This window comes from Gammaproteobacteria bacterium (assembly GCA_013214945.1).
In the GTDB taxonomy this organism is placed as follows: domain Bacteria; phylum Pseudomonadota; class Gammaproteobacteria; order Enterobacterales; family Psychrobiaceae; genus Psychrobium.
Genome location: JABSRT010000001.1, coordinates 1 through 115,343, shown reverse-complemented (window position 1 = coordinate 115,343; position 115,343 = coordinate 1). Strand labels below are relative to the sequence as shown.

The window sequence follows — 115,343 nt, the reverse complement described above, 5'->3', positions numbered from 1 at the left end:
GCGCAAAATTTACCGCTGAAACCGCAACTTTAACGTTATCTTGACCATTGTACCAATCTTTATAATAGAAGGTTGGCATCATGCCTTTTTCTAGCTCGCTGAGCATCATCCACGCTTTATCACCAATCACTTCGCCATTAAACTGTTTGTAATATGCTAAACGAGTAATTGCACTTGATGCTACGGCAGGTCGCCACTGTGGCGGTTCAGAACGTAATTCAACTTTAGTACGCTTAGCCGGTAAATTTCGCATCGCTAGCTCAAAGTCTAAATTACTTTTCTTACTGGCCACACTCACGAAATTAGCCTGACCATAGCGTGGGATCTTATGCTGAAGCGTACAAGCGGTCGGACTATTTTTGACTAAAGACCAACTGGAGTCTTCAATAGATGCCGCATAACTGCGCACCATAGTATTAGCGGGCAATGCTAGTGTTGCAATCAATGATAATAGCGCTACTTGTGGCAGTTTAGTCATAACCTAACCCGAAAAATGAACTTAGATACATAAGATATCGACCGATAATTGCTTTTCATTAATAAATAAATGAAAAAACATTTTAGCCTAACTGGCTTAACGGGTCATTATCTAAGATAATAAGCAGCTTTATTGTTGCCGTAATTAAATTTAGCATGTCCGAAACCCCTAAAGAAACATTATTTAGCAAAAGATTTCGCGGATATTTTCCGATCGTTATCGATATTGAAACAGCTGGCTTTAATGCCCAAACTGATGCTGTCCTAGAACTTGCTGCCAGTATTTTATCAATGGATGAGCAAGGAGTACTTTCGATTGCACATACTCACCATTACCATATCGAGCCCTTTGAAGGAGCAAACCTAGAGCAAGCATCGCTTGATTTTACCGGAATTGATCCTTATAACCCGTTACGCGGCGCAGTCAGTGAAAAAGATGCCTTACATGACTTGTTTAAGCATGTGCGAAAAGCATTGAAAGCTGCCGGTTGTCATCGAGCGGTTTTAGTGGCGCACAATGCTGCCTTTGATAACGCATTTTTTAAAGCGGCTACCGTCCGCAGTGGTTTAAAGCGCGATCCTTTCCATCCGTTTGTGACCTTTGACACCACCACGTTAGCCGGATTGTCTTTAGGCCAAACCGTTTTGGCTAAAGCGTGTAAAACAGCGGGCATCGCTTTTAATGGTGACGAAGCCCATAGTGCGTTATATGATACCGAACGGACCGCCGAACTATTTTGTCACATTGTTAATAAGTGGCAAACATTAGGAGGTTGGCCACTCGCTGCACCCGATCCGGCTCCAGAACCGTTAGATGACACCAGTACGTAACACGTATTAGTTACAGTAACATTTCTGGCAAAACCGGGTGAAACTCGCTAGCGGCATAAATTAATGAATTAGCCGTTAGCTGAGGCACCCCATATACTTCGGTTCTGACCCCATAACGGCTATTGACCTTTTCAAGTAACATATCAAAGTCGCCATCACCCGATAATAAAATAACGGTATCAACTTGCGGTGCGGCTTCAAGCACGTCAATAGTAATGCCAACATCCCAGTCACCTTTAGCCGAGCCATCGCTGCGCTGAATATAAGGTTTCAGTTTGATCTCAAAACCAATGTGGCGCAATGCGTCCTGAAACTTGAGCTGTTGTGAGTCACCACGATCAATCGCATAGGCATAAGCCATCACGATTTCCCCTTGCTGCTTAATCTTTGCCATTAGCTGACGATAATTAAATTGACGGCCATAGGCCTGACGAGTGGTGTAATAAATGTTTTGTACATCAACAAAAATCGCAATTTTATTCAAAATAAACTCATAGGGTTGCCATAAACCCAGCCACTATAACACTAGTGAAACAAGATCTATATCTAACATAACGCCCTAATCGTTAACCACATCGCCAAGCTTCTGGTACAATACGCGCCAATATTTAGCACCCACCATAGGATAATACCTTGCAATCAACCGCATTTTCATCACTTAAGCTTAACCCTGCTCTAGTAAGCAACCTCGCAACGCTTGGTTATGACACCATGACCCCAATTCAAGCCGAGAGTTTACCGCAAATTATCGATGGCAAAGACGTGATTGCACAGGCTAAAACCGGCTCAGGCAAAACCGCAGCGTTTGCCCTTGGTTTACTCCATAACTTGGATGTTAAAAAATTTAGAGTACAGTCTCTGATCTTATGCCCTACCCGCGAGCTGGCGGATCAAGTTGCCAAAGAAATTCGTAAGCTAGCGCGTGGCATTCACAACATTAAGGTATTGACCTTGTGTGGTGGTGTGCCAATGGGCCCGCAGATTGGTTCATTAGAACACGGCGCCCACATCATTGTTGGTACGCCAGGTCGCATTGAAGATCACTTAAGCCGTAATCGCCTCAATTTAGATCATTTAAATACGCTGGTGCTTGATGAAGCAGACAGAATGTTAGAGATGGGTTTTCAAAGTGCCCTAGATTTAATCTTTTCGTTGTGCCCACCAGAGCGTCAAACATTATTGTTTAGTGCGACCTTCCCAACTCAAATCAAGCCAATTGCCGCTAAGATCATGCGAGATCCAGTAACGATTGAGGTGACTGAAACACATGATGAGCACAGCATTGATCAAATATTTTACCGTCTAGATGATAACTATCATCGCACCAGCGCGGTTCGATTGTTATTAGCTAAACATCAGGCGCAATCAACGGTAATCTTTTGTACCACCAAACGTGAAACTCAAGATTTAGCCGATGACCTACTGAGTTATGGCTATAGTGTGATGGCGTTACATGGCGATTTAGAACAGCGTGACCGTGACCAAACGTTACTGCAATTCTCTAACCAAAGTGTCAAAGTTTTAGTCGCGACCGATGTTGCAGCCCGTGGTTTAGATATTGATAACCTCGATTTGGTGATTAACTACCATGTATCTCGTGATCCTGAAATACACGTTCACCGCATTGGCCGCACCGGCCGTGCTGGCGGTAAGGGTGTCGCTTGTTCTTTAGTCGGCGAACGAGAAATGAATAAAATAGCGCGCATTGAAGAACTACTAAAAATCAGTGTTGAGACGCAACCACTGCCATCAACGGAATTACTCGACCTAGATATTCCAAAGGCACCAATGGTTACTTTGCAGATTGACGGCGGTAAAAAACAAAAAGTTCGTGCCGGTGACATTCTGGGTGCATTAACCAGTAAAGGTGGTATTACGGGTAAGCAAGTTGGTAAAATTCAATTATTCGACATTTGGGCTTATGTTGCTGTTGAAGCCAATGTCGCGAATATTGCGTTAAATAAAATTGCGGAAGGTAAACTTAAAGGCCGCACATTTAGAGTGCGTAAGTTAAAGGGCTAAGTCCTGCTCTTACTGCGAGTAATAAGGGTTGCCAACACATTGTTAGCAACCCTTATTTTAAAGAATATATAAATAAATCAATAAATAATGGCAAAGTGCCGCTAAAAGCACAAAGACATGCCAAATGGCATGGTTGTAAGCAATTTTGTGATTTAAATAGAAATACACTCCACTCGAATATATTAAGCCTCCTAAAGCCAATAACGTTAAAGCCATCACCTCTAGTGCTTGCACCAACTCATAAATAATAAATACCGATAACCAACCCATCACCAAATAGGTCGCGACCGAAAATTTCTTGTATTGACTGCCGTACTTTATTTTAATCGCAATGCCAACAATAGCACAGAGCCAGACTGTGCCTAGTACAGCAAAGCCAGCGAAACTCGGCACAGTGTGGCTAATTAGCGGTGTATAGGTACCTGCAATCAGTAAATATATTGCGCAATGATCGTATAATTTATACTGTTTTTTCTTAGCGGGATCCGTTGCATGATGATACAACGCCGAAGCGGCCATCAAGCTAACAAGGCTAATGCCATACACAGATAAAGTTAACAATTTAAGCCATTGCTGCTGATAAACGGTGCTCACAACAAAGATGACGAGACCGAGAATCGCCGCTAAGGCGCCAAAGCCATGAGTCCAAGTATTGAGGAATTCCTCTTTGGTTGAATAAGGTGTCGGTGATAATTTTAAAGTTTTAATGCTCATGATTAATTTCAGCTAACAAGTGTACGCTGAATATACCAAGTTTTATCCGGATGTCAAAATATCAAACGAAATATTTTTATTGAGCAACCAATTTTAGCCATTTAATCCGCCTAATGTTGATGGTGCTAAGGTTATTATTTATCTTGTTGATACTTATTGTAGTGTCAGGTAATTTCTAACCAACAGGATTCAGTGAAATAATTGATATAAGGAGTTGAAAGGTAGCATAAAAATTGATGTAACCGGTGCTGCCATCGAGCCATATATTTACTACAACGACTGATCAGCCAAGCTTGATTAAAACCGGCCCATTGACCAGCGATACCCGCGAGGTTAAATCCTACCGCGGGTACCACTTCGTATTGATGGATAAGCCTTGCCTCTTTTAATGAAATTTCTGCATCAATAATTACCCGAGCAATATATGCATAGTTGTAATTTTGTATCAAGCCATAAATCTGCTAGGGCTGACCATAGGGCTATCCGTGTTTCAATCGTTAAACTATCTTCATTCATAACGTCTCTTAGTATGACTTTATCAGCACTATATTAGTGGACTTTAAAAATGACTCTGATAGCCAGAGTTAATTGGGCGATTAAATACAAAGGAATCGCTTTCCAACATGTTCCGCCATCGAGGAACTTCACGGGAAGTAGATTAAAAATGGCAATTAAAGCGCTATAAAAACCTAAAAATAAGATGTGAATGGTAATAAACCACGGTAAATACTGGCAAAATAATAGGTAAATAATAATACTCGGCACAAAGAATACGGCTTGAGCTAGCACGCCTCCCCACGCAACGAGGTAATTATCATAATCCGTTGGCGCGTGCTTATAAACACATAAGCCATGGATTTAAGCCAAATCAATTCGATAGGTTTTAAGCCCAAGTTTGCTCGCTACAACCATGTGGCCTAATTCGTGAATTAACATGATTGACCAAAATGATACGGCGCCTAATAAAATAGCGATATCATTGACCGAAGCATACAGGAAAATGCTAATACACAGCACAAGGACCAATGCATTCGAATTGGCGTGTTAGCCACTCGAAACAAGGGTAGATAATTGTATTTTCCCATAGCTTCTTCTCAAGTTCATACGATGCTTAATAGAGATCGGTTCGGATCACCGGCTTAAATGCTTTGATAATGTCTTTTTTTAACACCATATCAGTGCCAATACGCAATATCAGCGCAGGAATTGCGATTGCTGCATGAATTAGCATAGCAGCTACGCAATAAGTTGCGAATTCTAGCGTTCGTAACATCGTTGGTAATTTAGTGCCTTTGATTTCGACAATATCATTTTTTATTTCAGCAATACTTAACCATTGCTCACTATCCACGGCTTGTCGGACTTTAGCGCTATATAGATTTTTACTCTGACAACCTCGCACATACGCCAACCACATCCGCTTTGGCTGCAGCACTAAACCCGTCGAGAGGGCAATGAGGTTCATAATGCCTAATAAAGGACTGTTTAAAAATGAGCCGGTGCCCAATTCCCATGCGCTAACCTCGCCTTCGCCAATCCGGCCGACACTATAATCGTTAACTAAATGATGAATATCATGATATTTCAGATATTTATGTCTGGCTTCAATATTCGGTAATGGCACCAGCAAGCAGCCCGTATACACGGCAACCGTTAGTGGCCGCTTGCCAAGTGTTTGTCCAAAGCCAACTCGGTTATAAAATAGTTCTAACTCATGTTTTATTGTCATATTGTATGTTCTATTGGTGACCACTAATATTAGTGGCGAGCGAAATTAATATTTTAGGCAACAATCACAACTCGCGATCACAACAATAACGCCAACGGAGTTTATAGCCATTGCATTAAATATGATCTTGTTGTGCGCAGCAAAAATTAGTTTAAATAAGGTGCTCGAATACCAATATATGGCTATTGAGCTTAAGCGGTTTTGTCATTGGTAGAAGGTATACGACATCAGGAAGATTGTCGATAATTGTATTTGCAACGATACGTTCTGTCAGTGTTCGTTACAAGTCATAGCTAGTTAATAAAATGAAGGAGCATCCATTGTGCTCAGTGCCATTTTTGAAACTTAGTCAAAGGAAATGAATATCCATGGAGCGTTATTTATGATGCTATCAGTATTTATATATACTAGATCACCAACATCTCCGCTTTATAAAATAATTTCTCGACGGCAATCATTGACTTCAACCTGCAAAAAATCGGCTAACAGTTGTGCATCATTTAAAAGCTGATGCTGATCATTATGATTTAAAATATTAATGCGACGACCATGTTGAGTCAGTAAATTCAATTCAAAACAAGGATAACTTAACGCATGTTTTCGCTGAATAATTTTATTGTTGATTTGCAAAGAAATGATATGCCGCAACTTAACATTTCGGTCTTTACGGTTACTAAAAATCCCCAATTTTCGATTAAAACTAGCGTGGCTTAAAAATGGTTGGATTAATGATATACCAAAAGTCGAAATTGCTATGCCGAAGCCGCCAACAAAGATCGCGAGATCATACTTGCTAGATGAAAATAAAAGATAGGCTGCTAAACAAATTAAAAACGAACCAACAACAATATATATCATACAAAACATCATTGAACTAATCGTTGGCCTCAAATGTGCCACATCACCTTTTACAATTAATGTATGCGATAAAAACTTAGGACCGTCTTGAACCAACGTCCGGTTCAAATCAACTTGATAATAATCACTTTCGCTCATCTTGACCCTTTATTTAGTAATATACATTAATCGTGTAGCTGAAAATAAAAAACCCGCCGTAGCGGGTTTTTTTATAATGTACGATTAGCTAGTCGATTTTTTTGAACCCTGTTGAACCTCTTTAGTATCGTAAGTTTTGATCTCACCAGATTCTACGCGAGCAATGAAAGATTTTAACTCTTTCTTCACTACAGGCATTAAGAAGTATAGGCCGATGATGTTAAAGATAGACATTGCAAAGATAGCAGCATCAGAGAAGTCAATTACTGCACCAAACTGAATCGTCGCACCGATAACAACAAACACACAGAAAATAATTTTAAAAACCAATTCTGTAGTTTTGCCTTCACCAAATAGGTAAGTCCATGCTTTTAATCCGTAGTATGACCATGAGATCATCGTTGAGAAAGCAAACATAACAACAGCTAATGCTAATAAATATTTAAATACACCCGCTGTAGCGGTAAATGATGCAGCTGTTAGTGTAACACCAGTTAAACCTTCACCATTATATGGAGCAGCGTTTAGGCCAGCAATCGTAATAACCAATGCAGTCATGGTACAAATAACAACAGTATCAATAAATGGTTCTAGTAATGATACTAAGCCTTCTGTAACAGGTTCTTTAGTTTTAACCGCTGAGTGAGCGATTGCAGCAGAACCAACACCGGCTTCGTTAGAGAACGTTGCACGTTTTAAGCCTTGAATTAATGCACCAATTGCACCACCAGCAACACCAGCACCAGTAAACGCACCGTCAAAGATTGCGCTAAATGCAGGACCGACTTGGTCAATATTGACAATAATTACAATAAGCGCCATACCAACATACAATACTGCCATCCACGGAACCACACGTTCTGTAACAGAAGCAATTGAAGGCATGCCACCAACGATAACCGAAAATACTAATGCAGCTAGTACAACACCAGTGATAACACCGTATTCACTTGGTACATCAAAAGCGTAAGTCAACATTGCGTGTGCTTGGTTAGCCTGGAACATGTTACCGCCGCCCAAAGCACCCAAAATACACATTAATGCAAAACCAATTGCCAGTGCTTTACCTAAACCGCCAAGACCTTTTTCGCTTAGTCCTTGGCTTAAGTAATACATTGGGCCACCGGATACAACACCTGATGGTAAAATTGTGCGGTATTTAACACCTAAAGTACATTCACAGAATTTTGATGCCATGCCTAATAGGCCACACATAATCATCCAGAAAGTTGCACCAGGACCACCGATAGCTAACGCAGCACCAACACCGGCAATGTTACCAAGACCGACAGTACCTGAAAGCGCAGTAGTTAATGCTTGGAAGTGAGAAACCTCACCTTCGTCTTTAGAGTTAGGATCGGTATATTTACCCTTAACGATATCAATCGCCATTCCAGCACGTCTAAACTGCACGAAACCAAAATAAACGGTAAAGATTAAAGCAGCTAATAATAACCAGCCAACGATAATTGGGAAGTTAGCATCGCCAACAGGTACACTTTTAAAGATTAAACCAACGAACCAGCCAGTATAGTCATTAAAAAATCCATCGACAGCTTTGCTGAGATCAGCAACAGTTTGCCCAAACGCACTTGTTTCTTCTGCAAAAGCACTAGTGCTAAAGGCCAATAGAAATACAGACATAAATTCCCGTATTCTTTTCATATTAATTTCCTTTGATTATTATTCTAATAATTTCAATTTTTATTATTGTTGCGTAAAGGCAAAATAACGGCGTTATCTTAAATAGAGGCTAGACCAATGTCTATATATATTCCCTATTTTAGAGTTAAATGCTCAAAAAGCCGCTCATTAATTAAAAAACATAATACTAAAGTTTTAGATACAAGTCAGTAACAATACCTTTACAGCCGTACGGCGCTAACCATTACTAACAGGCGTATAGCTAGATATAAAATTAACGACAATTAATTGTGGCCATTGTCAGATTTATCATAACTTCACAAATGCATAACCTAACCAAAACAAAAAACTAGCCAGCACTTACCCTAATCCATTTTATTTTCACGGCTTTTTTCGAATGAAATGGTGAACTTACCTGACTAGTCAAAAATGGCAGAGCTAACCGCGCCAATTACATTGCTCGCTTATTTTTTGACTTTTATCGAGTGTTTCAATTGAAAATAGCTGTGGTGCTAGACCTAGTAATCAAGATTGTGCAGGCCTTTCATTATTACTCTGTTAGTACGCTTTTTGTACTATCGATTTCAATTGAGTACCTGTCCAGAACATTTATTTCTAGCAGAATGTTTTTTTCTCCTGTTTCCAACCGCTGAGTATCAGGCACATTTGTAACGCCATTATCTCGATAAATTAGATCATTAGAATTGGCATTGGTGATGGTTGATTTTAATGTTGATAAATCTATTGCTTGATAAGTTTCACCGATTTCTTTTGAACAGACCTTACACTCAACCGCGCCGACAACCTGGTTGTCTCTCGGCTTAATAATTTCAGTGGTGTAACATCCAGTTAGTGCTGCCGACAAAGATATTACATATAAAATAGTTTTCACCTTCTTTCCTCTGCACAGATAAGATAAGAAAAATTAAGATTAGACTAAAAATAAGCATGACAAATAGATTATGCAGCCTCTAGCAATTACGATCCGCCCACTTGATATCAACAAACGCGAAAAAGAGGCTATTATTTACTCACTTAAATTTTAAGAGTAAATACTCTCATTAACAAAATTACAACAACAATTCACCTTCGTTCGCTGATCAAAGTAAGTAAGTACAATAGATAAGCATTACGGCTTAACTAGCCTAGCAAGCAAGCCTTGGTTATTTAACATACTTTTAACGTACAAGTGTTAGCCAAACGATCTGGTCGGAGTTGTTTGTGTAATAGAGAGTCCCTAGTATGCTGTCAAAATCTCCTAAGAAGATAAAAATGAAATTGTTTAATAAGTCACTAATTACCCTTTCTCTTGCATTAATTAGCACTCAAACGCTTGCCGCAGGTTTTCAACTTAACAGCCAGTCAGCAACTGGTTTAGGCCGCGCATATGCAGGTGATGCTGTGATTGCTGATAATGCATCAGCAATGGCACGTAACCCAGCATCGATGGCGTTATTTAAAACGACCGAACTAAGCCTTGGTGCAATAATATTAGACACTGATGTCACACTAAAAAACTCTGAGTTTACTTTCTTTAATGGCACTGACTACACGACAGTAGATTTAGCGGATGTTAACGATATAAGTGGCACTAATGTCGCGCCCAATATTTTTATTGTTCACCCGATTGATGAGCAATGGACGGTCGGTTTTGGTGCCTATTCCAATTTTGCCACCACGACTAAGTATGATAGCGACTTTGCAGCCAGCATTTTCGGCGGCACCACCGTAGTCAGCAGCGTAAACTTGCAAAGCAGTGTTGCCTACCGTATTAATGAGCAAGTGAGCATCGGCGTGGGCCTAGATGTTATTTTAGCGTCGGGCGAATTACACCGTGAGACAGAGACTGGGGCTGGGACTTACACCGCACTTGATATCGAAGCGGATGGTATTGGTCTTGGTTGGCATGTAGGGGTGGTTTATGAGCTTGATGCCAATAACCGTTTCGGCTTAAGTTATCGTTATAGTCCAACAATTGCGACCGATGGTGACTTTACCATTGCAAACATGCAATTTGATAATGACACCTTAGATATCCCGTTGCCGTCAATGGCTGAGTTTTCTGGTTTTCATCAATTAACGGCGCAAACGGCGGTACATTATTCAGCTCAGTTTATTCAGTGGAGCAACTTTGATGTCTTAGCGACCGATCAATTTGTTGGCCCAGGTGGGGTAATTAAAGAATATAACTGGCGAAATACTTGGCATTTATCAGTAGGTGCGACTCATAAATTAAATAAGCAGTGGACCATTCGTACTGGTTATATGTATGACATGGGCGCAGTGGATCAAATAAAATCTATTGCCATTCCAGATTCTGACCGTCAATGGTTTTCGGCCGGTTTTAGCTACACGATGGCCTCAAACAGCACTATTGATTTTGGTTTAACCTACCTAATGGGTAAAGATACCCAAGTCGAAGAGCAACAACTTAGCAGCTCTGGCGCTCTGCTCGCACAAGTTAATGCGACTACCCGAGCAAACGCCCTGCTTTATGGTCTGCAATACAACTACCAGTTCTAAACTAACCTCCAATAGCTGAGGTTTAAAAGAAAATGCCGCCGTTAAGTCGATTGACCTAACGGCGGCATTTTTAATTCAGACCTATTCATCAATGCTGTTCTATTGATACTCATGATTTAATCTTCACTGGTTAAGTTAAAGCAATCACTTCAAAAGTCTGAGTATTAGGCCCAATTTTCAATTCGAATTCTTGATCAATTTCTTTGCCTAGCAAGACCTGACCAATGGGGGATTGTGACGTAATGCAAGTAATCTCGAGTTGCTCGTATTTCAAGGTCAGCCCAGCGGCCGATGGACCCAGTAAAAAGATCCGCAGCTTGTCATCTTCATTGATCACCGTGACCAAACTGCCTAATTCAACTTTTTCCACCAACTCACTGTCAGGCTTAGCATTAAGTGAATTAGTCATGGTCTTAAACTGTTCAAGCTCTGTGCGACATTGCTCAACCCGAATCGACTGTCCTTGCGCCAAATAAGAGGCTTCTAAGCCAAATGTATCGTACTTATTTTCCGCAACACTCTCACCATTAGTTGCACTTGCGTGCGCGCGGGCTGCAGCAGCGACTGCACCATCATATGCTTGTTCCAACTCGTTTATTACTAGATTAAACAGTGCAGTCTTGTTCATTAGTTTTCCAAAGTTACCAAACGTTCTATCGATAGGACAGAATATGATAACAAATAGCGCACTCTATCGACTAAAGTTTTAGTGACAATTCGCTGCCAAGACTAATAACAAGCCATGTAAAATGGTATATTTATGATTAATTAATTCAAGACGATAAGATTTAGATGGACTCTGTATTACACGCAAAATCTTCAGATGCCAATTTTGGTGTTTATTTCATTGGTACCACGCCACCTCGAGCGACTACCCCGCTAGAACAGGTTGAGCAAGTTGCTGAAAAATTATTGGCCCGCCTCGATAAAGTTGAATTTGATGGTCTGATTGTGTACGACATTCAAGACGAAGCTAGTCGCACCGATGTTAAACGACCATTTCCGTTTGCCAAAACATTTGAGCCTTGCCATTATTCGCAAATTCTCAATAATAAATCATCAAAACCTGTTATTACCTACAAAAGTGTCTCGCAACGTGATGAGGCAGAGTTTTCGACCTGGCTCGACAACAGTTGGCAACTTTATGGCGTGAGGGACATTGTTTTGGTCGGCAGTCCATCTTCAAAAGGCCAACAATCATTAACACTTAAGCAAGCTTACGAAGTGCAACAGCAGCACCGTAATGATTATTACCTCGGTGGTGTCACCATTGCAGAGCGTCACGCAGCAAAAGGTAATGAACACCTGCGCTTGATCGAGAAAGATCACATGGGCTGCCAATATTTTATTTCTCAAGCAGTTTATAATGCCCCCGCCACCATAGACATGCTGGCTAATTATGCTCGAGAGTGCCGTGCACTGGGTATTGCACCGCGGCGTATTATATTAACCTTTACCCCATGTGGCAGCGAAACCACGCTTGATTTTATGACCTGGCTTGGTATTTCTGTGCCAGATGCCACGCGCTGGCGCATTTTAGAATCGAACAACCCGTTGGCTGAATCAATCAAAGTTTGTCGCTCGAACCTGGAACAAATTATTGAAGCCTGCATGCCGCTTAATATTCCGCTTGGCCTTAACATTGAAAGTTTGACCAATCGTAAAACCGAAATTGATGCGTCAATCAGATTATACAAATTATTAAAAGCGACATTAGACTTAGCCTTAGCCGAACGTGAAATAAACCAAAACTAGCAACAATAGTATTGATATGCTTGTATTTAACGCTATGTTAGTCCAACTAACTTAGCGCTAAATAACCCCGTGTACGAGTCAAATGATGGCACCATAAACTTGCTGATTTTATTTGGAGCTTTTTGGTTAAAAACAGTCTAAGCTAAATTAATAGTCCAAGGAGATTACCTGATGAAGTCACTAAAAGTTTCCGAATATATGACCTACCAACCTGCTACTTTTAAAAAAGATATGCCGATTGCTGAAGCCGTTGAGTTATTTCTTACCAAGGCCCAAATTGGTGGCCCCGTATTAGACGACAATAAGCACGTGATTGGTTTTTTGTCTGAGCAAGACTGCTTATCTACTATGTTAGAAGCAACCTATTTTGGTGAGTCTCACACCATAGTCGCCGACAAAATGCGCGATGAGGTGTTAACCGTGAGCCCCGAAGATTCGATTCTAGAAATAGCCAAAACCATGACGGGCCAAAAACCTAAAATATATCCGGTGGTTGATGCAAATAATATTCTGTTGGGCATTATTACCCGTCGTGATGTTTTAAAAGCGATAGATATCCATTTAAACGCTGGTTATGCCAAAGGTCACGCTCGAATGGTATAACCTAGCCATTATTATGGTGCCAATAGTTTAAGACAATTGGCACGCTTAACCTAGGCTCATGAGTTATATTCCAAAAGAAATAGCTCAAGTTGGTTGGTTTTTATCATTTATTATAAACCAATTGTAGTTTTTTCTTTGAGATCTTGTGCTGAAAAAGGTTTACCAATATAACCATCAACTCTTGCTTGAGTAACCGAAATTACCTGTTCACGTTTCATTTCTGCGGTGATCATTAACACGGAAATGTCTCGATAGAAGTTATTAGAACGAATCGCTTTTATCAATCTTAAGCCGTCGATATCGGGCATATTCCATTCTGAAATAATTAAACCGTAATCCCCATTTTTCAAGTGCTTCGACTATTGCCAGCCTGTTTGACATGATCATAACCTAAGTTTTTAAAAATTATCAACAACCAATATTTTAGTTTTCCTTTCAAACATACATAACTCCGACAGTAGATAAGTATTACAGGACTGAGAACTGAATATTGCTAGAAGTAGCTTGAAATGGTTTAACATGCCGTCCTTAGTGTTTAATTAAATCTACTGAATCATAATCAATATGGTCAAGTTTTATCACTGACTATTTAGCTTCAATTTATATGAACTTAACAATTAATTCCCCAGAGTTATTAAGCCAATTCGATCCAAATAAAATAGTTGTAAAATGAACAATATATTCATACCAAAACATAATTGTTCATTTTATATACTAAACTGAGAACCATTAATAGACTAAGCTTAATGTCGTACGCAACAAAATAAGCAGGTGATTTATGCTATCGATTAGTTTTTTAGTATACTTATTAGCCGTTATTTTACTGACTAGCACCATGTTAGTCATTTCGGCACTGCTCAACCCTAAAAGCAAGCACTCTGGCAACCTGTTACCTTTTGAGTCTGGCATTATCCCAAGTGGCGACACCCACCTGCGTTGGCACGTTGATTATTTCATTATTGCCATCTCCTTTGTGATCTTCGATATCGAAGCTGTTTTTATCTATCTGTGGGCTATTGTCGTGCTCGAAGCGGGCTGGCTCGGATTTTTTAGTACCAGTTTTTTTATCTTGACGCTATTAATTGGTCTAATCTATGAAATAAGGCAACAGGCGTTTGGCTGGGGCTTAAGGGGAAAAGATGCGTTGGAAACTCACAAAAGCTGATCAAATACCGATTAAGGTTGAACCGGCTCAACCACCAGCTGACCAAGCTGATATCAGTGATAATATCCTGATGGCTAAACTGAGCGACTTGGTCAACTGGGGGCGTAGCAACTCAATATGGCCATACAACTTTGGCCTGTCATGCTGTTATGTCGAGATGGCTACCGCTTTTACCAGCCGCCATGATATTGCCCGTTTTGGCTCTGAAGTTATTCGCGCAACCCCACGTCAAGCAGACTTAATGGTTATTTCGGGCACGGTATTTTTAAAAATGGCGCCAGTGATCCAACATTTATATGATCAGATGCTCGAACCCAAATGGGTGATCAGCATGGGATCTTGTGCTAACTCCGGTGGCATGTACGATGTTTACTCCGTCGTGCAAGGGGCCGATCGCTTTTTACCGGTTGATGTTTATGTGCCGGGCTGCCCGCCCCGCCCCGAAGCACTTATTTATGGCCTTAATTTACTCCAGCAAGCAATTAAAGCAGGTTACCCGCCACAGGCACGACCATTAAACAGAGTGGTAAGCCCACAAGAAATAGCTGCGTTCACCCCACCCAATCTTCGCGATCAAAAACAACCGCAGCGCTGCGCGACAACCAAACTTAAACCACCGGACACGGTATAACCATGACCAGTTCAGGCCAGTGCGACGCAGCGGATCTATTTAGTCAATTTCAACAACAATTTGGCGCAGACTCTTTAACGGTGCAACCAACGCCCGATCGCATCTTAACCCTGTGGGTCGCGCAACAATCTCTAGTGCCCATGCTTGAATATGCCAAAACTCTTAGTTTCGATTTGTTATTTGATTTATTTGCGGTCGATGAGCGCCTGAGAAATAATAGCGAAAAATTGCCTTTGGCCGATTTCACCGTGATTTATCATTTAAGTTCATTGGCGAAAAAATTAGATATTCGATTTAAAGTTGCTCTGCCGATCCAGCAATTATCCTTGCCGAGCATTTGTCAACGATGGCCAAATGCCAACTGGTACGAACGCGAGATATGGGATTTGTTCGGGATTAATTTTAGCGACCATCCCCACTTGACCCGGCTGCTGCTGCCACCAGACTATCAGGGCCACCCACTGCGCAAAGAATTTCCGTGTCGAGCGACCGAGCGTGAACCCTACAGTCTCGATCAACAAAAACTGCAACGGGCGCAACAGGCGTTACAGTTTAGCCCGCAAAGTTGGGGCATGACCCAGCACAGCGATGATACTGATTATATGTTTCTTAACCTTGGACCTAATCACCCCAGCGTTCATGGCGTTTTTAGAATAGCACTGCAACTTGACGGCGAGCATATCGTTGAGGCGGTGCCCGACATTGGATTTCATCATCGGGGCGCCGAAAAAATTGCCGAACGCCAATCATGGCATGGTTTTATTCCATATACCGATCGCATTGATTACCTCGGCGGGGTCATGAACAACCTGCCTTATGTGATGGCCTTGGAGCAATTGGCCAAGATTGATGTATCGGAACGGGTTAAGTGTATTCGCGTGATGCTAGCTGAATGCTTTCGTATTCTCAGTCACATGTTGTTTTTTGGCACCTACGCCCAAGATCTTGGCCAACTTTCACCGATTTTTTACCTGTTTATCGACCGCGAAAAATTGTTCGCGATTATCGAAGCCATTACCGGCGCACGCATGCACCCCAGCTGGTTTCGCATTGGCGGTTTAGCCCAAGACTTACCGACGGGCTGGGACAAAATGTTGCAAGAATTTGTCGACTACTTTCCAGCACGACTCGACCATTATCAATCGATGGTATTAGACAACAGCATTATTAAAGCTCGCTCAGTTGGCATTGGCTGTTATAACACCGCACAGGCAATTGAATGGGGAGTAACCGGCCCCGGATTACGTGCCACTGGCAGCGATTGGGACTTGCGAAAATCAAAACCCTACAGTGGTTATGAAAATTATGATTTTGATGTGATCCGCGGCCAAAATGGAGACTGTTATGAACGTTGCTTAATGCGGGTAGAGGAAATGCGCCAAAGCATCAAAATAATTCAACAATGCATTAACTTTATGCCTCAAGGCAGTTATAAAACAGATCACCCCATCACCACGCCACCAGAAACAATTAGCAGTCATCACGATATTGAAACGCTAATTCAACATTTTTTAAATGTTAGCTGGGGCGCGATTATGCCCGTCGGAGAAACGACCTTTGCGGTTGAAGCCACTAAAGGCATCAACAGTTATACCTTAATCAGTGATGGTGCCAGCAGCAGCTATCGGACCCGAATAAGAACACCCTCTTTTGCCCATTTGCAGATGATCCCATTGTTGGCCAAAGGCGTGATGATCGCCGATTTAATTGCGATTATCGCCAGCATTGATTTTGTAATGGCCGATGTTGACCGCTGACCAGATTTAAGCAGCGGTAAAACTGCATTTAATCCAGTGCAAGTTAACCCAGAAAATGAAGCTAGAGAATTAAGTCAGAGAAAATTAAGCCAGTAAGTAAAAACACATTAATAGTAGCAAACTTAACAGGTGGGATATGAATGACCCTAATAGCAGCTTTGATGATCCAGCATTAACCATAACGGTTAGTCAAACCGCCACGCTTACCCGTGAGGAACAATGCGACTTAACCGCGCTACTGGACCATTGTGTGCAACCTCAAGCTATCGCAATTGATGCTTTAATGGTTATTCAGCGTTATAGAGGCTGGATTAGTGACCAAACGCTGACCGCCATCGCCCAATTCATTACGGTCAGCACCGCCGAACTCGACAGTATCGCGACTTTTTATAATCTCATTTTCCGCTTGCCCGTGGCAAAAATAGTGCTTCACCCCTGCAATGGCATGGTCTGCCAGCTGATGGGCAGCGCCGCTGTTACCGCAAAAATAAGCCAATGCTTGGGCATTAATCCTGGTCAAAGTGACAAGGATAATTTATTTACCCTGATCCCACTGCCTTGTTTGGGCGCCTGTGATAAAGCGCCAGTGATGATTGCTGCGCAGCAATTGTTCGAACTTATCAGACCCGAGCGCGTGAGTACTATTTTAATCCAACTAAGCGACGATACTAACATTAACACCGACACGAACACCGACAATAAGGCCAAGACTAGTACCGTCACTAAGACTGAAAGCAGCACGGGGGAAACCGATGACCAATAAACCCTCAGCCAATATTGCTAAAAATACCCTGCAAGTTGAGCCACCAACCAAACCGATGACCCGCTTTATCGATGGCACGTTAAATTGCTGGTCTTTAACCAATTACCAAGTGCACGGCGGCTATCAAGGGCTTTTTGTTGCTTTATCATTAACCGCGAGTGAGGTGTTAGAGCAGGTAAAAAACTCAGGGTTGCGTGGCCGAGGTGGTGCCGGTTTCCCCACTGGCTTAAAGTGGAGCTTTATGCCACAGGGGCCGCAAACACCGACCCAAAAATACCTGATTGTTAATGCCGATGAAATGGAACCCGGCGCCTTTAAAGACCGCTATTTACTGGAAAACACCCCGCATCAGATCATCGAGGGGCTGCTGATTGCAGCCAAAGCCGTTAATGCAACCAAGGGTTATATCTTCATCCGTGGTGATTACTATTTAGCAATTTCACGGTTGCAACATGCAATCGTGCAATGCCAAGCCAACCACTTGCTTGGTCCGAATATTAACGGCAGTGATTTTAGTTTTGAACTTGAGCTGCATACCAGCGCCGGACGGTATATTTGTGGTGAAGAAACAGCGCTGATTAATTCACTTGAAGGTAAACGCGCTATTCCACGGGCCAAACCGCCCTTTCCACAGGTGGCAGGATTGTGGGGCAAGCCCACGATCGTCAACAATGTCGAAACTATCTGTAATTTGCCGCATATTTTACTTTTTGGCAGCCAATGGTATCAGCAACTTGGCCGCCATCAAGATACAGGAACCAAGCTATTTGGGGTCAGTGGTCGGGTTAACAACCCCGGATTATGGGAACTACCGATGGGCACCCCGATAAGAGAAATCATCGAGCAACATGCTAACGGTATGGCGCCGGGTTACCAACTAAAAGCCGTCTTGCCCGGCGGTGGCTCGACCGACTTTTTATTGCCCCACCACCTCGACACACCAATGGATTACGATGCAATAGGAAAAATACACAGCCGAATGGGCACTGGCACCATAACAGTGCTCGATGATAAATTTTGTCCGATTAAATTAGTGCTCAATTTAATCGCTTTTTTCGCCCAAGAATCTTGTGGTTGGTGCACGCCATGTCGTGATGGTTTGCCATGGGCGCAAGCGCTGCTGGAAAAAATTGAGCGCGGTAATGGCGAGCCTAGCGATCTTGAACAGTTAATTGCCATTTGCCGTTTTGCCGCACCGGGCAATACCTTTTGCGCGCTCGCCCCAGGCGCGGTCGAGCCATTGCAAAGCGCCTTACACTTCTTTTTAGATGATTTTAACCAGCACATCACCGAGCACTGCTGCCCTTATGATCACCAGTTTTTCAATGGAGCGGCCCGCCATGAGTAAACTGGTAACAATCACCATCGACGGTTGTGACTATCAGGTCAGCGATGATAAAAACTTACTCGAAACCTGCCTTGGCCTGGGCTTAGATTTAAGCTATTTTTGCTGGCATCCAGCACTGGGTTCCGTCGGCTCCTGCCGCCAATGTGCAGTAATGTTATATCAAGATGCCTCGGATACCCGCGGCCGCCTCAATATGGCCTGTACCACGCCAGTCACTGATAGGATGATTGTGTCACTAGATGCCGAGCAAGCCAGCGAATTTAGAGCAACCAATATTGAAGCATTAATGACTAACCATCCCCACGATTGTCCTGTCTGTGAGGAAGGCGGCGACTGTCACTTGCAAGATATGACCTTAATGTCTGGCCATGTTACGCGGCGCTATCCTGGGGAAAAACGTACCCATCACAATCAATTTCTCGGGCCATTAATCAACCATGAAATGAACCGATGTATCGGCTGTTACCGTTGCGTTAGATTTTATCGTGATTACTGCGACGGTGATGATCTTAATGTCTTTGGTTCAAAAAATCAGATCTACTTTGGCCGCGCCCAGCCCGGGGTATTAACCAGTCACTTTAGTGGTAATTTGGCTGAAGTTTGTCCCACAGGGGTCTTTACCGATAAAACATTTAGCGAGCACTATTGCCGCAAATGGGATCTGCAATCTAGCCCCAGCATTTGCGAACATTGCGCGGTGGGTTGCCATACTTACACTGGCTCGTACCATCATAAAGTGCGTAAAATTAGTAACAGATTTAACCGCGAAACTAATGGTGATTTCTTGTGTGACAAAGGCCGATTTTCCTATCAATATGCCAACAGTGAGCAACGCCTAACCGTGCCGCTGATGCGTAATCAACTGTTACAACAAACCGATGTTTTAAGTGATCAACAAGCGACTGAGACCTTTAAGCGTTACCTTAACTTAGCTCAGGGTAATATCGTGGCCTTGGGGTCTTCGCGCACCAGCATTGAAAATAACAGTGCGTTAATCCGGTTGCTGCAGCGCAACGGCGCCACTGATGGTGACTTTTTTGCCGACAGTCCGGATCTGCCACTTAAACTGAGCCAACAACAGTTAACTTATTATCAGCAACATGATTTTTCACCCTGCAGTTTATTCGAGCTTGAAGCGGCTGATTGTGCTTTGGTCATTGGTGAAGATCTTAGTACCAGTGCGCCACGGTTAGCCTTAAGTTTACGCCAAATGACCCGCAATGCCGGCAAGCTTAAAGCACAAGCTATGGCAATAGCGCCTTGGCAGGATCAAGCACTGCGCAATATCACCCAGCAACTTAAATCACCGCTTTTTATCATTAGTCATGGCGGTTCGGCCCTTGATGATATAGCTCAGGTCCATCACTATTTACCGCTGGCTCAGCAACTGACTCTGTTACAACAAATCAAACAGCAATTATTGCTGCTAACTAGTGACAATGGCGCCGCGGAACCCGATTCAGCCAGAGCCAACATTACTAACAGCATTAATAACAAGCTGAGCAGCAATAACGAGGCTGATAAAACCAGTCAAGCGCAGGTCATAGCTACAGCGTTGTTAGCGGCGCAATGTCCGGTCATTATTGGTGGCAACAACGTTAGCTCGTGGCCGATTCACCAGCTGCTTAACGAGATCTATTTAATTGTCGCGACCCACAATCACCACAGCTTATTTCATTATGTATTGCCGCAAGCCAATTCAATGGCGCTGGCTATTTTAGCCAACGAGGCCCAGGGACTCGATGCCCTGCTCCAGCGCCTGCGCTCACGACCGCCACAGTTACTGATAATACTCGAAGCCGATTTACAGTGGCTCTATAGTCAGCAACAATTCAATAATATTGTTGAGCAATACTTTGAGTCGATTTCACACATTGTGGTGATCGATCACCTAATAACCGCTACCGCTGAATTGGCAGATTTAATTCTGCCCGGGGCTGCAACTTCAGAGCAACAGGGCTGCTGGCTTAACTCACAAGGAAAACTGCAATTATCAACCGCTAGTTTGGCCCCAAATAAGCAACGCCGACCCAGTTGGTTATGGTGCAGTAACAATCATTCGGGTGATTACCTTGAGTTATTACAGTGGTGTCGTGATAAATCACCTTTGTTGTCATCAATCGTAGATTGTCAGCACCAGCAAGATTGTCAATTTAAAGTGGCGCGCCAGTCATTTCGCGCCTCGGGGCGTACCGCCATTAATGCCGGCATTGATGTTAAAGAATACCCGCCTCCCGTCGATTTATGGTCAAACTATCAATTTTCGATGGAAGGCGTTGCATCTTTTAGACAGCAACACTGCGATGATCACGGCATTTGCACGACCTACTTGTGGCAGCCAAAATGGAATTCAAATCAAGCAAGCAATAAAGATACCGCCCGCTGCAGCTCCGGTAATAACAGCTCAGACAGTAATGGCTCAAATCGCAGCTGCTCAATATTTACCAGCGCGAGCCTAGCACCGTTAACACCACTTGTGAAAACAGACTCAAGCCCGTCAATAACCGCCAAGGATCATGACAAAGATCCGACTAACACCGTCAATCCGACTGAAAATACTGACAGCACTCAGCGCAATAACTTAACTATCTTGCCATTAGCCGCCTTTTACAATAGTAACGAACTCAGCTTTTATTGCCCGTCGTTAGTGTCATTAATGAGTGACACCGTGATCATTATTACCACACAAACCGCAAAGTTATTGGACTGGCAAGTCGGTAAACTCTATCAAGTATTATTAAATACTCAGCAGGTTAGCGCTCAATGTCAAATTAGTGAGCACTGCCCACCCCACAGCTTATTATTGTCGGCAACAGCATATCGGTTATTGGGACTAAGCCCCGATAACTGTCTGGTTAGCATCGCTCAATTACAAGGAGCCACTCATGAACAGTAGTTTGGCTAGCGCTGTGCTGGTGCCTTTAGTCATTGTCGTATTGCTATTGCTTGCTGGGGCTTGGTCAACTTGGCTCGAACGTCGATTACTGGCCTTGTGGCAAGACCGACTCGGTCCCAATCGTGTCGGCCCCTTTGGTTTAGGCCAAGTCGTTGCTGACATGATTAAAATTTTTACCAAACAAGACTGGATCCCACCGTTTGCTGATAAACCGATTTTTGTGATTGCGCCGATGGTGGTAATGGTGATGATGTTATTGGGTTTTGCGATCATTCCCTTTGCTCCAGACATTCAAATTGCGACCTTCGACCATGGCCTGCTATTTTTTCTTGCCATTAGCTCATTGGCCGTTTACAGCATTATGTTAGCCGGGTTTTCATCGAACAGTAAATACGCTTTATTAGGGGCAATGCGCACGGCGGCGCAAATGCTCAGTTATGAGGTATTTATGGGTTTAGCCTTGATGGGAGTGGTTATTATGGCCGATTCATTTAGTTTGCGCCAAATCGTGTTAGCCCAGTCACAAAGTTGGTTTATTTTGTCGCAACCCTTAGGTTTTTTGTTGTTTTTTATTGCAGGGGTAGCCGAAAGCCATCGCGCGCCCTTTGATTTACCTGAAGCCGAAACAGAAATTGTCGCCGGTTTTCATACCGAATATTCCTCAATGAAGTTTGGGATGTTTTTCATCGGTGAATACCTTGGGGTTATTTTAATATCTGCGATGATTACCACCGTATATTTTGGTGGCTGGCAAGGTCCTTGGTTGCCGCCGTTGCTGTGGTTTGTACTTAAAACCGCGCTGTTTGTTTGTCTGTTTATTTTATTACGCGCCGCCATTCCGCGCCCCAGGTATGATCAATTGATGAGTTTAGGCTGGCAAATTTTACTGCCGCTCGCCTTAGTTAATCTGTTACTCACCGGCGGTTTTAAATTGCTCACTCAATAACCATTAGCCATACAAAGCTCCAAGCGAGATAAGGAACGATCATGATCAGTCAGTTGAAAACCTTATTTGAGGTGTTAAAACACAGCCTGATAAAAAGTGATACTCGACAATACCCCGAGGTCAAACCCTATCTGGCTCCGCGTTATCGTGGACGCATCGTATTAACTCGTGATCCCGATGGCCTCGAGCGCTGTGTCGCCTGCAACTTATGTGCGGTTGCCTGCCCGGTTGATTGCATCGCGCTGCAAAAAACTGAAACGGCAGACGGCCGCTGGATTGCCGAAACATTTCGAATTAATTTCTCCCGCTGCATCATGTGTGGTTTTTGCGAGGAAGCTTGCCCAACCCATGCTATTCAACTAACGCCTGATTTCGAAATGGCCGAATATGACCGCCAAAATTTGGTCTATGAAAAAGAGCACCTGTTGATCGACGGCCCAGGCAAATACCATGATTACAATTTTTATCATGTTTGCGGCAAAGCGGTAGATGGCAAAGACAAAGGCGCGGCTCGTCATGAGGCCAAACCAATCGACATCAAAAGTCTGCTGCCATGATACAGCCGAAGGAAAGCCGATGATTGAAATAATATTTGTGATAACAGCCGTGGTCGCTATTATCTGCGCCCTTATTACGGTAACAAGTCACCATGTGGTGCATGCCTTGTTATTTATGGTGATATTGATGTTGGCCATCGCCCTACTATTCTTTTTGCTCGGTGCTTCATTTGCCGCGGCGCTGCAAGTGATTATTTACGCCGGGGCTATTATGGTGTTGTTTGTATTTGTCACCATGATGCTTCATCAAGGGCTGCAAAGCATCGAGCAAGAGCAGCAACTGTTTAACTGGCCAACCGCTTGGCTGCCCTTGCTGCTCGTGACTGTTTTGTTGGTCGAGGTCGCGGTAATTCTTTCATCTGCGGTACTGGTGCCACCACCTGAGTTAAACCAAACGACGATTTTAGTTAATGCAGCAACTCATGCAGTAAACACGGTATCGAGTACAGCCTCCAGCGCTATTTCAAGCTCCACTTCCAGCTCCAGTAGTATTGCCACCACTAAAGAGATCGGGGTCGTTTTATTTGGTCGCTACTATCAACTGATTATTTTGACTGCGCTGATGTTATTGTCGGCGTTAATTAGTGCCATTCATATCTCACAGTCGGCCAAGTCAGGAGCTAACAAGTCATGATCCCACTTAACTGGTTAATCATTGTTAGTCTGGTGCTTTTTTCCATTGGTATTTTTGGCGTGATAGCACGGCGTAATTTACTGTTTATATTAATGTCGCTTGAGATCATGTTAAATGCGGTCGCTTTATTGTTTATCACTGGTGCTACGCTCCATCCTGGCGTCGATGGTTATATTATTTATTTACTGATCTTGGCGCTGGCAGCGGCTGAAGTAGCGATTGGCTTAGCCTTAGTCATCACGATGTATCGACGTTTTGGCAGCCTAGATGTCGATCTGCTGGCTAAGATGAGGGGTTAAGTGATGGTCCTGTCAATGATCCAATTTTTACTGCCCTTAATAGTAGCGCTCCCAATATTAAGCGCCATACTACTGCTGTTAGTCCCCTTAAACCCACGAGTAGCAGCGGTGCTAGCAACGTTAAGTGTCACGGGTTCGGCGCTCGCTGTCGCAACAATTCAACTCGTTACCACCCCGGATTTTGCCGTTGTTATTGCCATACCTGCGACGTGGCTTAATCTTGGTCAACCTAGTTTGAGTTTGAATTTCGGTCTATATCTCGATGCCTTATCCCTGATGATGATTAGCATCATTACTGGCGTCGGCAGCTTAATTCATCTTTATTCGGTGGCTTTTATGGCCAAAGATCCGGGTGTGCAACGCTATTTCGCCTATTTAAATTTATTTGTTGGCGCGATGCTGCTGCTGGTATTAGCCGATAACCTGTTATTGCTTTATCTCGGCTGGGAAGGGGTTGGTTTGTGCAGTTATTTATTAATTGGCTTTTGGTCCAAAGAGCGCGCCAATAACCGAGCGGCCAACAAGGCTTTTATCACCACCAGAATCGGTGATACCGCGCTATTAATTGGTCTTTTAATGATATTTTGGCAGTTTGGCAGCCTTAATATCGCACAAATTAACCACAACGCGGCCGCGGTGTGGCCACTCGATAGCGCCAATAATAGTAACGTCGCTAATATTTGCACCTTGTTACTCTTTATTGGCGCCGCTGGTAAGTCGGCACAACTACCGCTGCAAAATTGGCTGCCCGATGCCATGGCTGGCCCTACTCCAGTCAGCGCTTTGATCCACGCTGCAACTATGGTGACCGCCGGTATTTATTTAGTGGTGCGTCTTTTCGCGCTGTTTCAACAGGCCAGTGCAACCTTGCAACTCATTGCGGTTGTCGGCACCCTCACCCTGTTGCTTGGCGCCAGTGCCGCGATGGTGCAAAACGATCTCAAACGCATTTTAGCCTATTCAACCATCAGTCAGCTTGGTTACATGTTTTTGGCGCTAGGAGTTGGTGCCACCGCTGCAGCGAGTTTTCATTTAATGACCCACGCCTTTTTCAAGGCGCTGCTATTTCTCAGTGCCGGCGCTTTAATTCATGGCTTAAATCACCAGCATAATATTTTTAAAATGGGCGGGCTGCGCCGTTTAATGCCGATGGTTTTTCTCAGCTTTGTGGTTGGCGCTGCGGCGTTATCGTCATTGCCTTTATTGTCAGGGTTTTTCAGTAAGGAACGGATCTTAAATGAGGTATTGCTCAGTGGTCATCCGTGGTTATGGCTTGGCGCCATTGTCGGCGCTTTTATGACCGCATTTTACAGTGCTAGGTTAATCTTAGTGGTGTTTTTTGGCCGCTTAAAGCAAGCCCCGAGCAGCCAGTTACCCCGCTTAATGGCCGCAGTTTTATTGATCCTGAGCGGGCTAACTATTGTCGGTGGCTTAATGCCAGCTAGCCTTGAACTGTTGCTGCTAACTACAACCTCATCATTGCCGCCGGCCATTCCGGTATGGGCGCATTCATTGGCCGAAGCAATTGCGATTTCCACCCCATTTACTGCGATTATCCTGGCCTATTTCTGCTTTATACGCGGTGTGTTTGGCACACAATTACGGTTACACTGGCAACAACGGCTACACAGTTTTCTCACCAATGGCTGGTATTTTGATCTGATATATCAGCGGTTAATCATTGATCCTTTTTTCGCCCTGACCAAACTCAATAAAAAAGACTTGTTCGATCAAATCTATCGCACCATTGAAGCTGCCATGCTGACCTGCCATCGCCAATTAAGCCGCAGTCAAACTGGCTCGTTACGGCTTTATAATGGCGTGTTAATTCTGTTTGCTGTGGCGGCGATTGGCTGGATGTTAATCACTCATGGGCCCAGCTTATGATGTTACTGATGCTGATACTATTGCCAGTGGCAGGCGCTATAATCGCGTTATTATCGCAACGATACCATCGCAACTGCCCGCGTTATGTCACCTTGCTAACCTTACTAGCCACGGCAGTACCTGTGGTGAGTTTACTGGTACAGCGCGGCAATACCGACTCACAGTGGCTCGCCCAATTTGACAGCGCTTGGTTACCCGCACTTAATATCAGGCTATTTTTAGCACTGGACGGCTTAAGTTTAGTGATGGTAACTCTGACTATTTTAATCTCGTTGGTGGCGCTGGCCTCAGCATGGCAAGAGATAACCGTGCGACTAGGTTTGTTCTATTGCAACTTGCTATTAACCATCGCTGGCATTATCGGGGTCTTTATTGCGCTAGATTTATTGATATTTTTTGTTTTTTGGGAAGTCATGTTGGTGCCAATGTTCTTTCTTATTAATATTTGGGGTCATCAAAATCGCCATTATGCGGCACTAAAATTCCTAATTTTCACCCAGTTTGGTGGCCTGTTAATGTTGATTAGCATTTGCGCTCTGGCCTTATTACATCAGCAAGCGACGGGCCAATTGAGTTTTAATTACGTCCAATTACAGCAACTTCACCTGAGCCCAACCAATCAATTTTGGTTAGGACTGGGTTTTATGCTGGCTTTTTTAGTCAAGCTGCCAGCGGTGCCCATTCACAGCTGGTTGCCCGACGCGCATACCGAAGCACCAACGGCTGCCAGTATTATTTTGGCCGCGATACTTTTAAAAACATCGGGTTATGGATTAATTCGTTTTGTATTAGTGTTATTTCCCGATTTTTCACTGCAATTTGCGCCATTAATTAATACCATTGCGGTGGTTGGTATTATCTACGGCGCATTGTTGGCGTTTGCCCAAACAGATCTTAAACGTTTGGTGGCTTATTCAAGCATTAGTCATATGGGATTTGTGTTGCTTGGCTGTTTTAGCTTAAGCCAAATTGCACTGCAAGGTGCAATTGTGCAAATGATCGCACATGGCTTAACCTCCGCTGGCTTGTTTGCGATAGCAGGCATGATCCAGCGCCGTTATCGCACCCGAGATTTGGCCCAATTGGGTGGATTATCTCAGCAGATTCCAAAGCTAAGCGGCATGGCGATGGTCTTGGTTATCGCAACCTTAGGCATGCCCGGTTTAGGCAACTTTATTGGTGAATTTTTAGTGTTATTAGGCAGTTTTGAATACTTTAAATTCGCGAGTATTTTGGCGGCCACAGGGCTTGTTTTTTCGGCATGTTACGCCCTGGTGATTATTCATCGAACGTTTTGGGGCCCTGTTTATTTAAATACTCAAGCCAGTAATCAAGCAAACAGCCCTACGCGTAAGGTTACGGATGTTAATCGGCTTGAGCAATTGACCTTGCTGTGCCTTATCGGTTTGCTGTTATTGCTGGGGCTGCATCCACAACCGGTTTTAGACCTTATTCAACAAGTGAGTACGGTAACGTTAGAGCAAGTGACTTTGATTCAAGAGGCTTTTGTCCAAACGGCTTTAGCTCACACAATGTTAGCGCGAGTGGGGTTATGATGATGGCAGGTGTAAGCTATGACGATTGAACTCGCTGCAATAACGATTCTTATCATTGCTTCAGTGCTGCTGGTTTTTCTCGCGACCACTCGCTTCGCTCACTATTGGAGTCATTGGTTGACGGGCAGCGCCTTAATCGCCGCATTGGCTGTGCAGACGCAAGCATGGCTAACTCCAAGTCTAGAAGTCGGCTTATTAACCTTTGATGCCCTAACCATTGCGCTATCACAATTGGCCCTGCTGATCGTATTAATGATCTGGCTTGCTCTCAAACCTTGGCTCCATTTACACAGCCGCTCGCCCGCCGTATTTTATCTGCTGCTGCTGTGGTTAACTATTGGTTGCTTAGTAATGATTGCGGCAAATCATTTTGCATTATTATTGCTGGGTCTTGAACTACTGAGTCTGTCCTTAATTGGTTTAATCGCCTTTCAACCACCGGTTAGCGAGCGGCAGCATTTAGTGACGGAAGCGGCAATAAAGTATCTTATTTTATCAGCGATAGCCTCGGCGACCATTCTGCTTGGCTTTGCGCTACTGTATATCGACCTCGGCAGTTTAAATTTGGCCAGCTTGAGTTTGACCAGCTTAACAGCCAACAAAACGGGCTTGCTGAATCCGTGGTTAGTGAATCTGGCGATAATTTTTATTTTAGTCGGCGCTTTGTTTAAATTATCTGTGGTGCCTTGTCATTTGTGGTTTGCTGATTTGGTGCAAGGAGCCCCGCCACCAGTTGCAGCCTTAATCAGTACCTTGCCTAAATTGGCAATGTTTGTGGTATTGCTGCGACTATTTGTGGCTAACCAATGGTTAGAAATTGCGGCGATCAGCGATATCATGTTGCTAGTTGCGATGGTTTCAATGTTAATTGGCAATATATTGGCCTTAAGACAGCAAAACATTTTTAGGCTGCTCGCTTATTCATCAATTGCACATTTCGGTTACTTATTGATTTTAATCAATTTAAACTCAAACAACAGTGTAAATATGCTACTAACATCACAACAAGTGATGATTATCTATCTCAGCGCTTATCTGTTGGCGCTAACGGCTATTTTCACTGTTTTAATGCAAAGTCCAGAGCAAGATACCGTGCTGAAATTACAGGGGCTGCTGTGGCAACAGCCCTGTAGAGCGATCACCTTAATTGTACTTATCTTATCGCTGGCAGGCATCCCATTAACCTTTGGTTTTGTCGCAAAATTGTATTTGGTATTAACCAGCATTAATAATCAGCAATGGTATTTGCTAACCACTCTTTGCTTAGGCAGTATCATTAGTTTGTTTTATTACTTTAATTTAATTATCAGCCTGAGCAAACCAAGCAACAAGACAGGCAATAAAACAAGCGTCAAGACAAGCTTAAAGCACAAGGCCAATAGCAATGTCGACCTTGGTTCGGTGCTATTATATGGTGTAATTATCACCCTAGTGCTTGGATTTGGTTTTTATCCTGGGCCGGTCACCGCACTCTTGTCAGGGCTCTTTACAGGCTAATTAGCTAACTAACGATCTAGATAATTGGCTAGCTGGCAGGGTTCTGTCCAGTATCAGTTACCGGGGCAAGTTTGAGGTAATAGCTACTAATAACAAAGATAGCGACCATCATCGGCACGGTAAGCCAGATTAACGGATGCCAACCAAAATTAAATAAGATAACGCCAGCTAATAATGAACCAGCGGCCTGACAGAAAAAAACCGTGAAATCGTTGATTGCTTGAACCTTAAAACGTTCGCCAGCGCCATAAGTTTGCGGTAATAACAAGGTGCCGCTGGTATAAAGAAAATTCCAGCCAATACCCAATAATACCATTGCCCACCAGTAATGGATGATCTGCTGACCTGATAACGCAACGACCAACACCGCTAAAAACAGTAAACCGCCGCATAACATCAACTTGCCAAGGCCCAAAATTCTAATCAAAAACACCGATAAAAACGAGGGTAGATACATCGCAGCAATATGGCTTTGGATCACCCATTTAGTCGACTCTAATGACAATTGATCAATAACATTCATGCTAAGCGGGGTCGCGGTCATGACATAACTCATCACCGAAAAACCAAGCGCTGCTGCCGATACCGCAATTATAAAAATAGGCTGACGGATAATTTCAACCGTTGAACGGGCCGGGACTAATTTAGTTTGACTAACGACTTCAATTGGATCGAGCTGTGAAATCACCACAATTGATATTATAAATAAGCAAGCTAAACCTAAAAATGAACCTGCGTATCCATGCGGTGACTCAATTAATGACTTACCATAAACTGCGACTTCAGGCCCAAGAATTGCCGCAAAAATACCGGCAACCATCAACACTGAAATAGCCTTGGGCGAGTCATCAGGACTCGCTAGACTTTCGATCGCAGCAAAGCGCATTTGCGCAACAAAGGCAATACTAGCTCCGAGCAAACCTGCGCCGACGTTCAGCAGTAGAAAAATGCTATCAATCGCCGCCTGCATTGCCAGCAGAGCGCCAAGCACTCCTAAACTCAGGCCAATCATGGTGCCGACCCGGCGACCTAAACGTTTCATTAAGGCTGCAGCAGGAAAAACCGCTAATGCAATGCCCGCAATTAATATTGTTAAAGGTAAAGTGGCAAAATCAGGGCTTGGTGCGATTTTGGTTGCTAATAAACCACCGGCTAATACCATCATTGAAGATGCTGACATCGCCAATGGTTGCGCTACAAATAATAACCAAACATTCTTTGGCAATTTGACCAAGTAGCGGCCAAATAAGGCGGTAATACATAAGACTGACAACGTCACAACTAGGGTTACAGGCATGTTCGGGCACCAAAAGAGAAAAGACTAAAATAAAGTAAGCTATCCTAACCTACCAAGAGTAATTCTTAATACAACAAATACAGAAAAGTCGGTTATTTATGAAAGTCTTTGATTAAATGCCTAAATGTAAAATTAATTCGCGGCTCTGATACTTGCGTACGTTTTGGCAAACAATGCTGCCATTGTTGCTGCATCGGTGGGCTCATTACCAACAAGTCGCCGCTGTTTAGCTCGAGTTTGACCTTATGTTGACTTTCATTATGGCGTAATACAAAGTCTCGGCTTGCGCCCAAGCTGATCGAAAGAATCAATGAGTTGGCGACAATTTCAGGTTCATTATCGCTATGCCAACCAACACTTTGCTGACCATTTTCATAGTGATTAACTAATACTCCATTGGCCACCTCGCCAAAATCGCGGGCTAATTTAAACCGTAATTTATTGGCATAATGTGGCCATGACTGCGCTGTAATTAATAAGGATGAAAAGCAATAATCACAACCGGCATCACCAAACCATACTTGGCTGCGAGGAATAGTCACCGACTTGCCAAATACAACGATGCTCGGTCGCTCAAATGGGTACAACAATGCCTCGTGCAGTAACGCTTTTTGTTGCGCTTGATTAAGGTAATTTCTGACAATTTTGATCGGTGGTAACGGTGGCATGACAATTTTATTATCACGATCGCTTAAATCAAAATCAATCCTGGACTGTTTTATCATTGCTACCCACTACATTACGGCTGAACACTCTATTTAGAACCATACTCTATTTATAACAATCCTAAAATTTACTACAAAACAGTATTGCACGATCCACTAATTATAAGTGGCTCCTAACCAAGTGTATATTAATAAAACATTCGGTCACTTAAAACTCCCCCAGTTAACAAATACTGGGCCTTGTACTCGCTAACACCGGCAAATAAATATATTATGCGCGGCCTTATCTCATAGCTTTAATAAAAGGTTTTTAAATGAACGCTGTAGTCGTTGCGGTTATATTGATGTTAGTTTTGTCATTATGCCGAGTTAACGTGGTTTTTTCACTGATCATTAGTGCCCTGGTTGGTGGTGTTGTTGGTGGTATGACTGTGTTGGAGACCATTAATGTTTTCAACAATGGTCTTGGTGGTGGTGCCTCAATCGCCCTTAATTATGCGCTGCTTGGCGCTTTTGCTGTTGCGATATCACGCTCGGGCATCACTGATTTACTAGCCAGTAAAATCATTGCCAAAGTTGATAATAAAAATGGCCAACATAATGTGATTTTTCTAAAGTCGATTCTACTTAGTGCGGTATTATTTGCGGCCATCAGTTCGCAGAATTTAGTGCCGGTGCATATCGCCTTTATTCCAATTTTGATCCCACCCTTGCTAAAAGCAACCAATCAGTTAAAACTTGACCGCCGTTTAATCGCTTGCGTTTTGACCTTTGGTCTGACCGCAACTTATATGTTATTGCCAGTCGGTTTTGGTCATGTCTTTCTTAACGACTTGCTACTTAAAAACCTCACCAGTAACGGTTTGACCATTGACCCATCTGACTTACCAATGGTGATGTCTATACCTGTAGGTGGCATGTTTTAGGTTTTGCTTTTCGCTATATTCGTCAGATATAGAAAACCACGAATCTATCAAGAGACCAAAGAGAATTCATCTCACAAGTTATTGGTTGATGGCTTAGAAACACGCTATTTATTCGTTGCCTTGGTCGCTATTGTGGCTGCATTAGCAGCCCAGTTATACTCTGGTTCTATTATAATCGGTTCAATTATTGGTATTAGTATCTTTGCGCTGGGTGGGGTATTTAAAGTATCTGAATCACAGGACATATTTACTCGCGGTGTATTAATGATGGGCACTATTGGCTTTATTATGATTTCTGCCGCTGGTTTTGCCGAAGTGATGAAAGCTACGAATGCGATTGAGTCTTTAGTCAATAGCGTATCTAGTGGCATTGGCGATAATAAACTTGTCGCTGCATTATTAATGTTAACTACCGGTCTATTAATCACCATGGGCATTGGTTCGTCTTTCTCGACCATACCAATTATCGCCTCAATCTTCGTGCCAATGGCGCTGAGTTTTGGTTTTTCTCCGCTGGCAACGGCGGCATTAGTAGGTACGGCTGCTGCGCTTGGTGATGCCGGTTCTCCTGCGTCAGATTCGACGTTAGGTCCAACTTCAGGACTCAATGCCGATGGCCAACATGATCATATTTGGGATTCAGTTGTTCCGACTTTTGTTCATTACAATATACCGCTAATTATTTTTGGCACCATTGCTGCTTTAGTCTTGTAGCAAATCCGTAAGTCTTTACTGCTGGGCACAATTAAAGTTTTCCAGCAGTAGGCTTCTTATCACAATCTTGTAATTTCAATAAAACGCTTGTTTTTACAGCAAAGCGTAGTAATATTTTATTACTAATTATCGATATAAAACCATATTTTCGTTATCCGCACTTTTTTGTTGTTATTATTTATAAGATCTATTGCAACGAATCTACAATCTAAAGCTAATGAACAGGGAATGTTTATGACTAAGTCCATTCGAGGAAAGCTGGCAATTGCATTTGGCACTATATTCTTAGTGTTAATCATTGGCAGTGCCACAAATTACTATTACCTATCTCAGGCAGAACAAGTACAAAACCGTGTGCTTAACTTGCGGGTCAAAACCGTCAATGCCGGTAAAGATATCAACAATGGTATTAACTACTCATTAGCGGCATTACGCGGGTATATGATCTTAGGCGCCGATCCAGTCAAATCGGCAATCCTAAAAAAACAGCGTAACGATGCTTGGGTAACAATAGACAAGAGCATTGAGACTTTTGATCAGGTGTCTTCCAATTGGACAGTACCAAAAAACATTGAAATATTAACCAGCTTAAAACAGGAACTCTCAGCATTTAAACTGGCGCAAGAGCAAGTAGAAAACATTGCGCAAACGCCTGAGAATATCCCGTCATATCAACTGTTATTATCTGATGCAGCGCCGCGCGCTGGTAAAATTTTGGCCGCGTTAACCAATATAATAAATACCGAATCAAGCTTAGCGGCAACAGTAGAACGAAAAACTTTGTTAAAGTTATTAGCAGATTCTCGTGGTTCATTTGCCATTGCGTTAGCCAACATCCGTGCCTACCTACTTTCTGGTGATGCTCAATTTAAGAAAAAATTCAATGATAAATGGCAACTAAACCAACAAAGATTAACCACGATTAACAACAGCTATCAGCATTTATTCTCGCAGTCACAACGTCAGCATTGGGATGACTATCAATCGGTTCGTACCGAATTTTCAAATTTACCAAAAAAGATGTTTGATTTACGTGCGGCCGATGACTGGAATAAGGCTAATTACTTGTTAGGTACAACGGCGGCACCACGTGCTAAAGCGGCTTTATCCTATTTATCACAAATGGCGGCGTCACAAGCTAAGTTACTAAAAAGTGACGTTAATACGTTAAATAACGCGACCCAAAATCAAATTTCAATCCTAGTGATTAGCGCATTAGCTTCATTGGTTATTTCATTCTTGATGGCATTTGGCTTTAGCAATGACTTATTACAACGCCTGCAACCTATTTTGAAGAAATCACAAGATATTGCGGCCAATAATTTATCAAGCCCGCAATTGGAAGTAAAAGGCCAAGACGAACTGGCCGAGCTGACTGTGGCAGTCAACAGTATGAGTCAATCATTACGAGAAACGCTAAGATCGACGGCTGACTCGATGAAAGATGTTTCGATAGAAGCCAATAATATTTATACCGCAAACTCTGATATGTCGACCAATATTACCATGCAAACCGAGCAAATGAGTTTGATAGCCTCAGCGATAGAAGAGCTTTCGGCCTCGGCTTCAGAGGTGTCAAACTACAGTGTTGCTGCCAGTGGCAGCGCTAAGGATTCAGTCGATATTGCCGAACAAGGTGGCCAGTTAGTTCACAGTTCATTAGGTCAAATGTCAGAAATTAGCGAAGCCTTTAATACGAGTGCCAATTCCATTGAATCTCTAAGCCAACAAAGCAAACAAATTGAAGATATTTTAGGAGTTATTCGTGGCATTGCCGAACAAACAAATTTATTAGCGTTAAATGCTGCAATTGAGGCAGCACGTGCTGGCGAGCAAGGTCGTGGTTTTGCGGTTGTTGCCGATGAAGTACGACAGTTAGCCAGCAGAACAACAGATGCCACAACAGATGTAGAAAAAGCCATTGAATCGATGCGAAACGATACTGCAGTTGCAGTTAACAGTATGGGGGTTGGCCGTGAAAAAGTCGCCGAAGGAATTGATATTTCGAATAAAGTTTCAGATATTTTAAACCAGATAATTGAACGCGCAAAAGATGTTGCAATTAAGGTCGAAACTATCGCGACCACATCGAAACAACAATCGGTGGTCACAGACGAAATTGCTGGCAATACTGACCAAGCTTCGTCGGTATCAATGAAAATTGGTGAAAGTATTAATGAAGTGGTTGCAATGGCGCAAGGTGTCAGTAATAACTCTTCAAGTAGAGCCAAAGATTTGCAATTGATGATTAATCGATAGATTATCTAGCTAACCTGAGTACCTGAAAACTAAAAGAGATCTAGTGGCGTTATAGCCCTAGATCTCTTTTAGTTTTCAGCGGTCTCTAAAGCAATTTATAATCAAATGGGTATTATTGAGCGAGCTTTTGAGTTGCTTGGTCGATTAAACTGTCTTTCTTGGCTGCCGCCTGTGCTTTGGTCTGCTCTAATAAGTCAGCTGCTTTATTTTTTGCATCCTCATATACCTGCTCTGATTTTAATTTAGCCGCCTCTGCTGACTTAACGGCAGCCTCTTTAGCCGCAGCCATCGACTCGCTCGCACTTGCTTTGGCTTGCTCTAGATTAGCCGTAATTTTCTTATCAGTTGCTTGCTTTGCTTGTTGCTCTGCTTCTGATGCTGTTGGTTTTGCCACCTTTTGTGCTGGCTCATTGCCACAAGCGGCCAAAACACTTATCCCAAATAATATCAATGCTATTTTTTTCATCGTTAGCTCCGTCAACCGAATTTAATTAAGATGTTAGAGTTTAGCCACTTAAGATGAACCACAAGTTAATGTCTGGATTGCTGAACAACAAAAAGGCCCGTTTCGAGCGAAACGGGCCTAATGTTTTTTATTTGTGAGAGTTAATGTTTAACCATAAACCAATTGCGGTAACCATGTCGCCATTGCTGGCCAGTAAGCCAACATGCTAATCACCAACAACTGAATACCAATAAAGGGGACAACTCCTTTATATATTTGCATGGTTGAGACGGAGTCTGGCGCCACTCCCCGCAAGTAAAATAAGGAGAAACCAAACGGCGGCGTTAAAAATGACGTCTGGAGGTTAAGCGCAATCATTATGCCAAGCCACACAGGGTCTAAGCCCATGGTTAATAATATCGGTGCTACGATTGGAATAACCACAAAAGTAATCTCGATAAAATCCAGGAAGAAGCCCAGTAAGAACATCACGACCATGACTAACAAGACTGCGCCAAAAACGCCACCGGGCAAGTTAACCAAGAAATCTCTGATGAGATCATCACCACCAAAACCACGAAATACCAGCGAGAATATTGATGCGCCAATTAAGATCATAAAGACCATCGCTGTTACTTCTGTGGTGCTTTGCATCACCGAGCGCAACACTTTAAGGTTAAGCGTTTTCTTAAATTTCGCCAAAATGATCGCGCCAATCGAACCAACAGAAGCGGCTTCGGTCGGCGTTGCAATGCCACCAAGAATTGAGCCCAAAACTAATATAATCAATGAAATAGGTGGAACTAACACCTTCATCACTTGCGTCAGTAGTTCTTTGCTAACCATCCGCTCATCTTCAGGAATTGGCGGTACTTTATGTGGCGAAATCACAGCTACAATACCAATATAAAGCGCATATAGACTAACCAATAACATTCCCGGAATTAAGGCTCCTAAGAATAAATCACCAACAGTCACGCTCTCTGGCGCAAAAATACCCTGATCTAACTGCGCTTGTTGGTAAGCCGATGAAATAACATCACCCAGCAAGACCAAAACAATTGATGGCGGAATAATTTGACCTAAGGTTCCCGAGGCACAAATAACCCCAGTAGCAACTTCAGGCGAATAACCTCGGCGTAACATGGTTGGCAAAGCCAACAATCCCATGGTCACAACCGTCGCGCCAACAATGCCGGTACTGGCCGCTAATAACATGCCAACTATCAACACAGAAAAGCCCAAACCGCCAGGTTTAGAACCAAAGATTTGTCCCATGGTATCAAGCAGTTCTTCGGCAATTTTAGACTTTTCTAACATCACGCCCATAAAAACAAACAACGGGATCGCAATCAATAATTCATTGGCTAAAATTCCTTGAATCCTATTAGGAATAGCCTCTAAAAACACCGAATCAAAAGTACCAGTAACATAGCCAATTAAAGCGAAAAATAACGCTGAACCTGCCAGTGCAAAAGCAACTGGATAACCAATAAGCAAGATAATAAATACAAAACCAAATAAAAATAGTGGTAACAGTTCAATCATAATCCAAGCTCCTCTGCAGGCTCAGTTAATGCTGCAACCTCTTTCTCAAAACCAGCGAGTATTAATATCGCACTCAACATTTGGGCAAAACCCTGCATAATCATCAACGCTGGCATTAATAATATGGTTGTTTTAAAAATATAACGGGCATCTACCCCGCCAGCCTCTTGTGAACCTTCAAGAATATTCCACGACATAGCAACATAAGGCCATGAGATATAAAAAATAAAGACACAAGTTGGTAATAACAATAGCCAATAACCACACAAATCGATAATGGCTTTTTTGCGAACGCTGGCCGGACGATAAAAGATGTCAACTCGGACATGCGCCCCTTTGAGCAAGGCATAACCGGCCCCGAGCATAATGACGTAATTATGAAAATAAGTGATTGATTCTTGCATAAATACTGAACCAGTATTTAAAGCATAACGCATCACCACTACCACGAAGGTAATTAAAACGATAGCGAGAACAAACCAAGATATGAAGCGACCAACGAGGTCACTAAAACGATTGATGGCTTTAATCAAAGCCAATAATTGGGGAGAAGGAACATCCATAGGTAAATCTCTATCTTTTTCTTAGTGGTAGAACCATCGATCGATGGCTCTACATTTTTAAACGCCCATTATTGAACAAGGTCATAATGGGACTTAATGAAAAATAATCTATTTAAAGTGTCATGTTACTGCGGATTTCTCGCATTTAAGTAAGCTTGCTCTGACACAGCATGCCATTTAATCGCTTGCTCTCTGTATGCTTTGTATGACTCATATACTTTTTGGCTCATTGGATCTTTTGCGGCTTCTTGTGCTACAACATCCGCTGATACGGTTTTAATTTTAGCCAACACTTCTTTCGGATATGGCAACAATTTAACCCCGTGATCGTTAACCAAACGTTCTAGTGCTGCATTATTACGGCTGGTGAATTCAGCCAGCATGTTAGCGTTGGCAACCTTAGTCGCGTTTAAGACAATCGACTGCAAGTCTTTTGGTAATTTCTCAAAGGCTTTTTTATTTATTAGTGCCTCTAAAGTAGTACCAGTCTCATGCCACCCAGGGTAGTAATAGTATTTCGCCGCTTTATGCAGACCAAATGCCATATCATTATAAGGACCTACCCATTCTGTCGCATCAATAGTACCAGATTGTAACGCTGGGAAAATTTCACTGCCTGGTAATAAGACTGGCGTGCCGCCTAAACGCTTTAGCACTTCGCCACCTAAACCTGGCATCCGCATTTTCAACCCTTTAAGATCGTCAACACTATTAATTTGTTTATTAAACCAACCACCCATTTGCACGCCGGTATTACCCGCTGGCATTGGGATAATGCCGAAAGGTTCATACGCTTCTTGCCATAACTTAAGTCCGCCACCGCTGTAGATCCAGCCATTCATTTCTTGTGCTGTTAAACCAAATGGTACAGCCGCAAAGAACTGACCTGCAGCAACTTTACCTTTCCAGTAATAGCCCGCGCCGTGACCCATTTCTGCCGTACCACGAGATACCGCATCAAATGTTTCCAACGCGCCAACAAGTTCTTTGGCGCCATAAACTTTTACTGCAATACGGCCATTACTCATCTCATTAATAAGCTGAGCGAGTTCGTTGGCTCCGGTCCCTAAACCAGGGAAGTTTTTTGGCCAAGTAGTGACCATTTTCCATTTAAATTCTGCTGGTGCGGCATTAACCAACATCGGCAAAGCAAGAGTGCTTACCAACGTGGCTCCTAGTGCGATATTTTTAATTATTGTTCTCAGCTGCATTTGAATCTCCATAAAGTTGTGCAAACTCAATTTGAGCATAGGTCGCCCAAGTAAAGTCACAATCGATGCCATACTTATACCAATTTCGATAACTAATAAACTGGTCACTGAATTACCAAATCTGGCAAAAAAAGTAGGCTACATTTTTTTAATAAAAAACACATCACAATAGTAGCTTTAGTTTTTAATGTACATACGACTAAAGTTCAGTGAAATTAGGAGGTAAGGTTTTAATCCCTTGACAATATATATTGCACAAATAGAATTAAAAATCTAGAGCTTGTCAGTAATTCGCGGATAAATATGAGGGGACATTTGCTACCTACTCAATAGGTAGCAAATAATTGAATGGCTATTTAACGAATAATTTACTCAGGATCTTGCAGTTTTACCCGCCAAGTATCTGGGCCTGTTACATGCGCACTTTCACCCGTTGAATCAACGGCGACAGTTACTGGCATATCTTCGACTTCAAATTCATAAATTGCTTCCATCCCCAATTCAGGGAAGGCGACAACACGAGATTTTTTAATCGCTTTAGACACCAAATAAGCCGCACCACCAACTGCCATTAAGTAAACCGACTTATTGTCTTTTATTACTTGAACAGTTTCAGGGCCACGTTCTGCTTTACCTATGGTGCCAAGCAGACCCGTTTCTTCAAGCATCATTTTGGTGAATTTATCCATTCGAGTAGCGGTCGTCGGGCCAGCAGGACCAACAACTTCATCGCGAACAGCATCAACCGGACCAACGTAATAGATAAATTTACCGTTAAAGTCGACATTAGCCGGCAAACCTTCACCGCTAGCCAACAAGTCTTGAATCTTCTTATGCGCGGCATCACGACCGGTTAATATTTTACCACTTAGCAATACAGTTTCACCGGTTTTCCACTGTGCGATGTCTTCTTTACCAATTTCATCCAAATTAACACGACGAACATTTTTGCCGACTTCCCAGGTAATTTCAGGCCAGTCTTCAAGCTTTGGCGGTACTAATTCAGCAGGCCCGGTCCCATTAAGATGGAAATGGATATGCCGAGTTGCCGCACAATTAGGGATCATCACAACAGGTTTAGACGCGGCATGAGTTGGTGCCGACATAATTTTAATGTCGAGCACGGTGTTCATACCACCAAGCCCTTGCGCGCCAATGCCAAGTTTGTTGACTTTTTCGAACAGCTCAAGTCGCATCTCTTCTTCACCTGACTGCGGTCCATTGTCGATGATATCTTGAATATCAACACTGCCCATTAATGACTCTTTAGCCATTACCGCTGCTTTTTCAGCAGTGCCACCAATGCCTATGCCTAACATGCCTGGCGGACACCAGCCAGCACCCATAGTCGGCACAGTCTTAAGCACCCAATCTACAATTGAATCACTCGGGTTTAGCATCACCATTTTAGATTTGTTTTCGCTACCGCCGCCCTTGGCCGCAATCATCACTTCGACTTGATCACCTGCAACTAAGTCGATATGAACGACAGCAGGTGTATTGTCTTTAGTATTGCGACGTGAACCAGCAGGATCAGCAACAATAGAAGCCCGCAACGGATTATCAGGGTTGCAATAAGCACGACGAACGCCTTCATCAACCATTTCTTGAACGGTTAAATCAGAATCCCAGCGCACATTCATGCCTATTTTCACAAAACAGGTCACAATGCCGGTATCTTGGCACAGTGGGCGGTGGCCTTCGGCTGACATTCTAGAATTAATTAAAATTTGCGCGATGGCATCTTTTGCCGCTTTACTTTGCTCGCTGTTGTAAGCTTTTTCCATCGCATCGATAAAGTCTTTTGGATGGTAATATGAAATATATTGTAGCGCGTCTTCGATACTATCAACGAAGTCGGCCTTTTTGATAACGGTCATTGAAAATCCCCTGTATGGTGCGAAACTATTTTGGTTGTTTCAGTCTTATTCTCTTAAGGCTATAATACCCCTGTTATTTGTTCCAAGCCACTAGCAAAAGGCACAACGTCATTAAAAGGTCAAAATGTCTACAAAATTATATGTTAGCTCAGTAAAACTAAGCCAAACCGCGCGCCAATATTTCTCCGCTCTTGCTCAAACTCCGTGGGCCATGTTATTAGACTCAGGTAACAGTAATCATGTAGACAGCAGATATGACATCATTGTTAGTGAGCCTGCCGCGACCCTCACGACCACCGATTCACTTTCAACGATTACCTATATGGCCACCGGAGCTGTAAAGCACAGTAATGACGATCCGCTGTCGTTACTGGAAGCCTTGTTAGCTGAAGTTATTGGCCATAATTTGCCATGCGAATTACCTTTTAGCGGTGGGGCTTTAGGGTATTTTAGTTATGATTTAGGGCGCCAGTTTGAACAACTAACACCGCTGGCGACCCGCGATATCGATTTGCCTGAAATGGCTATCGGCATTTATTGCCATGCTTTGATTTTTGACCGCCTAAACAACAGTATTTCACTGGTAAGCCGCACTAATGCCCAGTGTCATCAAGAAAAACTGACGCAAATACAGCAACCCGTTAATGTAAAACAACAGAGAATCTTTTCGTTAACCACGCCATGGCGCCACCAAATAAACAAAAGCCAATACCAAACCAACTTTGATAAGATTCAACAATATTTAAAAAGTGGTGATTGTTATCAAATAAACTACACCCAGCGTTTCGACTCAGACTATCAAGGTGATGAATATGGGGCCTATCTCGCTTTATGCCAGCATAATGAAATGCCCTTTAGTGCTTACTTAAAATTAGAACAAGGCGCAATTTTAAGCATTTCACCCGAGCGATTCATTCGCTGTGCCGATGGCAAAATAGAAGCAAAACCAATTAAAGGAACTCGTCCCCGCGGCGCCAATGAACAAGCCGATCAACAATTGATCGAACAATTGCGTTGCAGTGAAAAAGACCAAGCTGAAAATTTGATGATTGTCGATTTATTACGTAACGACATTGGTAAATGTGCCAAAGCTGGCAGTGTCACTGTGCCTGAGTTATTTAATATCGAAAGTTTTCCGGGTGTTCATCATCTAGTCAGTACGGTGCAGGCACAATTGGCGGACGATCGCACAGTGATCGATTTATTACGTGGCGCATTTCCCGGGGGCTCAATTACCGGCGCCCCAAAAATCCGCGCAATGAATATCATTGAAGAACTAGAACCGCATCGGCGCGCAATATACTGCGGTTCCATTGGTTATATCAGCGCCGATAATAAAATGGATACCAATATTACTATCCGAACCTTATTGTGTTTAAATAATATTATATACTGCTGGGCCGGTGGCGGTATTGTCGCAGACTCGGATGTCAACGATGAATATCAAGAATGCTTCGACAAGGTGGCAAAAATATTACCAGTATTAGCTAACCTCAATACCGAATAAGCGAGTTTGCCAAGCGATAGAGGGAATATGACCAAAGACCAATTATTATCGTCATTCAATTTGAAACAAATTGAGCCGACGCACAATCAAATAAATTTGGGCAATAACTTGATCCCTAGTGCCGTCTTAATCCCTTTAGTTGAGCGGCATGGCAATGTTTATGTCATGCTCACAAAACGTTCCTCTTTTCTAAGGCACCACCCAAGTCAGATTAGTTTCCCTGGCGGTAAGTCAGAACTCTTTGATCGCGATTTACAAGCCACCGCACTACGGGAAACCTGTGAAGAAATAGGCATTGGCGCCAAACAAATAAAAGTATTTGGTCAGTTGCCCTCACATCACACCATAACAGGATTTCATGTCACTCCTTTTATCGCATTTGTCGATAATAATTATCAAGCAAATATTAATGCCTCAGAAGTGGCCGAATTGTTTGAATTACCTTTACGGGAAGTGTTAGTCAACAATACGCATTTTGCGCTAAAAATCACCCGAAATTCCCTCCAATACCCAGTATATTTCAAACCAACTCATGGCCGACCAATTTGGGGAATAACCGCCGCAATTTTAGAACAATTAAAACGCTTATTGCATTAATGGTTTCCAAATTGTTAGCACTAAAATGGCCACGCCAGACACCAAAAATAATAACATTTGAGCAAACCATGAATTATGCTGCTCTTTATAGCTTAAATACCAGTTAACCCCTAAACACAAAAAACTCGTGCCTGCACAAAACCACAATAAAATCATCAATCGCTCGTAAACTAACACCAACCAATATTGACGTACTTCAATTTGATAGAGCCGAGTTAAAATAGTACTCATTTCTGGCTTAGCATCAGCAAAAGCTAACAGCGCCCAAAACAGTACTCCCCATCCAACAATGGTTAATCCACTTACTATTAAATGAAAAAAGTCAGCAGTTTTGATAATGCTCTCCTTAAATCTATTGCTGTCTTCATGACGCCAGCAATAGATAAAACTTATATGACTCTTTAACAATAGTTCAGATAATGTGAGTCAGCTGCTACTGAATGATGTTTTTTTGTGCTCCATCAATATATATTGCAGTCTTTAGCGTTTTTTTAGCATCAGAGCCTTGTTTATTCGTGTTAGGTAAGTAAGATTGCAGAGTTAATATAAATTTGGAGTATTTATCGATGAGTTTGGCGACTGTTGCCGATATAATTAAGGGATCTGTTCCCGTTGGCGAAATAGCATCTGTAAACGGTTGGGTTCGAACCCGCCGTGATTCAAAAGCTGGTATTTCTTTTCTGGCTATTTATGACGGATCTTGTTTTGATCCTGTTCAAGCTGTTATCGAGAATACTCTAGAGAATTATGATAATGATGTTTTATCATTGACTGCCGGTTGCTCGGTAAAAGTCACTGGTAAGGTCGTTGAATCTATGGGTAAAGGTCAATCCTTTGAACTACAAGCTACTAAAGTTGAAGTTTATGGTTTTGTTGAAGACCCTGATACCTATCCAATGTCTGCTAAACGTCACAGCATTGAGTATTTACGTGAAGTAGCGCATTTGCGCCCACGCACCAACATCATTGGCGCGGTTGCACGTGTAAGAAACACTCTTTCACAAGCAATTCATCGTTTTTATCATGAGCAAGGTTACTTTTGGGTAAGCACTCCGATTTTAACCGCCAGTGATGCCGAAGGCGCAGGTGAAATGTTCCGTGTCAGCACCCTAGACCTAGAGAACATTCCACGCACCGAAGATGGAAAAGTAGACTTTAACGAAGATTTCTTCGGTAAAGAGACTTTTTTAACGGTTTCAGGCCAACTTAATGCTGAAGCTTATGCTTGTGCATTAAGCAAGGTTTACACCTTTGGTCCGACATTCCGCGCAGAGAATTCGCACACTACTCGTCATCTAGCTGAATTTTGGATGGTTGAGCCTGAGTTAGCCTTTGCTGACTTAAGCGATGCTGCTAACCTAGCAGAACAAATGCTTAAGTACGTGTTCAAGGCTGTATTAGCTGAATGTCCAGATGACATGGCGTTCTTCTCTCAGCGCGTTGACAAAGAGTGTATCACTCGCCTAGAAAACATGGTTGAACGTGATTTCGTGCGAATGGATTATACCGACGCCATTGAAATATTGAAAAACTGTGGCAAGAAATTTGAGTTCCCTGTTGAATGGGGCGTTGATTTGCAGTCTGAGCACGAGCGTTACCTTGCTGAAGTTCATGTTGGCGGTCCGGTTATTTTGCAAAACTATCCGAAAGACATCAAAGCATTTTACATGCGCTTAAATGATGACGGCAAGACAGTAGCAGCAATGGACGTGTTAGCACCAGGTATCGGTGAAATCATCGGTGGCGCGCAGCGTGAAGAACGTTTAGACGTACTTGATGCTCGTATGAAAGAAATGGGTATTGAGCCAGAAGAAATGTGGTGGTACCGCGACCTTCGTCGTTACGGCACAGTACCTCATGCCGGTTTCGGACTTGGTTTTGAGCGTTTGGTTTCTTATGTAACGGGCGTGCAAAACATCCGTGACGTGATCCCATTCCCTCGTGCACCACGCAGTGCTAACTTCTAAATAGTATGTTAGTCACTAAAAAGGCGCCTTAGGGCGCCTTTTTATTGCTTGAAGCTTATATAGCTTTGCCATTTAGGTAAGCTATTAATCAAATTAGTACAATGCTTCGCCACACTCTAACGCCAATAACTGACTTTGTCTGCTACTTCAACGGTTTTATGTGGATGCGTTTCGCACTGGTCGGTGCCTAAATACAAAAAGCCCACTATTTCATCTTGATCAGCTAAATCTAATCCTTGTCGCACCACATCGTGCGTCGCGAAATAACCCGTGCGCCAAATACCGCCAAAACCCATCGCCAGCGCCGCTTGCTGCATTGAGAATAACGCACAGGCCGCCGAGCCAACTTGCTCTACCCATGGTACTTTGTCATGTTCAGTATATTTAGCAACGACTGCAATCACTACTGGCGCGCGCAGCGGTGCCTTACGAGCATTTTCAATCAAAGCAGGCGCTACATCGTTCGCTGTTGCGGCATCGGCCAGTAAATCTCCGAATTTGTTACGGCCGTTGCCTGTCATCACAATAAAGTGCCAAGGTTGCAAACCACCATGATCTGGTGCGCCCAAAGCAATTTGCAATAGTTTGTCTATCTGCTGTTCTGAAGGCCCTGGCGCTGCTAATTTACTGCTTGAGTGGCGATTTAATAAAAATTCTACAACATCCATCAATTAATTCCCTACCATTTGGCCCAAAGGACGACCGCCAATCAGGTGCATATGAATATGGTAAACTTCCTGACCGCCATACTCTTTACAATTAATGATTAAACGATAACCGTCGTCACTAATGCCCTCGGCTTTCGCTAGTTTTGCTGCCACAGTGATCATTCGACCCAAGGCTGCTTCATCTTCCGCGACCACGTCATCAACCGTTGGAATGATTTTGTTGGTGACGATCAAAATATGGCTAGGCGCTTTAGGGGTAATATCACGAAAAGCCGTGACCAGGTCATCTTGATATAAAATATCGGCCGGAATTTCCTTGCCAACGATTTTACTAAATAGTGTTTGTTCGCTCATCACTGTATTCCTAACTTATTAAATTCTTACTAAATATTGCCCTATCATAGCAGTTTGCTAGTACTGGGCAAATAAATCAGTAAAATACTATTTATTGTCAATTACTCCCTTAAACGGATTAGCCATGAGCCTCCAGTTACGCTACACAATCGACTTTTCTAATGCCGATCAGCACCTGTTCAACCTTGAGTTACACATTCCTAGTCATCAGCATCAGCAACTCACCCTCAGCCTGCCTAGTTGGCTGCCCGGTTCTTATATGATCAGAGACTTTGCTAAAAACATCATCAACTTGACGGGCACAGAACAAGTCGAGATAACGGCAATTGATAAACAATCTTGGCAAGTTGATACTGGCGGCAAAGCTTGCATTATTCGTTATCAGGTATACGCATTAGATCATTCAGTGCGCACCGCTTTTCTAGATCGTCAACGCGCTTTTTTTAATGGCAGCAGTGTCTTTTTGGCCGTGGTAGAAATGAGTGATATTGAACATTTACTGGAGGTTAAAGCACCACAGTTTAGTAATCAATGGCGAGTTGCGACTGGTTTACCTCGTGGTAATGACACTGCTAAATATCACTTTGGTCACTACGTTGCCGCAGATTATGCCCAGTTAATCGACTGCCCATTTGAAGTAGCCCCTTTTGACCACATTGAATTTGAAGTGGCCGGCATTTGTCATCACTTAATCCTTAGTGGCCGCCACTATGGCGACCTGCCCCGTATTGCGAGCGACTTAACCAAACTTTGCCAACATCATATTGACTTGTTTGAACGTGATATTGAGCAAACGCCGCCCTTTAGTGAATATTGGTTTTTAACCAATATATTGCCCAATGGTTTTGGTGGTCTGGAACACAAAAATTCAACGGCATTGTTATGCTCTACGTTTGATTTTGCCAGCAAAAACACCCCGACCGAAGTTAATGACTCATACCAAAGTTTTTTGAGTTTGGCCTCGCATGAATATTTCCACGCCTGGAATATATGCCGGATTAAACCGCAGGAGTTTATCCCCTACCCGCTCGATCAAGAATGTTATACCCAGCAGTTGTGGGCTTATGAAGGCATCACTTCATACTATGATGACCTTTCTCTTTATCGCAGTGGTATTATTTCGTTTGAAAAGTATTTGAGCTTACTGTCAAAAACTATCAGCCGAGTTAATCGTGGCCAAGGTCAAAACAAACAAAGTGTTATTGAGTCGAGTTTTTATACGTGGACTAAGTTTTACCAACAAGGCGCTGACGCCCAAAATAACATTGTTAGTTATTATACTAAGGGGTCATTGATTGCCCTGTGGTTAGACTTAACCATTAGAGAGCGAAGTCAGTACCAGTACAGTTTAGATGACGTGATGAGAAAGCTATGGCAAGACTTTGGCCGCCCCAATATCGGTACCAAACTTACCGATATTTTTGATATTGCTAGCGCGCTGATTAAGCAAGATTTAACCCAAGAATTACTCGAATTACTCCAGGGTAAAACGGCTATCCCGCTGCAAACTTTATTAGAAAATGTCGGGATTGTACTAGAATCACAAGCATCAAAAGTGCAGTCACCATTAATCCCATCAACTTGCGATCACAACCCTTATCTGGGGATTAGCATTAAAGCAACTGACACTGGCGTTATTGTGACGACTGTCGCGCAAGACTCTCCGGCAGAGCAAGCTGGGATCAACGCGCAAGACCAACTCATCGCTTTTGATAAATTGGTTTTATCGAGCACTAACTTAGCAACCGTGGTCGCCAATTTAACTCTCGGTCAGCCTTTCGCGGTCGATTATATCCGCCAAGGTCAGCTACAAACAACCGAACTAACCTTGGTCGAATCACCACGAGAGTTAAGTAAACTGGTGGTGACTAAGCCCGACTTAACTGTTCGTTGGCAACAGTACTAGTTCTAATTTTAGTTCTAATACTAACGCTAAGCCCAGTACTAACTTTACTGGGCTTAAGAAGCCGTATCGGTTGTTTCTGTTGCTACTGCTGATTTAGACATCGCATTAAGTACAGCTTTAACTAAAGTTGCCAGCGGAATCGCAAAAAACACGCCCCAGAAGCCCCACAAACCACCAAATAACAACACAGCGACGATAATAGAGGTTGGGTGCAAGTTAACCGCTTCACTAAACAACAACGGCACTAACAAATTACCATCGAGTGCTTGAATAATGCCGTAACAAATCACTAGATAGCCAAACTCAGGCTCTAAGCCCCATTGAAATAGGCCGACAATTAATACTGGAATCGTCACAATAGCCGCGCCAATAAAAGGAATTAACACCGACAAACCAACCAATACTGACAGCAAAATTGAATAACGCAGATCCAAGAAGCTAAAGGCAATGTAACTGACCCCACCCACAATGACTATTTCGATTAACTTACCACGGATATAGTTAAGAATTTGAACATTCATTTCTTGCCAAACTTGGGTTGCCAAGCGACGATTGTTTGGAATAAAACGTTTCGCCGCATTAACTAAAAGTGTTTTATCTTTGAGGAAAAAGAAGACTAGCAGCGGCACTAACACCACATATATCATCAAAGCGACAAGATTAATCAATGAGTTAAACGACAATGAGACAATGTCTTGGCCAGCGGCAATTAAATAGTCTTTAACCTCGGTGGTAAACAGATCTATTTGGGTCACGCTAATGTACTGCGGGTATTGATCTGGCAGCGCCATTAAATATGCTTGAGAATGACTCAGCATTTGTGGCAATTCCGCTGTAAAGGTTAGTGTTTGCTGCCAAAGGTTGGGTAAAATACCGAAAACCAATAGCATCATTACCCCAGCCGACAACATTAAAACGCCAATTAAGGCCAGAGTTCGTGGCACTTTCAACCGTTCTAACGCCGCCACCGGCCATTCCAATAAATAGGCCGTAACAATGGCAACCAATAGCGGCATTAAAATGCCAGAAAAGAAATAAAGTAACAAACTTAGCGCAAGCAATATCACAACGAGGGTAACAGCATGGGGATCAGAAAAGCGTTGGCGGTACCACAGGCTTAGCATTTCAATCATTTAACATTTCCTTAAATTAATTTATCTTTACTTGATATTTACAAACATTGTCGCTGGTTTGTTCAAGCAAGCTAATGCTATGGCCTAATTTTTTTATCAACAAGGGAACATCCTGAATGGAACCGGGGTCTGACAATATAAGCTCAAAAATATCATTGATTTGAGCTTGTTTTATATGCAGTTTAGTCATGACTAAAGGAACTGGACAACATTTATGTCTAAAATCTAATACAATCAACTAACTAAACCTGCTTCTTTGCTTGGAACCGCTTATTATGTATTGTTATGGGCTAAAGCTCAAATTTGTCGATGTTTTCAGTAACCTTTAGGATCAGATTATTTTGTTACCTTTGAAAAAGAAATTCACCGCACTAGCACTGGCCTTAACGATAATAAGCCAGTCGAGTTATGGCAGCGCTGCAAATCAATTACCCGACTTAGGCTCCGCGGCAGCGGCGACCTTATCGATAGAAAAAGAACAACGTATTGGCAACGCCTATATGATGAGGTTACGCGGTCAACTGCCCGTGGTTGGCGATCCTTTACTTGAAGAGTATATTCAAGATCTCGGCCATCGACTGGTGGCCAATGCCGATGATGTCAAAACTAAATTTAACTTTTTCTTGGTCGACAACAATGTAATTAATGCTTTTGCATTTTTTGGCGGCTATGTTGGTATTCACACTTCGCTATTGCAGCTTGCAGACACAGAAAGTGAATTAGCCTCGGTCATTGGTCATGAAATTACCCACGTAACCCAACGCCACCTCGCCCGTTCAATCGAAGCGAATGCTCAAACCAATCCTGCGACGGTCGCGGCAGTGTTAGGCTCAATCGTACTGGTTATGGCGGGGGCTCCAGAGGCGGGTATGGCAGGCTTTCATACCTCATTGGCATTAAGTCAGCAGATGGCGATTAACTATACCCGCAGCCATGAGCAAGAAGCCGATCGCATTGGCATAGATTTAATTGCACGCAGTCAATTTGATCCCCAAGGTGCGCCATCATTTTTTGAAAAGATGGCGCAACAGTCGCGTTATGGTAAAAAATTACCGCAAATGCTGATGTCTCATCCCGTGACTGAAGCGAGAATAGCCGACACCAGGATCAGAGCAGCTGAATATGCACCAGTTACCATACCAAGCCAATTAAATTTCCAACTAGCCAAAGCCCGAGTCATCGTTCGCTTTAGTAATTTAGACCCAGTGGCAATTAAGGCGATATTAGAGAAAAAATTTAATCAGCACGATCCCGTGCAAGCCATTGCCTTAAGTTATGGCCAGGCGTTATTAATGCTCGATACAAAACAGCCACAACAAGCTCAAGCATTAATTAAGGCGTTACGACAAAGCGATCGTAATAATCTATTTTACGTCGATGCCTTAACCGATATCTATATTGCACAACGCCAAGCAGACAAAGCCGTTGCAATGCTTAAGCAGTATAACCAAATAATGCCCAACAACGCCGTGGTCGCATTAAATTTAGCCAATGCGTTAATTAAAGCATCGCAGCCCCAGCAAGCCGTCGCTGAGCTCGAACACCTATTGGCTAGTCAGCCAGCTAATGTTACCGCTTGGGGTCTGTTGAAAGATGCACATATCGCGGCTCACAATGCCATCGGCCGTTATACCGCAATGGCCGAAATAGCTGCGCTATACGGTAACTTTGAGCAGGCATTAAAACATCTATATTCAGGCTACAATTTAGTCAAACCACAAGATTCAATTACCAAAGCACGCCTGCAAGCGCGGATAGTTCAGCTACGCCAAGCAAGAGATGACTTGAAAAAATTAAAGATTTAGGCAAGAATTCGCCCTAAACTAATCGTAGAGACAGCTAATGACCCAAATAACCATCTTTCACAACCCAAGGTGCTCAAAAAGTCGGCAAACATTGCAGCTATTGCAAGAAAATAACGCACAAATAACCATTGTCGAATATTTAAAGCAACCGCCAAGCGTGCAACAACTTGAGCAGATTTTATCTTTGTTGAACCTGACACCACGTCAGCTGATGCGCACTAAAGAAGCTGAATATAAAGCGCTCGGCTTAGACAATGAAAACTTAAGCACCAGTGAGCTTATTTTGGCGATGAGCACAACGCCAAAATTAATCGAGCGTCCAATCGTGTTAGCAAACGGCAAAGCCGCCATTGGCCGTCCGCCAGAGCAAGTATTGGAAATATTGTAGATGCAAGCTAAAACTAAATTGTTCATGAACCTGGCGCTCTTTGGCTATTTTGGCCTGCTGATGTTTTTACCACTGTGGCATATCGTTATTGTGCCATCGGTGATGGGTAAATGGACCGTGTTATTGTTAACCGTTGGCCCTCTGCTGTTACCGTTACACGGCATGATCAAACGCAACCCATATACCTTTGCTTGGGCAAATTTCATTGTGCTGTTTTATTTACTGCATGGGCTGACACTCATTTGGGATCGCCCAGACGAACGTCTGTGGGTGGTTATTGAATTGATTTTGGCATCGATGATGTCAATTGGCTGTATGTATTTTGCTAAATATCGTGGCCAAGAGCTTGGTTTGAGCATTCGTAAAAAGAAAACTGACACTGAGTCAGACTCTGAATCTGAATCTAAAACTAATCCCGAAAAATAATGCTCGGCTTAAAGATACAACTCACGGCAAGCACGTTTTAAATAAATAGATATAACTGAAAAGATATTGGGGCGTGTGGATAATTTTCATGGACGAAAAATTGAGCCAACATGGATGTTTTCACGGCGTGTTTACGTAATACGTGCCAATGTCTAGATTAATGCGCTTGCAGTGAGATCCAACTGCTAACGTTCGCGTTAGCAGTTGACTAAACTAGTTGCTAAGCAACAGCCTGCGTTCTTGAGTTAGTGCTTTCAAAAATCTTATCGGCAGACGCAGCAACAAAACCGGTAAATATTTCACCGTTTGCTTTGTTGTAACGTAATGCAAATTCATAAAAGCAGCTAGGAATTGACATAACGCCATCGCTAAACTCAACCTCAACATTGTCAGCCAGCGTTGACGATTGCTCTAACAATACCGCGCTTGATCCTTTAATCTCACCACCGGTACCATTAAGCGCGAATCCAGCCTCTTTTAACGTGTTATTTACCACGGCTATCGAATTAAAATTAGTTAGATAATTAATGCTGACGGTAAAGTGATTAGCACAATATCCCCAAGCTGCGGTCCACGCGGCATATTCACTCTCAGCCAACAACTTTTGATACGTTGGATAATCGATAGACCAATGTTTACCCGAATATAAAAAGTCATCGCTTAATACCGCCGATTCTTCTACTTGATCAACTAAGTCATAAATCACTTGTTGCAGCTCGGGCGAAAAGAGTTCAACCAGTAATTCCGAGATAAAGACCTTTGGCTTGGTTGGATCGCTATGCTCATAATGCTTAGCTCGCAGCTTTTTCTCAACAAACTCATAATCGCCACATTCACGATAACCCACCGCTAAAAAGTGTGCTGCCAGTTTTTCTAAGCCGACCTTTTCAATATTAAAGGTTCGCAATGCAATATGATCATTAATTAAGTCGTCAGCCTGAGTTGAACCTAATAGCTCATGTACTTTCTGAGCAGATGGCGTTACTGCTAGGTAATTTTTCCATAAATTGTTAAAAAGGACATCGACATTGTTATGCATGGTTTTTTCCAGTTATTAAAATATTCGGCGCTAATGTACCAGCCGAAATAGGTAAATTAAAGAGATATAATTAATCGCCAATCCGCTCAACTAGTAAAGCTGGACCTGTAATTGGCGTTAAGATAAGTTGATAAATCTCACTTGATCGCCACTAACAACGTTAAGGGCCGATGCAACTTCAGCGCTCAGTAAAACACGGCTGTTGTCTTTATCATGAAATAGTGCAGCGGTGGCTGTCGCTTTAAACCCTGCAATCGCTTGGTTACAGACAGCATACACAGTGCCATCGCTATTAAGGTGTTCATTATCAACAATGGTAACCGGGCAACGATGGCTGTCTCGGACACTGTTGATTTTATCGAGTCGTGACTCAACCGTTGGCCCGGCATCAAACAAATCGACGTAGCCTCTAAATTCAAAGCCTTCTTTTTCTAACATATTTAACGCGGGCTGGGTTTTTTTATGAACCTTGCCAATCACTGCCTGCGCTTGAGTACTCAGCAGGTTGGTGTAAATAGGATGTTTAGGCATTAATTCAGAAATAAATACTTTGTCACCTATGCCAATAAGATGATCGGCTGTTGGAAAATCAATACTGAAAAAGTGTTCTTGCAACCATTCCCAAAAAGGAGAATGGCCTTCGTCATCTGACACCCCACGCATTTCAGCAATAACCCTGTCAGAAAATCGCTCAGGATGCTCGGCCATAAACAAAAACCGAATTCGTGACAATAGCTTACCGGCAAACCCATGGCGATAATCTTGGCGTAAAAACAAGGTGCAAATCTCACTCGCGCCAGTATATTCATTGCACATGGTTAAAAATTCAACCGTATTGTAAACATCGAGCGCTTGCGAATGATGAACTGACTTACCTTTATGGTAATGATAAATTGGCACACTTAAACCAACAGCCGCTTCAATCGCGGTGGTACCGATAATGGCGCCAGTTTCAGTGTCTTCTAACACGAACAAATAACCTTCATCGGCTGGTGCTAACACGGCTTTACCGACACTAGATTGTGAGCGTTTAATTTTATCAGCCAACAACTGATCATTAACAGGCAACGAGGTAAAACCATGACCTGATTCAATCGCAATTTGTTTTAAGGCGTCAAAATCAGTGGCTTTAATTGGGCGAATAATTTGCATAATATCTGGGTACTTCTTAGGGCATTAAAATTAAATTTGGCTGCTTATACAGCCAAATAGTGCAGCTGGTTTAGTGCTAAATATTAACCAGCAACAACATCGGCTACCGCTTGCTCAAAGCGAGCAAAACCTTCGTCGATATCGGCAACTGGAATAACTAATGACGGCGTGAAACGCATAACATCCATCCCGGCAACCAAATTGAGTAAACCACGGTTGCTTGACGCCATCAAAAAGTCACGTGCGCGCCCTGCATATTCTTTATTTAACACGGCTCCAAGTAATAAACCCTGGCCGCGAACTTCACTAAAAACATGATATTTTTCGTTAATAGCGGTTAAGTGGTCACGAAACATTTTTTCACGTGCTTTAACGCCCGCCAAAACTTCAGTGGTATTAACCGTGTCAAAAACGGCTTCAGCGACAGCACAAGCCAGTGGATTACCGCCATAAGTTGAGCCATGAGTACCTGGTTTTAAGTGCGTTGCTATTGACGTCGTTGTTAACATCGCCGCAATCGGAAAACCACCGCCGAGTGCTTTGGCAGTCGTTAAAATATCAGGGACTACTTTAAGCCCTTGGTAGGCATATAAATCGCCAGTACGGCCAACACCGGTTTGTACTTCATCAAAGATTAATAACGCGTTATGTTTATCACATAAAGCTCGAACACCCACCATAAAATCATTGGTCGGCGAGATAATGCCGCCCTCGCCTTGCAGCGGTTCGATCATCACAGCACAGGTCTTATCAGAGATTAAGGCAGCAAAGGCTTCAAGATCATTATAATCAACGTGATCAATCGCGCCGGGTTTTGGCCCAAAGCCATCTGAATAAGCCGCTTGGCCACCAACGGTCACGGTAAAGAAGGTGCGGCCATGAAAAGCTTTGTTAAAGGCAATAATTTGATCTTTTTGCGGCCCAAATTTGTCTAACGCAACTCGACGGGCTAATTTTAACGCCGCTTCATTCGATTCTGCGCCAGAGTTGGCAAAATAGACTTTGTCGGCAAAGGTTGCATCAACTAATTTTTTTGCCAAACGCAATGCGGGTTCATTAGTCATCACATTTGAGAGATGCCAAATTTTTTCACTTTGCTCTTTCAATGCGCTAACCAGCGTTGGGTGACAGTGACCCAGACAGTTCACCGCAATGCCACCGGCAAAATCAATAAACTCTTGACCGGTTTGATCCCACACCCGAGAACCTTGCCCTTTAACGGGGATCACTGCTGATGGTGCATAATTAGGTACCATCACTTGATTAAATAATTCTCTTGTTACTTGCATCGGGCGCTCCTACACATTCTTAATGATGTGGTTACTTGGGTAATTGATCCGATGTCAGCTGATGCTAACATCGTCAAATCCTATAATTGTGTCATTATGTGTAAGTTTTAATTCAAATAGCAGTGTGTTTTTGGTAAATTTACCGATAATATTTTACATTTTACCCAAGGTAGTTAACAAAATGATAAGTGAGCAAGACGAAAGGTTACTTTGTATACTGCGTCAAAATGCCAGAACAAGTGTGTCAGACCTTGCACGAGCGTTAAATTTATCGCGTTCGACGGTACAAAACCGCATTAGCAAACTTGAAAACTCAGGTGTTATCAATGGCTATGCCGTTCAATACGGCAGTGAGTATATTAAGGATTTAGTGTCAGCCCATGTTTCTATTAAGGTGAAACAGAAATTAACCTCGAAGACGAACCTAGAACTCAAAAAAATTAGCCAAATAATCGAGCTTTACGCGATTAGTGGCGAGTATGATTTAATCGCGATTGTGCAAGCACAATCTTTGGATCAACTTAGCCATACTCTTGATGATATCGGTAATTTAGACGCCGTTGAACGAACCAACTCGTCGGTTATTCTTGAAACTAAATTTAAACGCTAAAAATAAGATAAGTTACTTAAGTGACTAATTTAGTAGCAAAAAAAGTATCATTATTAAACAGCCCCAACGGTGCCTAGTATTTGACGATTTAGTAAACATTCCTAAACAACTCAATTTAGAAAGTTTATTTCGTGGATTTAGCGTTGAGAGTATGATTAAATTTTAAAATTCGTAGAGTCAACTCAGGCTCTCACACAATTAGTTTTTAACTGTTGATATTTCAAGGATGAATTTCATGCATAAAACGAATCAATTATTTGTTTATATCTTACTCGCGCTTTTTGCTGAAACATTAGCGTTAGCTACCGTTTATAATACCTTTGTTGAAGCATTTGTTGTTGGGTTACCAACGCTTGGCGTTGCCATTTTTATGCTTAAGTCGGTACCCAACAGCGTGATCGCCAAACACACAACTGCTTTAGCCGTTATCGTTTTTGCCTGCTTACATATCCATCAAATGAACGGTTTAATTGAAATACACTTTGAACTATTTATTTTAATGGCTGTTTTAATCGTTTTTAATGATTGGACCGTTTTTATTTCTGCCGTCGGCTTAATTGCCGTGCACCACCTATCTTTTTATTTTATGCAAAGCAATGGGTTCAATGTCGCAATTTTCGATGACGGCCGTTTAGCTTTTTCTACCGTTATTATACATGCAGTATATGCGGTAATTGAGGCGGTTATTGCTGGCTATATTGCCAAGATAATCGCTGATGACAGCGTTGGCCGGCAATTAGCGCAAATAACTGAAGAATTAACCTCTAACGTTAATGCAATCGACTTAACCCTTAGAGTCGAAGCGAATGAGAACAAAGTACTTAATAATTTTAATAACCTGCTCTCACTGCTTGACAATGTAGTCAGCGATGTCAAAAAACAAACCAGCCATTTATCGACTAACACGGTTAATTTAATCAACGCTAATCAAGATCTTGAACACTCGTCTGATTTAAAACAACAAGAAACAGATGTTATTGCGACGTCAGCTGAATAAATGGCCGCTACGATTACATCGATAGCAAGAGACACAGTCCAGCTTACAACGCACATGAGCAATGCCAATAAAATCACGCTCGAAACCGCAGAGCAGGTTAAAAGCATTAATGTTAAAAACATTGAGCTAACTCAGGCATTACGAAAAACAAGTTATGATATCAATGAGTTATCCAACTCTAGTGCGGTGATTAACACCGTACTATCAGAAATAACCAGCATCGCTGACCAAACCAATTTACTTGCTTTAAATGCAGCCATTGAAGCAGCGAGAGCTGGAGAACAAGGACGTGGATTTGCGGTCGTCGCTGATGAGGTGAGAACTTTAGCAAACCGGACTAAGGAGAGTACTGACAAAATTGGTGTGACACTGAAAATGCTGATCACCTATTCTAAAAACTCAACCGATTCGATGGATAACTGCAGTAACATTGTTGAAGATATTATTAAAGTTGCCGATGCTGCCAACGATCAAATTAATCAAGCCACTGAGCTGGTTGCCAAATCAAATGATATTGCGATGAGTGTGGCGACTGCGATGGAGCAGCAAGACGTTACAACCACTGGCATCGCTCACAGTTCAGAGAAATTAAGACAAACGGTACTAGAAGATATTCATAAAGCTCAGATTTTGTCTCAAGAAACCGAAAATATTAAAGCAGCGTCAACCTCGATGGAGCAAAGTATTGCCAGCTTCGTCTAAAGGCGCAATGCCGTTTCATTACCTTGTATTGGGGGGCTGGTTAATGCTAGTCGTGTTAGCCGCGGTGTATTTTATCCGGTTACGGTTAGTTTCCTTTGACCCAGACCAAATGTTAAAAGGGATCGAAAGTGATTTATTTATTTCCGAAATTAAGCGTTTAGCGGGTTTAGACAATGAGAAATTATCGAATACTGTCATTCACTTCACTGCGCCCAATTGTCATTGTACTCAGTTTGGTGAAGCGCATAAAAAAGCAATCAATACATCTGCAATGTCTCAAGGCTTTAATATTGTCAATGTGCAGCTCGATCCGACAGATTTAAATACGATAATCCCATCCACCCCCGCTGTTTTATTGGTTGACAAGCTAGGCCAGCTTTTATATTTCGGCCCGTATTCCCAAGGGCTGGCATGCTCTCAATCCAATGGTTTTATTGAAACGGCTTTAAACAATTATAAAATCGGGCTTAGTGCAAAACTGATCCTAAGTGAGACACAAGGTTGTTACTGCAATACCTAACTTTTAACCATTGATAGTGTTGGTGTTGGTGTTGGTGTTGGTGTTGGTGTTGGTGTTGGATAAAGTAAGCTTGCTCAAGATGTTCTTACATCGATGTAAGCATATCTTGAGCAATCCAGCAGCAATTACCGAGGCGCTATTGCCTAAATACTCGGCTTAAGTAGTGAACGTAGGCATCAGGACGTCCGCCGAAGTACCGATGGCTTTACAACGAGTTGTTACAATTAATCGCTGCTCGTTGGCGGTTAAGTTGCCACCATAATAGCGGCATCACCACTGAAATAAGCAGCAATACATAACCCATCCGTTCGCCCAAGCTCCAGATCAATGCGACACAAAATACACTGCCACAAATGATCAAAGGTCGATTTTTATGACTAAGTAACTTACACGCCGCCAACATCGTGGCTAAATAAATCACCACAAAAACGCCGTTGCACCAAGCAATCAGTACTTCAATATCTTGTCCGCTGAGATAAGTTACTGACAGAATAATCGCCATTGCCAGCAACACTGTGCCTAATGCCCTTGCCGGTTCGTCATGTTGATTGAGGTTAGAAAAATACCGTGGTAAGACCCCGTCATTGCTAAAACTCCAAACTAACCGCGATACACTGGCGGCATAGACGTTAACAGCGCCAAGACCAGCTGCAATACCCAATATACCGATGACCTGTGCGCCATAACCACCAAGCAAACGATCAAAAACCCCGATCATTGCCAACTCAGTAACACTGGGTATCGCCAACAGCAACCAAGTACACGCCAAATAAACTAAACCCACCAATAAAGTACCAATCATCATCGCGGGCAGTAAATCTTGTTTGGGTTTCCGAAAGTCACTGGCTAAATGAGTCATCGCTTCAACCCCGAGAAAACTCCAAAAGGCGATGCTGGCAGCTGACATGATTAAGCTAAATTTGGCGGGATCTGCAGCCTGTACTAACGGATCTGAATTGACTAACTCAGGTTGAATACCGCTAGCGCCGAACAGCAGCATAATAACCGCGACTATGGTCAGCGTTAAGACAAATTGCAGCGTCGCCGATGTCTTAATGCCACGATAGTTAACCACAAACAAACCTGCTAATACCGCTAGTTCACAGGCTAGTTTAGCCAACGGACTCAGTGTTACTAGCGGCTCAACAAACTGGAATGTCAGCAAAATTGCGGCCGATGCACCCAGCGGCACCACCAATAAAAATATCAGTCCAATCGTGCGACCAGCAATCGGGCCAAAGGCTTGCTCGACAAAATACGCCGGTCCTGCCGCATGAGGAAATGTTGCCGCCAAACGACCAAAAACTAAAGTAATAGGTATGATGGCAAGCGTCAGTAGTAACCACGCGATAAAAGCGCCCTGACCGGCAATAGCGATAGTCATTTGCGGTAAAATAAACACCCCTGTGCCCAATAGCGTTGTAGCCATTAAACCGGCACCTTGCCAGCGGCCAATTTTTGACGATTTATGAGTCATAACGTTTCCTAGTTGTTTGATATTTTGGTTATTATACCCTTCTACCAGTAATCGAATTGCCGCTATTAACCAAGTAAAAGCCAGAAATAACCGACATATTGTCGGCTTACTACTGTTATTCAGGTAAATTGTCGGTCAAGAGTTGTTATCATGACTATTGACCAACAATTATCATTTGTAGCTATTTTAGAGGATACCGTGGATAAATTTAATCAAGCGATCATAGCCCAATTACGAAAAAACGCGCGGATCAGCGTGTCGACTATCGCACAGACGGTAAACCTGTCGCGCTCTGCGGTATCTGAGCGGATCAATAAATTAGAAAAAACAGGGGTTATTCGAGGGTATCAAGTATTGCTCAGTGAATCAGAAAAATCGGCAATCTCGATATATTTCGAGATCCAGCATCGGCGTCGGCATTGTATCGAAATCGTAGAAATTTTCCGCGCAATCCCCGAAGTAGTTAGCTGTAGTAGCATTACTGGCGATATGGATTTACTGGTGTTGGTAAAAGCCGACTCAATGCAACGGATCCACAAGATCCGCGAACAATTAGATATGGAACCCGACATTACTAAAGTAAAAACCCATGTTGTGCTCAGTGAATGGATTAATAATAGTCTTAGTTAACCGAGTTCTGGGTGAAAGTTTTGCAACGCCATGAAAATAAACGAATACAAACATAGTTAACACCCAGGGATGAAATTTTAGTGGAAATCACAAGTTCTCTGCACCAAACAGAAATTAAGTACCGGCATCCATGCAGGCAAGGCGTTTTCACGAATCAATAGCGGGCTATTGGGAGTAAAAACAACGCTGATAGGTGCTAAAAAAAGTGTTATTGGGAATAATTCACTTATCCGGTATTCAAGTTAGTAAGGCTTAGTTCTGCTATCGCTAATGCATTAAGTGATTAAAACTTCAATGTTTCTTTAATAAATGGAATAGTTAACTTACGCTGAGCCTGTAATGAGGCTTTGTCCAAACGATCGAGGGTGTCGAACAAGGTCCGCAAATCACGATTAAGGCGATTAAACAGAAACCGTGCGACATCATCGGTCATCATCAGTCCCCGCGACTCTGCACGGCGCTGCATAGCGGTTAGTTTGTCTTCATCAGACATCGAGTTAACATGATAACTCAAACCCCAACTTAAGCGTGATGCTAAATCCGGTAAATTAAAATTGCTTTGACCTGGCGCGTTGTCGGCGCTAACTATCAATTTACCGCCCGTTTCACGCACGCGATTATAAAGATCAAAAAGCGCTTCTTCCCACATCGGATTACCGGCAACTTTTTCAATATTATCAAGACAAATTAGCGACACCTGATGCAAATTTTCTAGAATGGCAACGCTCATGCTCGGGTAAAGCTCAAAAGGAATATAAAAAGTACTTAAATTTTGATTTTGCGCTGCGGCACAACAGGCATGTAATAGGTGTGTTTTACCTGATTTAGGCGCGCCCCACAGATAAACGAACGACCTATCGTCGTCTTGGGACAAACCAGCGAGCAATGCTAATATTTCTTCGTTGTTACCAGGATAAAAACTATTAAAAGTTTCATCATCAGGCAAATAAACTGGTAACGACAATTGTCGAGGATTAGACAAGCTTTTTCTCTATACTATTTCAAAACACGCCAATAATAACATTGGCAAGAATAGACACGCAACTAAATGCCTTTACAAGCTCGCTGTTAGAGTAAATAACAGCCTAATTTATGCCAATAAACTGGCTTAGCTTGATATTTTACAATGCCCAGTGGAACATTCGCTCGGTTTGACCTAACAACGGAGGATTGTTCAACAATTTTTTATCCAAACTAATTACATCAATTAACGAGTCTGAACGACCAAAGATATTGAGGTTAAATGTAAAGATTTGGTTGTTTACTTGCGATACTTGCAATGAATCGACGGCTTTAAGTGACAGTAAATAATTCGTCACCGCTGCATAGATTTCGATAGAATCAATCGCTGAGACATTAAAAGAAAAGCTACTGGTTTTTGCTTCCGTATTCACGCTGTATTGATGACCAAAGAAATTACTGCTTTGCTCAACCAGCGCCATTAACGCCTGCTTAGTGCTCGGATACTGACCACGGCCACTGCTAATAACTTTGGAGAATTGTGAATTAAAAGCGTTACTGCTGGTTGGAACTCGGTGAACAACCCATTTAATCGTCGCACCAGCCTGGCGCGAAACTTTTGCAATAATAACAAAATCAGCACGGTAACGTTGACTAGCAAGACCAATTTTATCAGAGAAAAGTCCCCACACATCAGTCATGCCTACTTTTAATCGGTCGTCAAGATCCCACAACGGTAAGATAACGGGCAGCCCACGTCCTCGAGCTTGGCGGGTTAGCACACTTGCGTAGCTATTACTCATTTGCTCTGTTACTACTTGCCGTTTGTTATTGGCGGTTTCATAGGCGACCCAAATCGCGACTGTTGGTCGGGTATTGCCCCAAATTGGCACCGCTGCCGATTTTAACAAATCATCCACTAATTGTTCATTAAATCTGGCGCTTAAACGTAAACCACCTGCCTCACTAAAATTAAATTCAGCAGTATAAGCCAAAGCATCTGCCAGCCCTTGCTTGATAGTGGCATTGTTTAACACATTAGTCTGGCCCGATACTTTTATTAATACCCGACCCAATAACCTCGATAACATCTTATTGCGCACGCTGGCACTTTGGCTTGAAACGGGTAAATTTGCACTATAGAGCCCTTGAACTGTCTGTGCAGCAGCAACCGACCAGATAAGTTGCAAGGTGAAAAGAGCTAATATAAAGAATGGTTTCACGTAATTAGGCTTTATTTAATAAGGATGAATAAATTGTATCACAACTGTTTAGCATTACATTTTTTTGATTTAAATTTCTGCACCGCCTTGGTTGCCAAACTAAGGAACTCGGCCTCAACCGTGCGCCAGATCAAGCTTTTTCACCATGAACCAACAAAAATAGTGAAATAAATCTCACTTTTCGATGTTTTCTGGCGCAACAATACGCTAAAATACGCGCAAAATTTACAGCCAATCAGGTAGAAGGTTCACGTGAGTAATTCTAAATCTCTTAGTTATAAAGACGCTGGTGTAGACATTGATGCGGGTAATGCCCTAGTCGAGAATATAAAAAGCGTAGTCAAACGTACTCACCGCCCAGAAGTTATGGGTAATTTGGGAGGCTTTGGCGCGTTATGTCAATTACCCACTAAATATAAAGAACCAGTATTGGTATCGGGCACAGACGGTGTAGGTACTAAACTTCGTTTAGCTATTGATCTAAAACGTCACCAAGATGTTGGGATCGATTTAGTTGCAATGTGCGTAAACGATTTAATCGTTCAAGGTGGTGAGCCGCTATTTTTTCTCGATTATTTTGCAACAGCAAAGCTTGATGTTGAAGTGGCAACCCAAGTCGTTACTGGCATTGGTAAAGGCTGTGAATTAGCAGGTTGTGCCCTAATCGGTGGTGAAACAGCTGAAATGCCTGGCATGTATCACGGCGATGACTATGACATGGCTGGCTTTTGTGTCGGCGTTGTTGAAAAAGCAGACATTATTGATGGTAGTAAAGTCGCTGACGGCGATGCCTTAATCGCATTAGCCTCTTCTGGTCCTCACTCAAATGGTTTCTCGTTAATCCGCAAAGTGTTGGAAGTAAGCGGTCAATCAACGGATCTATTACTGGAAGGAAAATCTATTGCTGATCATCTAATGGAGCCTACCCGAATTTATGTCAAAAATTGCTTAGATGTAATTGCCAAGCATGACGTGCACGCTTTGTCGCACATTACTGGTGGTGGTTTTTGGGAGAACATTCCTCGCGTTTTACCTGACAATAGCAAAGCTGTTATCGACGGTAAAAGCTGGCAATGGCCAAGTATCTTCAACTGGTTACAAGAACAAGGTAATATCGATACTTACGAAATGTACCGCACCTTTAACTGTGGTGTCGGCATCATCATGGTTGTGCCACAATCAGATTTAGCTAGCGCGTTAACTCAATTGAACGAATTGGGTGAAAATGCTTGGCACATCGGTAACATCGCTCAGCGTAACGGTGACGAAGAGCAAGTTGAGATCGTATAAGTCATGACTAAACGAATCGTAGTACTCATTTCAGGTAACGGCAGCAATCTACAAGCCATTATCGATAACTGTAATGACAAGCACATCAACGGTGAAGTCGTTGCTGTGATATCAAACAAAGCAGCTGTTTATGGGATCGAGCGTGCCGCCAAGGCAAATATTCCTTGCGAAGTGCTAGACCATAAAGCATTTGTCAGTAGAAATGAGTATGATCAGGCACTAATGGCCGTTATCGACCAGTTCAAGCCAGATCTTATTATTTTGGCTGGTTTTATGCGGATTTTAACCCCTGAGTTGGTTCAACACTACCAAGGTAAAATGCTTAACGTTCACCCGTCATTATTACCGAAGTATCAAGGTCTTAATACTCACCAACGAGCAATTGATGCCGGCGATACCGAACATGGCGTCAGCGTGCACTTTGTCACCGAAGAGCTCGATGGCGGCCCAGTAGTGCTTCAAGCTAAAGTACCGGTATTTCCAGAAGATAATGCTGACGATTTAGCGCAACGTGTCCACCAGCACGAACACCGGATTTTCCCGTTGGTCGCGCAGTGGTTTTGTACTGACCGTTTGTCTATGCAGCAGCAAGGTAATGATTTTGTCGCCTATTTAGACGACAAGCCACTACCAGCTCAAGGTTATGCTAGCGACTAGATAGCGAAATTTTTCTTCGCTAATACGATATAAAAAGGCAATTCGACATCGAATTGCCTTTTTTATGTGGTGATAGTAACGTCACAATCGCGGATTTTAATCAGCTATTCTTTACTAATAGTCAATTCAATGTGCTCAACCTTAGAGTCAAAGCCGATATTGCACTCGACCCAATAGCGACCATTACTAGAATGCCATAAACCTTCGACCGAAAAACCTCTGCTATGATGCACCGTTTCAACCCGCCAACGACTTAAGCTAAGCCCAATTTCCAGTAAATACTCCTGACTTAGCTCATAACAAGCCTGCTCGGCTTGATTTGCTCGCACCACCCGCACTTCGTCTCCATACACCTTAAAACTGAAAAATGTAATGATTAACAACCAAAACAAACCATTTACCAAGCTTTTATCCATCAAAAACCCACCTCAAGTGAAGAATAACAAGTAAATGCCAACTTTAAATTGACAAACACTAATGCATTCGCTATAAATGTTGTCAAATAGTTAATTACATCAGTTTACTGATTTTAATTAACTAATACATTAAATCGACGGCTGGTATCGTCATTTAGGCTATACCGCCAAATAGCGAGCAATAAGCTTCTATTTATACACTCTTAAGCCAAGAGTGATTAACATTTTTTAAACTCATTTCGATCAAGGCGATGAGTTATAGTGGAGAGATAAAATTCATGTGTTCAATTTTTTCAATTTTAGATATTAAGTCTGACGTTACAAAGCTACGCGCTGTCGCATTAGAAATGTCAAAACTTATGCGCCATCGTGGCCCAGATTGGTCAGGCATATACGCTGGTGAAAAAGCGATTTTAGCCCATGAACGTTTGTCAATTGTCGACGTTAACACCGGCGCTCAACCACTATATAACGTACAAAAAACTAACATTCTTGCAGTCAACGGCGAAATATATAACCACAAAGAGCTTGGCGCAGAAATGCCAGACTACCCATTCCAGACAAAATCTGATTGTGAAATCATTCTTGCCCTATACCAACGTGACGGCGTTGAGTTTTTAGACAAGCTTAACGGCATGTTTGCTTTTGTTTTATATGATGAAACGCAAGATCGTTACTTGCTAGGTCGTGATCACATGGGCATTATCCCAATGTACACTGGCCGTGATGAGCATGGTAACTTTTATGTTGCTTCAGAAATGAAAGCACTGGTTCCAGTTTGTAAAACGATTGAAGAATTCCCTCCTGGTCACTTCTTTGATAGCAAAGAAGGAAAAATGGTTAAGTATTACCAACGCGAGTGGCGCGACTTTGATGCTGTTAAAGACAACAGCAGTTCAAAAGAAGAGTTACGTGCTGCACTAGAAAGCTCAGTAAAACGCCAACTAATGACTGATGTGCCTTACGGTGTATTATTGTCTGGTGGCTTAGACAGCTCAGTAATTTCTGCTATCACTAAACAGTATGCTGAACGTCGTGTTGAAGATGGCGATCAAAGCCAAGCATGGTGGCCTCAACTACATTCATTTTCAGTTGGCCTTGAAGGTTCTCCAGACTTAATCGCGGCTCAGAAAGTAGCCGACCATCTTGGAACCGTACATCACCCAGTACTTTTCACCATTCAAGAAGGCCTTGATGCGTTAAAAGACGTTATCTATCATCTTGAAACTTACGATGTCACCACTATTCGTGCTTCAACGCCAATGTACCTTATGGCCAGAAAGATTAAAGCAATGGGCATAAAAATGGTGTTGTCAGGTGAAGGCGCCGATGAATTATTGGGTGGCTACTTATACTTCCATAAAGCACCTAGTGCTCGTGACTTCCACGAAGAAACCGTACGTAAGTTAGACAAGCTTCATATGTTCGATTGTGCTCGTGCGAACAAAGCTATGGCCGCTTGGGGTGTTGAAGCCCGTGTACCATTCTTAGACAAAGAGTTTATCGACACAGCGATGAGACTAAACCCTGATGACAAGATGATCAAAGATGGCCGCATCGAGAAAAACATTCTGCGTGAAGCTTTCGAAGACATGCTGCCTGAAAGCATCGTATGGCGTCAAAAAGAACAGTTTTCTGACGGCGTAGGTTACTCTTGGATTGACCAGCTAAAAGAATATGCTGCCAGCCAAGTCACTGATAGCCAGTTAGACAATGCGCGCTTTAAGTTCCCGCATAACACCCCTGAAAGCAAAGAAGGTTACTTGTTCAGAACCATTTTTGAATCGCACTTCCCATTAGATGTTGCAGCTAAGTGTGTACCAGGCGGAAAATCAGTTGCCTGTTCTACGCCAGAAGCTTTAGCATGGGATCCTAGCTTCCAAAACATGAACGAACCATCAGGCCGTGCAATCGCTGCCGTGCATAACGACAGCTACAGCTAAACCAGTCTATAGTTCACACTTATTATTAGTTAAGTTAACTAGCTAAAAATCCCCCACACAATGTTATTGTTTGAGGGATTTTTTTTGAGCAAATTTTGTTATTTTAGAATACTTTGTTATTTAACAAACTCCCTTACAAGCTTATCCTTGTTCTCGATAATTCGGCTTTAATAAAACAACAAAGAAAAACATACCAAACAGTTGATAACATTAGTATTTGACAATATCATTGATGAAATTAAGATAATATATTGCTAGCTGTTAGGTGTAATCAATGAGCATTAGAAAATATTCAACAAGGGATTACCCTGGACTTTTGAATGTTTATTCAAACTCTAAATTAGATGAATTGAAATATGAAACGGCTAAGTTTGTACTATTACCATTAGAAAAAGATCAGCGACGTTTAGCTCAAATCTGTGAGTCCGAAATTTACGTTTATGGTGATCAGGAAGTCATCGCATTCTGCGCTTATCACGGCAGCGAAATAAGAGCGCTATTTGTCCACCCTAAAGCTCGCGGCCAAGGTATTGGCATCAAACTATTAGAGTTTATGCTTTTCAACATCACAGACACCGCATCACTGTATGTCGCAGCGTCAAATTATCCAGCGATACGTTTGTATAAAAAACATGGCTTCGAGATTATCTCAGAGTTTAAGACAACATATAATAAGGCTGTTGTTGTGGCGAACAAAATGGCACTGTCACCAGCTACGGCCAACTAGCTAATAGCTGCTAACCCGTACATTATTACATTAGTTATTAAGCCTAGAACTTTATTGAGCTAAATTTTCACGATTAATGCTATGTTGGTGACCCAATGAACAACCTAATTATACTTACCCTATACCTCACTGTGTTGCTACAGCCTATGACTGTTTTAGCATTGCAGCAACAAGATCCTTGTTTAGGCCCTAGTGCTATGCACCAAGGGATCTGCGTCAATAACAAGCTTGAATTGGCGGATACAGAACTACATAACGCCTACCAAGCCGCTATTGTGCGAATTAAACATGAAGATCAATTTCTAAATAGAAATTTGCAACATAGCTTTAGCAAGTCTCAACGTGCTTGGTTGAAATACACCGAGACGTACTGTGAATTTAAAGGCAACAGCACTGGCGCCGCAGGTGGCTGGTCCGGTGTTCACACAGAAAATTGTGTTCTTGATATGATTAATCAGAGAATTACATATTTAGAGCGTGTTTTTTCGGGCTGATTATCTAATTGCTGTGCCTTAGAATTATCGCCGACAATAAACAATAAACCTAGCATCTAGCCCAAGCTCAGCTAAAGCCCGTATTTTTAGGATCAGATTAGACCTAATGTCCATATACAACCTTGTTAACCAATACATATACTAACAGTGACCTACTAAGTCCACCCGATAGTTATAGTGCTAAGAACAAAGGCTCTCATATTGAAAATGCCTTTACTCAAGGAACCGCAGTACCATGAAATATCAAAATAATATTGAGCCTGAAAATTGTTCGGGTATGACAGACATTCGAACTGAAATCGATAAAATGGATCGAGATATTATCACTATTTTGGGTAAGCGTTTCGAGTATGTAAAAGCGGCATCAAAGTTTAAAACCTCCCAAACATCGGTTCGTGCGCCAGAACGTTTTAAGGCTATGTTGGAGCAACGGCGAATTTGGGCATCATCACAGGGATTAAGTCCCGATGCTATCGAAAAAATGTATCGTGATTTGGTCAACCATTTTATCAATGAAGAAATTTCTAAATGGCAATCAGAGTCTTCCGATTTAAAACAAGATAATCAAACGTAAAGAGCAAATTCGGTTAATCTTAGTTACCCGCCCAACACGCTACATTTACGGTATGGTGTAATTTATTGTTATTCAGTTTTCTCGTCACTTACAATTCTAAAAGGTATTTAAGCCAATAAAACCATGCTAATGTTCCTGCTTTTAGCTGGTTTATTGAACGAATCTTAATCTCAAAAGAGGGTTAGACTGTGGAAAGTTATTTAATGTATGTGGTCGTCGCCGCGCTTACCGTTGCCAGCCCTGGCCCTGGCGTGATCCTGACTCTAAATAATGCAATCCAACGAAGTGCTGCTAATACCTTTTCTGGCATGCTGGGCATCGCTAGTGGCGTCTTTGCGGTTTCCGTCCTTTGTGCAACGAGCATCGGGGTTATTCTGACAGCTTCCGCCGTTGCCTTTACCGCAGTAAAATTAATTGGAGCAGCCTATTTAATCTATCTTGGGATAAAAATGTGGCGAACTCAAACGCCATTAAGTACTCACATCGAATTGCACCATAAGTCGAATATAAAATGTTATACCGAGGGGCTTTCTATTACTATTTCAAACCCCAAAGCAATCTTATTTTTCATGTCTTTATTTCCGCAATTTATTGAGCCCCAAGCAAGTTATACCAGTCAATTTATTACGTTATCTTTAACATTTTGTTGTTTAGTACTTATCATTCATAGTGCTTATGCATTGGTAGCAAGTTTCGCTAGAAATAAGTTATTGCAGCCAAAAGCAAGAAAAGTCCTTAATCAAATAAGCGGCAGTATTTTTATGTGTTTCGGTGTCGGCTTGGCCGCATCGAGCAAATAGTCAGCCAATTGCTCACAAAGATTGTAAGCTTAATTGACTATAGCTCGCGGCACATTTTAACTAACAGTTTCGCCAATAACGAAACGCTTAACCAAGGTGCTTAGTCCATCAGATTGTGCTGCAATTTCGGAGGCCGCTTCGAAACTTTGTTCTGCCATGGCACTGCTTTTGGTCGTATCATTTTCCAACTGCGAGATATTGTCATTAATCACTTTAATGGTCACAACTTGCTCCTTGCTTGCTTGCGAAATGTTACTGACAATGTCAGTTACTTGGTCCATACCAGCACTTACGTCCTTTAAGGCATTGGCCGATTGATGAACCAATGAAATACAGTCACTTGTTTGCTCTAACGAATCTTGAATTAAGCGTTGAATATCTTTTGAAGCCGCAGCCGAACGCATTGAAAGACCCTTAACTTCATTAGCGACCACGGCAAAGCCTAAACCGTGCTCTCCCGCTCTTGCAGCTTCGACAGCAGCATTAAGTGCTAACAAATTCGTTTGAAATGCGATGCCGTCAATCATTTCAACGATACTGCTCACCTTGAGACTGGCTTTTTTAAGTTCATCAATCGCCATCACCGTCTTACTAATAACCTCAATGCCACTTTCAAGCTGCTTTTCCACCTTAGATACCACGGCATGTGCCTGAGACACTTCATGTGAAGTTTTATTAACCGATTTATAGATGGCCCCCATGCTTTGATTCGTCACGCCTAGCTTGCTCGATTGTTGCCGTGCTTGAACCGCTAAGTTTTCACTGGTTGAGGTTAATTTTACCGTGGTTGCAGTGACATCAACGGCTGACTTTTGAACCGCGACAATCATTGAACTTAATTGCTCTAACGAGCTATTCATCGCTATAGCAAACTGTGCTAACTGGCCGTGATAATCACCCGTGATCCTTTGGCTGACATCATTTGCGGCCATTGATTGACTCACTTTTAATATTTCATCGAATGCTTGCTCTAAGGCCGATAATGAGTGATTAACTTGAATTTTTAGTGTATTAAAATCACCTTCCATTGGGGTCGCTATTCGAATAGAGAAGTTACCTTGATTCATTTGTTCCATCGCGATTTTAACTTGCTCTAATGAAGTGCACACCGCTCCCATACCAGTGTTGGCGGCCAGCGCAATCTCTTGGTAAATTCCTTTTGAGTCAGTTTGAACCTGCCGAGTAAAATCACCATGTGATATCCCTCGCAAGACATTTGAAAGACCATTTAAAATATTAGAAACCTGCTCAATGGTATTGTTTACTCGGTCTTTTAAACGATTAAGGTCTCCTTTTAGATCAATCTCAATCCGCTGATTTAAGTTGCCGCTGGCGACTGATTCCATCACCGATGTGACTGATTCAATTGAACGTTGCTGTACTTCAAGCATGCTATTAAGCGAATGAGCCATCTGGCCAACTTCATCGGATTGATCAATTTGCGCGCGGATTGAAAAATCGCCGTCTATTTCAATTTTCTGCATCACTTGCTGCACAATACTCAGTGGTCGGGTAATTGTTCTGACTAAGAATGACGAGACACCAATTAATACGCCGACAATAAAAACAATAATAATCAACAGTTTTGATGCTTCAATCATGAATGCTGAGCGAACGTCATCTAAGTAAACACCACTGCCTATTATCCATTGCCATTGGTTTAACCCTTTGACAAAAGAGACCTTATCTACCGGAGTTTCTTGGTCTGGACGTGACCAAACATAATCAACAAACCCCTCGCCTTGCTCATTAACAATACTCACCATCGCGTTAAATAGCGCTTTGCCGTTGGGGTCTTTTATTGCTGATAACGGTTGCCCGTTCAGCGCAGGCTTGATCGGATGCATAATCATGGTTGGCTGATAATCGTTAATCCATAGGTAATTACCACCGTCATAACGAATTTCTTTAATCGCTTGCTTAGCCTGAAATTGCGCCTGTTGACGTGTTAACTGACCTGATTTTTCCATTTTAGTAAAATGTTCAATTAAGCTATGAGTCGACTCAACCACATTTTTTACTGCCATTTTTCGGTCATTAAGCAATTCGTAATTAAGATTATATAAACTAAAAGCCGCGACTAATAAACAGCCGGACACAGCTACACTGGTTAATAACCACAGTTTTCGGCTAATACTTAAATTCTTGAATTTTTTCGACAACACAGCTATCTCCCTGAAGGCTGAATTTTGAACTTTGATTATCTGAATAAGGCGGTCGAAATGACAATCAGATATAATGCTAAAGCATGACTTATATATACTTTAATAAGGTTTAATCATTAAATCAAGTGAGCTTTTAATCTAACACTCACGATAAGTCTATCTTAACCAACGCAATATCAATAAGTAATAAACTTGAACCTTAGTTGTCTGGACACAGGAAAAATTAGCAGCTCCAAATAGAGTAACGACCCAATTATTTGTAATTTATAAATCTCATTATTTTATTTTAAACCCTAACATGACCAAAAGTAATGTTGAAAAAAACAAGGTTTCATACTCCTGTATTAGTCACCTTAACGGAGCGAACTGGCTGTACACATGTTAAATAAACGACAACAAAGCGCTTGCTACAATGGCAGCTAACTATTGGCCTATTACTAATAACCCAATGTTAGCGACTAAAGCTAGATAATAGGCACGAACAGGGCCAGTAGCGAGGCAGTTACTGCTAAAGATTAACGACTAATACTGATGTGGGCATTATTTGTTTTCCACTGGCGAGTAAGGTTGCTGCTTTATAATCTATGTTCGCTTTTTCAATACAATACTGCTGTTCACTACTGCAGTTCACTACAATATTTGTCGTTCTATAATGCGTTGGTTCATTACCATATTTTAAACGTTACCAGCGGTAACAATAACAACATTTCGGTCAACCAGTAGCCAAAACATACAGCCTGAAGCAGATTAATGACGGTTTGAAGTGCGTTGCATGCTGTATTTATAAATGACTAACAACCCTTAAACCGCACAAGGTTTTCGCGCAGGTAAATAGGCAGCTAGTTTTATATTTAATACTTAAAATTTAGTACTACAGTCTCATTAGCCATTGAATGTTAGCTGATCTTGGACGGCGCATCCAAAGCCCCTAAACGAAAAATCGCTGCGAGCCAATAAAGCGAGCAACGATGTAATTGCAATGGTATGGGCTATGTTGACCTTAAATGCAGCGGGCTTCACAATTGATTGAAAGTGTCGGTCTTGGTGTAGGTATTGATGTTGATGTTTGATGTTTGATGTTTGATAAAGCAAGCTTGAGCAGCATCAATGCTGCCCCCTAGCCTCGAACGTAGATAGAAACTTCATGCCAGCGGCATGAGGAAGTCCGCCGATGTAGTGATGGATTTACACCGACTTGCTGCTCACATAGCAACACGTTAGTACAACAGAGCCAATTGTATTTAGTTAACAGCAGCACTGTTAATTAAAATCAATAATTGGGGCATCGATGACGTGCTTAGTCGCGTTGGTACAATGATTCTATGGTACTCGATTCAATAGTTTGTGAATTAATCATATACCCTGCTAACGCGCCAGATGCATCAGCGGGTAAATCAAGACTTGCTACGCCAAGTGCATGTACCGTAAAACGATAGTGGTGAACACCATGACCTTTTGGCGGGCAAGCGCCACCGAAACTACGGCTACCGTAGTCATTTTTAATTTGAATACTGCCGGCTGGTAAATCGTTGGCTTTAGCGGTTCCAGCACCAGCAGCCAGTTGATTAACGTTAGCTGGAATGTTGACCACTTGCCAATGCCACCAGCCACTGCCGGTAGGGGCATCAGGATCGTAGGCTGTAATCGCAAAACTTTTGGTTGCTTTAGGCGCGTTAGCCCACGAAAGCTGCGGTGAGACATCGCCACCAGCACAGCCAAAACCATTAAATTCTTGGCTTTTAGCCATAGTTTGTCCATGCGAGATGTCATCGCTTGATAATGTCAAAGAGCTTGCAAGGGCTGATGCTGACAGGCTCAGTGTTAAAACCGAAATAAGTTTAAGTGTATGGCGCATATAATATATCCTTGGGTATTTGTAATTGGTTTGATCGATATATTAATATGTTTTTTATCTGTTGTTAGCCCGTAAACAATCTCTCTTTCGCCCTAATCCGCCATTTTAGTTTTTCGAAGCTCAGAGGGCGTTAAACCAAAACGTCCCTTGAAACGATCGGCAAAACGAGATTGCGATTGGTAACCACATTTTTGGGCGATCAAGCCGATAGCATAGTACGTTGTTTGCAATAAATGTAACCCTAAGCCTAACCGTGCTTGATCTTTAATTTCTTGGACACTGGTGCCTTCGTGTTTTAATTTTCGACGCAAGGTCGATTCACTCATCGCCAGTTTGTCACAGATGTATTCAACGGTTAATTGCTCAAAGCTTTGTTCGCAAAACATCTGATGCAATCGATGCGTTACGTTCGACGTGCCTACCATCGACAAGATTTCTTGATGACCCAAATGGCATAATAACTCAATGATTTCTCTTTTTCGTAATGACCACAGTGGCTTGGGCGCCCATAGCGAGATTTCGACAAACTGCTGCAGGCATTTACTTAAGGTCTGGTTTATTTCGCCGACATAATAACGTTTTTGATTGCCAGTATTGACTTGAAGTCCCTGGAAATCTTGATAGTCAAACTCAATTAGCAACGCATAATATTCCTTATCTTTTGGAATGTTACGCATATTAATCGCCGGGTTATCAGCCAAAAAGATAAAGTTACCACTGGCGCAGTTTATTTCATGGTCTTTGCCGAGCTCTTTGTTACCACTTAGCACCACAATCAGTAAAGGTTTAACGATAGGCACATTGAGCAAGTTTTGTTGGGTAATTGAACTATAAACCGAAAAAGGTTGTTCGCACTGTGGGTTAATTGTATTTTTAACAATATTTAGCAGATCTACCATGATTTCCTTAATGGACCAAACTTAAAGCAGTTGTAAGCAAGTTAATTGCCCTATCAATTCTGAAATTAACTCATTAATAAATTAAAACTTTATCATTATTCTTTATGCGATGGTTACCCGTATAGTTAGTTATTTCGCAATAATGTATATACCGCATGGTCAACAAGGCGACCATTTAAGTTTTCAGCTTGAGATCTAATGCCTACTAGACAAAACCCTAATCTCTCACACACCTTGCGACTTGCTGCGTTGTCTACTGCCACTGAAATTTGAACTTTATCTATTTCTAAATCAGTAAACGCAATGTCGATTAATTGCGATACTGATCGACTGACCAAGCCCTGCCCTTGATAGGCAGAACTTAACCAATAACCTATTTCAACTTTTTTAAGGGAATGATCAATTGTGTTTAAACTAACATTGCCGACAATTTCACCGTCAAAAATCATCGCACATACCAGCGATTTATTATCGGCGTAGTCATGCAGTGACTGATTGATAAATTTAACAAAAAAATCTTCGCAGTCAGCATGCGGCGGCCAAGCTAACCACTGACTAAGATACTCACGTTCTCGCTCAACAATTTCTAAATACTTTGCAGCAAATGAACGCTCAACCAATGCAAGCTCTAGTCCTTTGCCAATTAGTAATGTAAACATAGCTTCCTCTAAATACATAATAAGACGATAGAATTACAAATACCTTTACCCAGAACTCAGATTAATTAGGCAGATTAAATGGCGTTACAATTTCAAGTTTTGATGTTTTCATAACGACATTTTCTAACATTCGATGATACTGCAGAATACTCCTAAACGCTTGGTTTATATCCCATTGTAAATCATGATATATGACAGCTTGAATCTTTCCCTGTGCTAATAACAACCGATTATCACAATCGAGATCATGGCCAATGAATACTTCAACCGTACGATCCATTTGTTCGAAAGCTTCAATTATCGCGGTATTGGCACCTCCAACACTGTAAACCCCTTTAATATTAGCTGTCGTTGCTATTAAGTTGCTAATTTTCCTGTACATTGGCGCGTCGACTCCATCACTTCCTTGTGATAATACGATGTCGAGCTTAGGACAATACTGCGCTAATGATTGTTTGAACGCACTCACGCGATCAGCTTCACCACTAAAAGACTCGTTGCTCATCACCACCAATAATTTCCCTTCAACCTCATGATTAAGCCACTGTTTAAAGAGATAAGCAGCCAGATCTCCGGCGCGCTCATTGTCCATGCCAACATATGACAAACGACGAGAGTTAGGTAAATCGGTCACCAAAGTAACAACCGGAATTTTAGCCGCGTTTAACGCATTTATTGTCTCGGCTAGGAGCGGATCGTTAACCGCTTTTAGAATTACCCCATGGCTATCGGTTTGGGCAATTTTCAATAATTGCTGACGCATTGACTGAACATCTGTTTGTTCAAACAAATGAAACCGTGGCCGAATGCGAAATGGCGACATCTCTAGAATTTGTTGATTTACCGCCGCTCTTATCGCGTGACAAAAACGATCGGGCGCATGCATTAATACGTCAATATAAAACGTCCGCCCAGACAATATAACGGCATTTTGTTGCTCTTGTAGCTCCACAATAGCCATTTTTATACGCTGCTCAGATTGGTAGCTGACCTGCCCTCGCTGATGAATAACCCGGTCAACCGTCGCTTTACCCATGCCGGCCTGTGCGGCAATTTGTTTGATCGAAAACTTGCGGTCTGAACGCATATTTAACTTCCTGAGGTGTTTTTGGGGTCATTTTGAGCTATTAACTACTTTAAGAAGTGATAATATTTTTGTCAAATCATTAGTTTGCATAACCTCGAACAAGGCGTTTACATTATGAAAGATAAAATATACTTCAAGACCAGTGAGGTTTCTGTCGCTCAGCTCGCCGACCATTGTGAACAGTCGATCTCACTTGACGATTATCGTTTTGCGGCTGGCGTTGAAAAAAATGTTGTTATTTACGACGCCAAGCAACTGATGAGCTCGATTGCTCATGATAAACAGGCTGTGTTAAGCGAGCTACATTCAATCATCTCAACCCAGGGGCCTGGGGTATTAGTTATCAAGCATGTTGTTAAACGCTCAACGAGTCTTATCCAACATAATCAACTTTTTGATCGTATTTTAACCCGAGAAGGCGAACAACAATCAGGTAGTGATCATTTCGCAGCAACCGGGGCGAATGGTCGCATTTGGAATGCGTTGCAAAAAACAGCCGAGCTTGAGCCTGACTTATTCATCGATTATTACAAAAACCCAGTCATTGGTTTGGTTGCCGAGGCTTGGCTTGGCCCGCACTGGCAAATGAGTTCGCAAATAAATATCGTACGACCCGGTGCTAAAGCGCAGCAACCACATCGTGATTACCACCTAGGGTTCCAAAACATGGAAACTTGTGTGCAATACCCCTGCTCGGTGCATAAAATGTCAACTCAATTAACCCTGCAAGGCGCCATTGCCCATAGTGATATGCCAATCGAGACTGGTCCTACGCAGTTACTGCCATTCTCACACCAGTATGAATTAGGTTACCTGGCATGGCGCGATCCCGCCATCGTCAGTTATTTTAATCAGCATCATGTGCAGCTACCGCTCAGTGCTGGCGATGCAATATTCTTTAATCCGGCGATGTTTCATGCTGCTGGACATAACCACACCAAAGATCAACACCGCACTGCAAATTTACTGCAAATATCATCGGCTTTTGGTAAAACAATGGAATCAATTGATAGAACAAAAATACTTAATGCTATCTACCCGAGCTTACGCGCCAGATATCGCGCTGCGACTTTAAGTGAGAGTGAGTTGGATGCTATTATTGCTTGTTCTGGCGACGGTTATTCGTTTCCAACCAATTTAGATCTCGACCCACCCAGTGGCGAGATGGCACCAGAAACAATGCAAGCGCTGACCCTGCGTGCTTTACAACAAGACTGGGGGGTCGCCAAATTTAAACAGGCACTCGCTGACAAATTCCACCAGCGTCAAGCCTAATACTTAAACGAAGACCAAGACCAAGACGAAGACGAAGACGAAGACCAAGCAAGACTAACAAATCAATAATAACCTAGCAAGGACTCAGAACATGGTTAATTCACTGACATTAAATGATAAACAATTTCAAGATCAATACTTTGTCGTCACAGGCAGCACCCAAGGCTTAGGCGCAACGGTGGCAAAAGCGTTGGCAGCACGTGGCGCAGCAGGTTTAATTATTTGCGGCAGGAACGTCCAACGTGGTGCTATGCGGGTAGCTGAATTAGCCGAGTTAGGTTGTGACGCTAAATTTATTGAAATTGATTTAGCCCAAGTAGATGATTGTCGCAAACTGATAGCCGCTGCCAAACACCATTTTGGCACCTTACATGGCCTCGTTAACTGCGCTGCGCAAACCGACCGTGGGGGAATTTTAGATACATCGCCCGAGCTCTTCGATTCAATGTTTGCAACCAATGTCAAAGCGCCATTTTTTTTAATGCAAGACAGCATTAAGTTAATGATTGCAACCGGTGTCCAAGGTTCTATTGTTAATATCGCTTCGATGTCAGGTCATGGCGGCCAGTCTTTCTTAACGCCGTATTCGGTATCAAAAGGAGCCGTTGCTACGCTGACTAAAAACGTTGCTTTTAGCACCGTACGAAATAAAATTCGGGTTAACGCGTTAAATATAGGTTGGATGGACACACCGCATGAGCACGAAATTCAAACACAGTATCATCACGCATCTGACGATTGGCTCACTGAAATAGAAGCTAAGCAACCTTTTAAGCGCCTGCTAAAGCCTGAAGAAGTTGCTCGAACCGTTTGCTTTTTATTGTCGAAAGAATCCGGCATGATGACAGGCGCTATCATCGATATGGACCAAGGTGTTAACGGCTGTGGCGATAATGAAACACCTCGTCCTGCGGATCCGCTAGCGCTCTAACTTTAAAGAAATGCTTGTTTATCTCTGATTGCTCATCACAGGTTGTTTATCAAAACATAGCGCGGCGTCATATATCTACTCGTCTGGGATACACATCAATAAGTCGGTGATCCCAACATCGACCCCAGCTTGGTAAAGCAAAGTAGATACCTGACCGCGGTGGTGGGTTTGATGATTAAAGAAATGCTGCAATAAATAGCCAAATTTTTTCTTAAACAACACACCGTTGGTATTACGATATACCAACGAACTTGTCAGAGCGAACTCAGTAAGCTCCGCGGTAAATTTTACAATCAGCTGATCCATTATTATTCGCTGGTGTGCCAAATCACTAAAGGTTGAATGCAAAGTAGCATCAAGTGATGTTGGCAGTTCAAGTGCGTTAACATAGTCCAACGATGGGAAATTGGCCTCATGATGAGCGAAACGTTTTAGCCAAATAATATCACCCACCAGCAAATGATTTAGCGTGCCAAGCACCGACCCAAAAAATGCGCCCCGCTGTTGCTTTATCTCGTCTTCACTTAACCTCGAAACGACCTCATAAATACTAATGTTCATTTTTTGATTATACGCGGCCATTAATTCAAAGTTTGATTTCATGTTATTAAGCTCTTTAGACCATATTAAAAGCGCTATTTAGCGCTAAATTATTTTGTTTAATCATTAACTAATGACCTCTCAGTAACTGAGTTAAATTAGGTTCATCGTCAGTACGTTTAATCCAGTTATACCTATACATCAGCCAACCAGCAATTAAACCACCGAACAAGCCACCTAAATGCGCGACATATGCAATGGCGGCTTCACTGTAAATAGCGCCGTATAGATCTTGAAGAAACCATAGCCCGATCAGCCAAAGTGCTTTAATACTAAATGCCTCGCCCCTTAACCAGATGATGGTCCAGCGGCAACGGATGGTCGATGTCGGAAACAAAAAAAGATAGATGCCGATCACACCGTTAACCGCACCACTAGCACCGATTACGGGGTTGCCATCAATAATTAAGTGCACAGCACCAGAAAATATAATCAGTAAAAAATAGATTGAGGGAAATGTCGCATTACCAACCCTAGAACAAATTGCATTACCAAACAGCAACAAATAATACATATTTCCTAATATATGAAACCAGTTGGCATGCATAAAGCCATGAGAGATTAAGCTGGTATTAAATCCATCCAAAACATAAGAATCTCTTAAACTAAACCCGGCATTAACCGCAATAAAAAACATAAAGGTTAAAGCAATAATCAGTAGATTCGACACAGGACGGATCTGATTTTCAATTTCAACCTTGTAAGGTATAAACACTTAACTTCCTTTGATAACCACTCTAAACCAACTTATCTGAATCAACCTAAATCAAGCTAAATCAAGCCATGAGTCGTTCTTAGTCGTCGCAATATTACGCTCTAGCAAAGAGTGCTAATACTCGATAATCACCATAAGGTTTATGAACCGTGCTGACCGAGTTAATTTTTATCTGACTAAAGCCTGCTTGCAAAGCTAAAGCTTCCAACTCACTGGGTTCAAAACCATAATGAAATACCCCAGTATCTTCAGTATGAAAGCTACCATCTTCGCTCGCTAGATCCGCAAGCGCAATAAAACCGCCACTATTGAGCATGGCTTTAAATTGCTTAAACAAGGCTGTTAAATCATCGACATGATGAAGTGTCATGGACGAAATAATGCCATCAAATTTTCGATCCAGTGTTGATTTAGTCAAATCCATTTCAATTATTTCAAGTTCACAGCCTAAAGCCGCTCGTTTTTTATTGAGCTGTTCGTTCATCGACGTTGAAATATCAATTGCACAGATACTACCGACCAAAGGTGCTATTTTTTCTAGTAGTAAACCAGTGCCAGAGCCAAAATCCATAATTTTCATATCCGTCGTAAACTTGATATTACTGATCATAAAGCTTGCAATATTCTCTACATTATTTACCCGCTGGCTCTCTTGTTCATAACTTTTAGCTTTGTGCTTGAAAAAATCTTTATTCATCACTACATCCTTGCATGAAAGTAATTAAGTCGGCGTTGATATTTTATTAACTTTACCTTGCGCCTGTAATATTTTTGCCAGGATCGAGAAAAAACATCTTTTTCCAGCCTTGGCTATCAGCGCTGGCCTGCCACAGGTAAGGAACCATAGTTACAATAGAATAGTGTAAATGTGACGGTTTTCCTTTGGCATTACCAGAGTCCCCCACGGTTCCGATTTTTTGATTGGACGATACCCATTCGAATTTATCAACATTTATCGAGTTTAAATGCGCGTAATAATGTAACCGCCATTTGGGCCCAAGCACTAAAATAACTTGACCTCCTTTAGTCAAATGCCCTTGATATAGCACAATGCCTGGGGTCGATGACACAAGTTCTGTGCCTTTAGTTGCAAAAATGTCGATGCCTTTATGTACCCCAGAGCTGCCCCAAGGTTCATACCAAAAAGAGTTTTGGTGCCAGTCGTTAAGTGTTGCGCCAGATACTGGATTCGTTCGGGTGTCTGGTATAAAAAAACCAGCAACAAGAACAAATCCAAAGACACAAAATAGCTTATAACGTAACTTCATATCAATTCCATAAAGTAGATCAATATTTTTAACGGTTAAACGGATCATAACGTCGTTACATCGGCCGAGCTGCTACGTTCAAACTGGCACAATCAACCTGTGCTCTAACCCTATTCACTCGGCCCATAATTATTCATTTTCACGGGAGCACACCTTGTTGGGTAACACGAAATAATCAACTTAAATTATGTCATTAATAAGCCAATGGGCCTTTAAAACCAATATTGAGTTCTGACTGCCTATATCTTAAGACTGGTACAGCCTAAACCCGACGTTAATTCGTTAACTGCTACTGTGTCGAGACCGGCGTTAGCCTTGTTAAACGCCTAACAAAGGTAAATTTTTAATGCTTTTGTACTTTAACGATAGCTCGATACAATGCCGGAGCTCTTTTTTAGGTATAGGTTCATTAACCCATAATACAATGGCGCGATTACCATCAAAGGTGAACACATCCCGGTATATCTCTCTAAAGGTGTCTACGAGTTTAGTTTTACAATTAAAATAAATGCAATATTGCAGTGGATACTTTGGGGTCCAGTCAACACGGACCGTGCTCCCACCTTTAACAAGATAACTTAGTTGGCCCCATTTCAGCGTTTCTTCTAGTTGACCTAAATTATTTTCGTGCACAATGTCGCGCACCAAAGCACGAATTTCACATAAAATAACGTTGATCAGATCAGGGTAACTATCAAGTTTCTCTTGTACTGCGTATTGCATTTATAGCAATCTCCGATTAAACACCACCATTTACTCTTGCACAATGTGAGACGTTACTTAATGCTTACTAGCGGTTCACATATTCGATGCTGGCGTATTCCTAAATATTTATCATCGACATTAGTCATGCAGCGCCATTTTATAAATGCACCATTTTTTGACGTTTTAGGCTGTAAGACCAGATACTTGTTAATACCAAGCTCATTAGACAGCGTCACTTTTATACCACCGCTGTCGGTCAACATTGCCCAATTAATATGATCATGTTCTGCTAAATCAAATGCCGCGATATCAAGATCTTGCTTGCTGGTAGGGAATTTGCCCATTATTTGGTAATAGGTCGATATTTGAGCTTTTACCGGGCCAATATTAGCAAGAACCCCAGCCAAACTGGCACGGATGTAATAATTTCGGTAACTAGCGACGGTAAGTTCTGATTGAGCAGCAGAAACTAAGTACACCTTGTTGTCACTGGACTCAGGAACAGCACCATTCATAAATTTTGAACTCAATACCGAAATAGTGACCCCGATAACAATGCCATAAATAATCGTTTTCTTACATAACATAAATAATCTCTTTTCGACGTAACATCAATGGCTTGTCATCATAAAACCCATCATACCAAGTACAAAGCCAAAAATAGCGCCCATCGGTGGCGCCCAGTGTTTTTCAAGTTTTACTTGCGGCGCTAAGTCTTGGAATATTGAATAAAGAATGCCCCCCGCCGCAAATAGCATAATGGCAGCAACAATAACGGGATAGTCAGACAACCAAAGGTAACCAGAGACAGCGGCCACAGGACCGAGCAGCGCCATTAAAGCAAACATAGTTATAATTTTTCGATGGCTAAATGTCCCCGACTCGTTTAACTCACGCGATGCACTAAAGCCTTCAGGTAAATTTTGTAATGCGATAAGACCAGCCAGTAAAAACGCATTATTACTGCCAGTTGCAAACGCCGCGCCTAATGCGATAGATTCAGGAATAAAATCAGATAACATGGCCGCCAGTTGACTTGCTGGTGTATTTATTTTGTAAAGTAAGATATCAAGCAACATAAAGCTAAATCCGCCACCTATAAACCACATAGCAGCAGATAAAGGTTCAAGATGGGCCATGCCTTCTGGTACCAACACCAGAGCGACAGCAGAAAGCAGTGCCCCACCGCCAAAAGCCATTACACTGTGCCTAAATTCTTGTTCAAGCCATTGCTGCTCAATTTTTTCAACACTAGCAACGGCGGCTCCAAGTGCCATAGCCAGCCCTGCTAATAACGAAGATACAACAACTGTAATTAACAAAGACATGACTATCCTGGTTGAATAAACTGCGCCCTTAGCCCCGATTTAGCCAAATTAGGTTAAAGATATGCAGCTAGTTAGAGCGTGAGTTGCTCAATAAACGTTGCTTCATCTCTAATCCCAACTCGATTGCCATCAGGATCACAAATATTGATCGTTGTTCCCCAGCTATTTCTGTTAATTTGTACTGAAATTCCAAGCGACTTGATTTTAGCTAACGCATCATCAATATTTGAAACGTTAAACCGGAATTTTGTCGCGCTTTGCTCGATCGATTTTTCATTTGGTTGTGCCACACCGCCGGTTTCGATCATTAAATATGAACCGAGAAAATCAAAACAGCTGAGTTTAAAATCACCATCGGTTTCTTGAAATAGCAGCTCGAGGTCAAACAACGTTTGATAAAATAATACGCATTGCTCATAATTTTTCGTGTTTAAAATAATTCCAGTTCGGCAAATATCCATTTTTTCACCATGAAACGTATCAATTGTTAACCAAGCTTACGCGAAGTGAGCCACACCTCAATACACACTAACGACTTTAAGATAGGCTCAAAAAATAATTATGATAATCGCCACTTTTTTTATAACCCAGTGAGTTATAAAGCGCTTGCGCATGATAGTTGTCTTCTGCTGTTTCAAGCGATATACCATTCGCATTGGTCTCTAACGCTAATTCTTTTGCAACTTTCATTAATCGTTGAGCCACACCGAGCTTTCTATGGTTTTCACACACATATAAATCATTTAACACCCAACTACGTTGGGCTGATACCGACGAAAATATCGGATAAAGTTGCGCAAACCCGATGTAATTATCATTATCGTCATGCGCAAAAAATATCACTGATTCATTATTGGTAATACGCTCAGATATAAAATGTATCGCTAAATCTACATTTTCGGCTTGTTTGTAAAAAATACGATATGAATTAAATAATTCAGCAACACCGGCAACATCATCAAGTGTTGCTCGTTTAACTAAAACGTTCATTGATACTCCTTGTAACCTAACGAAACTGTTGAATTTATAATTTCAACCTGATTAAGCTCCACCATAGGTCACAATTGTATTCTTTTCAATCGATTAATTCATCTTCGGTTATTATTTTAGTTTGTTGATTATTTCGGTTTGAAAGTAAAAATTGCTGTCATGGGATAATGTGATCTATTTCAGTGATTGTTTGGCGTAATAGATCTATTTTACAGACGTTATTGCTAATTGCTGCCTGCATGGGAAATTATCATATTAGCGGGGGTATTACGCTGCCTAGCGGCTTCGAGACAGCTTGGACCGAATCGCCAGATTAGCCCCAAATAACAACCCGACTTTTAAAGGGTTATTACTTGGGACTTGTATTCGGTGTTTAATAAAAAAATCGCAGCTATAAAGGCATAGGTTTGGAGTAAAAATAACCTTGAACGTATGGACACTCTAAGGAAATTAAGACTTGTTCAATTTCTTTTGTTTCGACACCTTCAGCGATAACATCTAAGTTCAAAGCCTTACCAAGAGCAACAATGGCGGTGCAAAGTGCCAGATCCTCACTCGATATTAATATATTTTGAATAATAGACTTATCTATTTTGATTGAGTTCATCGGGAATGCGCGCAAATAAGAAATAGAAGAATGACCAATACCAAAATCATCGACTGAAAACTTAAAGCCTTGGTCAGCCAATACGACTAATCTATTTATTGTGTCGGGCGACATAACTAACGGCTTTCGTTCAGTTAATTCAAAGGTTATTTTCTGGGCCAACTCTGGAATTTTTTGCGCATATTGCATCACCAATTCGATAAAATCATCAGAATTGAATTGATTTGCTGAAACATTAATAGAAATATTACGGTTGTTAATTCCTTGCTCAGCCCAAGAATTCAGCTGCCAGCATGCTTGTTTTAAAACCCAAGATCCTATTTTTAGAATTAAACTACTTTCTTCTGCTACTTCAATAAACTCTTCAGTATTGCGAAAGCCATTGTGGCTATCCGGCCACCTAAGTAGCGCTTCATAAGATACGATTTCGCCATTATTTAAAGCAACAATAGGCTGATAATGCAAGAGCAAATGGTCGTTATCGATAGCACTGTGCAACTCTAACCCTAATTGGTGTTTACGGATTGCTTCTTGGTGCAGCTGTTGATTATAAAAACTATAATTATTGCGACCATGAGCTTTTGCTTGATACATCGCCCTATCACTATGATCAATTAACTCATTAGCATTTTTGGTATCGGTAGGATAAATTGAAATACCAACACTGGTTGTGACTGACACGGCTTTGCTGTCAACTTGAATCGGAGTTTTAAAAACATCCATGATTTTTTCGACTAACATAACAAAGTCAGTGTCAGCATGAACATCTTTTAATAATAATGAAAACTCATCGCCACCCAATCTTGCCACGACATCTGAACTGCGGATACTGTGCTTTAACCGCCGTGCAATCTTGGTCAGTAGCTGATCGCCAGCTGGATGACCATAGTTATCATTAATGAATTTAAAATTATCTAAATCTAAAGTAACTAACGCAAATTTTTGTCCTGAACGTTCACTTTCTTGAATCGATTTAATCAATAGTTCATTAAAAAGGCTACGATTATACAAACCGGTCAAGCCATCAAAATGAGCTAGCTTTGCAAGTTTAGCTTCTAAATCTTTACTCTTTAATGAGTAGCGTAATGTCCTTTCTAAGAGATGAGGGGTTAACTCACTTTTGATTAAATAATCATCAGCACCTCTCTCCATTGCGTCGAGATCGGTTTGATAATCATCAACGCCAGACAACATAATAATCGGAGGGGCAGTCTCGTATTTGTCTTTTATCTCACAAATCAATTCTAAACCTAATTCGGCCCCTAATCGGTTATCCAAGAAATAAAAATCAAAATTATCATTTGCTATCTTTTTTTGAGCAGACTTAAAATCTTCTGCCCAATAAATAGCACCAATCTCACCGACGGCTTCTGTTAACAATTCCTGCAATAAGACGTAATCATCTTCATCGTCTTCAACAATCAGAACTTTAAATTTAGAATATTTATTCATTTTATTTTTTATTTTTTATTTTTTATTTTTTATTTTTATCGATAATGATGTTTACTTTACTCGAGGTAAAGACACTAAATTAAACCAATAATCAGTGACAGAGCTGATCATTTCGACTAAGCGATCGAAGGATACAGGTTTCATGATAAAAGAATTAACGCCCATATCATAAGTACGAGCAATGTCGGCTTCTGCTTTTGAAGTGGTTAACACAATGATTGGTATTGAGCGGAACTCTTTATGTTGTTTTATTTTACTTAAAACTTCACGGCCATCCATTACCGGCATATTCAAATCCAGCAAAATTAATCCAGGTAGCGGTTGGTCAACTAAATGACTAAATTTACCTTCCCGGTTTAAATACTGTAACAGCTCTTTACCATTGTTCGTAAAATCAATGGGGTTGCGTAAGCGAGCTTCTTCTAACGCATCACTAACCAACAATTGATCATCAGGATCATCGTCACACATGTGTATTCTTATCTGGGTTAAACCTTCACTCATTACTTTTCCTCAAATCTTTTGTTTTTCTTATGCTTCAAATAATAGAATAAAACATGCACCGTTATCGAGCTCTGACTCAACGTATATTATGCCATTGTGCATTTCTACTATTTTTTTACAGATAGCCAAGCCTATGCCTGTGCCTTGATATTGGCTACGACCATGTAACCGCTGAAATACTTCAAATATTTTCTCGGCATACTCTTGCTCGAAACCAATACCATTGTCTTGTACTTCAATTTTCCAATATTTAATCTTATCCTTTACTATTTGCTGACACGTGATGTTAATAATTGGAGCTTGGTCATCTTTAGTAAATTTAAGTCCATTGGTTAACAAGTTTAAAAATAGTTGATAAAGCTTATTACTTTCACCGGCGATAGTTGGTAATTGATCCATATGAATTTGAGCAGACGTTTCATTAATACTGACCTGTAAATCGCCAATGACATTCTTTAGCACTTTGTTAAGATCAGTATTTTTCAAGATATATTCGTCACTGCCAACCCTAGAGAATTTCAATAAGTCATCAATTAAACTGCGCATTCTGGTTGAGGAATTTTGCATTCGCGCAATATAATCAATCGCTTTTTCGTCATCAATCACTGAAACTCGTTTATGCAACCTGTCTCCAAACGCTTGAATCTTTCGAAGCGGCTCTTGCAAATCATGAGAAGCGATATAAGCAAACTTTTCTAATTCAGCATTCGATTGGGTCAATTTTTTGTTGGCTCGGTCCAATTCAAATGCTTTGCCGTTTAAGGTGTCATGAGCAAGTTTTAATTGTTCATGATGCTTTATTTGAGTTTTATAAGTCTGTATATAATCTAACACCAACCCTACTAAAGGGATTACATAAGCAATAATTTTTAAAAAGTGAGCAATATTAAAGTCACTATCAAACAAACGTTGTGAGCCAAAAGCCATGTGTAATTCCACCGCAACTTCGGGTAAGGCACTTAGCAATAATGCGGTGGCAAAAATACTAGGGTGGCGTTTTGCAAACAACGGATAAATAACTAAGCCAGCAAAGAGAAAGAGAATCAACGGTACAATGTCATATGGACGGCGAATGATTGAATCTGGAAATTGAGTTTGCGGTAAGTTCGAGCTAGTCGCTGCAAAATGAATGAGTAAATAACCAATCAAAGCAAAGACCAAACTGGTAATAATTATAAATTTAAATCCATTATTTTGATTTGTCTTTCGCCCCGATAGGAATAACCCGACGCCAGCAATCATAATAACCGCGTTAAAAACCCGAGACAGCGCCCAGGTAAATGGAATTAAATCTTTATTTTCTGCAACAGCGCTGATTAATCTAGTGGCAGCCAAAGTGTGAAATGCGTCCATCGCGCCGGCGCAAAACAACGCAACCCCGATCACTGGAGTTGTTATATCATTGGTGATGGAATAATGGCAAAAAGCCAATAATACTACAAAAATAGCGGCGCTAAATGCAGTCCATTCGAGTAATGCATGCGTAAACCCCCCTGATAAATGATAAAACATATCATCAGTTGTCATCGGGGAAGTTATAGGGTTATGAGGTATGTCATGTACGTGAGTGGCATTACCAAAATCACCACCAAACAGCTGCAAAATAAAAGGCAATATACAAATTATTACTACACCGATCACAATAAAACTGGGAAGTCGATGTTCTTCTTCAATATAAAAATGTTTAAGCATATAAAAATTTTTTAAGTATTATTCGTTACATTGTATTACACAACAGCACACGGTGGTGACAAAAAAATCACAAATTTCTAAATTTTAGTTATTTAATTTCGAATAGTTAACATTTCTTCGGTTGTGGTATCAGAACAGCATTTACTTTATTACGGCTTTGCTCAATAAATTTGAAGCATTACAGTTGATTGAACTGCTCAAGCCATTCACTAAAAGAGTTAGACACTTTTGTTATAGTGCAAAGGTTTTGGTTAAAAAACCATACAGGGGCATCTATTTGCTTACTTTCACAATCACTATGCTTGAAACAAAACATATTGCCTTTACAGTCAGACGCAAACAAAATATGTCCTTTTGGCATGCCTGTCTTTTCATACAACTGTGATAGTGAAAATATATCGTCTAAACTCAAAAAATCTTGAACTTCAGAAATATCAACGCCTAAGTCACAGATTTTAGTTAAAACATTTGGGCTATGAACCAAACCATAGCTAGATATTAAATACTTATATGAATCGGGTAAAAAAACCTTCAATTTTGATTCTAGCTCTGAAATATCATTACTATCTATCGGGACCATAGCGCTTTTACTGCCCCAGTTTGTTACAAATAGATCAATACTATTCATTTGAAAATACTCCAATAAAGCTAACGTCTTGCAAGCGGTAAAAAATTAGGTCGCTAATATTAGCGAGGTACCAGTAAAAGCCAACTGTTTTTTACCAAATTTGTCATTTAAAACTCTGGAATTTAAACCCGACTATCAATATTAAGCAGAAATAATTAGCGATAAAATGACGAAAAAAGTATTTTTATCTTGTTAGGCCAGAGCTATATACCTAACTCCGGCCTAACAAATGTCTAACAACTCAATTGCTCGATGTTTTTCAGTACTGTATTTAAATTTCATCAGCTATTCGAGTTGTGATGAGTGGCATCACATAGGGTCAATTAAATTATGATTAATGTGCCATTTATAATAAGCTAGCGCTGTCTTGCTATTCGGGCTTAATCTGGGCCGTTTCGCCGCACATTTTAACCAACTATTCCTTAGCCGTTTATTACGGCATGATATTTCTTCTAGGTACCTATTATGAATTTAGATAAATCGACCAAACGCATAGCAAAGAGAGTTAAGAATGGATTTCAGGGTTACCCTCAAATTACCATCACCTATTTGGGTCAGTCAGAGAGCAGTGCATCAGAAGTCGTTGTTGGTTTCATCATAGAAAAAGGAGCACAAGCTCAAGAGGAGCGATTTTTCAGCAAAGGAGATGCGCGCAAAGATGAAACGATTCAAACCACATTAGTAAAAATAATTGAGCGAGCAGATGCCAAAACTGTGGTCGAACATACAGATATTTCAATTATAAAATAATTTCTGAACATCACACAGCGATAATCCCGTTTTCATTGTCTGGTTTCACTTTTCAACGACACCCTAAGGTTAGTGCAACGAGCGTTAACCTTAGGGTGTTTGTCTAACTAGTTGGTCTGATACCAATCCCATTGACTCTGTTTTACTAAAGTGTTGCCATTTGAACAGCACGTTGCCGTAAATCCATCTCTACTTCGGCGGACTTCCTCATGCCGCTGGCATTAGGGTTATACCTACGTTCGAGGCTCTGGCGCAGCATCTAGGCAATAGCTCCTCGGTAACCGCTCCTGCGTTACTCTAATTACGCCCGTCCATGGCCTAAATGCATTGCCCTAATATCTTACATCCATGTAAGAACATACTGCACAAGCTTGCTTTATCAAACACCAACACTTTCAATGTATTACGAAGCTAGCTACATTTAAGGTGAACAGAGCCAATCCCATTAATTAGGTGATCACCTGTGCTTGATAAAACCCTTTAATCCTGTGTTGCTCTCATTCCTAATAGGTATGAATTACTGCCCAGAGAACACGTTAATATCTCAGACTAAATTCACCCACACATTTGCTCCATAACCAACGAACTCCTCGTAGTCGATAAATTTCCTGCCATTGCTGTATTTTTGTTATTTCAAAAACTAGACTTGTAGATATCTTGAGCGAATTTGCTTTAAATATTCTCGTGCACCAAGGTTAACAAGATTTGATCGTCGCAAGGTAACTTGTAATTTTTCGATAAACTTAAAGAGGAATAACAATGAAAAATATTTCTATATTAATTGCAGGACTATTATTAACCCTGTCAGCCCACGCGACAGAAGTGTCAGATGTTGAGATTGCTATTGGTATTGGTATTGGTATTGGTATTGGTAAGTATTATGAGTCAGTAAAGGTATACGATACTGTTAGCATGTCCAACTTAATGCATCCGCAGGCGCTTAAAAAATTCAGAACTACCATCACAAACGCTTTAATGGGTAATAAAAAAGAACTTGCGAAGCGAGAGTTACTACCGCTTTTTTCGGTTCGAAATTTATCTCAATATAACATGCTGACCGATAAGGCAGCATACAAACGACTTAATGATGTAATTGCTAAAGCTCAGCCAAAAACCCTTACCTTGATGAAGTCGTCACAGTTTGAAATTGTTAATGTTGCACACAAAAATGACCTTGCGTACGTCAGTTATACTCTCACGATGAATATTAATGGTCTGTCTGCTAGTAAGGATATTGTACAACGGTTAAAGTTACATGATGGCAACTGGTTGTTATTGTTACCGCCAGACGGTGAAGCGGCCATTGCTGGGATTAAAGCTCGATTCGAGTAACCTTGTAATAAAATTATATTAGCCCCCAGCTTCCCGTCGCAGACGCGTAATGTCATCGACGGGTTTTACTATACTACTGGTAGCATACTCATAACGTTATTGTTTTGACTGTGCCACATAGGTATAAACTATTTGATGTTAGGGTAAACCCAGACCGAACTATTAAGTGTATTTGCACGATACAATTAGCTTAAAAATTAATAGCCGAGCCTGGTGAAGTTAAAATTTAAAACGAGAAATATTATCATCCATTTCACTTGCTGTATCACTTACTCGGGTTGTTTCTAAACCTAAGGTTGCTACTTTTTCGATATCCCCCTCAACCGTACCCCTTAGTACCTCGGCGTTGGCTGCGATGGTTTCAGTGGTCATCGCTTGTTGTTCAATCGCAGCAGCGACACTAATTGATACGGCACTCGCTTGTTCAACTAAACTCGATGCTTGAGCTATTTTTTGCTGCGCCATATCGGCACTTTCAATAACTGACTGAACCGTTTCAATGCTATTGGTCATTGAATCGGTTGTTAGTTTAGAATAATTTTGTAAAAGTGATAATGTGCCACCGATTTTATCAGTACTTTCTTTCGTTCTATTTGCTAATGCCCGCACTTCGTCGGCAACCACAGCAAAGCCCCTGCCTTGTTCTCCTGCTCTGGCAGCTTCAATCGCAGCATTTAAAGCTAATAAATTTGTTTGGTCTGCAATGCTCGTAATTTCGGTTAATACATTTGAAATTGCATCGGTTGAGTTAGCAAGTTCGGTAACATGAGCGCTGGTATTTTCCAGTGCCAAGGTCAAATTGTTATTTTGTTCGTTTATTTTAACAATATAGTCATTAGTCTCTTGAGTGTAATTGTTCGCTTCTTGCATTTTATCGCTTAATTGATTCGTTTCTTGCGCGATAGATGCAACGGTTACTGCCATTTGCTCTGCCGCGGTAGCTATTTCTGCTGTTTTCTCTTGACGCTGAAACGATGACTGTTCCAATTCAACTTTTGTGGCCATCAAATTATTGGAATTGATGTTAAGTTCCTCAACTTGCTCTTTTACTCGATAAATAACGCGATATAAAAGATCTAACAGTTCGTTAAATGACAGTAAGGTGCTGTTATTATTTGCGACGGTTTTAATGCTCAAATCAATGGCATTAGCATCTGACGCCAATTCTTTAGCTACCCGCGATAACTCATCACCAACCTTAGATTCATCCGCCATTTTTTTTGCCATAAAGCCAGCGATTAGTGATTCAGCAATGGCATAAATTCCATGAATTATCACCATCGAGAATGCGAGTCGATCTGGTTCAAAGATAAAAACGCCAACGCCATTAACTTGCAAGAAATAAAATGAGACATGATGCACAGCAACCACCACAATTGCGGTAATAAAAACTTTCCAGTCTTGGTAAATAATTAAACAAGCCATCAAAATGAAAATTTCAAAGTGCATCTCAACCATGCCGTTTGCTTGGTGAATATGCAACGCAGAAAATAGCATGGTTGAAAGTGCCGATATGTGCTTGGTCAGCGTCGCAGTTGGCGCTACTCGATAAAAATAAAGTGGGATAAGTAATGCAGGTAAGCCAATGACAAAAGCCGATAAAAATGAATCGAAATAGAAACCTAGAAATAAGCTTTCGATAAATAACGCCGTAAAAAGATAAGTAAATAGTTTATTGGTTTTGTTCATAATTTTTATACTCATTTATCCAATGATTTTGATTATAGATAACTATTGGATAAACGAGATTAATATCGAACAAGTTTTTACGGTTAAATTAAAAGACAGCTAGCGTACAAGCACCCTAGGCCCCTTACCTAAGGCCTCCGACCTAAAGCCTCCAACCTAAAAACCCAGCCTAATTAACAATTAGGCGATGGTTAGCACACGAAAAATACCAACATTAGCTAGTTTCACTTTCCGTAACCCGCGATTTGTTTACAGTTCCTCTATCTTTGACTGGACCCTCGTCGCGACGACAGCGGATATACTTGTTAATATCTACGGTGTCTATCTGAGCTTCGTCCATATACTTATTGGCATAGCTAAGATAAATTCCGCTGGTCAGCAATAATTCAAACACATCGATATCAAGATGCTGGTCGAGTGCCATTTTATGAAGTATATCGACTGCGACACTAACAGGTTTTGCTTTTTTGTAGGGACGGTCTGCCGCTGTCAGCGCTTCGAATATATCGGCTACCACCATGACCCTTTCTGGGATCGAAAGATCTTTTGCGCTCAACTTACGCGGATAACCAGTACCAATTAATGTCTCATGATGAGTAGATGCATAACGTGGAACATTTGACAGCTCAGGTGGTAATGGCAGCGCCTCTAGCATTTTAATCGTGCTAATAGTGTGTTCATTGATAATATAGCGATCTTCAGGGGTTAACGTGCCACGACCAATCGATAGATTATATAATTCGCCATGATTGCTCTCATTGGGTGGTATATCCATTTTGATCCCAAATTTAGGCTCAAATGTCATTGAACCGTTGCGCGGTGTAACATGTTCGAGTTTGTCAGCCAATAAATACTCAGTCGCAGGTAACTCAATTTTTTGTGCTCTTCGCGCCGTATCTTCAACCGGTGATAAACCCAAACCATCATCAAAATTACGCTGCCAAGTAGTATTGGCCAATGAGTTTAGTTGTTCAATATGTTTACTGTCCATAAATTCACCGCCAATATTGGCTTGGGCAATAAACGCAAAATCCTGTTGCAGTTTTTGTCGTACAGCATCCAGCTCAGTCGCATCGCTAGGTTCATTATCTGGCGAGGCTATTTTTTTATTCAAGTAGTCTATTTCAGCATCGCGCCACAATACTTCAAATCGCATCCGTATTTCGTGGATCCGGTTGTAAATTACTTCTAATTTAGTGCCTTTATCGACAATGTGTACCGGTGTGGTTATCTTGCCACAATCATGTAACCAACTGGCAATGTTAAACTCGCGAAGCTCACTCTCATTTTTAAACGAAAAGTTTTCAAATGGTCCATGCTTACTATTGGATGCTTCTTTCGCTAGTGCCATAGCTATTTCGGGCACACGGGCACAATGACCAGCGGTGTAATGAGATTTATCATCAATGGCCTGACTAATAATTTTAATAAATGACTCGAGCAACTCGGCTTGTTCTTTTTCGTGTTGCTGAATCGACTTACTCATTTCAATCATCGACTGCGACAGCTCTTCTAGCTCAATAATATTGCTTTCGATCGGTGTTACTTGGTCATAGTGTCTTTGTTTAATCAATTTATTTTGTAGTGATAACTTGCGGATCGGATTAACAATTGGTGAAACAAACATCCAAGAAAGCAATAACATCACCAATAAACAAATACCAGTGATGGTCATTGACCATTGAATTTGGGTCAAACTTTTCCCTAACACCCGAGAAATTGGGACAACAACGGTAAACATTTCCCCATTGGCTAATTCTTTCACATAGACAAAATGTGGTATTCCTGCAATTTCATGATGAGATATTTTATTGAAATTTTCAGGTAAATTAACTAAGTCTATTAATAATTTATAGGGTACAACGCCTTGTGATTTATTAATAATTCGTTTATTTGATCTCACGCCCCACTTTTGAGCTAGCTGGGCTTTTAACTGCGGCTTAATTGATTCGATTGCTTGATTGATAAGCTCTAATAAGGGTATGTTTTTGCTAGCCATATGCAAAGAACCCGCTATTTCAAACGGTGAAAAGTCTAGACTCGGGTGAAACTTTACATCATCAATAAATAACTGTTTAGCGGTATGACTTAATACTACTTTACTGTCAATGCCAGCATCGACTTTCCCTGTTTGAACCGCGTTAAAAACATCTTTTAATAATGGATATTCTATCAATTGGATCTTAGGGTAGTTTTGACGAATTGAGCTGATAATCACGTTACCAGTACTAATGCCCAGCCGTTTACCATTGAGTTGCCCAACCTTTGAAATTTCGGGTTGTCCATGTGAAGTGATGACAGCAAAGGGTAAATTGATAAAAGAGCCCGATAGATTGCCAAGACCTAGTTTAGCTGCACTGCCGGAAACTGATGGTAATAGATCTATTTTATCGTTGCGATAAAGTTCGAGTAACTGTGGCCAAGATTTTCCATTAATATAATCAAAAGACAAGCCTGTTTTTTCCGCGATTATCGCCAAAATATCCATGGTATAACCTTGGGGTTCACCAGAGGCCATAAAATCAATCGGTAACCAATCGTTAAAATTAGCGGTTCTTACTGTCTTTAGTGAGGCAACTAACGCCTGTTGTTGTTCTGTTAAGGTTAATGGCTTTACCTCGGTCAGAATATCCTCAAATGGGTTAGATTGATTGCTCGCAATGATTTCACCCGATCTTTGGTACAGATAGATTTCGCCTTCTCCATCAATTTTTCGTTGTTGCAAGCGTAATGACAGTGATGAAAGTGCTATATCTACAGCTAGCACGTGATGAGTTCCGGGGATAATCTTAGAATATGTTTGCCCAGGTGCTTTTATACTTTTAAACATATAGGGTAAGGTTTTGTGTATATCATTAGCTTTAGCGTCGATATACCAAGAGCGTGAAGTCGCCAAATAAGAGCTAACTTCTGCCGTCGATTTTCGCAAAACAAAGTCGTTATCGTAATAATAAACTCTTCTAATACGTTGCCCCGATTCAATCGATATCGTTGCTACACACCAACGGTCGCTTGGTAATGCTTTTAAAGTCCGCCGAACTTCCAAGCTGGTTTCTAGATTGATTAATTGATAGAGATCGTCATTTTCAAAACCAATAAAAGCTGAATAAAAACTAGGGGTGTTTTGCATCGTTTGAGCAAATAACAATTGCGTTTGTGCGCCCACTGAGTCACCGTCGACAATATTAGGGTAACTGGCTAAGGTGTTGGTCGATGAAGTCGCTTGTTGATCGATTCGCTCAAGATATGTGGCAGTTTGAGAAGCGGTAGCATCGAATGATGCGTAAGCTGATTCGGTCGCAATGCCCTTACTAAAATAATATTGGAGCCCGATCGCGACACAAGCAATCAGAACATTTGCAAATATAAACGCACCTAAGACGGTCAATCGTATCGATGTTTGATATTTGTTATTTCCTACTTTAATCCGCATAAGATTCCCTTCTTTACGCTTCAATAACTAACTACCTTGTCATACTAACAACGACTTAAATATAATTCACTATAAATTAATCAGTTGAATATAAGATATTTAATTTCCGCCTCATATTAGATAAGTTACTCTACTTTTCGCAATTATCACTTAATACCGCTGTTTAACCTTAATAATACCTATAATAGCGGTTTAAAAGTTTGCTTAAATAGCCGTTACTTGAATATTAATTGATACATAATAAATATTAAAAAGACCGAGACCATAAATAATAGTCCCCAAAGTAAGAATCTAAGCCATATGATAGCGACGATACCCCACCCTGATTACTCGACCGAAAGTGTTAACCAAACATATGCTACTCCTATAGTCACCTTTCGAAATAAACGTTTCTGGCGATTATTAAACCGAGTATATTTCAGCGCAAAATTCGCTGTTCGACTATGATGACTAAAGCACAATTAGCAATATAGGAGTGCAATATGAAAACAATGACCTGCAAGCAGCTAGGTGGCGCGTGTAACAAAGAGTTTCAAGCCAACTCTTTTGACGAAATAGCACAGTAAAGCAAGCAGCATGGCAGAGAAATGTTCCAAAAACAGGATCAGGTTCATCTTGATGAAATGGCTAAAATGGAACTGTTAATGCAAAACCCAGCAGCGATGGAGCAATGGTATCAAGACAAAAAAAATCAATTTGAATCATTGCCTGAAGACTAAACGGATAGTTAGCGGATAGTATTAGGATAGTATTCGGATAGTTACGACATGCCGGACGTTGACATAAAATAGCAACATCGTGCGATGCCCCTGCGATGAAAAACTATGATACCAACTTGGTTATGATGTCCCGCTCGCGCAACTAGCACCATCGCTAATATCGCCGCGCGTAACGAACTCACTTTGACTTGTCTAATAAATAACCAAATAGTTGGTGTGATGTCACTGTTCATCTTTGGTTACCTGCCAAGCTTACAAAAAGTATGCACATGCAAGAAACTTGAAATGACGACTTGTTTATAGCCCGAATAAACTCCCCAACATTATCAAAGTATCGGCTTTGTAAAAGCTTCCTATCGATATGCGCTAAAGCTTAACTCTTAGTTCGAGCTTAGGTTTAGGCTCAAATGCCGGCACTAGCTCAGCAAGGTAGTTTTACCCATTCCATTACATAGAACAGTATTTTTCACGGTAAAAAAAATAATAGCAGTATGTAACCTTTAGGGCGTTACTCGGTGCATTTACACCTAAGGCTTTAGTCTAATTCGCGTCAAATAAAACTAACGATTAGCAAATAAATCAGGTAATCTCACAGGTTATATTAGTCATCTTTAGGAAGTACAAGCGTAATGAAAAAAGTAGGTCTGGTTGGTTGGCGCGGCATGGTCGGCTCAGTATTAATGCAAAGAATGCAACAAGAGAATGATTTTAACAATATTGAACCGGTTTTTTTTAGTACCTCGCAAACGGGGCAAGCAGGTCCGGATATTGGAAAACCAGTCACGACCCTACAAGATGCCCACGACATTTCAGCCTTAGCGCAACAAGACATTATTATCAGCTGTCAAGGTGGTGATTATACCAAGGCTGTCTATGACAAATTACGCGATAGTGGCTGGCAAGGTTATTGGATCGATGCCGCATCATCGTTACGCATGGCTGATGACAGTATCATTGTCCTAGATCCTGTTAACTTAGATGCCATCGAGCAAGGCATTAAAGATGGCGTAAAAACCTATGTCGGCGGTAACTGTACTGTATCATTAATGTTAATGGCACTTGGTGGTCTGTTCGCTAACGATTTAGTTGAATGGGCTAGCCCAATGACTTATCAAGCAGCGTCTGGCGGCGGTGCTCGACATATGCGTGAATTGCTAAACCAAATGGGTGAAATACGCGACGTAGTAAGTGATGAACTTGCATCGCCATCTTCAGCTATTTTAGACATTGACCGTAAAGTCTCTGAGTTTATGCGCAGTGGTGAAGTGTCTGTTGATCAATTTGGGGTACCGCTAGCGGGCAGCCTTATTCCGTGGATTGACTCACCATTACCATCGGGCCAAACTCGCGAAGAGTGGAAAGCGCAAGCCGAAGCCAATAAAATTCTCGGTACTCAAAGCGCGCCAGTGCCAATCGATGGTTTATGTGTTCGCATTGGCTCAATGCGTTGTCACAGCCAGGCCATTACGATTAAGCTTAAGCAAGACTTACCGGTTGCAGAAATTGAAGCTATTTTGGCTAAGCATAACCCTTGGGTTAAAGTTATTGCCAATGAGCGCGGCGTCAGCGAACAAGAACTCACACCTGCCAAAGTCACTGGTACCTTAAGTGTGCCGGTTGGGCGAATCCGTAAACTGAATATGGGGCCTGAATACATCAGCGCCTTTACCGTTGGCGATCAGTTATTATGGGGCGCAGCTGAACCATTGCGCAGAATGTTAAATATTTTGCTAAAAGATTAATACCCTACTGGCGCTAAGTGCTCATCGTTGTTACTTAGCGCCAATATCCTGATAAATCCAGCTTAAAAATACCTATCTAGCCCTTCTTTCCTGCTTTGCCCTCTTTCGGTGCGCAAAAATAAAACGATCAGTCGTTAACGGTAATTTTCTTACTGCAAACGAATATATTTGTTTGATAAACTCTATCTATAAATTTGAATAACTCAATGCAATATTGTTATGGTTATGTTAAATATTTGGCCGCGAGGTTAAGTTTTTAACATGCCGAACAATCTTGAACAAACCTTGGGTTAAATTATCACCAACAGGAAAAGAAATCACAATGAGTTCCACTAGAGGTATGTTCAATTCCCGCTTAGGTTTTATTTTAGCGGCGGCCGGTTCAGCGGTCGGTTTAGGCAATATTTGGGGGTTTCCAACCCAAGCAGCACAAAATGGCGGCGCCGCCTTTGTCCTAATGTATTTAGTATTAGCGTTTTGCTTAGCTTATCCCGCTTTTATGGCTGAATTATTAATTGGCCGTTATGGTCAAGCTAATGCGGTTACATCATTAACAAAAATGTCAAATACTCCAGCCCAAGCTAAATTCGCTTTTGTGGTTGGTTTTTCCGGCATCTTGTGTGCTGGTCTGCTAATGAGTTTCTATTCTATCGTTGCTGGTTGGATGATAGCGTATACCGCTGAGCCCGTTGCTTCAGCTGTAGGCGCAACATCAGTCGCGACCTGGTTAACGAGCCACGCAGTGCCACGTAACATTATCTTTACCGCTATTTTTAGTGCTTTAACCATTTTAATTATTCGCCAAGGCGTGGCCGATGGTATCGAAAAGTGGTCTAAACGCTTAATGCCGGCATTGGTGGTATTGCTCGTATCATTAACGGCTTATGTTATGACCTTGGAAGGCGCAATGCAGGGCGTTAAAGCGTATTTAATTCCTGACTTTTCACAATTGTTTGATACTCAACTTATCGTTAGCGCCTTAGGCCAAGCCTTCTTTTCGCTGTCACTCGGTACAGGCGTAATCATCATATATGGCTCTTATGTTAGCCGTAATGAAAACATTGTCACTTTAGGTGCCTACGTTACCTTAATCGATGTCTTTATTGCATTTTTAGCCGGTTTATTAATTATTCCAGCGATGTATGTCGCTCAAGCGCAAGGTGTTGAGATATTTGCCACTGATGGTTCTCTGCTTTCTGGCGACACCTTGGTATTTACCGTGTTGCCAAGCCTGTTTGACAGCATGGGCACAGTTGGTTACTTCGTCGCTTTTGCATTCTTTTGCTTAATGTCGATTGCCGCACTAACCTCATCAATTTCGATGCTTGAAGCACCGGTTTCATACTGTGTTGAGCGTTTTGGCATGGAGCGTAAACTAGCGACAGTGTTAACTGGCACTGCAATTTTTGTTATCAGCTTAGTGATCATCTTTAATTTTGGTGAATTATTTGGTTTAGTCATTGCTATTACGACCAAGTACGGCCAACCAATTATTGGCATGTTATGCTGTATCTTTGTTGGTTGGATTTGGCATCGTTCTTCTATCTTAGCCGAGCTAAAACAAGGTAATGAACAGGTAGAACATTCGCTATTTTGGAAAATTTGGCCTTGGTATACTAAAGTAGTTTGTCCGTTAGCAATCGGCGCGGTCTTTGCTGCTTCGTTCTAACAACACATTTCTTAATGAACAATAACGGCGCTGATTTATTCAAGCGCCGTTATTTTATTACCCCTTTCAGCCCTTTACTCCCTCAGATTAATTACACCTAGCCACCAAACGAATCACCTCAACTTTAATGCCAACCCACGACCTATTACGATCAATTACCCCAATTCTTTATACTTTTTTATTAATAAACACATCAGAATCAGCTAAATAAATACTCGACATTTGTATAAAAAATTATCAATATAAGATTTAGTTTGATTATTATTAATACGTTTAATACATTTGTTTGAATGTTACGAGGGATAATTATGTTAGTTGGAGTACCATTAGAGACCCTAAGTGGTGAAACACGGGTCGCCGCCACACCAAAAACAGTGGCACAATTAATCAAACTTGGTTTTGATGTCGCAATAGAAACCAACGCGGGTACAAAATCAAATTTTACAGACCAAGCGTATATCGACGCTGGTGCATCGATTGTTTTTAGTCAAGATAAAGCCTTTGACAGTGACATTATCTTAAAGGTCAATGCCCCAACCGACGGCAGTGACAATACGATTAATGAAGTCGAGTTGCTCAAAGCCAATGCCACGCTAATCAGTTTTATTTGGCCAGCCCAAAATGAAGCGTTATTAGCCAAACTGGCCGAGCGCAACATCAATGTCATGGCAATGGACAGTGTGCCGCGCATGTCACGTTCACAGTCACTTGACGCGTTAAGTTCAATGGCCAATATCGGCGGTTATCGCGCCGTCGTAGAGGCAGCGCATCAATTTGGCCGTTTCTTTACCGGTCAAATTACCGCGGCAGGCAAAGTGCCCCCCGCCAAAGTACTGGTGATTGGTGCGGGTGTCGCAGGCCTGTCAGCCATTGGCGCAGCAGGCAGTCTTGGCGCGATAGTCCGCGCCTTTGATACCCGGCCCGAGGTTAAAGAACAAATCAATTCAATGGGCGCAGAATTTTTAGAACTTGAATTTGATGAAGAGTCTGGTTCAGGTGATGGTTATGCCAAGGTGATGAGCAAAGAGTTTATCGACGCTGAAATGGCACTGTTTGCCGAGCAAGCAAAAGATGTCGATATTATTATTACCACCGCGCTTATTCCCGGTCGCCCTGCCCCTAAACTTATCACCAAAGAAATGGTTGATTCGATGAAACCTGGCAGTGTGATTGTTGATCTCGCGGCGGCCAATGGCGGTAATTGTGAATATTGTGTCTCTGGTGAAGTTTTTACCACTGAGAATAATGTCGCCGTTATTGGTTACACCGATTTACCCGGCCGTTTACCTGCACAATCGTCACAACTGTACAGTACCAACTTGCTCAACCTGCTTAAATTACTAACTCCAGAGAAAGACGGCGAAATTACCATCGATTTTGACGACGTCGTTGTGCGTGGTATTACAGTGGTAAAAGCCGGTGAAATTACTTGGCCAGCGCCACCGATCCAGGTCAGTGCTGCGCCAACTCAAAGCGCGACCCCAGAACTTGCCGAATTACCAGCTAAAAAAGAAATGTCAAAAACGCTCAAATATGGCTTGGTAGCGGCGGGTCTGGCTGGTTTTGCTGCCATCGCTAATTATGCCCCAGCAGAGTTTTTGTCTCATTTCACGGTGTTTGTCTTAACCTGTGTGATTGGTTATTACGTGGTTTGGAATGTTAGCCACTCTCTGCACACTCCTCTAATGAGTGTTACGAATGCTATCTCTGGCATTATTATTGTTGGCGCTTTAGTTCAGGTCTCTAGTGACAGTATTTTGGTGACGGTGTTGGCTCTTTTTGCCACATTAATCGCCACAATTAATGTCGTGGGTGGTTTTGCGGTAACCAAACGTATGTTAAAAATGTTTCAAAGATAAGGATAATTATAATGTCACAAGGTTTAGTTTCTGCCGCTTATGTTGTTGCGGCGCTGCTCTTTATTATGAGCTTGGCAGGATTGTCCAAACAACAAACAGCGCAACAAGGATGTTATGCCGGCATAGCAGGCATGGCCATTGCGTTAATCGCGACCTTACTTAGTCCGTCGGTTGAAGGGGTGGTCTTTATTATTATTGCAATGATTGTCGGCGGTGGTATTGGCTGGCAATTGGCGCAAAAAGTTGAAATGACCCAAATGCCTGAACTGGTTGCGATTTTACATAGCTTCGTTGGTTTAGCCGCAGTATTAGTGGGTTATAACAGCTATATTGATCATGAGGTAATGGTTGGCGCGATCAAAAACATTCACCTAGTCGAGGTATTCTTGGGGGTGTTTATCGGCGCGGTTACTTTTACTGGTTCAATTGTCGCTTTTGCCAAGTTACGTGGTTTAGTCAGTTCAACGGCACTGATGTTACCTCATCGTCATAAAATGAACTTAGCAGCGCTGATCGTATCGGCCTGGTTGCTGGTGACTTTTGTCCAGCAAGGTGGTTCTACCGCGGCGCTGATAGTAATGACCATTATTGCCTTAGCTTTTGGTTATCATTTAGTCGCATCGATTGGTGGTGCCGATATGCCAGTGGTGGTATCAATGCTTAACTCATATTCTGGTTGGGCAGCGGCGGCGGCCGGATTTATGTTGGCTAATGATTTGCTGATTGTCACGGGCGCTTTAGTGGGCTCGTCTGGTGCTATTTTAAGTTACATTATGTGCCGTGCAATGAATCGTTCATTTATTTCGGTGATTGCCGGTGGTTTTGGTAACGACGCCGTCGCAAGCACTGGCGATGAAGAGCAAGGGGTTCATTTCCCGACCACGGCACAAGAGGTAGCTGAGCTATTGTTGGATTCAACCAGCGTTATTATTACGCCGGGTTATGGCTTAGCGGTTGCTCAAGCGCAATATCCTGTTCATGAAATCACCCAGAAGTTGCGTGAGCGTGGCATTAAGGTACGTTTTGGCATTCACCCTGTTGCGGGTCGCTTACCTGGGCACATGAATGTGTTATTAGCAGAGGCTAAGGTTCCGTACGATATAGTGATGGAAATGGATGAGATTAATGATGATTTTAGCGAGACCGATACAGTCTTGGTGATTGGTGCGAACGACACGGTTAATCCGGCGGCTAAAGATCCGGGCAGCCCTATTGCTGGCATGCCGATTCTTGAAGTGTGGCATGCAAAAAATGTTATCGTGTTTAAACGTGGCATGGCAACAGGCTATGCTGGGGTCCAAAATCCACTATTCTTCAAAGAAAATACCAAGATGTTATTTGGCGATGCCAAAGAAAGTGTTGAGCAGATTTTAAAGGCTATGTAACTTTATTTTTATGCTAGATACAATAAAGCCCGCTATCACTAGCGGGCTTTATTTTTACATCAGGCTAACTTAGGCGTTCAATTTAGAACTTGTAAGCAGCTGTTAGGAAGTGACTAAATCCTGTTGATACAAAACCAGAAGAATCTTGGATACCGTAGATGTTTTTGTAAGTCTTAAGACCGTAACCTACTGAGTATTGGTTTGAATGCCAATGAATACCGTTATACATTGCGCCGCCATCGCTTACGCCAGCTCCCATAGATTCTCTCATGCCAAACTGCCAATCGATGTAACCTTGGTAAGAGATAAACGATTTATTTTCAAAGAAGAAAAATGGCTTAAACCAGTTAACTGATGCTTGGTAACCATTCCAATCTTTTTTGTTCATGTCGTAAAGTGCGTAAGTATTAACGCCAACTTTACCAAACCAAGGCACCATTACATCTGCGCCTAAACCAACAAAAGCGTTGTTTACATTATCATTGGCACCGCCGCCCCAGCTAAATAGGGTTGCAACGTATACTTCTTTAATTGCACCAATTGATAAGTCTTTACCGGTTAAAGCGTCAATAGACATTCTTGGCGCAAATTTCATGAAGCTTTTTGCTGCGCCAGTTGCATCTGATTTATCAGAGTTATCTCGATCTGCTAAATTAAAGATATCGACATAACCGTAAAGGTCAAAAATCCCTGAGCGACCGCCAAATTCCATTTCAAGAAAATCATGAACATTACTATCAGCATCTGCAGCACGAGGTGCTTCGTTGATTGAATACATGAGGTTAAACTGCATCCATTTGTAATCATTTTTGTGAATATCGCCATCTGAATAATCAGCAGCGAATGTCGGCATTGCCGTGGCTGCCAAAGCAGATAAAGCTATAAGGGATTTGCGCATGGGGACTCTCATATTTTGTTATATTTAGATAAACAAATCAGCCGAAAAGTTCGACCCCTCGTTTATGCGGCGCATTCTAGCGATTAAGTTCCCCGAAGTAATGTAATTACTGCGATCAGTCACCATAAGTGTGACACCCGTCACCTAAATATGATTTTAGGCCAGTTTATTTGTGACTTTTGTACGACTTTTTCATTAGAAAAACTCAAAAAACGAGAGCTACCATCCAACTTTGCTATTATTGAGGTTTTTATTAGCAATTTTTGACCAAGTTCGCAGATTATCAGCGAACTTAGTGTTGTAGCCCAATGAAAACAAAGGGTTTATACCTTAGTATTTTGACCAGAAAGCTTAAATAAATGATCAATATGGCCAATTTCGCCAAAATATTAACGTCATGATCAGAAGAATAGAATAATTATGATGCTAAGGTTTTCACCCGATCATAATGCAAAAAAATGCAATTTAATAACCATGACTAAGAGAATGTTTAAGAGCATGCTGAAAATAGTGCTTAAAAGAATGCTTAAGTTAAGCAGTTTGTTGTTTTAGTTGCTGGCGAGAAAAGACGGTCGTTGATCACAGCATGTGCTCTGTCTATTTTAAACTTGCTACTCAATTTTAATATCTTGCGATGGGTATTTGGCCAATAGACGATGCTGCTTTAACAATCTGTCGATGGTAGGCATTACACCTACCATCGACGACCTATCATCGACCGTATTTATCATTGGCAGTTACTATAATTTGTAGTGATTATCACCGCCGCTAATTATTTAAAAGTTGTACGTAATCGAAGCGCCGAAATTTCTGGCGTCTACAATTCCCGCATAACCGTCAGGATAACGTCCACCAGCAGGTTCGGCAGATGTAATCGCCTGTTTGTCGAATGCATTATTGACAAAGGCACTAATAAGCAGACTGTCGGTCTGGTAATTAACTTTTAATCTCGTTAACAAGTAACCACCAGCCTCACGTTCTGCATTATTGATAAAATCACCGTAGTAGTGACCCACGTAGTTGGTGGAAATGCCAATATCAACCTTATCATTTAACCAATACGTACCGCCAAGGCTCGCGGTAAATGAAGGCGCTGAATTTAGCTCATTACCTTGGGCATCTGCATAGTCGCTACCTGCATCTTTGATTTCGCTGTGCAATAAACCTACACCAGCTTTTAGTTGGAAGTCTGTAGTCAACATTGCTGAAATTTCAGTCTCTAGCCCGTAAGTCACTGCCTTGTCTATATTGACGATAATACTGTTTGAATTGACCGCTTGGTAGCCGTCATAATCATTGTAAAATAGATTGCTGCTTAGACTAATATCACCATTTGCGAAGCTACTACGGGTGCTAAATTCATAAGTATTAACTGTTTCTTCATCGTAGTAATAATATTCACTGGTCGTAAATGAGAATGCTCCACCAGCAGAATTGTAACCACGACGCGCGCTTAGTGCTAAGGTCGTATCATCGGATAGCGCATATTGCACAACTAATTTAGGCAAACGAATAGTTTTGTCTTGGTCGAGTTGAGATTGCACTGTACTGCCACGCACTAGCATTGAAAAGTCGCGTAATTGGCTTTCTTTTTCAACTCTGGCTCCAGCGGTGAGGCGCCATAAATCGTTAATTGTATAACTCACTTCACCATAGATTGCTTTCGAGTCGCTAGTATCGGCACCTTGGTATATTGTGGCACCACTACTATTAAAGTCTTGTTGACGCTCAAAATATGCAAGCCCGACAAAACCACTCACTAGCTCGCTATTTAAGCCGAAATTTAGCTTGGCATCGATTGATTTGGCTGTTTGTGCCATAACGACCGCGGTTTCACTAGTCGATAGTTTTTCGTAGGTATCAAAACCCCAATCAAAACGCATGTAGGAGGCAAGTACATCAATTGATACCGCATCATTGATCACATAGTCGACTTTAACACTGGTGGTTGCTGAATCGGTATCCATATAACGCTGTGTCACCGGAATATAATTCCACGGATCATCAGCGGTAAAGTAGTTACGCCCAGTATCGCCTTGCTCATGGTTGGTCGAATGCGTTAGCAACAGCGATAAATTTTCAATGGCCGCAGGCTGCCACAACACCTTAGCTTTTAAACGCGTCGTTTTTACTTCATTTTGGTCAAACGAGACAGGATTACTATCATAAACTATGCCTTTGTTGACGGTGTCACCATCGAGTTTTTGACCTGTTAACCTAATCGCTAATTGGTCATCAATCAGTGGCACGTTAAGCATTAATGAAGTATCAAGATAGTTTCTTTTGTTGCGTAAACCGACTCGGGCTGCGCCTTCTAAATCAAAAGTAGGATCTTTTGTTTTAATATAAACTGAACCACCAATGCTATTTCGACCATTGCTGGTCGATTGTGGGCCACGAAACACTTCAATTTGCTCAATGTCCCAGATCCCCGAATCACCGGTTAAATCTGCAATAAATGGTTCTGATACCCCGTCGATTAACGTTGATACACGTGCTTTAGCACCACCACTGAATGAATTAAATCCCGTTGCGCCACCATTTCCCGAAACACCACGAATATCAGGAACAGATCCGGATAACACCACGAGATTCGCAATACCTGAAATTGCATCCGACACCGTTAAATGCTGCAATGATTTTAAGTCTTGTTCAGTAATAACAGAGACTGACGCGCTGGTGTCTTTTAATGAACGCTGGGTTTTTTCACCGATCACCATAATATTTTCTATCGACTGTGAGGCTATAGAATGTGATGCTACCGATTGTGATGAGGGTTGAGTGCTTTGTGCTAATACGCTTGCGCTGGCTAAGGCCGGCAACATTGCGCTGACAATCAGGTTCATTTTGAAATTTTGTCGCTTCATAGGTTCCTTCTCTAGCCACTTAATTTTGGCAGAATTATTGATGAATACTCTAATAAGGCGGCGAAAGTAACACAGACGCAGACAGATCGCAATTACGAATCATTATCACCATGATTAGCATTGACTCAAGGTTGATTTGCTACGATAATTACACTCTTAATTTTGTTTTAAATTAGCACTATAGAGAGAGAAATGTTCAAGATAGCTTTAGTTACACTCGTTGTTTTTGGGGTTTTAATTGTATATTTAACCAATAAACATCAAAAAATCATGGTCAAGCCGCTCAATAAAAAATGTCGTTACGCTGGATATCTGTTAATACTGTTTTCTCTTTTGGGTTGGCTCAACATATTAACGACAGCTGCCGGTTTTTTTCTGTGGTTAATGATTATATTTAACGCGCTAATGTTAGTGCCATTGGGTTGTTATTTATATCGTGGGTATGCCGCCAATGCGTCGTAATCAAGTAGACAAAATCCAAGCTCATTGGTGGAGTAAAACGGCTATTGGTGCATTGCTTGGGCTGCTATTAGCCTACGGATTAGTCGCGACTTTTGCATGGTACGGCCCCGGCGGTATCGACGCACCAATCAAAGTTCAGTTTAATATGTGGCTAATTACGCCACTGTGGTTAACTATTTTCAGCCTAGTGTATTTGTTTAAAACTGGCCGTAGTGCTTTGATCTATTTAGGCGGCGCCAATGTGCTGTGTTACTCAATTTTCACCCTATTAAGGAGCTTAGGATGAAAATTCGTGGCGATATCCTACGTACCTATCAAACACTACATACATGGACAGGAATTACGGCTGGTTTACTCTTATTTATTGGTTTTTTTGCCGGTGCGTTAACGATGTTTCAATCTGAAATTCGTCAATGGGCAACCCCGCCGGCGCATCACTTAGCCCAAATTAAACTCGAGCAATTTGACAGCTTAATTAAACAAACCTTGGCACAGTCCCCGCAAGCCCATCAAGAATTTACAATTAATTTGACTGACCAACAATCTCCGATCACTTGGTTTGAACAAGGTAAATCGCGTGGACTGCGACTTGACGATCAACTAAGGCAAGGCACGCTAGATCAACAAGGCAACTTGGTGAGCGAGTTATCTGCTGTTAATGAGCTAACCAGTTTAATTGATTTTTTACATCGTACCGCTGGCATAATTGGTGAAATTGGCCATGATCACGCGGGCATTTATATCTTGGGCATTGCTGGCATCGCTTATTTTTTAGCGCTGGTATCGGGGGTTATCTTCTTGCTACCTACTTTGACCAAAACATTCTTTGCGCTGCGTGACAAAAAAGGCCCAGGTCGATTCTGGTTAGACTCTCATAATTTGGTCGGGCTCACGAGCTTGCCCTATCATGTAGTGATATCTTTTACTGTCGTCGTCTTTGCCTTTCATGATTTTCTCTATGGCGGTTTGAGCGTAGTTTATGGTGAGCAACCGATGTTTGAACGTCATCAGGCAGCAGTGGTTTATCAATTATCAGAATTGCCGCCTGTGGCGCAACAGATTCAAAAAGCACTCGATTTTGCCCCTGGTTTTACCGTAACTAGCGTACATTTCACCAACATAGATACCCGCCAAGCTATGGCATCATTTAACATGTTAAATGACCAAGCAATGATGCGCGGACCTAGCACCGACTCATTATGGATGGATCCATTTACTTTAGAGATTATTAACAGCAGCTATCCCCAAGGCGATGAAGGTATTTGGGGCCGAATGGTCAATACCATTTTCGCCATTCACTTTGGCAGTTATGGCGGCGACTTAGGCCGCTGGCTGTATTTTATAATGGGACTTGGTGGTGCGTTTTTATTTTATAGCGGTAATTTATTGTGGCTAGAAAAACGCCGCAAGAAACAAACAACCGAACAAGCAAAATCAACCAAAATAATGGCGGCGTTAACCGTTGGTGTCTGTCTTGGCAGTATGGCGGGCCTAGCAGTTTGCATCATGGCTACCAAGTGGCTAAATTTATGGTCGGTCAATGTTAATAACTATTACATGGGGCTCTATTACTTAACCTTCTTTGCCGTTATCGCTTATGCGTTTACACGTGGCGCAGCTGTCGCCGCTATTCATTGTCTGCAGTTGCTGGCATTAAGCTGTCTGCTTATTCCTACGACATCCCTAATTGCAATGCTATGGCCGGACCTGGGGTTATGGCCGTGGCATAACACAGCCGCAATGTCGGTTGAATTGGTTGCTGGTCTTTTTGCAATTGCGTTTTATATGCTCGCGCGACGCACTAAGCTTAGGGCAACGACTGGCCCAGCCAATAGTTTATGGCATATCCCAGCGGCGCGAAATGACGAAATTACCGCTCAAGCTGCACTTAGCACTTAATACTAATCACTGGGCACTGGGCACTGGGCACTGGGCACTGGGCACTGAAATTTATTGCCAATATGGCGAGCAAGCCGGTTAACAATCAAACCAGCTTGCTTGCTCGCTTGCTTTACTTCCCCTCCCTTTACTTCCCTTGCTTGCCTTATTTTAGTAATCGTCCAATTACCATTGCAGCCGTATTGAGTATTACTTTAGTTAAAGCCACCACTGCAATATCCTACTCTTTCGCATAACCTGCTGTGTAAATAACCAAAAATAATTTTGAACATTGTTCAGAACTATGTCATAGTATTTTGAACGCTGTTTAATTAATCAGTGTAGTGATGAATTTGATAAGGAATAGCCAATGGCACGACGTACAGATCATAGTCCAGAGCAACTTAAACAACTGACGATTGACGCAGTGATCCAATTTATGGCCCAGCAACCGATTAATCAATTAAGTTTGCGGGCGCTGGCAAAAACAATCGGCTATTCGCCAGGCACACTAATTAATCTATTTAATAGCTATAACAACTTACTACTGCAAGTGAGCGGTTTTACCTTAAGCCAAATTGGGCAGCAACTTAGCGCAGCGTTAACGAATGCCCCGCTAGACACTAAACAGCCCACGGCTAGTAGTCATATTGTGGCGATCGCCAAATGCTATTTACACTATGCCCAGCAAACTCCCTATCAATGGCAGCAAGTGTTTGAGCATCGCTTAGACCCTGACCAACAGATGCCAGCATCGCATCAACAACAGATAACCGAACTGTTCCAATTGCTAGAGCCCTTATTAGCGCAACTGGCACCACAAGCGAGTTCAATCGAAATAACAGTGGCCAGTCGCACCCTTTGGGCCAGTGTGCACGGCATTTGCGTTATGAGCATCGAAGATAAATTGTTTACTCCTGTAACCATTACCAGTGAAGATTTAATTGATTCGCTGGTCACCAATTACCTGACTAATTGGGTCAGCCAAACTCGTTTGGCCCATCGTTAAAAAATTAACTGACAAAGGAATAATATATGTCTGATCAAAGTCAATTTACCCTGTTTAAACAGCGACGATTTTTACCCTATTTTGTCACTCAGGCGTTAGGTGCATTTAACGACAATTTGTTTAAAAACACCCTGTTGCTGTTTATCACGTTTATTGGAGTGCAAAGTCAACAGCAATCGACACTGCTAACGAACATTGCCGCCGGTTTGTTTATTTTGCCCTTTTTCCTTTTTTCAGCCATTGGCGGTCAATTAGCCGATAAGTTTGAAAAATCACGGCTAATACGGGTGATAAAACTGGCTGAAATCGTCATTATGATCGCTGGTGCAGCGGCACTGATGTTAGGACAAACCTACTTATTATTAGCGATATTGTTTTTAATGGGCACTCAGTCGGCTTTTTTTGGGCCGGTAAAATTCTCATTATTGCCCCAGCACTTGAACCGCGCAGAGTTAGTCGGTGGCAATGGTTTAATTGAAATGGGCACCTTTATTGCCATTTTAGCGGGCACCATTGTCGCAGGGCTGATGTTTGAATTTGACAATGCGCTGTTAATTGTTGCAAATTTAGTGATTGCTTTTTCTTTGTTAGGTTACTGGGCCAGCCGCTCGATACCACATGCGCCAGCAAACGATCCGACGTTAGTTATTAACTGGAACCCGATATCTAGCATTAAAAAAACCGTTACTAGCATTAAACAACAACGCTCGCTGTACTTGTCAATTTTAGCCATTAGTTGGTTTTGGTTTTTAGGCGCCGGCTACTTGACCCAGTTTCCGACTTTTGTGAAGCAAAATCTCGGTGGCAATACCCAACTCGTTACTTTACTGTTGACCGTATTTTCATTTGGCGTTGGCCTTGGTTCATTATTATGTGAACGGTTATCTGGGCGCACGATTGAGCTGGGCATTATTCCCCTTGGTTCAATTGGGATCAGTGTCTTTGGTATCGACTTATACTTTGCCAGCCAGTCACTGGTTGTCACTGACAATATGACGGCATGGGCTTTTTTAAGTCATGGTGCTAACTATCGCTTAATGGCTGATTTACTGCTGCTAGCGCTGTCGAGCGGTATTTATGTAGTGCCGCTAAATTCAATTATTCAAACCCGGGGTGATGACAAGTGTCGCGCGCAAATTATTGCGGCCAATAACGTGCTTAACGCATTATTTATGGTTATCAGTGCTATTACCGCCATTGTGTTGCTCAGTATCTTCGAATTGAGTATTGCCCAATACTTTCTGGTTTTAGCGTTAGTCAATATTGCGGTCGCCGGGTATATCTATTATCAAGTGACCGAATTTGCATTGCGGTTTATCATTTGGATAATCAGTCATACTATGTATCGGGTAAAGCATCGAGGCTTAGCAAACATTCCAGAAACAGGCGCGGCAGTATTAGTGTGTAACCATGTCAGTTACGTTGATGCGTTATTAATAGCTGGCGCTTGTCGTCGCCCTATCCGCTTTGTGATGGACCGAGATATCGCCAATATGCCGCTGATGAAATATGTTTTTAAATGGGCTAAATCTATTCCCATTTGCGCCCAAGCCAAAGATCCACAAACCTTTGCCCGTGCATTTGAACAAATTAGTGCTGAGCTAAAAAATGGCGAATTAGTGTGTATATTTCCAGAGGGTAAACTGACCAGAACTGGCGAGCTTAATCCTTTTAAAACGGGCATTGAAAAAATATTAGCAACCGATCCGGTCCCGGTCATTCCGATGGCGCTAACCGGACTTTGGGGCTCATTCTTTAGTCATAAAGATGGTTTTGCTTTTACAACCAAACCCCGCCGTTTCTGGTCGCGGGTACATTTAACTGCAGAGCAAGCCGTGCCAGCTCAGGCGGCTACAGCAGCAGTATTGCAAAACAGTGTGGCAGAAATGATCGACAACGCTACCGGATAAAAATCAGCTAATAAGCATCAGATAATAAAAAAGGGCTGCATCATGCAGCCCTTTACGAATTCGTGAGGGTAAACCCGAATTATTTATCTACTTTGCTCGCCCACATAATGGTGCCAACAGCCGTTGCAATCAGTGCAAACGGCACTACTTGAATTAAAAAGGCCACAGCAGAAGAATCTCTAAACACCGAAATAGCAAAAGGAACCCCTAACATTGCAACCACAAATACTAGGATCGGAGCCATCATTAGTTCTAGCTTTTTATTTTCCTTTGTACGTTCACTCATAATTTGATCTATCTCAAGTAAAATTCAATTAGTGAAATTATAAGGTATTTAATATTGATTTAATACCTGAAGGCCGTAATAATTGTTGATTTTTACGCTCAAATATCAACCAACTATTAAGTGGCAATCAGATAGTAAAGTTGCCTGTTAATCGATATTTTAAGATAAATTAACTAAATGAAGCGGCTAAAGGTAGGCCTGTTAGTAATGATTTGGTCAATATTGGCATGGTTATACGCCGTATAACCATGAGTACGCTGCCGGTCACTCTAACTTAATTGATTAAACTATTACTTTATTGACTAAGCCATCAGTAATGACTAACTAACTTACGGTTACCGACGGTGCAAGGCCAGTTGAGCGCTGCACTGTGACTTTTTCACCAGTGAGTCGCAATTTTTTGCCACTAACGAGCAGTACCAGCGCCACCACAACCAAGCCAATTTCAATCGCGATAACGGTCGTTATTCCTTGGCGCCATAACTGCACCAACTGATCGTAGAACATCAGCCAATCAACCGCGACCACAGCCAGTAATAATCCAGCAGCGCCTTGTAACAACCAAGCCAGACAACGCCTTTTATTTTGGCTAATCAAGGTCAAACCGCCGCTGAGCACCAACGAGATAATAAAGCTATAAACCATGTAATCAGCTCGATTTATTAACGTTATCGGCAATATTCGCTCGCTCACTAAAGCCACAGCAGTGGCAAAGACTAAACCACCAGTACTCCATAAAGTAAGGTTAGTCGCCACGGTTAACTTGGCCGCAGAGTAAACACGTTGACGACGACGTTTGTCTAACCAGAGCAAATTGCCAGTCACTATCAGGGCGCACACCCCTAGCGCTAAGAAAAAGTAGATAAAGCGCAAATCAAAACCGCCATAGTTACCAAAATGTAAAGTCGACATTACGTATAAACCCGTGACTAAGGTGTTGGGGTTTGCTTGATCTTTTACATACAAAATACTGTTATCTTGTAGTCGGTAAGCAATATCATATTTATCGGTTAAGCTATGTGGCGTAGCGCCAATAAACTGGACGACTGCGCTTGCGTCGCCATAATTGTGAATTCGAGCCACCCAAGGTTCAGCGCCATATTTTTCACTCACTTGCTGGTGCAAGACATCAATGCTCGGAGCCTGCCATGGCTCACTTTGCCAGGTTGGACTAATCGCCTTATAACCAGCATCGTCTAACAAGGATTGTTGATCTCCTTGATATAACACCACCGCAAACGCAATTTGATAGATAATAACCAAGTTAAAGATTAAACCTGTTATCGCATACATTAAGGTCAGCGGTAAGCTCATCACCCCCACCATATTATGCAGATCGAGCAACCTACTGCGTGCTCCTTGCTCAGTTCGGTATTTAAAAAAACTGCTCAGCAGTTGTCGAACATAGATCAAAATTCCTGACACTAAGGCAAAGAAAAAACCTAACGTCACCAAACCAATCACATATTCTCCATTGGGAAGATTTAAATCAAGATGCAACTTATAGATAAAATCGGCGAAAAAGAAGTCACCAATTTTTGCCACCTTTTGCCCGGTCACCGGATCAATATAAAAAGCCACCATATCGGCTTCGCCAGTCTGATGCTCGATATCAACATAGGCCAGATAATAAGGCATATGAGGCTCAGGACTCCTAAGTGTCAAGTGCTCTGACGGCTCAAAAGGCTGATCTTTAATCGCAATAGCCATAATCTGACTCAAAGGCAATCGCTGGCCTTGGCTTAACTCAAAATGAGGTTGCATGCTCCACTGAGTTAATTCTGTTCTAAATAGCGAGATTGCCCCAGCAAAAAACACCACAAACAATAAACCTGAAATAATTAGCCCTAACCAACTATGGGCATCGGTCTGGCGTTTTAGAAATTTCTTATTCATGATTAACCCAACACAAAATAGACATTAACGCCTACCGATAATAATAAAATACCGCCACAACGCTGCCATGCGTGCCAACCACTGCGACTGGCATAACTCAACACCATGGTAGCAACCCATAACGGAAATGCGGCTAACAAACCAATCAACAAACGGCTATCAACAGCCAGCGGCAAGAGGAAGTTAAGATTGAGCATGATAGAAATTGATACCAAGCAACCACCAATGATGGCTGCGCTAGTTTTAGCCCACATTAACAGCTCCCAATTGCGCAATAACAGAAAAGATCACCGCCCCACAGCAAGTAAATGACAGCAGTTTTAGCGAACAATGAGCGTGCGCAACAACAATTGTCGGCCACATTATCATCACAAAACTTAAGACCATCAGCCCCGCAATAACGCCATCGAAGACATTACAGTATAAGAACCAACTAACCAGCGCGAGTACGGTGAAAATAGCCCAACAGACCATTTGAGAAAGACGTTTTTTGATAAACTTTTGGTGAGGACTGGCAAGAAATACAATTAAGCACCCGAGCCATAATAAGGTAACTGCCAGAATCATAGCTAATACGAACCATTATCATTTTTGTTTGATTTTATATTGATTTGATAATGATTGAAAGGATTTTAATCATTATCAAATCAATAACTAAGAAATTAAGTTAACGCTTTATTACCGAGTATAGCTATACAAATTGCATTTAATAATTCGGCTGGCATAACCAAGAAAATAAAAAGGGCAACTAAGTTAGTAATGCAGATCAGTTAAGACTAAATTTCTTGCTTTTTTTGTAAATGAGATCAAAATCCGATGATTGCAATCATCGGATTTTTTTATGCCTCTGAGTTACGATTTTTATAGCCTTTCGAACTTCTCTCCTGACAGCTTTACCTCATTATCTGAAGTGTTATCTCCTGAATTGATTGATAAGTGCTTGAGCGAATCAGGCGTAGCGACGTTACGAAAGCGTCGCTTACCATTAGATATGATGGTTTGGAGCATCATCGGTATGTCTATTTTTCGTGATATGCCGATGCGCGATATTGTCAATAAACTGGACATTTTATTACCCGGTAATCGTCCTTTCGTAGCGCCTAGCGCAGTTGTCCAAGCGAGACAAAGACTAGGCACTGAAGCAATAAAAAAAATATTCTACCAAACTCAACAGCAGTGGCATCAGCATACTCCTCACCCTGACTGGTGC

General features: G+C 41.8%; 107 protein-coding genes and 2 pseudogenes (1 of these 109 running past the window's edge). 54 read left to right on the top strand and 55 right to left on the bottom strand.

Annotated elements, in window-relative coordinates:
* Nucleotides 1-412: the 5' portion of an OmpA family protein gene (locus HRU23_00545; protein NRA52618.1), read on the bottom strand. The gene continues 401 nt to the left of window position 1, outside the view; 412 of the gene's 813 nt are visible here — the first part of the coding sequence; its start codon is at nucleotides 410-412; the stop codon falls past the left edge of the window.
* Nucleotides 413-633: 221 nt separating this feature from the next.
* On the opposite strand from HRU23_00545, the gene rnt reads away from it, so the two are divergent.
* On the top strand, nucleotides 634-1,308 hold the full coding sequence (rnt, locus tag HRU23_00540; GenBank protein NRA52617.1) for a ribonuclease T: 675 nt from the start codon (nucleotides 634-636) through the stop codon (nucleotides 1,306-1,308).
* A 10-nt stretch (nucleotides 1,309-1,318) separates the two neighbouring features.
* Here rnt and HRU23_00535 read toward each other — a convergent pair whose 3' ends face one another.
* Nucleotides 1,319-1,792 carry an NYN domain-containing protein gene (locus HRU23_00535; protein NRA52616.1) on the bottom strand — a complete coding sequence of 158 codons (474 nt, stop codon included), beginning with the start codon at nucleotides 1,790-1,792 and terminating at the stop codon, nucleotides 1,319-1,321.
* A gap of 149 nt (nucleotides 1,793-1,941) precedes the next feature.
* Between HRU23_00535 and dbpA the strand changes: the two genes are divergently transcribed.
* Entirely contained in the window at nucleotides 1,942-3,330 is a 1,389-nt protein-coding gene (gene dbpA / locus HRU23_00530) for an ATP-dependent RNA helicase DbpA (GenBank protein ID NRA52615.1), read from the top strand.
* A gap of 57 nt (nucleotides 3,331-3,387) precedes the next feature.
* On the opposite strand, the gene HRU23_00525 is transcribed toward dbpA, so the two are convergent.
* The 6 genes from HRU23_00525 to HRU23_00500 all read right to left on the bottom strand — a co-directional run bounded on the left by HRU23_00525 (nucleotide 3,388) and on the right by HRU23_00500 (nucleotide 9,305).
* Entirely contained in the window at nucleotides 3,388-4,044 is a 657-nt protein-coding gene (locus HRU23_00525; protein ID NRA52614.1) for a hemolysin III family protein, read from the bottom strand.
* A 164-nt stretch (nucleotides 4,045-4,208) separates the two neighbouring features.
* Nucleotides 4,209-4,493, bottom strand: coding sequence for a hypothetical protein (locus HRU23_00520; protein ID NRA52613.1), 285 nt, complete (start codon nucleotides 4,491-4,493; stop codon nucleotides 4,209-4,211).
* 662 nt (nucleotides 4,494-5,155) lie between these two features.
* A complete protein-coding gene (locus HRU23_00515; GenBank protein NRA52612.1) occupies nucleotides 5,156-5,773 on the bottom strand; it encodes a hypothetical protein in 618 nt (205 codons plus the stop codon).
* Nucleotides 5,774-6,202: 429 nt separating this feature from the next.
* Nucleotides 6,203-6,769, bottom strand: coding sequence for a hypothetical protein (locus tag HRU23_00510; protein ID NRA52611.1), 567 nt, complete (start codon nucleotides 6,767-6,769; stop codon nucleotides 6,203-6,205).
* Nucleotides 6,770-6,853: 84 nt separating this feature from the next.
* The gene (locus HRU23_00505; GenBank protein NRA52610.1) at nucleotides 6,854-8,434 is read right to left on the bottom strand and encodes an alanine:cation symporter family protein; all 1,581 of its coding nucleotides are present in this window, start codon (nucleotides 8,432-8,434) and stop codon (nucleotides 6,854-6,856) included.
* Nucleotides 8,435-8,963: 529 nt separating this feature from the next.
* Complete coding sequence (locus HRU23_00500; protein NRA52609.1) at nucleotides 8,964-9,305, bottom strand: hypothetical protein; 342 nt, start codon at nucleotides 9,303-9,305, stop codon at nucleotides 8,964-8,966.
* 350 nt (nucleotides 9,306-9,655) lie between these two features.
* On the opposite strand from HRU23_00500, the gene HRU23_00495 reads away from it, so the two are divergent.
* Nucleotides 9,656-10,936, top strand: a complete 1,281-nt coding sequence (locus HRU23_00495; GenBank protein NRA52608.1) for an outer membrane protein transport protein — start codon at nucleotides 9,656-9,658, stop codon at nucleotides 10,934-10,936.
* Between the two features lie 130 nt (nucleotides 10,937-11,066).
* Here the strand turns inward: HRU23_00495 and HRU23_00490 are convergent, their stop codons facing one another.
* The gene (locus HRU23_00490; GenBank protein NRA52607.1) at nucleotides 11,067-11,564 is read right to left on the bottom strand and encodes a GreA/GreB family elongation factor; all 498 of its coding nucleotides are present in this window, start codon (nucleotides 11,562-11,564) and stop codon (nucleotides 11,067-11,069) included.
* Between the two features lie 164 nt (nucleotides 11,565-11,728).
* On the opposite strand from HRU23_00490, the gene HRU23_00485 reads away from it, so the two are divergent.
* Nucleotides 11,729-12,691 (top strand): hypothetical protein, encoded by a 963-nt coding sequence (locus HRU23_00485; GenBank protein ID NRA52606.1) that lies wholly within the window; start codon nucleotides 11,729-11,731, stop codon nucleotides 12,689-12,691.
* 171 nt (nucleotides 12,692-12,862) lie between these two features.
* A complete protein-coding gene (locus HRU23_00480; protein ID NRA52605.1) occupies nucleotides 12,863-13,294 on the top strand; it encodes a CBS domain-containing protein in 432 nt (143 codons plus the stop codon).
* 110 nt (nucleotides 13,295-13,404) lie between these two features.
* Here HRU23_00480 and HRU23_00475 read toward each other — a convergent pair whose 3' ends face one another.
* Nucleotides 13,405-13,644 (bottom strand): response regulator, encoded by a 240-nt coding sequence (locus HRU23_00475; protein ID NRA52604.1) that lies wholly within the window; start codon nucleotides 13,642-13,644, stop codon nucleotides 13,405-13,407.
* 428 nt (nucleotides 13,645-14,072) lie between these two features.
* Between HRU23_00475 and HRU23_00470 the strand changes: the two genes are divergently transcribed.
* From HRU23_00470 to HRU23_00410, 13 genes are all read left to right on the top strand, one after another.
* Nucleotides 14,073-14,459 carry an NADH-quinone oxidoreductase subunit A gene (locus HRU23_00470; GenBank protein NRA52603.1) on the top strand — a complete coding sequence of 129 codons (387 nt, stop codon included), beginning with the start codon at nucleotides 14,073-14,075 and terminating at the stop codon, nucleotides 14,457-14,459.
* On the top strand, nucleotides 14,434-15,090 hold the full coding sequence (locus tag HRU23_00465; protein ID NRA52602.1) for an NADH-quinone oxidoreductase subunit B: 657 nt from the start codon (nucleotides 14,434-14,436) through the stop codon (nucleotides 15,088-15,090). The genes HRU23_00470 and HRU23_00465 overlap by 26 nt, the downstream gene beginning before the upstream one ends.
* 2 nt (nucleotides 15,091-15,092) lie before the next feature.
* Complete coding sequence (gene nuoC / locus HRU23_00460; GenBank protein ID NRA52601.1) at nucleotides 15,093-16,847, top strand: NADH-quinone oxidoreductase subunit C/D; 1,755 nt, start codon at nucleotides 15,093-15,095, stop codon at nucleotides 16,845-16,847.
* Between the two features lie 136 nt (nucleotides 16,848-16,983).
* The gene (nuoE, locus tag HRU23_00455; protein NRA52600.1) at nucleotides 16,984-17,610 is read left to right on the top strand and encodes an NADH-quinone oxidoreductase subunit NuoE; all 627 of its coding nucleotides are present in this window, start codon (nucleotides 16,984-16,986) and stop codon (nucleotides 17,608-17,610) included.
* Between the two features lie 55 nt (nucleotides 17,611-17,665).
* Complete coding sequence (gene nuoF, locus HRU23_00450; GenBank protein NRA52599.1) at nucleotides 17,666-18,958, top strand: NADH-quinone oxidoreductase subunit NuoF; 1,293 nt, start codon at nucleotides 17,666-17,668, stop codon at nucleotides 18,956-18,958.
* Nucleotides 18,951-21,854: an NADH-quinone oxidoreductase subunit NuoG gene (gene nuoG, locus HRU23_00445; GenBank protein ID NRA52598.1), complete on the top strand. Its 2,904-nt coding sequence runs from the start codon at nucleotides 18,951-18,953 to the stop codon at nucleotides 21,852-21,854. Before nuoF ends, nuoG begins: the two co-directional genes overlap by 8 nt.
* Nucleotides 21,844-22,800, top strand: a complete 957-nt coding sequence (nuoH, locus tag HRU23_00440) for an NADH-quinone oxidoreductase subunit NuoH (protein NRA52597.1) — start codon at nucleotides 21,844-21,846, stop codon at nucleotides 22,798-22,800. The genes nuoG and nuoH overlap by 11 nt, the downstream gene beginning before the upstream one ends.
* 41 nt (nucleotides 22,801-22,841) lie before the next feature.
* Complete coding sequence (gene nuoI / locus HRU23_00435) at nucleotides 22,842-23,357, top strand: NADH-quinone oxidoreductase subunit NuoI (GenBank protein NRA52596.1); 516 nt, start codon at nucleotides 22,842-22,844, stop codon at nucleotides 23,355-23,357.
* Between the two features lie 19 nt (nucleotides 23,358-23,376).
* Entirely contained in the window at nucleotides 23,377-23,991 is a 615-nt protein-coding gene (locus HRU23_00430; protein NRA52595.1) for an NADH-quinone oxidoreductase subunit J, read from the top strand.
* A complete protein-coding gene (nuoK, locus tag HRU23_00425) occupies nucleotides 23,988-24,290 on the top strand; it encodes an NADH-quinone oxidoreductase subunit NuoK (GenBank protein ID NRA52594.1) in 303 nt (100 codons plus the stop codon). Before HRU23_00430 ends, nuoK begins: the two co-directional genes overlap by 4 nt.
* A 15-nt stretch (nucleotides 24,291-24,305) precedes the next feature.
* Nucleotides 24,306-26,177, top strand: coding sequence for an NADH-quinone oxidoreductase subunit L (gene nuoL, locus HRU23_00420; GenBank protein ID NRA52593.1), 1,872 nt, complete (start codon nucleotides 24,306-24,308; stop codon nucleotides 26,175-26,177).
* On the top strand, nucleotides 26,174-27,733 hold the full coding sequence (locus HRU23_00415; protein NRA52592.1) for an NADH-quinone oxidoreductase subunit M: 1,560 nt from the start codon (nucleotides 26,174-26,176) through the stop codon (nucleotides 27,731-27,733). The genes nuoL and HRU23_00415 overlap by 4 nt, the downstream gene beginning before the upstream one ends.
* 18 nt (nucleotides 27,734-27,751) lie before the next feature.
* Complete coding sequence (locus tag HRU23_00410; protein NRA52591.1) at nucleotides 27,752-29,230, top strand: NADH-quinone oxidoreductase subunit N; 1,479 nt, start codon at nucleotides 27,752-27,754, stop codon at nucleotides 29,228-29,230.
* A gap of 28 nt (nucleotides 29,231-29,258) precedes the next feature.
* Here the strand turns inward: HRU23_00410 and HRU23_00405 are convergent, their stop codons facing one another.
* Both HRU23_00405 and HRU23_00400 read right to left on the bottom strand, forming a co-directional pair.
* Nucleotides 29,259-30,527, bottom strand: a complete 1,269-nt coding sequence (locus tag HRU23_00405; protein NRA52590.1) for an MFS transporter — start codon at nucleotides 30,525-30,527, stop codon at nucleotides 29,259-29,261.
* A 92-nt stretch (nucleotides 30,528-30,619) separates the two neighbouring features.
* On the bottom strand, nucleotides 30,620-31,249 hold the full coding sequence (locus tag HRU23_00400) for an alpha-ketoglutarate-dependent dioxygenase AlkB (protein ID NRA52589.1): 630 nt from the start codon (nucleotides 31,247-31,249) through the stop codon (nucleotides 30,620-30,622).
* A gap of 257 nt (nucleotides 31,250-31,506) precedes the next feature.
* Here HRU23_00400 and HRU23_00395 point away from each other — a divergent pair.
* Nucleotides 31,507-32,832, top strand: a pseudogene (locus tag HRU23_00395) (TRAP transporter large permease subunit).
* A 234-nt stretch (nucleotides 32,833-33,066) separates the two neighbouring features.
* Nucleotides 33,067-35,091: a methyl-accepting chemotaxis protein gene (locus HRU23_00390; protein NRA52588.1), complete on the top strand. Its 2,025-nt coding sequence runs from the start codon at nucleotides 33,067-33,069 to the stop codon at nucleotides 35,089-35,091.
* Nucleotides 35,092-35,203: 112 nt separating this feature from the next.
* Here the strand turns inward: HRU23_00390 and HRU23_00385 are convergent, their stop codons facing one another.
* From HRU23_00385 to HRU23_00365, 5 genes are all read right to left on the bottom strand, one after another.
* Nucleotides 35,204-35,557, bottom strand: a complete 354-nt coding sequence (locus HRU23_00385; protein ID NRA52587.1) for a hypothetical protein — start codon at nucleotides 35,555-35,557, stop codon at nucleotides 35,204-35,206.
* 147 nt (nucleotides 35,558-35,704) lie between these two features.
* Nucleotides 35,705-37,084, bottom strand: coding sequence for a TRAP transporter large permease subunit (locus HRU23_00380; GenBank protein NRA52586.1), 1,380 nt, complete (start codon nucleotides 37,082-37,084; stop codon nucleotides 35,705-35,707).
* Nucleotides 37,081-37,647, bottom strand: coding sequence for a TRAP transporter small permease subunit (locus HRU23_00375; protein NRA52585.1), 567 nt, complete (start codon nucleotides 37,645-37,647; stop codon nucleotides 37,081-37,083). The genes HRU23_00380 and HRU23_00375 overlap by 4 nt, the downstream gene beginning before the upstream one ends.
* A 125-nt stretch (nucleotides 37,648-37,772) precedes the next feature.
* A complete protein-coding gene (locus HRU23_00370) occupies nucleotides 37,773-38,858 on the bottom strand; it encodes a TRAP transporter substrate-binding protein (GenBank protein ID NRA52584.1) in 1,086 nt (361 codons plus the stop codon).
* 368 nt (nucleotides 38,859-39,226) lie between these two features.
* On the bottom strand, nucleotides 39,227-40,738 hold the full coding sequence (locus tag HRU23_00365) for a fumarate hydratase (protein NRA52583.1): 1,512 nt from the start codon (nucleotides 40,736-40,738) through the stop codon (nucleotides 39,227-39,229).
* 124 nt (nucleotides 40,739-40,862) lie between these two features.
* On the opposite strand from HRU23_00365, the gene pabB reads away from it, so the two are divergent.
* Both pabB and HRU23_00355 read left to right on the top strand, forming a co-directional pair.
* Nucleotides 40,863-42,245 carry an aminodeoxychorismate synthase component I gene (pabB, locus tag HRU23_00360; GenBank protein ID NRA52582.1) on the top strand — a complete coding sequence of 461 codons (1,383 nt, stop codon included), beginning with the start codon at nucleotides 40,863-40,865 and terminating at the stop codon, nucleotides 42,243-42,245.
* Between the two features lie 27 nt (nucleotides 42,246-42,272).
* Nucleotides 42,273-42,842, top strand: coding sequence for a CoA pyrophosphatase (locus HRU23_00355; GenBank protein NRA52581.1), 570 nt, complete (start codon nucleotides 42,273-42,275; stop codon nucleotides 42,840-42,842).
* Here HRU23_00355 and HRU23_00350 read toward each other — a convergent pair.
* On the bottom strand, nucleotides 42,831-43,073 hold the full coding sequence (locus HRU23_00350) for a hypothetical protein (GenBank protein ID NRA52580.1): 243 nt from the start codon (nucleotides 43,071-43,073) through the stop codon (nucleotides 42,831-42,833). The genes HRU23_00355 and HRU23_00350 overlap by 12 nt on opposite strands.
* A gap of 335 nt (nucleotides 43,074-43,408) precedes the next feature.
* Here HRU23_00350 and asnS point away from each other — a divergent pair, with 335 nt between their 5' ends.
* Complete coding sequence (asnS, locus tag HRU23_00345; protein ID NRA52579.1) at nucleotides 43,409-44,809, top strand: asparagine--tRNA ligase; 1,401 nt, start codon at nucleotides 43,409-43,411, stop codon at nucleotides 44,807-44,809.
* A gap of 116 nt (nucleotides 44,810-44,925) precedes the next feature.
* Here asnS and HRU23_00340 read toward each other — a convergent pair whose 3' ends face one another.
* Entirely contained in the window at nucleotides 44,926-45,477 is a 552-nt protein-coding gene (locus HRU23_00340) for an NAD(P)H nitroreductase (protein NRA52578.1), read from the bottom strand.
* Nucleotides 45,478-45,480: 3 nt separating this feature from the next.
* Entirely contained in the window at nucleotides 45,481-45,831 is a 351-nt protein-coding gene (locus tag HRU23_00335; GenBank protein ID NRA52577.1) for an HIT domain-containing protein, read from the bottom strand.
* Between the two features lie 124 nt (nucleotides 45,832-45,955).
* Between HRU23_00335 and HRU23_00330 the strand changes: the two genes are divergently transcribed.
* On the top strand, nucleotides 45,956-47,737 hold the full coding sequence (locus HRU23_00330) for a M61 family metallopeptidase (protein NRA52576.1): 1,782 nt from the start codon (nucleotides 45,956-45,958) through the stop codon (nucleotides 47,735-47,737).
* Nucleotides 47,738-47,790: 53 nt separating this feature from the next.
* Here HRU23_00330 and HRU23_00325 read toward each other — a convergent pair whose 3' ends face one another.
* Together HRU23_00325 and HRU23_00320 are read right to left on the bottom strand one after the other, a co-directional pair.
* Nucleotides 47,791-48,870, bottom strand: a complete 1,080-nt coding sequence (locus tag HRU23_00325) for an AI-2E family transporter (GenBank protein ID NRA52575.1) — start codon at nucleotides 48,868-48,870, stop codon at nucleotides 47,791-47,793.
* A 16-nt stretch (nucleotides 48,871-48,886) separates the two neighbouring features.
* On the bottom strand, nucleotides 48,887-49,060 hold the full coding sequence (locus HRU23_00320; protein ID NRA52574.1) for a sulfurtransferase TusA family protein: 174 nt from the start codon (nucleotides 49,058-49,060) through the stop codon (nucleotides 48,887-48,889).
* A 151-nt stretch (nucleotides 49,061-49,211) separates the two neighbouring features.
* Between HRU23_00320 and HRU23_00315 the strand changes: the two genes are divergently transcribed.
* From HRU23_00315 to HRU23_00305, 3 genes are read left to right on the top strand one after another with little or no spacing between them, the layout of a single operon-like run.
* Nucleotides 49,212-50,675, top strand: coding sequence for a M48 family metallopeptidase (locus HRU23_00315; GenBank protein NRA52573.1), 1,464 nt, complete (start codon nucleotides 49,212-49,214; stop codon nucleotides 50,673-50,675).
* Between the two features lie 37 nt (nucleotides 50,676-50,712).
* Nucleotides 50,713-51,063: an arsenate reductase (glutaredoxin) gene (gene arsC / locus HRU23_00310; GenBank protein NRA52572.1), complete on the top strand. Its 351-nt coding sequence runs from the start codon at nucleotides 50,713-50,715 to the stop codon at nucleotides 51,061-51,063.
* A complete protein-coding gene (locus HRU23_00305) occupies nucleotides 51,064-51,489 on the top strand; it encodes a DUF2069 domain-containing protein (GenBank protein NRA52571.1) in 426 nt (141 codons plus the stop codon).
* Between the two features lie 220 nt (nucleotides 51,490-51,709).
* Here HRU23_00305 and HRU23_00300 read toward each other — a convergent pair whose 3' ends face one another.
* The 3 genes from HRU23_00300 to HRU23_00290 form a co-directional block, all read right to left on the bottom strand.
* Complete coding sequence (locus HRU23_00300) at nucleotides 51,710-52,528, bottom strand: DUF1338 domain-containing protein (GenBank protein ID NRA52570.1); 819 nt, start codon at nucleotides 52,526-52,528, stop codon at nucleotides 51,710-51,712.
* Between the two features lie 117 nt (nucleotides 52,529-52,645).
* Nucleotides 52,646-53,680, bottom strand: a complete 1,035-nt coding sequence (astA, locus tag HRU23_00295; GenBank protein NRA52569.1) for an arginine N-succinyltransferase — start codon at nucleotides 53,678-53,680, stop codon at nucleotides 52,646-52,648.
* 83 nt (nucleotides 53,681-53,763) lie between these two features.
* Entirely contained in the window at nucleotides 53,764-54,969 is a 1,206-nt protein-coding gene (locus HRU23_00290) for an aspartate aminotransferase family protein (protein ID NRA52568.1), read from the bottom strand.
* Nucleotides 54,970-55,150: 181 nt separating this feature from the next.
* On the opposite strand from HRU23_00290, the gene HRU23_00285 reads away from it, so the two are divergent.
* The 4 genes from HRU23_00285 (at nucleotide 55,151) to HRU23_00270 (ending at nucleotide 57,798) form a co-directional block, all read left to right on the top strand.
* Nucleotides 55,151-55,579 (top strand): Lrp/AsnC family transcriptional regulator, encoded by a 429-nt coding sequence (locus HRU23_00285; GenBank protein NRA52567.1) that lies wholly within the window; start codon nucleotides 55,151-55,153, stop codon nucleotides 55,577-55,579.
* A 235-nt stretch (nucleotides 55,580-55,814) separates the two neighbouring features.
* A complete protein-coding gene (locus tag HRU23_00280; GenBank protein NRA52566.1) occupies nucleotides 55,815-56,576 on the top strand; it encodes a hypothetical protein in 762 nt (253 codons plus the stop codon).
* Nucleotides 56,577-57,278 (top strand): hypothetical protein, encoded by a 702-nt coding sequence (locus HRU23_00275; GenBank protein NRA52565.1) that lies wholly within the window; start codon nucleotides 56,577-56,579, stop codon nucleotides 57,276-57,278.
* The gene (locus tag HRU23_00270; GenBank protein NRA52564.1) at nucleotides 57,262-57,798 is read left to right on the top strand and encodes a hypothetical protein; all 537 of its coding nucleotides are present in this window, start codon (nucleotides 57,262-57,264) and stop codon (nucleotides 57,796-57,798) included. Before HRU23_00275 ends, HRU23_00270 begins: the two co-directional genes overlap by 17 nt.
* A 205-nt stretch (nucleotides 57,799-58,003) precedes the next feature.
* Here HRU23_00270 and yjeH read toward each other — a convergent pair whose 3' ends face one another.
* On the bottom strand, nucleotides 58,004-59,275 hold the full coding sequence (gene yjeH, locus HRU23_00265; GenBank protein ID NRA52563.1) for an L-methionine/branched-chain amino acid transporter: 1,272 nt from the start codon (nucleotides 59,273-59,275) through the stop codon (nucleotides 58,004-58,006).
* 198 nt (nucleotides 59,276-59,473) lie between these two features.
* Here yjeH and HRU23_00260 point away from each other — a divergent pair, with 198 nt between their 5' ends.
* Nucleotides 59,474-59,905 carry an Lrp/AsnC family transcriptional regulator gene (locus HRU23_00260; protein NRA52562.1) on the top strand — a complete coding sequence of 144 codons (432 nt, stop codon included), beginning with the start codon at nucleotides 59,474-59,476 and terminating at the stop codon, nucleotides 59,903-59,905.
* A gap of 283 nt (nucleotides 59,906-60,188) precedes the next feature.
* Here HRU23_00260 and hda read toward each other — a convergent pair whose 3' ends face one another.
* Both hda and HRU23_00250 read right to left on the bottom strand, forming a co-directional pair.
* On the bottom strand, nucleotides 60,189-60,887 hold the full coding sequence (gene hda / locus HRU23_00255) for a DnaA inactivator Hda (GenBank protein NRA52561.1): 699 nt from the start codon (nucleotides 60,885-60,887) through the stop codon (nucleotides 60,189-60,191).
* Nucleotides 60,888-61,026: 139 nt separating this feature from the next.
* Nucleotides 61,027-62,088, bottom strand: coding sequence for a DUF2066 domain-containing protein (locus tag HRU23_00250; protein NRA52560.1), 1,062 nt, complete (start codon nucleotides 62,086-62,088; stop codon nucleotides 61,027-61,029).
* A gap of 252 nt (nucleotides 62,089-62,340) precedes the next feature.
* Between HRU23_00250 and purM the strand changes: the two genes are divergently transcribed.
* Nucleotides 62,341-63,378, top strand: a complete 1,038-nt coding sequence (purM, locus tag HRU23_00245; GenBank protein NRA52559.1) for a phosphoribosylformylglycinamidine cyclo-ligase — start codon at nucleotides 62,341-62,343, stop codon at nucleotides 63,376-63,378.
* 3 nt (nucleotides 63,379-63,381) lie between these two features.
* Entirely contained in the window at nucleotides 63,382-64,035 is a 654-nt protein-coding gene (purN, locus tag HRU23_00240) for a phosphoribosylglycinamide formyltransferase (GenBank protein ID NRA52558.1), read from the top strand.
* Nucleotides 64,036-64,139: 104 nt separating this feature from the next.
* On the opposite strand, the gene HRU23_00235 is transcribed toward purN, so the two are convergent.
* Complete coding sequence (locus HRU23_00235) at nucleotides 64,140-64,451, bottom strand: hypothetical protein (protein NRA52557.1); 312 nt, start codon at nucleotides 64,449-64,451, stop codon at nucleotides 64,140-64,142.
* A 278-nt stretch (nucleotides 64,452-64,729) separates the two neighbouring features.
* Here HRU23_00235 and asnB point away from each other — a divergent pair, with 278 nt between their 5' ends.
* From asnB to HRU23_00210, 5 genes are all read left to right on the top strand, one after another.
* Nucleotides 64,730-66,394, top strand: a complete 1,665-nt coding sequence (asnB, locus tag HRU23_00230) for an asparagine synthase B (protein NRA52556.1) — start codon at nucleotides 64,730-64,732, stop codon at nucleotides 66,392-66,394.
* A gap of 274 nt (nucleotides 66,395-66,668) precedes the next feature.
* The gene (locus tag HRU23_00225) at nucleotides 66,669-67,121 is read left to right on the top strand and encodes a GNAT family N-acetyltransferase (protein ID NRA52555.1); all 453 of its coding nucleotides are present in this window, start codon (nucleotides 66,669-66,671) and stop codon (nucleotides 67,119-67,121) included.
* Between the two features lie 95 nt (nucleotides 67,122-67,216).
* Nucleotides 67,217-67,615, top strand: a complete 399-nt coding sequence (locus HRU23_00220; protein NRA52554.1) for a DUF1311 domain-containing protein — start codon at nucleotides 67,217-67,219, stop codon at nucleotides 67,613-67,615.
* A gap of 235 nt (nucleotides 67,616-67,850) precedes the next feature.
* On the top strand, nucleotides 67,851-68,189 hold the full coding sequence (locus HRU23_00215; GenBank protein NRA52553.1) for an isochorismate lyase: 339 nt from the start codon (nucleotides 67,851-67,853) through the stop codon (nucleotides 68,187-68,189).
* A gap of 188 nt (nucleotides 68,190-68,377) precedes the next feature.
* Entirely contained in the window at nucleotides 68,378-68,989 is a 612-nt protein-coding gene (locus HRU23_00210; protein NRA52552.1) for a LysE family translocator, read from the top strand.
* A 56-nt stretch (nucleotides 68,990-69,045) separates the two neighbouring features.
* Here HRU23_00210 and HRU23_00205 read toward each other — a convergent pair whose 3' ends face one another.
* From HRU23_00205 to HRU23_00185, 5 genes are all read right to left on the bottom strand, one after another.
* Complete coding sequence (locus HRU23_00205; protein NRA52551.1) at nucleotides 69,046-71,154, bottom strand: cache domain-containing protein; 2,109 nt, start codon at nucleotides 71,152-71,154, stop codon at nucleotides 69,046-69,048.
* A 1,297-nt stretch (nucleotides 71,155-72,451) separates the two neighbouring features.
* Nucleotides 72,452-73,009, bottom strand: coding sequence for a YbhB/YbcL family Raf kinase inhibitor-like protein (locus HRU23_00200; protein NRA52550.1), 558 nt, complete (start codon nucleotides 73,007-73,009; stop codon nucleotides 72,452-72,454).
* Between the two features lie 92 nt (nucleotides 73,010-73,101).
* Nucleotides 73,102-73,908 (bottom strand): helix-turn-helix transcriptional regulator, encoded by an 807-nt coding sequence (locus tag HRU23_00195; protein NRA52549.1) that lies wholly within the window; start codon nucleotides 73,906-73,908, stop codon nucleotides 73,102-73,104.
* Between the two features lie 125 nt (nucleotides 73,909-74,033).
* Nucleotides 74,034-74,567 carry a GNAT family N-acetyltransferase gene (locus tag HRU23_00190; protein ID NRA52548.1) on the bottom strand — a complete coding sequence of 178 codons (534 nt, stop codon included), beginning with the start codon at nucleotides 74,565-74,567 and terminating at the stop codon, nucleotides 74,034-74,036.
* Nucleotides 74,568-74,628: 61 nt separating this feature from the next.
* Entirely contained in the window at nucleotides 74,629-75,654 is a 1,026-nt protein-coding gene (locus tag HRU23_00185; GenBank protein ID NRA52547.1) for a LacI family DNA-binding transcriptional regulator, read from the bottom strand.
* A 114-nt stretch (nucleotides 75,655-75,768) separates the two neighbouring features.
* Here HRU23_00185 and HRU23_00180 point away from each other — a divergent pair, with 114 nt between their 5' ends.
* Entirely contained in the window at nucleotides 75,769-76,929 is a 1,161-nt protein-coding gene (locus HRU23_00180; GenBank protein NRA52546.1) for a phytanoyl-CoA dioxygenase family protein, read from the top strand.
* A gap of 91 nt (nucleotides 76,930-77,020) precedes the next feature.
* Entirely contained in the window at nucleotides 77,021-77,860 is an 840-nt protein-coding gene (locus HRU23_00175) for an SDR family oxidoreductase (protein NRA52545.1), read from the top strand.
* A gap of 75 nt (nucleotides 77,861-77,935) precedes the next feature.
* Here HRU23_00175 and HRU23_00170 read toward each other — a convergent pair whose 3' ends face one another.
* The 13 genes from HRU23_00170 to HRU23_00110 form a co-directional block, all read right to left on the bottom strand.
* Nucleotides 77,936-78,463 carry a DinB family protein gene (locus HRU23_00170; GenBank protein ID NRA52544.1) on the bottom strand — a complete coding sequence of 176 codons (528 nt, stop codon included), beginning with the start codon at nucleotides 78,461-78,463 and terminating at the stop codon, nucleotides 77,936-77,938.
* Between the two features lie 67 nt (nucleotides 78,464-78,530).
* Nucleotides 78,531-79,175, bottom strand: coding sequence for a rhomboid family intramembrane serine protease (locus tag HRU23_00165; protein NRA52543.1), 645 nt, complete (start codon nucleotides 79,173-79,175; stop codon nucleotides 78,531-78,533).
* A 94-nt stretch (nucleotides 79,176-79,269) separates the two neighbouring features.
* Nucleotides 79,270-79,872 (bottom strand): class I SAM-dependent methyltransferase, encoded by a 603-nt coding sequence (locus tag HRU23_00160; protein ID NRA52542.1) that lies wholly within the window; start codon nucleotides 79,870-79,872, stop codon nucleotides 79,270-79,272.
* Between the two features lie 52 nt (nucleotides 79,873-79,924).
* Complete coding sequence (locus HRU23_00155) at nucleotides 79,925-80,443, bottom strand: M23 family metallopeptidase (GenBank protein ID NRA52541.1); 519 nt, start codon at nucleotides 80,441-80,443, stop codon at nucleotides 79,925-79,927.
* Nucleotides 80,444-80,761: 318 nt separating this feature from the next.
* On the bottom strand, nucleotides 80,762-81,166 hold the full coding sequence (locus tag HRU23_00150; protein NRA52540.1) for a DUF1801 domain-containing protein: 405 nt from the start codon (nucleotides 81,164-81,166) through the stop codon (nucleotides 80,762-80,764).
* A 53-nt stretch (nucleotides 81,167-81,219) separates the two neighbouring features.
* Entirely contained in the window at nucleotides 81,220-81,735 is a 516-nt protein-coding gene (locus tag HRU23_00145) for a pilin (GenBank protein ID NRA52539.1), read from the bottom strand.
* A gap of 24 nt (nucleotides 81,736-81,759) precedes the next feature.
* Complete coding sequence (locus HRU23_00140; protein ID NRA52538.1) at nucleotides 81,760-82,476, bottom strand: divalent cation transporter; 717 nt, start codon at nucleotides 82,474-82,476, stop codon at nucleotides 81,760-81,762.
* 71 nt (nucleotides 82,477-82,547) lie between these two features.
* Nucleotides 82,548-82,937 carry a VOC family protein gene (locus HRU23_00135; GenBank protein NRA52537.1) on the bottom strand — a complete coding sequence of 130 codons (390 nt, stop codon included), beginning with the start codon at nucleotides 82,935-82,937 and terminating at the stop codon, nucleotides 82,548-82,550.
* Between the two features lie 76 nt (nucleotides 82,938-83,013).
* Nucleotides 83,014-83,466, bottom strand: coding sequence for a GNAT family N-acetyltransferase (locus HRU23_00130; protein ID NRA52536.1), 453 nt, complete (start codon nucleotides 83,464-83,466; stop codon nucleotides 83,014-83,016).
* 391 nt (nucleotides 83,467-83,857) lie between these two features.
* Entirely contained in the window at nucleotides 83,858-85,525 is a 1,668-nt protein-coding gene (locus tag HRU23_00125; GenBank protein NRA52535.1) for an EAL domain-containing protein, read from the bottom strand.
* 51 nt (nucleotides 85,526-85,576) lie between these two features.
* Nucleotides 85,577-86,029, bottom strand: coding sequence for a response regulator (locus HRU23_00120; GenBank protein ID NRA52534.1), 453 nt, complete (start codon nucleotides 86,027-86,029; stop codon nucleotides 85,577-85,579).
* Nucleotides 86,030-86,056: 27 nt separating this feature from the next.
* Nucleotides 86,057-87,721: a hypothetical protein gene (locus HRU23_00115; protein NRA52533.1), complete on the bottom strand. Its 1,665-nt coding sequence runs from the start codon at nucleotides 87,719-87,721 to the stop codon at nucleotides 86,057-86,059.
* 178 nt (nucleotides 87,722-87,899) lie between these two features.
* Complete coding sequence (locus HRU23_00110) at nucleotides 87,900-88,349, bottom strand: SMI1/KNR4 family protein (protein NRA52532.1); 450 nt, start codon at nucleotides 88,347-88,349, stop codon at nucleotides 87,900-87,902.
* Nucleotides 88,350-88,814: 465 nt separating this feature from the next.
* Between HRU23_00110 and HRU23_00105 the strand changes: the two genes are divergently transcribed.
* Nucleotides 88,815-89,099 (top strand): hypothetical protein, encoded by a 285-nt coding sequence (locus HRU23_00105; protein ID NRA52531.1) that lies wholly within the window; start codon nucleotides 88,815-88,817, stop codon nucleotides 89,097-89,099.
* Between the two features lie 759 nt (nucleotides 89,100-89,858).
* Complete coding sequence (locus HRU23_00100; protein NRA52530.1) at nucleotides 89,859-90,431, top strand: hypothetical protein; 573 nt, start codon at nucleotides 89,859-89,861, stop codon at nucleotides 90,429-90,431.
* A 219-nt stretch (nucleotides 90,432-90,650) separates the two neighbouring features.
* Here HRU23_00100 and HRU23_00095 read toward each other — a convergent pair whose 3' ends face one another.
* Both HRU23_00095 and HRU23_00090 read right to left on the bottom strand, forming a co-directional pair.
* Complete coding sequence (locus HRU23_00095) at nucleotides 90,651-92,120, bottom strand: methyl-accepting chemotaxis protein (GenBank protein NRA52529.1); 1,470 nt, start codon at nucleotides 92,118-92,120, stop codon at nucleotides 90,651-90,653.
* 214 nt (nucleotides 92,121-92,334) lie between these two features.
* Nucleotides 92,335-95,553, bottom strand: coding sequence for a transporter substrate-binding domain-containing protein (locus tag HRU23_00090; protein NRA52528.1), 3,219 nt, complete (start codon nucleotides 95,551-95,553; stop codon nucleotides 92,335-92,337).
* A gap of 482 nt (nucleotides 95,554-96,035) precedes the next feature.
* Between HRU23_00090 and HRU23_00085 the strand changes: the two are divergent.
* Nucleotides 96,036-96,272, top strand: a pseudogene (locus tag HRU23_00085) (DUF1059 domain-containing protein).
* A gap of 41 nt (nucleotides 96,273-96,313) precedes the next feature.
* Here HRU23_00085 and HRU23_00080 read toward each other — a convergent pair.
* On the bottom strand, nucleotides 96,314-96,505 hold the full coding sequence (locus HRU23_00080; GenBank protein ID NRA52527.1) for a hypothetical protein: 192 nt from the start codon (nucleotides 96,503-96,505) through the stop codon (nucleotides 96,314-96,316).
* 396 nt (nucleotides 96,506-96,901) lie between these two features.
* On the opposite strand from HRU23_00080, the gene asd reads away from it, so the two are divergent.
* The 4 genes from asd (at nucleotide 96,902) to pntB (ending at nucleotide 102,927) form a co-directional block, all read left to right on the top strand.
* The gene (gene asd / locus HRU23_00075) at nucleotides 96,902-98,014 is read left to right on the top strand and encodes an aspartate-semialdehyde dehydrogenase (GenBank protein NRA52526.1); all 1,113 of its coding nucleotides are present in this window, start codon (nucleotides 96,902-96,904) and stop codon (nucleotides 98,012-98,014) included.
* Between the two features lie 322 nt (nucleotides 98,015-98,336).
* Nucleotides 98,337-99,683 carry a sodium-dependent transporter gene (locus HRU23_00070; protein NRA52525.1) on the top strand — a complete coding sequence of 449 codons (1,347 nt, stop codon included), beginning with the start codon at nucleotides 98,337-98,339 and terminating at the stop codon, nucleotides 99,681-99,683.
* 308 nt (nucleotides 99,684-99,991) lie between these two features.
* Complete coding sequence (locus tag HRU23_00065; protein NRA52524.1) at nucleotides 99,992-101,542, top strand: Re/Si-specific NAD(P)(+) transhydrogenase subunit alpha; 1,551 nt, start codon at nucleotides 99,992-99,994, stop codon at nucleotides 101,540-101,542.
* An 11-nt stretch (nucleotides 101,543-101,553) separates the two neighbouring features.
* Nucleotides 101,554-102,927, top strand: coding sequence for a Re/Si-specific NAD(P)(+) transhydrogenase subunit beta (gene pntB, locus HRU23_00060; GenBank protein NRA52523.1), 1,374 nt, complete (start codon nucleotides 101,554-101,556; stop codon nucleotides 102,925-102,927).
* Nucleotides 102,928-103,009: 82 nt separating this feature from the next.
* On the opposite strand, the gene HRU23_00055 is transcribed toward pntB, so the two are convergent.
* Nucleotides 103,010-103,825 carry a hypothetical protein gene (locus tag HRU23_00055; GenBank protein NRA52522.1) on the bottom strand — a complete coding sequence of 272 codons (816 nt, stop codon included), beginning with the start codon at nucleotides 103,823-103,825 and terminating at the stop codon, nucleotides 103,010-103,012.
* Nucleotides 103,826-104,601: 776 nt separating this feature from the next.
* The gene (locus HRU23_00050; protein ID NRA52521.1) at nucleotides 104,602-106,692 is read right to left on the bottom strand and encodes a TonB-dependent receptor; all 2,091 of its coding nucleotides are present in this window, start codon (nucleotides 106,690-106,692) and stop codon (nucleotides 104,602-104,604) included.
* A 192-nt stretch (nucleotides 106,693-106,884) separates the two neighbouring features.
* Between HRU23_00050 and HRU23_00045 the strand changes: the two genes are divergently transcribed.
* The 5 genes from HRU23_00045 to HRU23_00025 all read left to right on the top strand — a co-directional run bounded on the left by HRU23_00045 (nucleotide 106,885) and on the right by HRU23_00025 (nucleotide 111,951).
* Nucleotides 106,885-107,154 (top strand): hypothetical protein, encoded by a 270-nt coding sequence (locus tag HRU23_00045; GenBank protein NRA52520.1) that lies wholly within the window; start codon nucleotides 106,885-106,887, stop codon nucleotides 107,152-107,154.
* Nucleotides 107,144-107,440, top strand: coding sequence for a hypothetical protein (locus HRU23_00040; GenBank protein NRA52519.1), 297 nt, complete (start codon nucleotides 107,144-107,146; stop codon nucleotides 107,438-107,440). The genes HRU23_00045 and HRU23_00040 overlap by 11 nt, the downstream gene beginning before the upstream one ends.
* Nucleotides 107,437-109,053, top strand: a complete 1,617-nt coding sequence (locus HRU23_00035) for a PepSY domain-containing protein (protein ID NRA52518.1) — start codon at nucleotides 107,437-107,439, stop codon at nucleotides 109,051-109,053. Before HRU23_00040 ends, HRU23_00035 begins: the two co-directional genes overlap by 4 nt.
* A 349-nt stretch (nucleotides 109,054-109,402) precedes the next feature.
* Nucleotides 109,403-110,041, top strand: a complete 639-nt coding sequence (locus tag HRU23_00030; protein ID NRA52517.1) for a TetR/AcrR family transcriptional regulator — start codon at nucleotides 109,403-109,405, stop codon at nucleotides 110,039-110,041.
* A gap of 26 nt (nucleotides 110,042-110,067) precedes the next feature.
* A complete protein-coding gene (locus HRU23_00025) occupies nucleotides 110,068-111,951 on the top strand; it encodes an MFS transporter (GenBank protein NRA52516.1) in 1,884 nt (627 codons plus the stop codon).
* Between the two features lie 79 nt (nucleotides 111,952-112,030).
* Here HRU23_00025 and HRU23_00020 read toward each other — a convergent pair whose 3' ends face one another.
* The 3 genes from HRU23_00020 to HRU23_00010 all read right to left on the bottom strand — a co-directional run bounded on the left by HRU23_00020 (nucleotide 112,031) and on the right by HRU23_00010 (nucleotide 114,387).
* Nucleotides 112,031-112,237 carry a hypothetical protein gene (locus tag HRU23_00020; GenBank protein ID NRA52515.1) on the bottom strand — a complete coding sequence of 69 codons (207 nt, stop codon included), beginning with the start codon at nucleotides 112,235-112,237 and terminating at the stop codon, nucleotides 112,031-112,033.
* Nucleotides 112,238-112,561: 324 nt separating this feature from the next.
* Nucleotides 112,562-114,133, bottom strand: coding sequence for a PepSY domain-containing protein (locus tag HRU23_00015; protein NRA52514.1), 1,572 nt, complete (start codon nucleotides 114,131-114,133; stop codon nucleotides 112,562-112,564).
* A 2-nt stretch (nucleotides 114,134-114,135) separates the two neighbouring features.
* Nucleotides 114,136-114,387 carry a hypothetical protein gene (locus HRU23_00010; protein ID NRA52513.1) on the bottom strand — a complete coding sequence of 84 codons (252 nt, stop codon included), beginning with the start codon at nucleotides 114,385-114,387 and terminating at the stop codon, nucleotides 114,136-114,138.
* Between the two features lie 587 nt (nucleotides 114,388-114,974).
* On the opposite strand from HRU23_00010, the gene HRU23_00005 reads away from it, so the two are divergent.
* The coding region (locus tag HRU23_00005) for a transposase domain-containing protein (protein NRA52512.1) at nucleotides 114,975-115,343 on the top strand (369 nt) is incomplete at its 3' end.

Coding starts and splice junctions, on each gene's coding strand:
- HRU23_00375 (NRA52585.1), bottom strand. CDS start 37,647: ATGGATGTTCCTTCTCCCCAATTATTGGCTTTGATTAAAGCCATCAAT.
- asd (NRA52526.1), top strand. CDS start 96,902: ATGAAAAAAGTAGGTCTGGTTGGTTGGCGCGGCATGGTCGGCTCAGTA.
- nuoI (NRA52596.1), top strand. CDS start 22,842: ATGATCAGTCAGTTGAAAACCTTATTTGAGGTGTTAAAACACAGCCTG.
- HRU23_00480 (NRA52605.1), top strand. CDS start 12,863: ATGAAGTCACTAAAAGTTTCCGAATATATGACCTACCAACCTGCTACT.
- yjeH (NRA52563.1), bottom strand. CDS start 59,275: ATGACTCATAAATCGTCAAAAATTGGCCGCTGGCAAGGTGCCGGTTTA.
- rnt (NRA52617.1), top strand. CDS start 634: ATGTCCGAAACCCCTAAAGAAACATTATTTAGCAAAAGATTTCGCGGA.
- HRU23_00505 (NRA52610.1), bottom strand. CDS start 8,434: ATGAAAAGAATACGGGAATTTATGTCTGTATTTCTATTGGCCTTTAGC.
- HRU23_00055 (NRA52522.1), bottom strand. CDS start 103,825: ATGCGCAAATCCCTTATAGCTTTATCTGCTTTGGCAGCCACGGCAATG.
- HRU23_00525 (NRA52614.1), bottom strand. CDS start 4,044: ATGAGCATTAAAACTTTAAAATTATCACCGACACCTTATTCAACCAAA.
- pntB (NRA52523.1), top strand. CDS start 101,554: ATGTCACAAGGTTTAGTTTCTGCCGCTTATGTTGTTGCGGCGCTGCTC.
- nuoG (NRA52598.1), top strand. CDS start 18,951: ATGAGTAAACTGGTAACAATCACCATCGACGGTTGTGACTATCAGGTC.
- HRU23_00020 (NRA52515.1), bottom strand. CDS start 112,237: ATGAGTGAACGTACAAAGGAAAATAAAAAGCTAGAACTAATGATGGCT.
- HRU23_00510 (NRA52611.1), bottom strand. CDS start 6,769: ATGAGCGAAAGTGATTATTATCAAGTTGATTTGAACCGGACGTTGGTT.
- HRU23_00285 (NRA52567.1), top strand. CDS start 55,151: ATGATAAGTGAGCAAGACGAAAGGTTACTTTGTATACTGCGTCAAAAT.
- nuoK (NRA52594.1), top strand. CDS start 23,988: ATGATCCCACTTAACTGGTTAATCATTGTTAGTCTGGTGCTTTTTTCC.
- HRU23_00350 (NRA52580.1), bottom strand. CDS start 43,073: ATGAGTACTATTTTAACTCGGCTCTATCAAATTGAAGTACGTCAATAT.
- HRU23_00160 (NRA52542.1), bottom strand. CDS start 79,872: ATGAATAAAGATTTTTTCAAGCACAAAGCTAAAAGTTATGAACAAGAG.
- nuoE (NRA52600.1), top strand. CDS start 16,984: ATGAATGACCCTAATAGCAGCTTTGATGATCCAGCATTAACCATAACG.
- HRU23_00190 (NRA52548.1), bottom strand. CDS start 74,567: ATGTTTACATTACTAATTGGCAAAGGACTAGAGCTTGCATTGGTTGAG.
- HRU23_00030 (NRA52517.1), top strand. CDS start 109,403: ATGGCACGACGTACAGATCATAGTCCAGAGCAACTTAAACAACTGACG.
- HRU23_00325 (NRA52575.1), bottom strand. CDS start 48,870: ATGATTGAAATGCTAAGCCTGTGGTACCGCCAACGCTTTTCTGATCCC.
- HRU23_00110 (NRA52532.1), bottom strand. CDS start 88,349: ATGAATAGTATTGATCTATTTGTAACAAACTGGGGCAGTAAAAGCGCT.
- HRU23_00470 (NRA52603.1), top strand. CDS start 14,073: ATGCTATCGATTAGTTTTTTAGTATACTTATTAGCCGTTATTTTACTG.
- pabB (NRA52582.1), top strand. CDS start 40,863: ATGTCTACAAAATTATATGTTAGCTCAGTAAAACTAAGCCAAACCGCG.
- nuoL (NRA52593.1), top strand. CDS start 24,306: ATGATCCAATTTTTACTGCCCTTAATAGTAGCGCTCCCAATATTAAGC.
- HRU23_00465 (NRA52602.1), top strand. CDS start 14,434: ATGCGTTGGAAACTCACAAAAGCTGATCAAATACCGATTAAGGTTGAA.
- asnB (NRA52556.1), top strand. CDS start 64,730: ATGTGTTCAATTTTTTCAATTTTAGATATTAAGTCTGACGTTACAAAG.
- HRU23_00515 (NRA52612.1), bottom strand. CDS start 5,773: ATGACAATAAAACATGAGTTAGAACTATTTTATAACCGAGTTGGCTTT.
- HRU23_00495 (NRA52608.1), top strand. CDS start 9,656: ATGCTGTCAAAATCTCCTAAGAAGATAAAAATGAAATTGTTTAATAAG.
- astA (NRA52569.1), bottom strand. CDS start 53,680: ATGCAAATTATTCGCCCAATTAAAGCCACTGATTTTGACGCCTTAAAA.
- HRU23_00290 (NRA52568.1), bottom strand. CDS start 54,969: ATGCAAGTAACAAGAGAATTATTTAATCAAGTGATGGTACCTAATTAT.
- HRU23_00080 (NRA52527.1), bottom strand. CDS start 96,505: ATGAACAGTGACATCACACCAACTATTTGGTTATTTATTAGACAAGTC.
- arsC (NRA52572.1), top strand. CDS start 50,713: ATGACCCAAATAACCATCTTTCACAACCCAAGGTGCTCAAAAAGTCGG.
- HRU23_00405 (NRA52590.1), bottom strand. CDS start 30,527: ATGCCTGTAACCCTAGTTGTGACGTTGTCAGTCTTATGTATTACCGCC.
- HRU23_00355 (NRA52581.1), top strand. CDS start 42,273: ATGACCAAAGACCAATTATTATCGTCATTCAATTTGAAACAAATTGAG.
- HRU23_00215 (NRA52553.1), top strand. CDS start 67,851: ATGAAATATCAAAATAATATTGAGCCTGAAAATTGTTCGGGTATGACA.
- HRU23_00380 (NRA52586.1), bottom strand. CDS start 37,084: ATGATTGAACTGTTACCACTATTTTTATTTGGTTTTGTATTTATTATC.
- HRU23_00410 (NRA52591.1), top strand. CDS start 27,752: ATGACGATTGAACTCGCTGCAATAACGATTCTTATCATTGCTTCAGTG.
- nuoH (NRA52597.1), top strand. CDS start 21,844: ATGAACAGTAGTTTGGCTAGCGCTGTGCTGGTGCCTTTAGTCATTGTC.
- HRU23_00220 (NRA52554.1), top strand. CDS start 67,217: ATGAACAACCTAATTATACTTACCCTATACCTCACTGTGTTGCTACAG.
- HRU23_00130 (NRA52536.1), bottom strand. CDS start 83,466: ATGAACGTTTTAGTTAAACGAGCAACACTTGATGATGTTGCCGGTGTT.
- HRU23_00370 (NRA52584.1), bottom strand. CDS start 38,858: ATGCAGCTGAGAACAATAATTAAAAATATCGCACTAGGAGCCACGTTG.
- HRU23_00040 (NRA52519.1), top strand. CDS start 107,144: ATGCGTCGTAATCAAGTAGACAAAATCCAAGCTCATTGGTGGAGTAAA.
- HRU23_00150 (NRA52540.1), bottom strand. CDS start 81,166: ATGCAATACGCAGTACAAGAGAAACTTGATAGTTACCCTGATCTGATC.
- HRU23_00185 (NRA52547.1), bottom strand. CDS start 75,654: ATGCGTTCAGACCGCAAGTTTTCGATCAAACAAATTGCCGCACAGGCC.
- HRU23_00170 (NRA52544.1), bottom strand. CDS start 78,463: ATGAAATCAAACTTTGAATTAATGGCCGCGTATAATCAAAAAATGAAC.
- HRU23_00010 (NRA52513.1), bottom strand. CDS start 114,387: ATGTGGGCTAAAACTAGCGCAGCCATCATTGGTGGTTGCTTGGTATCA.
- HRU23_00365 (NRA52583.1), bottom strand. CDS start 40,738: ATGACCGTTATCAAAAAGGCCGACTTCGTTGATAGTATCGAAGACGCG.
- HRU23_00070 (NRA52525.1), top strand. CDS start 98,337: ATGAGTTCCACTAGAGGTATGTTCAATTCCCGCTTAGGTTTTATTTTA.
- HRU23_00235 (NRA52557.1), bottom strand. CDS start 64,451: ATGGATAAAAGCTTGGTAAATGGTTTGTTTTGGTTGTTAATCATTACA.
- HRU23_00390 (NRA52588.1), top strand. CDS start 33,067: ATGACTAAGTCCATTCGAGGAAAGCTGGCAATTGCATTTGGCACTATA.
- HRU23_00225 (NRA52555.1), top strand. CDS start 66,669: ATGAGCATTAGAAAATATTCAACAAGGGATTACCCTGGACTTTTGAAT.
- HRU23_00120 (NRA52534.1), bottom strand. CDS start 86,029: ATGAGTGAAGGTTTAACCCAGATAAGAATACACATGTGTGACGATGAT.
- nuoC (NRA52601.1), top strand. CDS start 15,093: ATGACCAGTTCAGGCCAGTGCGACGCAGCGGATCTATTTAGTCAATTT.
- HRU23_00200 (NRA52550.1), bottom strand. CDS start 73,009: ATGCGCCATACACTTAAACTTATTTCGGTTTTAACACTGAGCCTGTCA.
- HRU23_00335 (NRA52577.1), bottom strand. CDS start 45,831: ATGAGCGAACAAACACTATTTAGTAAAATCGTTGGCAAGGAAATTCCG.
- HRU23_00090 (NRA52528.1), bottom strand. CDS start 95,553: ATGCGGATTAAAGTAGGAAATAACAAATATCAAACATCGATACGATTG.
- HRU23_00300 (NRA52570.1), bottom strand. CDS start 52,528: ATGCATAACAATGTCGATGTCCTTTTTAACAATTTATGGAAAAATTAC.
- HRU23_00105 (NRA52531.1), top strand. CDS start 88,815: ATGAATTTAGATAAATCGACCAAACGCATAGCAAAGAGAGTTAAGAAT.
- HRU23_00195 (NRA52549.1), bottom strand. CDS start 73,908: ATGGTAGATCTGCTAAATATTGTTAAAAATACAATTAACCCACAGTGC.
- nuoF (NRA52599.1), top strand. CDS start 17,666: ATGACCCGCTTTATCGATGGCACGTTAAATTGCTGGTCTTTAACCAAT.
- HRU23_00015 (NRA52514.1), bottom strand. CDS start 114,133: ATGAATAAGAAATTTCTAAAACGCCAGACCGATGCCCATAGTTGGTTA.
- HRU23_00275 (NRA52565.1), top strand. CDS start 56,577: ATGGCCGCTACGATTACATCGATAGCAAGAGACACAGTCCAGCTTACA.
- HRU23_00145 (NRA52539.1), bottom strand. CDS start 81,735: ATGTTATGTAAGAAAACGATTATTTATGGCATTGTTATCGGGGTCACT.
- HRU23_00100 (NRA52530.1), top strand. CDS start 89,859: ATGAAAAATATTTCTATATTAATTGCAGGACTATTATTAACCCTGTCA.
- asnS (NRA52579.1), top strand. CDS start 43,409: ATGAGTTTGGCGACTGTTGCCGATATAATTAAGGGATCTGTTCCCGTT.
- HRU23_00280 (NRA52566.1), top strand. CDS start 55,815: ATGCATAAAACGAATCAATTATTTGTTTATATCTTACTCGCGCTTTTT.
- HRU23_00025 (NRA52516.1), top strand. CDS start 110,068: ATGTCTGATCAAAGTCAATTTACCCTGTTTAAACAGCGACGATTTTTA.
- HRU23_00330 (NRA52576.1), top strand. CDS start 45,956: ATGAGCCTCCAGTTACGCTACACAATCGACTTTTCTAATGCCGATCAG.
- HRU23_00045 (NRA52520.1), top strand. CDS start 106,885: ATGTTCAAGATAGCTTTAGTTACACTCGTTGTTTTTGGGGTTTTAATT.
- HRU23_00155 (NRA52541.1), bottom strand. CDS start 80,443: ATGAAGTTACGTTATAAGCTATTTTGTGTCTTTGGATTTGTTCTTGTT.
- HRU23_00175 (NRA52545.1), top strand. CDS start 77,021: ATGGTTAATTCACTGACATTAAATGATAAACAATTTCAAGATCAATAC.
- HRU23_00385 (NRA52587.1), bottom strand. CDS start 35,557: ATGAAAAAAATAGCATTGATATTATTTGGGATAAGTGTTTTGGCCGCT.
- HRU23_00305 (NRA52571.1), top strand. CDS start 51,064: ATGCAAGCTAAAACTAAATTGTTCATGAACCTGGCGCTCTTTGGCTAT.
- HRU23_00050 (NRA52521.1), bottom strand. CDS start 106,692: ATGAAGCGACAAAATTTCAAAATGAACCTGATTGTCAGCGCAATGTTG.
- HRU23_00125 (NRA52535.1), bottom strand. CDS start 85,525: ATGAATAAATATTCTAAATTTAAAGTTCTGATTGTTGAAGACGATGAA.
- HRU23_00320 (NRA52574.1), bottom strand. CDS start 49,060: ATGACTAAACTGCATATAAAACAAGCTCAAATCAATGATATTTTTGAG.
- HRU23_00180 (NRA52546.1), top strand. CDS start 75,769: ATGAAAGATAAAATATACTTCAAGACCAGTGAGGTTTCTGTCGCTCAG.
- HRU23_00415 (NRA52592.1), top strand. CDS start 26,174: ATGATGTTACTGATGCTGATACTATTGCCAGTGGCAGGCGCTATAATC.
- HRU23_00485 (NRA52606.1), top strand. CDS start 11,729: ATGGACTCTGTATTACACGCAAAATCTTCAGATGCCAATTTTGGTGTT.
- HRU23_00065 (NRA52524.1), top strand. CDS start 99,992: ATGTTAGTTGGAGTACCATTAGAGACCCTAAGTGGTGAAACACGGGTC.
- HRU23_00490 (NRA52607.1), bottom strand. CDS start 11,564: ATGAACAAGACTGCACTGTTTAATCTAGTAATAAACGAGTTGGAACAA.
- HRU23_00095 (NRA52529.1), bottom strand. CDS start 92,120: ATGAACAAAACCAATAAACTATTTACTTATCTTTTTACGGCGTTATTT.
- HRU23_00135 (NRA52537.1), bottom strand. CDS start 82,937: ATGGATATTTGCCGAACTGGAATTATTTTAAACACGAAAAATTATGAG.
- HRU23_00035 (NRA52518.1), top strand. CDS start 107,437: ATGAAAATTCGTGGCGATATCCTACGTACCTATCAAACACTACATACA.
- HRU23_00340 (NRA52578.1), bottom strand. CDS start 45,477: ATGGATGTTGTAGAATTTTTATTAAATCGCCACTCAAGCAGTAAATTA.
- HRU23_00115 (NRA52533.1), bottom strand. CDS start 87,721: ATGCTTAAACATTTTTATATTGAAGAAGAACATCGACTTCCCAGTTTT.
- HRU23_00140 (NRA52538.1), bottom strand. CDS start 82,476: ATGTCTTTGTTAATTACAGTTGTTGTATCTTCGTTATTAGCAGGGCTG.
- purN (NRA52558.1), top strand. CDS start 63,382: ATGACTAAACGAATCGTAGTACTCATTTCAGGTAACGGCAGCAATCTA.
- HRU23_00430 (NRA52595.1), top strand. CDS start 23,377: ATGATTGAAATAATATTTGTGATAACAGCCGTGGTCGCTATTATCTGC.